A 111,448-nucleotide genomic window follows, 5' to 3' on the forward strand; every position below is an offset into this window, starting at 1 on the left:
GGCGGCGTCGTCGATGTCCGGGCCATCAGGGCGGGACTTGCCGAGGCTGGCCTTTCGCATATTCCAATCGTGGAGGATTGCGCGCAGGCGCACGGGGCAAGGATCGGAAGCGACGTTGCTGGCTCGCTGGGCGATATCTCCACTTTCAGCTTCTATCCAACCAAGAATCTCGGAGCAATGGGTGACGGTGGCGCCGTTCTTACCTCCGACGCGGCAGCCGCCGCACTCGTGCGACAGCTGCAACAATATGGCTGGAGTTCAAAATATCATGTCGGCGTGCCCAACGGCCGCAACTCTCGCATGGATGAGGTTCAAGCGGCGATATTGGACGTTCTGCTGGGCGATGTGGATATCCGCAACGGGCAGCGACGTGCCATTCTCGACCGATATAGGTCGGTCGCCGGGCATCGATTGCAGTTCCTGGACGGTGGCGATGGCGCTGTCGCCCATCTCGCCGTCGCGCTCTGCGACGATCGAGATGCATTCCGAGCGTTCATGAAAGAGCGCGGCGTCGATACCGACATTCACTATCCTGTGCTGGATTGCGACCAGGTCGGCTGGGCGGACTTGCCTATGAAAGGAATGGAAAATCTCGCTATTTCAAGAGGCAGCGTCAGCCGCCTCTGCTCCGTTCCCTGCTATCCCGACATGACGAGTGACGAAATAGAGCAGGTGTGCCTGGCCCTCCGCGAATGGGAGGCAATGTGACAACACGCTCGCTCGTTTTCCCGATCTATCGAAATCAGGCGAACATTCCCTCCCTTCTGCAGGCGGTCGCCGATTTCCATTCCAGATATCAGGGCGACATCGAGTTCGTCTTCGTTGTCGACGGATCACCTGACGAATCCGGCCCTCTGCTGATCAAGGAATTGAAGAGCACGGCCTACGTCTACAAGATCATCTTCCATAGCCGCAATTTTGGTTCTTTCACCGCCATCCGCACCGGCCTCGAACACGCATCGGGCAATCACGTTGCGGCCATGGCGGCCGACCTGCAGGAGCCGCCGGAACTGATCGCCGAATTCTTTTCGAAACTGGAAAAGGATGAGGCGGACGTGGTGTTTGGGCAGCGAGCCGGACGTAGCGATCCGCCTCTGACCAAATTTCTCTCGAAGGCTTTCTGGGCCACCTACCGCAGGCTGGTCCTGCCCAGCATGCCGAGCGGCGGGGTGGATATCTTCGCCTGCAATCGCCCGGTGCTGGAAGCGATCCTGTCCATCGAAGAGCCGAACAGTTCGCTTGTCGTGCAGCTGTTCTGGGTCGGCTTCAGGCGGGAATTCGTGCCTTATCGCCGGCGCGAACGGGAGCACGGGACAAGCGCCTGGGGCATGGCACGGCGGTTCAGATACATGATGGACAGCGTCTTTTCGTTCTCCGATTTTCCGATCATGCTCACACTCTGGGTGGGCTTCGCAGGCTGCGTCTTGAGCCTGATATTTGCCACCGTTACCGTGATTGCCCGCCTGCTTGGCAATATCGATCCCGCCGGCTACACGACGCTGGTGCTGCTGATCACGGGCTTCGGTTCTGCCAGTCTCCTGGTTCAGGGTATTCTTGGCTGCTATCTCTGGCGGGCAGTTGAAAACACCAAGTCACGCCCTCTCAGAATTATCAGCCGCGTCGTTGACGGAACAGCCAAATGACGGACACGCCATTTTTCGTGCATGAGCGTGGTATTTGCGAAAGCTCGCATGTCGGAGATGGAACACGCATCTGGGCGTTCGCCCACGTCCTTCAGGGCGCTGTGATCGGCTCGAATTGCAACGTCTGCGACCACGTTTTCATCGAGAACGACGTGATCGTCGGCGATGACGTGACCATTAAGAGCGGCGTCCAGCTGTGGGACGGAATTCGCTTGGGCAATCGTGTGTTTGTTGGTCCGAATGCGACTTTCACAAACGACCGTTTCCCACGCTCGAAGGAATATCCCGAAACTTTTCTGCTGACGACCGTCGAGGATGGCGCATCAATCGGCGCTAACGCGACCATTCTCCCAGGCATAACCATCGGTCGTCAGGCGATGGTCGGAGCCGGCGCCGTGGTGACCAAGAGCGTCCCCGCCAACGCCGTTGTTGTCGGGAATCCCGCCACGATCATCGGCTACCAGACCGGCCCGCGAGTGGAGCCGGTCGTGACTCAAACCTTTCCCGGCACAGCTGGCGAGAAAATGCCGCTTGGCATTGGCGGGTGCGAACTCTGGCGGTTACCGCATTTTGGCGACCTGCGCGGCGAACTCGCTCCACTAGAATTCGGTTTGAACCTGCCCTTCAAGCCGGTCCGCTCGTTTCTGGTCTACGGAGTCCCATCCGACAAGGTCAGAGGCGAGCATGCGCATCGCGAGTGCCATCAGTTCCTTATTGCGACCCATGGTCGCCTTTCGGTCGTCGTGGATGACGGACATGACAGGAAAGAGGTGTCATTGACCGAACCTTCGATCGGCCTCTATTTGCCGCCCGGAATCTGGGGGATTCAGTACAAATTTCAGCCAGACACGGCCCTGCTGGTGATGGCCTCGCATCAATATGATGCAGACGACTATATCCGGGACTATTCAGATTTCCTCAATGCGGTCGGGCAGGATGGCCGCTGATCGTGTGGGCCGAGACGCTATCCGCTTTCTTGTCGCCGGCGGCCTAAACACCGCGCTGACCAGCCTCATATATTTTGCTGGCCTAACAGTGTTCCCTTCGAGTTTTTCCTACGGGCTTGCCTGGCTGGCAGGCCTCGTTTTTGCGATGGTGTTCTATCCAGATCGTGTCTTTCCCGGAGGCCGTACCGGCTTCGCGGACCGACTGGCAATCGGCGCCTCGATCGTAATCGTGTTCGTAATCGGATTGGTTAGTCTTCGGGTCCTCGAAAGAGTCTTGCAAAACACGGCGGTAGCATTCTTCGCAACCCTCGCCACGACGACCATCCTCAACTTCTTGATTTCTCGTTGGATACTCCGCAGATCATGCTGACGCGCCCAAACACAATCCGGCAGGCAATCAATCTCTTCGCGATCTTTGCCGTGATGTATTTCTCTGAGCTAGCCTCGTTCCAACTATCGATTGATGAGGAGATCGCAGCCTTCAGAACAGAGGCGTCGATCTGGATCATCCAAGGGCGCTGGGGCGCCTACCTCATCGAGACATTTATCCTTCCTAACCCCATCGTACCTTTTCTCACGCCGGGCATCTTTGGCTTGGGCTGTGTTGGCGCATATCTGCTGGTCATGGACATCATCGACAAGTATGAGCTGTCCGTGGCGGAGTACGCATGCTTTGCAGTTTTCTGCGGCTTCCCGACATGGTTCTTCATGTTGCCGAGATCCGCTGCAGCGTGGTTTTCATCCCATTGCGGAAAATCCGCCATCAGGCGATCCATGATCGCGGGCGCCTTCTAACGAAATAGATCTGTGCCTTGCCCTTGCTTGCCATAGTCGCTTACCCTTTCGCTGGTGAGCCGGAGGCTAAGCCTCCCGTCTGGCCGTCAACTGCGACAAGATAGAGCTTGAAAGGTGCTCGGGATGGCTGCAAAGAAGGGCTGCATCAAGCCCCCGAAAGATGAGCTATCTCAATGAACGACGGCAAAGCTTTCCAGAGCTTCGATCTTGGATACTTGCAAGCGATATGGGTGCCGCGTTTTTACTGCACCGTTCTTGCTATTTTGCTGGCGGCCTACCTCCCAGAGATTGGCTACACGACTTTCTCGCACGACTACTTTTACACCCTCTATCTGAACTACAACGCATATGCACAAGACGGACGCTACTTAGCAGAAATAGTCCGCTTGGCATTTTTCGGCTTCCTGCCCCCGAATTTGCTGCTCATGCTTGGCCTTCTTTGCATGGTCGGGTGCGGCATCATTTTCTGCTACCTGCTCGAAGTAAGGCATTGGCTGCCGGTGACGATTGCCTGCTGCCTGTTTGCGACGTTTCCGATGATGTTCGAGATCTGGTCCTATGCGTCGACGCGCTTGACGGTCCCCCTGGCGGCCCTTCTGGCGATGCTTGCACTGGCGGCTCCCAGCCTGCTTGTAGGCGCGGTCCTCATATGCATGGCGCTGGCAACCTACCAGTCATCGCTCTATCTGGCGGTGATCGTCGCAGTCTACGTCACAGCATATCGGGCCGCCAATGGAATGAGTACCGCCGCTGCCTTGCGATCCTTCGCAGTGCCACGGGCGATCATGGTTGTGGTGGGTCTTCTCCTGTACGGCGCCGTCTATCTGCTTGCGACCCGCTATTTTCACATTGGCGGTGGCAGACTTGGCAGCTTCGTCCATCCGGTAGCCGACATCGAGCAGTTTGTTACCGTCGTGAAGACACTTTCTCGGGCACTCGCCGAACTGTGGGGCACGGGGGTGCTCTTTTTCCCTTCCGTCGCGAAATATGCATTTCTGGCCTTGACCGCCCTCCTGCTGTTGGCATTGGCGACGAACCGAAGGCTGGTCGGCATCTTGCTCGTGATCGTTGCGCCGCTCTTCGTTTTTGGCGCCGCTTGGGTCACGTACCCGCCAAACCAGATGCTTTTCGATCGCATATTGTTCTCTTTCGTCGGAGTCTACGCTGGGACCTTTTTGTTGGCCTGGGCCTTGACCGACCCGCGCTTGCGATCTGTTGTGACCGTCCTTGGGGTCTTGCTTGTGACGATCTTCGTCCTGCAGGCGAACATCTGGCATCAGTTCATGGACCTGCGTAATCGGGCCGACATGGACATGACCCAATTGCTTGCCGCTCGGATAAGGGACTTGCCTGACTACAGGCCGGGCATGGCGATTACGCTCGTCGGTACCCTGCAAGATACTTCTTACTTGCCTTATCGGCTGTTCGACACGTCACGAGGCACCGTGGGTAACAGCATGCTTGCGAGCATGTATGCATACGAATGGTCTTCGACGCGCGCCCTGATGTTCTTTTTCCCGCTGAGCAACTTTCCATCGCAGGAAATCGCCCAGTCAGCTATTTTGGCGTCCGCCGATATGCCAGCATGGCCGGCGCCGGAGTCCGTAGCGATCCGAAACAAGATGGTCGTTGTAAAGCTGAAATGAGGATCGAGTGAGCAGCCAGCCGAAAACCACAATGCGCAACATCTCTTGGGGATGGCGACTGCGGTCCTAGTGATCGCCAGTTTCGTGATCGTTGGCTCTTCGATGCCGAAAGACGACCTGTCGATGAAGGGCACTGCGTGGCGCAGTTTCTCCTCGCTTCGCTGGCTCAAAGAACTACTGCGATTCATTAGCTATAGCTTTCGCTAGAACAGCAACTGTGAAGCAATAGCTGGCGATATTGGTAATCATCCCAGAGTCACACGCCGCTGACGCGCCCGTCGAAGGTTCTGGAAATTGCTACCAGCATTCCAGGTGTCCGCGTAGCCTCCTTTTCAGAGCGCGGATGGGCGAACAACCACGATGTGCTCGCCCTCACAAGGTATGATCGGGCAATCCCGCTTTGGCCACATCAAGCGTCGCAGGCACCCTTCCAGCCGCAGTCATCTTTCAGACCGTATAGCGAAACGTTCCAAAACGTCAGGCCCGATCTGACTAAGAATAGCCAATCCGCGAGAGGTCATGTCGGCATCGGTCATCTCAAGATATGACATCTGGTTTACTTCCGGGCGCCAATGTCGATCCAAGAATTGTGCCGGCTCGGAGACATCGGAGAAATCGGAGAGAACCTCTACATTCTCTTCCCGGAAACGTTCTGCGATACTCTGGGCCGTCACGAGGTCGAGCATGGGAACGTTGGCTCGTTTGTACTCGTCGGGTAGCACTGTCAGCAACCATGTTTCGAGTTCGACGTCGTGATATCCCGAGAAGAGATCCCGCGCGCCCTTGGCCATCAGGTGGAGGAGAGAATAGTCGATCCCCTCGTTTGCCCGCAGGTCTAGAGGGGAGACGCTGCTCCCAATCAAACCAAAGAAGTCCGGGACAACACCACCTCCGACAAGAGTCGGTCCAAGCGGCCTGACAATGACCCGAGCTCGTGGTAGTGCCGCGCGCCACGCGTTTAGCGATGCTAGACAATTTGGCATTCCGGTTGTCAAGCAACGCTCGACGAAGGCCCGAAGGCTGGTGGCATCTTTCATGTACCACTGTTTCCACGCGCTTGGTATCCATTGGAATTGCGGGCGCATGTACAGGACAACGATTGTATCGATCTCGCGATCAATTCCGGAGAAGAGCCTCGGCTTATTTGGAGATTCAAGATTTTCTGCAGAAAGTACTGTGACAGACGGCGCAACTCTTTTGATTTCCCTATCGAGCCGCTCAGTCAATACCTCGCCTCTCTCGCATGCCTCTTCGACCAACCATTGCGGGATCCCAGGCTGATCGAACGTCAGATCACCGCCAATCTTGCGAATACCATCCCGTTCAAGCGCCGCCGAATAAACGTGCAATGCTTCTTGAATGGCGCTGCTTCCAGTTTTTCCAAAGCCGGCATGGATCACAAGTTTCATGTTCTCGTGTCTATCAGAGGAGGCGCAGACCGCCATCGAGTTCAACACAGGTTCAGTACGACACCTACAGGCTCCTCTTAGGCGCTTAACACCGACATAAGAAGCCTCTGTGGCGGCGCGGGCACAGCCTTGATTAGTTCGCTGCTAAACGCCGTACCCAAGTCGCCCAGTTAAACCTTGGCGTCATCGCAAGTGATACTTGAAGGGGACGCCATCATCAAGCGCGCAAAGCGGGTGCCGAAGGAATTCACGTTGGATCTTGTGAATTGTCGAGAACGTTTGGGCAGACGGTGGCAATCGTGGATAGCCAATCGCCGCCTTAGCCATCGGTCGAAGCGCTCCAGCCTGCGAAAACTACGGGAGACGAATTACAAGACACGTGTCGAGAAGATGCGCCCCACATTGCCCCCTATCGTCAACATTTTCGCCTCGTCTTTGAAGGGAAGTTCCTTTTGAAACGTGGCGGGCGCCGCCAGAATCGGGGCACTGGTCTTGACCAACCGTCAAGGATTGGCTCAGAGAGGATCAATGGAGAATCCGTCCCCACTGATCGAATTTCCGGGCGTTTGCCCGATTTGCGCCGAGCGCAAGACGTTCACTGCACCAGACGACTACAATAGTTGCCGAGATTCTTTGCGGGGCATTGATTGTCCGCTGAACAATTGCGTGACGCGCGAGCGGGCCGCCGCTGACGTCGTATTCTCGCTCTTCCCAAGAGAAACTTTCAAGACGCTCCGCGTCCATGAATCGGCGCCAGGCGGCCGGGGGCTTTCGCTCTGGCTTTGGCACAACGCCAAGCAAAAGGTGTTTTCGGGCTACTATCCGGACAAGTCGTTCGGAACGATGGTTGGGCACATCAGGAATGAAGACCTAGAAGACCAGACATTTCCCGATCGTAGCTTCGATCTCGTTATCCACCTCGACGTGATGGAGCACCTGTTCGACCCGTTCGCGGCGTTAAGCGAGATATTTCGCACTCTCGACCATGGCGGGATTTGTATCTTCACTGCGCCGACATACGCCGAGAGAGGAGCTTCGGAACAGGTTGCTTTTCGAGAGTCCGGTGGCATCAGGATCGTCGGCGAGCCCGAATATCACGGCAACCCTCAAGATCCGACCGGATCGCTGGTCACCTGGCGGTACGGCTACGATCTGCCCCTGTTGATCCAGCGCCGTACCGGTTTCGACGTCGAAGTCCGGAGAATTCAATCGAAGGCCATTGCCGTCCTTGGCCCCATGACCGAGGTCTACATCTTGAGGAAGCCTGGCGCGCCCTACGCCAAAGGTGCAGAGATCACCACCGCGTCGCCGCCGATCAAGCCAAGCATCTCAGGAGCGGTCAAATCGCTTGCAAAGTGGGCCGTCCGTGCGTTCCAGCGCTCGGCACAGGTTTCTTAGACGTGTCCCTTTGGGGGGCGGCATGTGGCTCAGCCGTTGCCGGCTGTCGCGAACTCCCCAGGAATTGGGCTTTGGCTCTGCCGCCAGCGATACGTGAGAGCGACGCCCTCATCAAGCGTATGAGCCGGGCGCCAACCGAGTTCACGTTCGATCTTCTGTATATCGAGAACGTTTCGGCGGACATCGACTCCACGGGCCGGCGCGTAGACAAGTTCTGCCGGAACGCGAAGAATGGCGGAAATCTTGGTCACCAGCTCGATTACGCTTGTGCCTACGCCTGAGCCAACATTGTAGACCTCTCCCGGTCTTCCGCGCTCCCCGAGCACGGTCAGAGCATCGGTAACGTCGTCGATGTAAACGAAGTCGCGAACATTTTTGCCGTCGCCCCAGATTTCGACCGGCGTCCCGTTGCCAATTCTCTCGAACAACGCGGCGATCAGCCCCTGACCTTTCGCTGCCGATTGAAAGGGGCCAAATGGATTCGATATTCGCGCTACCACGAAGTCGGTGCCGTGCAAGGTCCGGTAGAGACTGAAGTACCGCTCGATTGCAAGCTTGACCGTTCCGTAGGACGAGATCGGAACGTTCGTATGCTCCTCGGAAACCAGCGCGGCATCGGTCTCGCCGTAGACGGTCCCGCCTGACGATGAAAAGACCCAGCGGCAGCCTGCGCCCTGCGTGGTCTCGAGCAAGCCTACCGTCGCCATCAGGTTGGTTGCGATCTCGGCTACAGCCATTTCGGTTTTTGCCGTCGGACGTGTCGAACTGATGAGGTGAAAGACAATGGCTCCCTCCATTGCCTGCAGAAGCGGGCTGGGCGGGGAAACCAGATCGCCGAGGATGGCCCGCGCCGAAGCCGGCCAGTTCTCAGATGCCCTGTGCGCGAAGCAGGTCAAGTCGAAACCCTCTTTCGCGAGCTTGCGTGCGAGATTAACCCCGATAAAGCCCGAGGCGCCAAGGATGACTGCTTTTTTCCGCAGATTGGGCTGCGGCTTGTATTCATATGTCATGCCGCATCCGCACCTTGAATACCGAGATGGCTGCGAACGTGTTCCAGCCAGGCATCGGCCTTACGTCGTGTTTCAGCTGAGATGCCCACAAAAGAGCGCGCGAGCTCTTGCATCCGCTGCACCTCATCGAGGTGCCTCGCCGCCATTTCCGCCCTCGTCACGCTGCTTGCGTGACGCCGGTGAGAATTGAGGCGCTTTGCGCTGAACCGGATCTTGCCTTGCAACAGCACCCGCAGGTAAACGAGCCAGTCTCCCGCCACGCGATAGCTGAACAACTCTTCACCCAGGTCGGCGACCACCCTGTTCAGAGCCGTGCGGCGAAAGATTGCGGCGCTGACATTCGGGATCGTGTTCTTGACCGCCATCGCTTCGCTGATTTCGTCGGAACCGTTGCGCACATAATCAGCGGACCACTTGTTGGAGATATCCCTGGTGTAGGCGCTGTAGTCCTCTGCAAGCGCAAACCCGGCGCCATCGACCTGGCGAGACTGACTGTAGGCAATCACCACAGAAGCATCGTTGAAGGCCGGCACGAGTTCCTTCAGAAAATCAGGCGCCGCAAAATCATCCGCCTCCGCAATCCAGACGACATCGCCGCGACACCGCGCGATCCCCTTTGCCCATTGCCGAAACACGGAACCGGAGTTTTGCTCGTTGACGATCAACTCACCATCAAGTTCCGATCGCTCGGCCAGGAATGTGTCGACAATGCCGGCGCTTCCATCGGTGGAGGCATCGTCAAGCACGACCAGCTCATAGATTGGCCAGGTCTGGTCCGCGATGCTGTTCAGCCGCTGCATCAGGTGATGCGCGTAATTGTAGTTTGGAACCACTACAGATACCCGCTGAAGCCCGGTCGCGTAGTGAAGTAGATCCAGCAGGTATTGTCGCATGGATCCTACGCCATCGACGTTCGGTTGAGCCGGGCCGTTCAGGACATCCCGCACCTTCGCCGCAAAATCCTTGCTGTTCATGTTCTCTGCGAGCAGCCCGCCATGTTCGAGTATGAAATCGGCCGCGCCAGTTGCCCCTTGAAAGGCTACAACCGGCACTCCGACTTCCGCAGATTCCAGAACGACATTCGGAAACGGATCTTCGCGCGAGGTCAGTGCGTAGGCGGATGCGCCTGCGTAATATGCCATTGGCTCCTGGACGAAACCGACGAACTTCACCCGCTCCGTCAACTTCCGCTTGTCCAGTATGGACGCAATCTCTTCTTCCATGCCGGCATCGAAGTGACCAACCCAGATGAAAGCCGTATCGGGATGTGTGCGGAGCACTTCCTGCGCCATGTCGATGAAAATGTCCGGCCCCTTGCGGTGGTCGACAAAGGCTACAGCAAGAACATAGCGAGTGTCTGGAGCGAGCCCGTGCTGCTCGCAGACCAAGCGGCGGGCTTCTTCGGCCCGATGCTTGAACGGGTTTTTCCGCACCAGGCCTTGCGGGCGGATGACGGCCTTGCCGAGTGGCTCACCCAGGAATTGCTCAAACCCCGACTGCACCATAGGAGCCGCAAAGACAACGATGTCGGCATACCGGTTAATGGCCGCGGCGTGTTTCTCGAGATGGTACTGCTGCAAAACCCCTGGCAGTTCGTGGACCAGCGCCACCGTACGGAAGCCCGCCTCCTTTAAGATTGGAACAATGAGACCAGATACCGCCGTGTTTACAATGGCGACGTCGGCGCCTGCACTCTGCATGGCCTGCAGTTTTGCAAGCACCCTGCCCGCCGGTTCGGTATCGAGGGCAATCCGGTGAACGGTTGCGACTTCGGCGAAGCGGGGCAGCATGGGACCGTCGCCCAGGACGACCATATCGACGTCGAATCCCAACGCTACGAACTCGCGAACCATCGCCAGGGCCAGATACTGCGCACCGTGCGGATGAGCGTCATGGGAAACGACGACGATCCGAGGTTTGCGTTTCCTATTCACCGCCTCCAATGCATCGCGGGTCGCCTGCAAATAAGCAAAACCGGTTGCCGCATCCGGCTCCAGATGGGCGCCTTCCGCCCACTCGTTCCATGCGTTGACGAAGACGAGCCGCTCACTCGGCGAGTTGATATGGTTGAGCGTATCCTCAATGGCGTTCTCAAGCCACGTTCTGTAAAGGTCCGGAGTGTTGTTGATGAATACGCCAGCGCCATGCCTGCGACGCGCGGTGTTGTCCCAGCCGGGGCAAACGGAACGAAAGAGTTTGTAGTGGCGGGGCTGATAGTTTTCACTGCGCTGGGGAAAGACCGACCAGTCAAAGACGTTCGCCGAAAAATCCTCTCGCAACGGAACCACGGCATGCGTGACGTTCGGCGGTGATGATCTGTTCGGTGGAAACTCAACAGCCGCGTCGAACCCATACTGATCCGGGTCCCCCGCCTCAAACGATTGGGTGTAGGCGAGAAATATCTCGCCTATGCCGTTTTCGCGGCACCAGGTGCGCCACCGCCGTGCTGTTTGATCCGACGCCGGGAGCAAGCTCGGTCGATAGACAAGCAGCAATGGCTTGCCCTCGATACGAATGTAGCGCGGATCACGAAGATAGGGGGCGACTTCTGCAATGAAAGCGAGGTCGTCTTCAGCAGAATGGTTTTGCGCGATGAGGATTTCCTGGTCCAGCCCATCCCATCGGCGCGACCAGTTCTCGTTTGCCCAGCACAGGCAAAACGGGAGGTCGAGACTGCGGTCGGCCAGCCAGTTTTCAAGCGGCTCTTCGAGCAGCCTCTTGCCGCCGAACCAATAGAAATAAAAACAGAACCCCTCGATGCCATAGAGCTTCGCGAGTTCAATCTGCCGGCGCTGCACGGCCACGTCGCGCAAATCGTAGTAGCCCAACTCATCGGGCACGTGCGGCTGGTGGTGACCAACGAATTGCGGCTGAGCCGGGCCGACATTCGTCCACTCGGTAAAACCCTCTCCCCACCATTCATCATTCTCCGGGATCGGATGAAATTGCGGCAGGTAGAAAGCGATAATCCGAACGGGTTTTCGCGGCAGCGGCGGGGCTTCAAGACGCGGAACATAGGTTGCCGTGCGCGCCACGTGATGGTCGGAGCCGGACAATGCAGGTTGCCACGACGGAGGGGCGCTTCCCTGGCCACCGAGCGGCTGGAGATTCTTCCAGGCGCGGTAGGCATTTGTTGCCTTGAACAACGACGGGAACGTCGAAAAAACGGCGCTCTTCACTCTCTGCTTGACGCCCGTCGGGAGCGGAAGCCAGTGCCAGCCCTTTTGAGCTCCGCGCGTGGCCGACTTGCGGACCTTGCCCCGCGCGTCACCAATTGAACCGACACTGCGCCGGACCCCGCGCAAAGGGCGGGTCACACGCCAGGACGTGCTGGCGTAGACGGCATCTAGCACATCATGCAGGCGCTTCTCTTCCGAACGGGCATGATCGCGATCGGAGAGCAACGAGCTGGAAGCCGCATGTACGATCGAGAGCTGCCTCTTGATGGCTTGAAGCTCCTCAGCCGCTCTGGCAGCGTCGGCTTTCGCGCCGGCTGTCTCACCCGCAAGGACTTGCAATTGCTCGGCAATTCCGGCGGCCTCGGCCTTTGCACGGGCCGTCTCGGCTTCCCTGCTTCTCATCATTTCTCTTGCTTCGACAAGCTCGTCGACAAGCGCCCGCAGATGTGCCGCATGTCGGCTGACTGCTTTCCGATTTTCCGCAATCTCCTGCTCGATTGTCACCGACTGAAGGGACCATGAATTTCTGGACTCGTCGGCGGCAGCGGCGACTGCGCCATCTACGGTCAAAATGTCTGGCGCAACGAGAGCGCTCCGACCGGCTACGAACCGGGGACCCAGTTGGTTTTCCGGGGGCGGCCTTTTGGTTATGATGCAGAGCGAGTTCAGGAATTCGATGGAATGGATCGACGTTAGCGACGTCTCATCGAATGCAATTCCGTAGCGGCTGGCGAAAGCCGCGAGGGCATCGGTTCGACTGTGGTCCAGCCCCCAATGCTGGTGGTTGATCAGATCAAGCAGCCGCTTGAAGAACGACATCGAGGAAAGCGGATCATAGAGACCGCCCTCGAAGTCCTGCCAGTAGCTCGTATGCAGATCTTCAACGACAAAAACCCCGCCTTCAGCAAGATAAGGGAAATAACGCGAGAAGGTTCGCACGATATCCGAAGATCTGTGTGAGCCGTCATCGATGACGATGTCGAATGCCTCGGACTTCTCAAGGATATTGCGTTGGGTGCCATCGGCGTTAGCATCGCCGACAACAACGCAGATTCTCTTATCATCAAAATTCAACAGACCGCAGGCTTGGTTGATATCGCAGCCGACGATAACCTCTGCGCGGGGAAAATATTTGCTCCATATCTCAAGCGAGCCGCCGTTCTGGATTCCAATTTCTAGTATCCGAACTGGTTCATTTCGATATTTCGAAAAAATTCGATCATACTCGTCGAGATAAATCGACCATTTGTCCGAGACTTTTCCGTCATGGACGTCGTAGAGCTGGTGAAGCAACTGTTCGCCGGCGTCCGTCGATACCACATTCTCTTGCAGACTGCGGCTCCTCCGCGAGCTTGTTGGCTTTTTCATTGTCGCAGACTGTCCTTGACTGGCGTCAAACCACTCGGATCGGGATCGGGAAACAAATTCGTGGCGCCATCTCGCGATCGAAGTCCCAGGTTCCCTTCCACCAAGCGGGGGACCACAATTTGGGCGGAAACCTGCCACTCCGGCGCAGACCACCCGAACATGGCTGCGAATTTCACGCTCGACAGTCGCGAATTGGCTGGGCGTTTTGCCTTAGTCGGGTAGTCCCGGGTCGTGATGTCGCGCACTCGCGCGTGCGGGCCATCTTGCGTCCGGCTGATCTCGAATATGTAGCGCGCAAAACCGCTCCAGTTGGTGTCACCGGTTCCCGCCAGATGGTAGATACCACAGCCGTCGAAGCAGTCGTCGCCAAGTTTCGCCGCCGCACGCAAGATCGCATCCGCGATATCAAGCGCCGACGTCGGGTTCCCCCACTGGTCGGCCACCACCGCTATCTCGTCGCGATCAGCAGCGAGCCGCAGCATGGTTTTGACGAAATTCCTGCCGAACGGGCTGTAGACCCAGGCCGTACGCAGGATCAGATGGCGCGGATTGACTGCTGCCACCGCTTGCTCGCCGGCAAGCTTCGAGGCGCCGTAGACGCTGCGTGGCGCGGGCGCGTCGGTCTCCACATAGGCGCCCGCCCCTGTGCCGTCGAAGACATAGTCGGTCGACAGGTGGATGACGGGCACGCCGAGTCGCGCTGCCGCTTCGGCGACGTTGCCGGCACCGACGGCGTTCACCGCGAAGGCGAGATCAGGCTCGTCCTCGGCCTGGTCGACATTGGTGTAGGCGGCAGCCGACACCACTATGTCCGGTCGCGATGCCGCGAGTGCTTCGAACACTGTGTCGGGCCGCGCCAGATCGAGCGCTGGCCGGCCGATGGCGACGACCTCGACGCCATCGCGTCGTTGCCCGGCCTCCAGCAGGCTGGTGGCGACTTGGCCGTCGCGTCCGGTGACAACCAGCCTCACGCCGCGCCCTTCCTGCCTTCGGCTTGGCCGTGGCCCAGCCGCTCGCCGGCATAGCGCTGTTCGCGGATCGGCCCCCACCACCATTTGTTGCCGAGGAACCAGTCGACCGTCCTTGCCAGGCCGCTGTCGAAACTCTCAGCCGGCGTCCAGCCGAGGTCACGGCTGATCTTGGAGGCGTCGATCGCATAGCGGCGGTCGTGGCCGGGGCGGTCGGTGACGAAATCGATCAGGTCGCGATGGCTTTTGCCGCCTTTGCGAGGCCGCCTGATGTCAAGCAGGTCGCAGATGGTCTCGACGACGCTCAAATTCGTCCGTTCCGAATTGCCACCGACATTGTAGCTTTCGCCCGGCTTTCCCCTGGTCGCGACAAGCTCCAGCGCACGCGCATGGTCCTCGACGAAAAGCCAGTCGCGCACATTGGCGCCGGCGCCATAGACCGGCAACGGCTTCTCGTCGAGCGCGTTCAGGATGACCAGCGGGATGAGCTTTTCAGGAAAATGGTACGGCCCGTAATTGTTCGAGCAATTGGAGAGCACGACCGGCAGGCCATAGGTCTCGTGCCAGGCCCTTACCAGATGGTCCGAGGCCGCCTTCGAGGCGGAGTATGGCGAGGACGGCGCGTAGGGCGTTTCCTCGACAAACATGCCGCTGTCGAAAGGAAGGTCGCCAAACACCTCGTCCGTCGAAACATGATGGAAGCGAAAGCGGGCTTTCCGCTCTTCCGGAAGGCCACGCCAATATTCCAGGGCGGAATTCAGAATTCGATAGGTGCCGACGATGTTGGTCTCGATGAACGTGCCCGGTCCGTCGATCGAGCGGTCGACATGGCTCTCGGCGGCGAGATTCATGACGATGTCGATTTCGTCGCGGTGGAGGATCTCGAGAACCGCTCGCTCGTCGCAAATGTCGGCCCGTTCGAATTTGTAGTTGTGCGCATTCTCGATCGGCCGCAGCGAGGCAAGGTTTCCCGCATAGGTCAGCTTGTCGAGGTTGGTCACCCGGTAGGCCGGATTGGCGCACAAATGCCGGCACACCGCCGAACCGATGAAGCCGGCACCGCCAGTCACCAGAAAATTCATGCCGCTCTCCTTATGCGAGCATCTCTCACGCAAACACCTCCGCCATGCCAAGCGTCGGCGCCTTGAGGTCCTTGTCCGAAAGCTGAAACCCGCCAGGGATCGAAGGCCATTCAATGCCGATGGCAGGGTCGTCGAAACGGATCGATCGGTCATGCGCCGGTGAATAGGTGTCGGTTACCTTATACAGAACCTCGGTGTCCGGTACGAGCGTGACAAAGCCGTGCGCGAAGCCCTTTGGCACCAGAATCTGGTTGCCCTTGTCGGCCGATATCTCGAGGGCGACCCATTTTCCAAAGCTCTTCGAGCCGCGGCGGATATCGACCGCAACGTCGAGGATGCTGCCGCGGATAACACGCAGCAGCTTGTCCTGCGCGCGTGGTGAGAGCTGATAGTGCAGCCCCCTCAAAACACCGGCGGCAGCGGAATAAGAATGATTGTCCTGCACGAAACGCAAGTCGATGCCGGCCTCTGCAAAGCTCTCGGCATTCCAGGTTTCGATGAAGAAGCCGCGCGCGTCGCCATGACGCTTGGGGACGATCTCCAGCACTCCGTCGAGGCCGAGTGGCCTGATCTCCAGCACCCTAGTTCTCCGTCAACTCGGTGACGCGCCTGCGCAGATAGGCGGCATATTCGTTCTTCCCCAGCCGCGTGGCGCGCTGCAGAACCTTGTCCGCCGTCAGCCAGCCTTGCTCGAAAGCGATTTCTTCCGGACAGGCGACCTTGATGCCTTGGCGGTGCTCGATCGTGCGCACGAAGGACGAGGCTTCATGCAGGCTGTCATGCGTGCCGGTGTCGAGCCAAGCATAACCACGGCCGAGCTGATGAACATGCAGCTGCCCGCGTTCGAGGTAGACGTTGTTGACCGCCGTGATCTCGAGTTCGCCGCGCTCGGAGGGGCGGATTGTCGAAGCGATGTCGACGACCTCGTTGTCGTAGAAATAGAGGCCGGTGACGGCCCAATTGGATCGCGGCTTTTGCGGCTTTTCCTCGATCGTCAAGGCGGTGCCGCTGACCTTGTCGAACGAGACCACGCCGTAGCGCTGCGGATCGTCGACATGATAGGCGAACACCGATGCGCCGCCTTCGCGCGCCGCTGCGTCGCGGCAGAGCTGCGACAGGCCCTCGCCGAAATAGATATTGTCGCCAAGGATCATCGACACGCTGTCCTTACCGATGAAATCGCGGCCGATGATGAAGGCTTCGGCAAGGCCGTTGGGATGAGGCTGCTCGGCGTAGGACAGGTCGAGCCCGAATTCCGAACCGTCGCCGAGCAACTCCCGGAAAATCGGCAAGTCTCGCGGTGTCGAGATAATCAGAATCTCGCGAATTCCCGCGAGCATCAATACGCTCAGCGGGTAATAGATCATCGGCTTGTCATATATTGGAAGGATTTGCTTAGAGATCGCTAATGTTAGCGGATAAAGACGCGTTCCACTGCCTCCAGCAAGGATTATTCCTTTCAAAAAGCTCTCCTTGAATTGCCGAGGCCCCCGCCAGGAAATCAAGTTGCTCGTGCTTAGGGTTTCGCGCCATGGCTTGTCAATCTCGACCGGCCATCATCCGCCAGATGATGGCGATTGCAAGATGGGCGTCGGTATCCATCCTGAACCGGTGCTCACACGCTTAACGCCGACCTGCCCCCGTTTGATCGGCGGCCCGGCAGGCGGCGGCATGAAAAAAGCCGGCAGGCCTGGCGCCTGCCGGCTTTTTCATGGATCGGATGATTTCAGGAGCTTTTCGGCAGCAGCGACCAGGCGGCCGGCACAAGGCTCGCGGCGAGCGCAACTTTGATCAGGTCGCCGACGATAAAGGGCAGGACGCCGAACTGCCACGACTTTTCCGGGCCGATCAAAAACGCCAGCCAGGCAAAGCCCATGGCCATCATGACGATTTCGGCGACCAGCATCGCGTTGAAAAGCTTGACCGGATGGCGATCCCAGCCGCGATCGGCCGCCCAGCCGACGATCGCCGCCATGACCACGAAGCCGGCGAGATAGCCGCCGGTCGAGCCGAGCATATAGGCGATGCCGATGCCCTTTTCCGGCGTGCTCTGGAACACCGGGAAGCCCATGGCGCCTTCGGCCATGTAGAGAAGCAGCGTGCCGACGCCAAGGCGCAGGCCGAACGCCGCGGCGATCAGCAACACGGCGAGCGTCTGCATCGAGATGTCGACCGGTCCGAGCACAACTTTCGTCTTGGCCGACAAGGTCAACAGCAGAGTGCCGGCGATCGCCAGCAAAAGCTGCGTTGCCAGGCGGGCCGCGCCCTCTTGCGGCAGAGCGAGAGAAACAAGCGGACGCATCGTCGTTGCAATTGCCATGGTCTACCCCATTCCGGATTGCCGCTGATTGCGGCCTCGCGTTTTCCTATATTGGCTTCCGTGCTATGCGGCAATCGGTTTTGCCGCCACCGGAAACAGGGTTGAACAACGTCCTCATGGCCCTCAAATTCGATACGAGCTTCGATCCCCGCTACGGCCATGGCGTCGCCGTTGCGCCCGACGTCCAGCGCGTCACTGCCAAAAACCCGAGCCCGTTTACCTTTCACGGCACCAACAGCTACGTCATCGGACGCGAGACGCTGGCGGTGATCGATCCGGGTCCGGATGACGACGCACATCTCAGGACACTGCTCGAGGTGATCGCAAACCGGCCGGTCAGCCATATTTTCGTCAGCCACACGCATCGCGACCATTCCCCACTGGCAGCCCGGCTGAAGCTGCACACCGGCGCCATCGTGCTGGCCGAAGGCCCGCACCGGCCGGCGCGGCCCTTGCGGATCGGCGAGCTCAATCCGCTCGACGCCAGCGCCGACACCGCTTTCCTTCCGGATGCGGCACTCGCCGACGATACGGTGGTCGACGGCGACGGCTGGGCACTGAGAACGGTGCTGACGCCAGGCCATACCGCCAATCACGCGGCTTTTGCGCTGGAAGGAACCGGTATCCTGTTCCCGGCCGATCACGTGATGGCGTGGGCGACCTCGATCGTCGCGCCGCCGGACGGCGCCATGGCCGACTATATGGCCTCGCTCGACCGGCTGATCGAGCGCGGCGACCGCCTGCTATTGCCCGGCCATGGTGGGCCGGTCGGCGCCCCGCGCAGCTTCATGCGTGGCCTGAAAACCCATCGCAAGATGCGCGAGCGGGCAATCCTGGAGCGGATCAGGGGCGGCGACCGGACGATCAAGGACATGGTCGAGGCGATCTATCGCGACACCGACCCGCGCCTGCATGGCGCCGCCGGCCTGTCGGTGCTTGCCCATCTGGAAGACTTGGTGGCGCGCGGCCTGGTCAGCACCGACGGCGACCCGGCCATCGACAGCATTTTTGTGCCGGTGGGTTAGACCTCGGCACGCGTTCGCGCCACACCGCTGACAAACTCAGAAACGGCTGGAGCGCTCTGCTGGTTGAGGCGATTTCAAACCATGGCAAGAGCATTCCGGATTGACCGGAAGTCGTGCCGCGGTGTCCAGCGCGACCCGCGATGCCGTCATGGAGAGGCTCGGCAACACGTCCTCCTGCAGCAATTTCTGGCGATTGCGGTCCATGTAGTCGTTGAAGCCGGCGGTGACGAATGCCAAGGGCACGAAACATGCACCGATCTCGCGCGACAAGGTCGCCTCTGGGGCGATCGAATGGTTGAGCACATCCGCCCCCATGCCGCGAAACGCCAAGGCTTCGGCGGGAGTTGTCAGTCGCGGCCCGTAGCAGTGGGCAGCGACCAATTGCTGTTCGATGCCATGAACGCGGCATTCGGCAGGCCAATGGCGCCGGGCGGTTTCGACCAACAATGCCGCACATCTTGGACATACGATCTGCTTGCCCGAGCAGTCGAAGCTCTGGCGGCCAGGCAGCAGTGAAAACGGGGTCTGCGACAGTTCGATGATATCGGCGTTCACCACCATGTCTCCGGGCTGGATCGCCTTGTTGACGGCGCCGATGGTCGAACAGGCCAGCACTTGCCTTACACCCGCCTGCATCAAGACCCAGAACGCGCGGCGATGGCAGGAATGGTCGATATGGTCGCGCGGATTGCCGTGCGAATACATGCACAAGGCACGTTTCGCTTGGCCTTCGGCTGTAATCGATGCATCGAACTCAAGAAGCTTCCAGTTGTCGGAACGACCGAAAGGCGTTTCAAAACTCATGTCGCGCCGCAAGGTGTGCACGCCCTCGAATTCGACATCTTCCGGGAAGGCAAGCCCCCAGTTTGCCGAGCCGGTGATGATCGCCAACCCGACCTGGGGTATGTCTGGTGATTGGTCCGCCGGAGCACCGGCTGCGCGATGATTTGTGGGCATTTTTCCAGTCTCGGTCAGGATTTTTGGCGAAGGGTCACAATCAGGACGACGGCCACGACGATGACGGTCCATAATGTCGAGATCGCCGCAATGGTCGGATCGATCTGATCGCGCAGCGACAGGAACATGAGCTTCGGCAGCGTGCTGTTTTGACCGCTGGCGACGAAGATCGAAATCACGGACTCGTCAAGCGAGGTCAGGAAGGCCATCAGCGTGGCCGACAGCAGACTGATCTGAAGCTGCGGGACAATTATGCCGCCAATGGCTCTCGCCCAGTTTGCGCCGAGGCTGCGCGCCGCCTGAACCTGGTTCCAGTCAAAGCGGGCCAGAGCCGGCAGCAACACAATGCACGCGACCGGAATGGCCAGCACCACGTGTCCGACCAGCACACCGAACAGCGTTCCGACCAGGCGTTGCGCCGCCAGAACAAAGAACAGACCGATCGCCAGCAGGATGCCCGGCACGACGGACGGGATGAGCAGAACGCCCTGAATGGCTACGGCGGCCTTTCCGCCGAGCCTGTTCATCGAGATGCAGGCCAGCAACCCCAGGGGCACTGCGATCATCGCCGTCAATGTCCCGAGGATCAGGCTCGTCCTGAGTGCGGCCATCCATGTCGCCGAACCGAAGAAAGTCTCGTACCAGCGCAACGAGTATGCGCGTGGTGGGAACTCGAGAAGATTGGACGACGAAAAGGAGAGCGGGACGACGACCAGCGTCGGCAGCATCAGGAACGCCATCACGAGCGCGCAAAAGCTCCACAGGAGGATGCGGGCCAGCCTGTTGTCTGGATAGGCTTCAAGCATGGGCTGTACCGATCTTGAGCCCGGCAATCAGCCGCCGTGCAGCCAGGAACATCACACCCACCAACGCCATCAAGAGGAGGAGCAGAATACCCAGGACGCTCGCCGATCCCCAATCCTGAAAGGTCGACAGCGTGCGCTCTATCCGGATGGAGAGAGGATTTACCTTGCCGCCGCCAAGCACCGCCGGCGTGATGAAGAAACCTATGGTGTAGATGAAGACGATGATCGAACCCGAGAAGATGCCGCCGGCTGAAAGCGGCAGAATGACGGTGCGGATCGTTTGCCCGAGCGTGGCGCCCATGCTCGCCGACGCGCGGACGAGGTTTGCGTCGATATCGCGCATCGCGGCATAAACGGGCAGCAGGAAGAGCGGCAGCATGTAGTGAACCATGCCGATGAGTGTTCCCGTGAAGTTGTAGACCAGCGGCAATGGCTCGGCTGTCAGGCCTGAGCCGGTCAAAGCCGCGTTGATCAGGCCATCGCGCCGCAAGAGCACGAGCCAGCCATAGGTGCGCACCAGAATGGAGGTCCACAGGGGCAGCATGACGAAGGCCATCAGCAGATTGGCCACCCTCGGTCTGGCGCTGGCCAGGGCGAGTGCCAGGGGGGTACCGAGTAGAATGCAGATCGCCAGCGTGCCCAGGGATAGCTCAAGCGTTGTGACGAGCGCCGACCATGTCAGTCCGCTCGAAAGCACCTTCTCGTAATTGCCGACCGTGTATTCGCCCCCCGTGGTCAGGAAGGATTGCCGGATGATCCAGACGATGGGCAGGATCGCCGCCAGTCCAACGATGACAAGCGCGGGCAGTGAAAGCGAGAGGAAGAACCGCCGCTCGCGTCGAGCGTCTGCCGCCAGCGCGGGATCGGCGATGACGGTCACGCTCTCGCTCCCGGTATCGCGTGAACTTTCGCTGCTGGTGCATAGGCGGTCACCCGCTGACCGGCGGCAAGTTCGGCGCAGCCACTGGCCAGCGCCGCCGGAATGCAGACAAGAATCTCCTGCCCGCCGTCAAGCGCCAGCGTCAAAAGCCAGTTTTCGCCGCGAAACGCCTTGGCGCGTAGCGTTCCCTCAAGCGCCACCCCGTCTCGCCCAACCAGCTTTGCATCGAGGTGGAAGCTTTCCGCGCGGATCATCAGAGCTTCGCTTGACGCATCGGTGCCGTCTATTCTGCGCAGCGAGCCCGGGGCCACAATGTTGGCCTCGCCCATGAACTCCGCGACGAAGCGGGTCGATGGACGATCATAAATCCGCTGCGGCGTGTCGATCTGCTGAATGCGGCCGGAATTCATCACCGCAACCCGGTCGGACATGATCAGCGCTTCGCGCTGGTCATGCGTCACATAGATGGTGGTGATCCCCAGATCATCGTGCAGACGCCGGATCTCGTACTGCATTGTTTCGCGCAGATTCTTGTCGAGCGCCGACAACGGCTCATCCATCAGCATCACGCGTGGTTCGAAGACGATCGCCCGTGCCAGCGCCACTCGCTGGCGCTGTCCGCCGGACAATGCGGCAATGTTGCGCTCGGCCAAACCTTCGAGCTTCACGCGAGCCAAGGTGTCGAGTGCCCGCTGGCGGGCCTCGGCTTTCGGAGTCTTGCGCAGCACCAAGGGATACTCGACGTTTGCCAGAACGTTCATGTGGGGAAACAAGGCGTAGTTCTGGAACACTATGCCGATGTCGCGCTTGTTGGGGGCCAGACGGGTAATGTCGCGATCGTCCAACAGGAGCCTGCCGGAATCGGGCCGGACAAACCCGGCCAGAGCCATGAGCAGCGTGGTCTTGCCGGATCCGGATGGCCCGAGCAGCGTGAGGAATTCGCCAGCCTGAATGTCGAGCGAGACATCGTCCAGCGCGACGTACGACCCATAGGTCTTGCGCACGCTGTCGATGGTGATCGGGAGCGACTTCATCATGAGCTGCAGCCTTGGAGCTGATGAATTCGAGACTCAGCGGTTCATCATTTCATCGAAGGCCTTTTGGGCGGCCTCGCCGTTCTTGACCCACCAGTCTGCGTTCGAGAACACCGAAGTGCCGGCATTTTCAGGCGCGGTCGCCAGGGTCTTCAGACGGTCCTCGGGAATAAGGCCACCCTCATAGCCAGCAGGATTGACAGGACCATAGGCGATGAAGTCGGTCAGCTTCGCCACGCGCGCGGGCTGCGTCATCGCCGCGATGAGCTTCATGGCTGCTTCCTTGTTCGGCGCTCCCTTCGGCACCGCCAGACAGTCGGTGCCGATGACCGAACCCTTGAACGTGTAGTCAACCGTGCCGCCATCGGCTTTCACGGTCTGCGCCCGGCCGTTCCAGGTAACGACCAGATCCGCCTCGCCGTCTTTCAGCAACTGCGCGGACTGCGCTCCCGAAGTCCACCAGACCGAGACATTCGGTTTGATCGCCTCAAGCCGCTTGATGGCGCGCTCCAGACCCTCCGGCGTGCTGAGCACGGGATAGACGTCGGCGGGCGCCACGCCATCGGAGAGCAGCGCGATCTCGATCAAGTCCTGCGCATTGGCGCGCAGGGCGCGACGGCCCGGGAATTTGGCAACATCCCAGAACTCGGCCCAGGTCTTCGGCGAATTCTCGCCATAGGTCTTGGTGTTCCACGACATGACGGTGCCATAGGAGTCGAACGGATAGCAGTAGTCGGACTTCGCGCCGGCCGGCACGGAGTTGGCATCGATGATCTTGTAGTCGAGCGGCTCCAGCAGCGACTGTGCGGCCGCCTGCGCGCCTTCCGGCGAGCCGAGATGGATGATGTCGGTCGTAATAGCCCCCGAGGTGACCTGCATCTTCAGCGCGGCCAAGCCGTCGCTTTGCGTCTCCTCGCGGACATCATAGCCGAGCTCTTTTGCAGCGGGGGCCCACATGGCCTCCTTGATGGCGTTGCCGTAGTCGCCGCCCGCGGTGGTGATGGTGACTGTCTGGGCATAGACGGGCAAGGCTGCCGAGACCGCGATCGCTGCCAGGGAAATGCGTAGTAAACGGGACATGGTTTCTCCTCCTCCGGATTCATCAAAATGCCGATAAGATCGGCTTTTTTGTTAATCGTAACGTTACGATTGCCGAAAACAGTCCGCGAGTCAAGCTGGTGCCAGGCAGGTCGGTTCAGGTTCGCCGAGCCTGGATTTGACCCTCGGATCGAATCCGGTAACGTTGCGATGCCCAGCAAGATCAGCCGGCGCTCTCGCAAATGAAGTCGGGCGATATGGCCAATCTAAAACAGATCGCGGCGGAACTTTCCCTTTCGGTGACCACGGTGTCCCGCGCTCTGAAGGATGGGCCGGAAGTGCTGCCCTCGACCATAGCCCGGGTCAAGGAGGCGGCGAAGCGGGTCGGCTATGTCCCAAATCATCATGGTCGCGCGCTGAAAACCGGACGAACCCTGACGCTGACGGCAGTGCTGCCGATGGAGACACGCGACTACCTTTCCGATCTGTTGAAGCTTCCCTTGATCGAAGGCATGACGCTGGCGGCGCGGCAAGCGGGTTATAGTCTGTCCATCTATTCGACCACGCCCGACGACGATCCCGTCGAGAGTGTGCAGCGGCAGCTTCAGGCGCGCAGCTCAGACGGACTGATCATCACCCGCATGGTGTCGGGTGATCCGCGCGTCAAGCTGCTGCTGGATGAACGCATGCCATTCGTCGCATTTGGAAGAACCGACCTGGATACCGCGTATCCTTATGTCGATGTCGACAATGAACAGATTGCCTACGAGGCGGCCCGCCGGCTCATGGACAAGGGCTGTCGACGCATTGCTCTGCAACTTCTCGTTCCGGAGGATCAGGCGAGCGCCATGCGTCTTTCCGGGTATAAAAGGGCGATGGCCGAGGCTGGACTTCCTATCGACCAATCGCTGATCGGTCATGGCATGTTCACCATGGAATCGAGCGCGGCCTGGTTCGATCGCCTGCTGGCGTCGTCAGATCCGCCGACGGGCCTGGCATGTGCCAACGAACTGGGCCTCCTGGGAGCGCTGCACGCTCTCGGCAAGCGGGGTCTTGAGCCTGGCCGTGACGTCCACATCGTCACTCGTGACAGCACGCGGCTTGCCCGCTTCCTGCCGGCGAAGATTGAAGTTCATTTCGTGGACATGGCGGGGGTCGGACGCAAACTTATCGAGATTCTGGAGCGCCGGATCATCAATCCGCTCGGGCCGGTGGAGACATTCTTGCTGCAAGGAAGATACGAGCCGGCCGAATAGTCTGGCCGCAGACTCAATCCGCATTTTTGGCAAGCGATTCCGATTGGTTGCCAGCTGCTCTGCATATCACTCAGCCGGCGCCGGCCCCACCTGGCCTGCAACCTCCTGGTCAAGCTCGGCGAGAAATTCGACGATACGCGCGGCGTTGTCGCCGAGGTCGTAGCGGCCGTAGCGCGAAGCCGAGCGCATGTCGACGATGACGGCATCGCCATCGTCGGTCACCCGCACGGCAACGTCGGCGGGAAGACCGAGCAAGAAGCCCTTGGCCACGGAGTCGATCGTCACCTCGCTCTGCCCGTCGGTTGCGGGGTATGGCCCGGCAAGCTCCCAGTCGCGCCGGTCGAGCACGGTTTCGACGGCGTCGACGACGGTTTCGAAAGGCAGATTGTAGCTGCGCCCGGTGACCAGCGGATAGGCCTCGGTCTGCAGGCGCTGCTCGCCTGGCGTGGGCGGTGAAAGCACGTTCATTTCCCTGGTGCGGTCAGCCGTGTCTAGCGCCGGCGGGTTGTCGAAATCCGTCGAGATGTCGCGCAGCGGCGGGAATGTCGCCGCCCAGTAGGCGGCAACGCCATAGGGCGCCAGCACCAGAAGCGCCAGCAAGGCGCCGACGGTCAGGTCGCGACCACCGCGATCGCCGAAATTCCACAGCCGGGAGAAGGCCAGCCCGGCCAGCAGCAGCGCAAAGGCGGCAAGCAATGCGACAATCGCCAGCACCCACAGGAAAGCCGGTGTTTCCACAAGGTCGTAGCGATGGCCGACAAGGACGGTCAGCAGCAGGACCACCGCAAAAGCAGCTATGCGCCGCGACCAGCCGGCCGACCTGGCCGTTTGCCGTTCAGGAATTTCCATTATGTTCCGTGCCACCCCAACCCGGATAGAGACTTAGAGCATGATCCCGAAAAGGGGAATCCGGTTTTTGCTTCGCTGACCTTCGGTTCGGAAAAAGATCATGTTCAACACGGGAATAGAGCCCCATCCCGATCCAATCGTGATGGAACAGGCTCGATGACTTTTGCGGCCGGCTTGAAGGCGAAAAGGCGCGCCATCCCGTCAATCCGTTGGCAGGCGGTAGTCCTTGAACTGCTGGCGCAAGGTGATCTTCTGGATCTTGCCGGTCGCCGTGTGAGGAATTTCGCCAACGAAGGCGATGTCGTCGGGCATCCACCATTTGGCCACCTTGCCGTCCATGAAAGCCAGAATATCGGTCTTGCTCGGATCCTTGCCCGGCTTGCGCACGATGACAAGCAAGGGCCGCTCGCCCCATTTCGAATGGGCAACGCCGATGGCGGCAGCTTCGGCCACGTCGGGATGACCGACGGCGAGATTTTCGAGGTCGATGGTCGAGATCCACTCGCCACCCGACTTGATGACGTCCTTGGCGCGATCGGTGATCTGCATGTAGCCGCCGGCATCGATATGGGCGACATCGCCAGTATCGAACCAGCCGTCGGCGTCGAACTGCTCGGACCCCACGCCGCCATAATAGGCGCGGGCGATCGCCGGCCCGCGCACCTTCAACCGCCCGAAGGTCCTGCCGTCCCATGGCAGCGCCTTGTTGTCGTCATCCGTCACCTTCATTTCGACGCCGAAGGGCGGATAGCCCTGCTTCTGCTGCAGGTCGAGCCGGGGTTCGCCCTCGAGCCCGGTATATTCCGGCTTCAGCGTGCACAGCGTGCCGAGCGGCGACATCTCGGTCATGCCCCAGGCGTGGATGACCTCAACGTCGTAATTGTCCTGGAATTTCTTGGTGATGGCGCGCGGGCAGGACGAGCCGCCGATGACGACCTTGCCCAGATGGGGGAGTTTCTTGTCGTTCTCCTCCAGATACTGCAGCAGCATCATCCACACGGTCGGCACGGCGGCGCTGAAGGTCACCTTCTCGGTGTCGAGCAACTCGTAGATCGAGGCGCCGTCCATCTTGCAGCCGGGCATGACCAGTTTGGCGCCGATCATCGGCGCGCTCTGGCCGAGGCCCCAGGCATTGGCATGGAACATCGGCACCACAGGGAGGATCGTGTCCCGCGCGGATATGCCCATTGCGTCGGGCAAGGCGGCGATCATGGCGTGCAGCACGTTTGAGCGATGGCTGTAGAGTACGCCCTTGGGATCGCCCGTGGTGCCCGAGGTGTAGCACATGCCCGCAGCGGTGTTTTCGTCGAAGCTCTTCCAGGCGAAGTCGCCATCGGCTTCGTCAAGCCATTCCTCATAGGCGACGACGTTGGGCAGCGCCGTTTGCGGCATGTGCGCCCTGTCGGTCAGCACGATGATTTTTTTCAGCGATTTGACCGCGCCGGCGATCTTTTCAAGCAGCGGCATGAATGTCAGGTCGACGAAGATCGCCTTATCCTCAGCATTGTTCATGATCCAGACGATCTGCTCGGGAAACAGCCGCGGATTGAGCGTGTGGTAGATCGCGCCGATGCCCATGATGCCGTACCAGGCCTCGATGTGGCGCGCGCTGTTCCAGGCCAGCGTGGCGATGCGGTCGCCAAGCCCAAACCCGTCACGCTCGAGCCGCTGGGCGACTTTCAGGGCGCGACGATGAATTTCGGCGTAGGTGGTGCGGACGATCGGGCCTTCGATCGAGCGCGACACGATCTCGCGTTTGCCATGCTGCCTTTCTGCGTTGTCGATGAGCTTGTGGCAGAGCAGCGGCCATTCCTGCATCAGTCCGAGCATGTGTTCCTCCCCTACGCTTTTTGCGTCTGTTGTTTTCGTTCCATTGTGGGACGAACCGGCAGATTGTCCAGCCATACCCTCGTACATCAGGTGCATTCGTCGAAAACACCGGAGAAACCGCCACAATCCGGCCATCGTCGGCGTTAATCTTCCTTAACGGGCAGGGTGCGATTGGCGACTGAAAGAGGTTCGCATGGACGCGCAGCTCGACGACAAGATTCTCGAAGATTCGCTTGCCGAAAGCCTGGCCGATTTGACGCCGGATCCCAAAACCGTTTCCGAAGATGAATTCGTCGAGGTCGTCGGCGGCGCCCTTGAGGCGGTCGGCGGCACGCTGCTGTTCAAGATGTGCGTCCACAACGAAGGCGAAGGCCAGCATGTCGCCGCGGCATCCATCGGCAATGGCGGCAACCGCCAGTTCCTGCTGCTCACTCTGCCGACCGGCGGTGGCGCGCTGAAGGTCGAGACGACATCGAGAAGCAGCAATCCGGTCGCCGGTATCGCTGCTGCCTATGCCGGCCTCATGGACGTGTTCCAGACTGCCGCCTGACGGCTCATAGGCAAGACCGGTTTGACGAGAGACCAGGCCCAACTTGGCCTTTCAGGTGGTGCATTGCACAACGCCCTTGTCCGACACACCTAATGCCGGACAAGGAGAACCCGTCATGGATCAGATTGCAAACCCGGCACCAGGCTTTCAACGCAACCCGGGCAAGGTCATCACTGTCGAGCCCTATCACGGCACCGTTGTCGTTCGCGCCGGCAACACGATTGTCGCCTCGTCGACGAAGGCAAAAGCGCTGTCAGAGACCCCCTACCCCCAGGTTTTCTACATTCCGTTCGAAGACATCGATTTCGACCAGCTCGGCAAGAGCGAACGGTCGACCCATTGCCCCTACAAGGGCGATGCCAGCTACTGGAGCGTGCTGCCCGCCGCCGAGGCGGGCAAGGATGCGATGTGGGCCTATGAGCGGCCATTCGACGAGATGACGGAAATACGCAATCACGGCGCGTTCTATGCCAGCAAGGTGACAATCGAAGCCACGCCGGTTTAGTTGGATCGGCGGGCTGAATGCCTTGGAGGTTGGCCAAAACGCCCATCGCTTCGTCATCCTATGGCGAAGCAAGGAGCGAAGCGACGCGGCGCAGACCATAGGATGACGAAGTTGCGGCTAATCAGTCGTCCCGTCGTTGCCGACCCCATCGGCGTCGTCGAGCCGCACGAAGGTCAGGCCCTTGTCCTTGAGTGCCAGAAGGCCTTGCACCACGCCTTCGCCAGCCGCATGGGTCGGCTGGTTGATGTGAGCGATGATGACGTCGCCATCCTTGGCGGCGGCAATGCGCCGGGCGGTTTGCCTGGCGCCAAGCAATGAACCACCGTCGCCGTTTATCGAGAAGCCGGCGATCTTGAAGCCCAGCTTGCGGATCATGGCGATGGCCGACGGGCTGTATTCGGCAGTCGCGCCGCGAAACCATTTCGGCGCCGGCTCGCCGGTTCCGGCGAGAGCTGCGGCGCCCGATTCGACTTCGGCCAGCACGGCATCCGGACTGCCGGCGCTGCGGATGCCGTAGATCTTCTGCGGCGTGTCGACGGCCGGGATGTGACGGCCGCCATGGTTTTCCAGTTCGAACAGATCAGGATGCGCCCGCATGATCTCGACGGCGGCGGCGTTGCGCTTCAGCCAGATGCCGGTGACGAAAATGGTGGCCGGGATCTTGTTGTCGACCAGCGCCGAAAGAATGCGCGTGTCGGTCTGGCCGCCACAGGCATCGAGGGTCAGCGCGACACGGCCAGCTCCGGTTGCACCCGGCTTGATGTGCAGCGTCGGCTCGACCAGCGGCACGGCATGGGCTGTGGACACCGCCCACATCGACATCGCGATGGCACAAAAATGTTTTTGGAGCAGGCGCATGTTTGGCTTCCGGATCGGCACTGTCTTAGTCGGTCATCCCAAGGCCCGCAACAAGGCGGAAATCGGGATGATGGCAAAGGCAGCCGCCGTGACAAATTGACCGCCATACCCTCCACCGGCGCGCGGTCAAACTGTGTATTCCCTGTCCATTTGTGTTCGCGCCAGGATTTCGCGCAACGCACCGACGACAGGTTCGACGTCCAGGCGCCAGACACAGCAAGCCTTGCTCGAGTCTCGCGATCGGCACAGCTCGCTCGCCACGCAGGCGCAAGGCATTGAAGGCTGCAGCGTGATGCTGGGCACGCCCACCGGCCCCCACTTCAACGGGTTGGTACGGCCGAAGAGGCCGACAACCGGCGTTCCCGCGGCGGCTGCCATATGCATCGGGCCGCTCTCGTTGCCGAGAAACAGCCGCGCCTGTTTCAGGACCGCCAGCAGCGTTTCGAGCGACAAGGCGCCGACGAGAGTGACGACCGGCGCCGCGGTCCCGACAACGATCTGTTCGGCCAGCTCGCGCTCATCGGAACCACCGACAAGCACGAAATCCAACCCGGTCTCGCGCGAAATGATGTCAATCGCGGCGGCAAAGCGTTCCGGCTGCCATCGGCGCCCCCTGAAGCTCGCTCCCGCATGCACCGCGATGAAGCCCTTTGGCCTGAGACGGTATTTGTCCAGCAACGCCAGGGCTCTCGCCGTCTCCAGTGGCAATGGCCGAATTGACGGCACGCGCACGCGCAGATCGACGCCAAGCGGCTCAAGCGGAGAAAGATAGCGGTAGAGAAAATGCCGCTCGCCAAAGCCGAACGGTTTGGCAAACACATTGACGGGCTGACGTTCCAGCCAGCGCAAAGGCCTTTCTGGCGGATTGTAGCCGACCCGGGTTTTGGCATTGATGAAGCCGACGATGATGCGCGACGTCTTGGAATCGGTCAGATCGATCGTCAGGTCGAAGCGAAAGGCGCGCAGCTTGCGTATCGTGGCATAGAGCTCGCGCCCCCGCTCCAGCAGGCTGCCGCGCATTTTGGCACGGCGGAAGGCCACTACCTCGGAGGCGATGCCGTGCGCGGTGACGAATTTGGCGAGATGGGCCTCGCAAAGAAAGACGATCCTGACGCCTGGATATTCGAGCTGCAGGTTCCTGGCGAGTGCGGAGGCGAGAACGATATCGCCGATGAACTTGGTCTGCAGGATCAGGATCGAGCGGAAGGGTTTGGGCGAAATCTGTAACATCTGTTCCGGGCACCGTGCGGGTTCGGGGCCGTAAAACTGGGCAGAAACGATGTCGAGATTGCGCGCTCTCGCGCGCAACTTCGCGTGAGGTTCATTACAAATCGGTAAGCCGAAATTCGCACGGCTGGATCGCTAGCCGCGCCCAGCCTTTGCAACCTGCACCGCCGCTTGCGCTGCGGCCAGCCTGGCGATCGGCACGCGATAAGGCGAGCACGAGACGTAGTCGAGGCCGACCTCTTCGCAAAAGCGGATCGACGCCGGATCGCCGCCATGTTCGCCGCAAATGCCGAGCTTGATGTCGGGCCGCGTCGCGCGACCTTTTTCCGCCGCCATGCGCACCAGCTCGCCAACGCCCTCAATGTCGAGCGACACGAACGGATCCTGCTCGATGATGCCTTTCTGGCGATAGGTTTCCAGGAACGAGGCCGCATCGTCGCGCGAAATGCCGAAGGTGGTCTGGGTCAGGTCGTTGGTGCCGAAGGAGAAGAATTCGGCCGACTCGGCGATGACATGGGCGCGGATCGCCGCTCGCGGCAGCTCGATCATCGTACCCGTGAGATACTCGATCTTGACCCCGGTCTCTTCCATGACGCTCTTGGCGACGGCATCGATGCGCGCCTTGACATAGTCGAGCTCCTTCTTCAGTCCGACCAGCGGCACCATGATCTCGGGAACCACCAGCGCGCCAGCCTTGTGGCCCGCCTCGACGGCGGCCTCGAAAATGGCGCGCGCCTGCATCTCGGCGATCTCGGGATAGGAAACCGCAAGCCGGCAGCCGCGATGGCCAAGCATCGGGTTGAACTCGTGCAAGGCCTCGGTGCGCTGCCTGAGCTTCTCGGGCGACACCTTCATGGCAGCGGCGACTTCGGCCACCTCTTCCTCGGTCTTGGGCAGGAATTCGTGCAGCGGCGGATCGAGCAGACGGATCGTCACCGGCAGGCCGGCCATGATCTCGAACAGTTCGAGGAAATCCGAGCGCTGCATCGGCAACAGCTTGGCAAGGGCTGTGCGCCGCTCCTTCTCGGTGTCGGCCAGGATCATCTCGCGCATGGCGACGATGCGCTCGCCGTCGAAGAACATGTGCTCGGTGCGGCAAAGCCCGATGCCTTCGGCGCCGAAGGAACGCGCCATGCGCGCATCGAGCGGCGTTTCGGCATTGGTGCGCACCTTCATGCGGCGCACCGCGTCGGCCCATTCCATGATGGCGGCGAAATCGCCGGACAGTTCCGGCTGCAGCATCGACACGGCGCCCTTCAGAACCTGGCCATTGCTGCCGTCGATGGTGATGATGTCGCCCTTGCGGAAGGTCGAGCCCATCGCCATCAGCGTGCCGGCCTTGTAGTCGACGCGCAGCGAGCCGGCGCCGGACACGCAAGGCTTGCCCATGCCGCGGGCGACGACGGCCGCGTGGCTGGTCATGCCGCCGCGCGTCGTCAGGATGCCTTCCGACGCATGCATGCCGTGGATGTCTTCCGGGCTGGTTTCGATGCGCACCAGGATCGCCTTGCGACCTTGCGTCTTCAATTCCTCGGCATCGCCGGAGGAAAAGACGATCTCGCCGGTGGCGGCACCCGGAGAGGCCGGCAGGCCGATGCCGATGACATCGCGCGCCGCTTTCGGATCGATGGTCGGGTGCAGCAGCTGGTCGAGCGAGGCGGGATCGATGCGGGCAACCGCCTCCTCCTTCGTGATCAGTCCATCGCGCGCCATTTCGACGGCGATCTTGAGCGCCGCCTTGGCGGTGCGCTTGCCCGATCGCGTCTGCAGCATCCAGAGTTTGCCGCGCTCGATGGTGAATTCGAGATCCTGCATGTCGCGGTAGTGCTGCTCCAGCCGGTCGGAGATGGCGACGAAGGATTGGAACGCTTCCGGCATCAATTTCTGCAGCGACGGCTTGTCGGAACCAGCGGCAATGCGCGCAGCCTCGGTGATGTTTTGCGGCGTGCGGATGCCAGCGACGACATCCTCGCCCTGCGCGTTCACCAGGAACTCGCCATAGAGCATCTTTTCGCCGGTCGACGGATTGCGGGTGAAGGCAACGCCGGTGGCCGAGGTCTCGCCCATATTGCCGAACACCATGGCCTGGACATTGACCGCGGTGCCCCAGCTTTCGGGAATGTCATGCAGGCGCCGATAGGTGATGGCGCGGTTGTTCATCCAGCTCGAAAACACGGCGCCAATCGCGCCCCACAGTTGCTCGTGCGGATCCTGCGGGAACGGCTTGCCGAGTTCTTCCTCGACCTTGGCCTTGTAGAGCGCGATGACGCCCTGCCATTCGATGGCCGTCAGTTCGGTGTCGAGCTCATGGCCGAGCCCGCCCTTCTGGTCTTCGAGGATTTCCTCGAACACCTCGTGGTCGAGGCCCATGACGACATCGGAATACATCTGGATGAAGCGGCGGTAGCTGTCATAGGCAAAGCGGGCATCGCCGGAATCGGCGGCCAGCGCCTCGACCGTCTCGTCGTTGAGGCCAAGATTGAGCACGGTGTCCATCATGCCCGGCATCGAGGCGCGGGCGCCGGAACGCACCGACACAAGCAGCAACTTCGACGGATCGCCGAAGCGGCGTCCGGTCAGCCGGCCGATATGGTCGAGAGCGACAGCCACATCCGCTTCCAACGAGCCGGGATAGGTGCGGGCATTGGCGTAGTAGGCGTTGCAAACTTCTGAAGTGATGGTGAAACCAGGCGGCACGGGCAGGCCGAGGCTGCACATTTCAGCCAGGTTCGCACCTTTGCCCCCCAGCAGATTCTTGTCGCCGGCGCGACCTTCCGCCGCCCCATCGCCAAAGGTGTAAACCCACTTGGTCATGCCTGCTCTCCGGTTGCGGGAGACTCTAAGAATTGGCGAGGTCCGCCAGTGTCGAGACCGAGCGATATGATGCTGCACTGCGAAAGGCAAGGCGTCGGCAAAGCCCGCCGGCCTCTACAATCGATTAAGCAAAAGCTGCGTCAAAAAGACTTGCGGCATCGCAGGCAACGGAATAGAACATAACAAGAACATTGTATGGAGTGACGTTATGAAACTGCCCGGAAAGCTCGATTATCTCGAATTGCCGGCTACCGGCGGCACGCTGGACAGGCTGAAAGCTTTCTACAGTGCCGCTTTCTCCTGGTCGTTCACGGACTATGGGCCAACCTATTCGGCCTTTGCCGAGGGACTGGACGGCGGCTTTCAGGCCGATGCCGCGGAAGCGCCCGCCAAGCCGCTGCCGGTACTCTATTCGCAAAATCTGGAAGAAACGGTGAGCGCTGTCGAAAGCGCTGGCGGCACCATCGTCAAGCCGATCTTTTCATTCCCAGGCGGCAGGCGGTTCCATTTCGTCGATCCGGCCGGCAATGAAATGGCGGTCTGGGGCGAGTAGCACGCCCCTCGACGGGCTTTGTCGGGCGCGAAATCAGGCGGCCAAAAACCGCGCTTCATTGCCATTGTGCTTTTCGGCTGCTCTGCTAATAACGCGCCGCGCAAGCGACTCTTATGGCTATTGGGGCGTCGCCAAGTGGTAAGGCATCGGTTTTTGGTACCGACATTCCCAGGTTCGAATCCTGGCGCCCCAGCCAATCCGTATGCCTTTCAATCCTGTAATGTGCTGACGCCATGAATGGCTGCCGTCAGCCGTTATCTCATTCTTTTCACTCTTTTTAGGGGCGCGCGACCCGACTCCATCCACAGAGCCGGGCCGTGCGATGAGGATCAGTAATCGCTGTCGTCCAGGATGACGACGGGATGATGACGATGATGACGACGATCGATCGAGCCGGTCACGACAACAGTGTCCGGACGGTGCCGGCGGCCGTGGTCGTAGAAGGCAACCGTGCCGTGTTTACGGTGATGAAGGCGCTGACCTTGGTCATTGATGATCTTGACGTTGGTGTGATGGTGCCGATGGTGGGTTTTGATGACTACGTCAGCTTCGGCCGCCGAAGCTATCGCCGGCATCGCCATGAACAGCGCCAAAGCGCTCACGATCATTGTTTTCATTGCAATATCTCCATCTGCTAATTTTCCCTTCGTGGGGACAACCGCTTCCCATCTCTTTGGTTCCGACTGGCGTCGTCAGTTCACGCGGCGCGATCAGTGGCGGCTATTCCCGCGCCACAGGGCATGTGTCGGGGCTGCGCAAGTCGACAACGAAGCGCCGCGCACGACCACGGTCTCCGGGTCTGTGCTGTGAAGCGTCTGCGGTGTGGGGAAGACCGTCGACACGCATCTTTTCAGGATTTCCGACAGGACGACCATTCAGGCCGTCTCAGATCCCGTAAATGAGTGCAAAATAGACCACCGGTGCCAAGATCAGCAAAATCGCCATACCAATAACCACTGCGATTGCCTGGCGCTCTGTTCGCCTGACAATTTCAGCGACCTTGTCGTCGTCAGTCGACGGTATGAGGTCAAGGATCGAAGAGACTTCGGGCGCACGACTATCGTTGTCGTTTGCGGGTCGGGTTGCGTCGTCATGCACTGATCTCTGGACAAAGGTCACTGTTAGCCTCGCTGTCGAAAACGCCATGCCGTTTGGCGGTGCCACCGAAACCGGGTGCCCGCCAGTCTCTGGAGAATTGCGGGCACCCGATTGACCGCCGATGAAGGGACTCATACTCGGCAGCCCGGCTCCAATGTGTCGGGAGGGCATAGGTTGCCTGCCCTCAGACCTATGGCTCTGACGCTAGGACTTCAGTCGTACCCTGTTCGGACCTTAGCCCGCCGGCCGACGAAAGGCATGGCGGGCCATTCTTTCGACAGCAGAAAATGTGGGAACATTAGTAGGCTCTAACGAGTTCATTCCCAGCAACTGATTTTGGGAGAGATATCGTGAACAGCATTATTTGGCTCGTCGGAGCAGTCGTCATCGTGGTTGCGATACTGAGCTTCCTTGGCCTCCGATAAAGGCGGCCTCGGCGGAATCGGCAACAAACACGCGGCCCCGTTTTTCGTATGGCGAGTTTGCGCTGGGGCGCCATGCGTCCCAGCAGCCGGTTGGCGAAAATCCGACCACTGACTGATTTCCGTGATCCATCATAGGTCGGGTCGCGCCGGCAGCTGCCATCACATGTCGCTTATCCCGCCGTCCATTCCGAGCGGTACCAGTCGACAAACTTCTTCAGCCCAGCCTCGATCGAGACGCTCGGCCTGAAGCCGAAATCGCGCTCAAGCGCGGTCATGTCGGCAAAGGTCTGCTCGACATCGCTGTCCTGCTTCGGCTCATACTGGCGGATCGCCTTTACACCGAGCAGCTTTTCCAGCGTGTCGATGAAGTCGGCGAGCCGCACCGGGCTGTTGTTGCCGACATTGTAGAGCCGGCTCGGCGGAACCTCCGTCACGGGCGGTTTGTCGAGCACGGCAACGACCGCCCGCACCACATCGTCGACATAGGTGAAATCGCGCCACATCTCGCCATTGTTGAACACCCGGATCGGCTTGCCCTCGAGCATCGCCTTGGTGAACATCCAATAAGCCATGTCGGGCCGACCCCAGGGACCGTAGACGGTGAAAAACCGCAGGCCGGTCTGCGGCACGCCGAACAGATGCGCGTAGGTATGGCTCATCAACTCGTCGGCCTTCTTGGTCGCGGCGTAGAGCGAAACAGGGTGATCAACCTGATCTGTCTCCGAGAACGGCACCTTGGTGTTGCCGCCATAGACCGAACTCGACGAGGCATAGACCAGATGCTCGAAACCGACTGCCGCGCGACAGAATTCGAGAATTTCGAGATGGCCGACGACGTTGGAGCGGACATAGAGCCTGGGATTTTCGAGCGAATGACGCACCCCCGCCTGCGCAGCCAGATGGACGACCTTGGTGATGCCTTGCCCAGCCAAAGCCGCACTCAGCGCCCCCTGTTCGGCGATGTCGAGCTGATGAAATGAAAAGCCCCTTTTGGGCTGAAGGCGGGCGAGCCGTCCCTGCTTCAGCGTCAGATCGTAATAGTCGTTCATATTGTCGACGCCGACGACCGCTTCGCCCCTGTCGAGGAGGTGATGGCAGACATGGCTTCCGATAAACCCCGCGGCTCCGGTGACGAGTACAGGCAACAGGGTTCTCCATAGGCACGGTCAGGTCGGCCTTCCCTCTATGGAGCCGACGATTTTCAGTTGGTGCTATAGTCGAAAGCCTGAATTGAGGCCACTGGCCACGCTGACGCGTCAGCTCGCCTCGCGCATCGCCTCGGCGGCCTGCAGGTCGACCGAGACCAGTTGGCTGACGCCCTGCTCGGCCATGGTCACGCCGAACAGCCGGTTCATGCGCGCCATGGTGATGGGATTGTGGGTGATGATGACGAAGCGCGTCTCGGTGGTGGCGGCCATCTCGTCCATCAGATTGCAGAAGCGCTCGACATTGTGATCGTCGAGCGGCGCGTCGACTTCGTCGAGCACGCAGATCGGCGCCGGATTGGTCAGGAACACGGCAAAGATCAGCGACATCGCCGTCAGCGCCTGCTCGCCGCCGGACAGCAGCGTCATGGTCTGCGGCTTCTTGCCGGGCGGACGGGCGAGGATTTCGAGACCGGCCTCCAGGGGATCGTCGGACTCGATCAGCTGCAGTTCGGCGGTGCCGCCGCCGAACAGATGCGAGAACAGCCGCTGGAAATGGCCGTTGACGACATCGAAGGCGGCGAGCAGCCGTTCGCGGCCTTCGCGGTTCAGGCTCTGGATCGCCTGCCTGAGCTTGCGGATGGCCTCGATGATGTCCTCGCGCTCGGAAACGATGGTTTCCAGTCGGTCCGAAAGCTCCTTCTGCTCTTCCTCGGCGCGCAGATTGACCGCACCGAGACGCTCGCGCTCGATCTTCAGCCGGTCGAGCTGGCGCTCGATCTCAGCCATTTCGGGCATCGGGCTGTCCACTTCCAGCCCGGTGTGGCGGATGACCAGATGCGGCGGCGTGTTCAGCGTTTCCTGGATGCGTGCCTCGACTTCCAGCCGCCGCTCGTCGGCCGCGGTCAGCCGCTCTTCGGCGCGAACGCGGGTTTCGCGGGCCTCAGCCAGCGACTGGATGGCGGATGTAGCGGCCTTGTCCAGCTCGGACTGACGGTTTTCCGCTTCCTGCAGCCGATCGGCCGCTGTCTGGCGCAGGCTCTCGGCCTCGGCCAGCTGCGATAGCAGCGCGCGCCGTCTGGCATCGATTTCGTCGGGCGCATCGGCCAGTCTTTCGCGCTCGGCTTCGGCCTCGGCCTTGCGTTCGCCAAGCGAGGCGATCTGCGTCGAGGCGTTTTCGGCGCGCTCCAGCCAGTTGCGGCGCTCGGCGTCGATGGCATCGAGGCGACGCACACGCGCCTCGGCTTCGCGCCTCAGGCCTTCATGAACGGCGCGAGCATCGGCAAGGCTGGCGCGGTCGCGAGCGACATTGGCCGATGACTGTTCGAGCTGCAGCTGCAGATCGCCGAGATCAGGCGCGCTTTGCAGCAGCATTTCGGCCTCGACGAAGGCCGCCGCGGTTTCCTCGTGGCTGTCGACAATGCGCGCACGCGCCTCGTCCAGCGCCGCGCGCCGGCTCGCCAATTCACCGCCGGCCTTTTCGGCATCGGCCAGCACGTTGCGGGCGGCGTCCAGTCCGTGCTGGGCCTCGCGCCCGGCCTGGCGGGCGCGGCGTTCGGCTTCGCTGGCGCGGGCAAGCGCCTGTTCGGCCTGGGCAAGCGCCGCCTCGGCCTCGCGCAGGATGAGGGTGGCATGGACCGCTTCGGCGTCGAGCTCGGCCAGCCGATTCTTCTGCGCCAGCCTTTGCGCGGCCGCAGTCGGCGCGTCGGCGCTGGCGGTAAAGCCATCCCAGCGCCAGAGCGCGCCTTCGCGGCTGACCAGCCGCTGCCCGGGAGCCAGCAGCGTCTGCAGCCGTCGTCCGTCGCCGGCCTCGACAATGCCGATCTGCGCCAGGCGGCGGGCAAGCTGAGCCGGGGCGCGTACCACGCTGGCTAGGCTCCTAAGGCCTTCAGGCAGAGCCGCATCGCCGGGCCGGACTTCGCTCTCGCCCCAATGCACCGGGGCGCTGCGGTCGAGCGGCACGTCGAGGTCTTCGCCCAAGGCAGCGCCAAGTGCTGTTTCGTAGCCACGCTCGACGCTGATCTGTTCAAGCACCGATGGAAACAGGTCGCCGCTGGCGGCCTTCAGGATCTTGGCCAGCGTGCGGGCTTCGGTCTCGATGCGCGCCAGCTCGGCCCTGGCATCCTGAAGCGGCGGGCGGGCGGCACTTTCCACCGCGCGCGCTTCCACAACCGCCTGTTCGGCTGATATTGCGGCAGCCTCAGTTTCCTCCAGCAGCGCCAGCGCCTGTTCGACCAACTGCTGCTTCTCGACGGGATCGGGCAGGCCGGCGACCTTCGAAATGATCTCGGAAAGTTCCCGGTCGACATCGGCGAGCTGGCGGGCAAAGCGATCACGACGCTCAGCTGTGTCGCGCAGTGTGCGCTCGATCTGGTTGCGCGAGGCGGCGGCCTCTGCGCGTTCGGCAGTCAGCGCCGCGAGCTTGGCTTCGCTCTGCGAAAGCGTTGATGCCGCCTGCTCGAAAGCCGCGCGGGTGGTGGCCTCGCGCTCGGCAGCACCGGCGTTTTCGGAATTGAGCGCGGCCTCTTCCGTGCGCAGGCGCTCAAGAATATCCGCATTGTCGCGGACCATGCGCTCTTCGCGGGCGATGTCGCCGTCGAGCTGCTGCAGCCGGCGGTCGAGCTCGGCCTGGCGGGCGCGGATGCGGCCGGCTTCCTCCTCGATCTGCGCCTTGGCGATCGACAGCCGCTGGAAGGCGGCGGCAGCGGCGGCTTCCGCGTCGCGCAAATCGGGCAGCCTGTGCGCGCCGATGCCTTGCTCCTTGGCGGCATTCATTTGCGACGCGGCGCGGTCGCCGACCAGGGCGGTGGCAATCGCCAGCGCCGAGCGAGCCTCGCCTTCCTGCGTCTTGGCCAGCGTCCAGCGCAGATGCAGCAGCGTCGCCTCGGCCTTGCGGATATCGGCCGACAGGTTCTTGAAGCGCGACGCCTGGCGCGCCTGACGCTTCAGGCTTTCGATCTGGCTTTCCAGTTCGCCGACGACGTCGTCCAGCCGTTCGAGATTCTGTTCGGCCGCCTTCAGCCGCAACTCGGCCTCGTGGCGGCGGGTGTGCAGGCCGGAAATGCCGGCGGCTTCTTCGAGCAGCGCGCGGCGCGCCTGCGGCTTGGCCTGGATCAGCTCGCCGATACGGCCCTGGCCAACCATCGACGGCGAGCGGGCGCCGGTCGACTGGTCGGCGAACAGCAGCTGCACGTCCTTGGCGCGGGCCTCCTTGCCGTTGATGCGGTAGAGCGAGCCAGCCTCGCGCTCGATGCGGCGCGACACCTGCAATTCATCGGCGTCGTTGAAGGCAGCGGGCGCCGTGCGGTCGCTGTTATCTAGGAAAAGCGTGACTTCGGCGGTGTTGCGGGCCGGACGCGTTCCCGAACCGGAAAAGATGACGTCGTCCATACCGGACGCACGCATATTCTTGTACGAGCTTTCGCCCATCACCCAGCGCAGCGCCTCGACCAGGTTCGACTTGCCACAGCCATTCGGCCCGACAATGCCCGTCAGCCCGCGCTCGATGACGAACTCGCCGGGCTCGACGAAAGATTTGAAACCGAGGAGGCGAAGGCGCGAAAACTTCATTCGCGCCGCTCCACAGGTGGGTTCCGCAAAAGTGTTGCGCGGTTTTGCGAAGAGAACCCACGGCAAGGCATAGCGACGCGCACGCCGAAGCGCAGCCGCTCCGGCGTCGCCTGGACGTCAGAGCAGAGGGTCGATGATGGCCGACATTTCCTCAATCGACATCGCCCCTTTGTAGGTCTTTCCATTGATGAAGAAGGTCGGCGTCGAGTCGACCTTGAATTCGTCGGCGCCGCGCTTCTGGACCGATCTCACATCGTCCAGAAGTTTCTGGTCCGTCAAGCAGGCCTCGAAGGACTCCTGTGTAAAACCGGCGAGCTTGGAGATCTGCAGCAGCGCATCCTTGGTATTGTTGACGCCGACCCAGTTGGCCTGCTGCTTGAACAGCACATCGACCATCGGGAAATAATTGTCCTTTGAACAGCGCGCCAGCATGAAACCGGCCTCGGCGCTCGGATCGAACGGGAATTCGCGCAGGATGTAGCGGGCCTTGCCGGTGTCGATGTACTTGGTCTTCAACTCTGGGAAGGTGGTCGCCGCGAAATGCGCGCAATGCGGGCAGGTCATCGAGGCATATTCGACGATGGTGACCTTGGCGTCGTCCTTGCCGAGCTGCTTGTCGGGCAGAGCGCCGGGCTTCAGCAGCTCGGCCATGTTGACGTCGCCCGTCGAGTCCGGCGCCTTGGCGGCGGCCGGCGTAGCAGGCGTGGCAGCAGGCGCGGCAGGCGTTGCAGGCTTGACGTCCGCCGCCTTGGCATCCTCGCCGGAATCGCTGCATGCGGCGAGCAGAACCACCACCGGGACGGCGGCCAGCGACGACAGGATTGTTCTGCGAGACAAGCTTTTGTCAAACGGGGGACGGTTCATGCGAATCACCTGACTATGGTTGGATTTTGCAATGCAAAGGCTAGAAAAGGCGAGAGTTGGCGCGAATTAAGGCATCGCCGTCCCCATTCCAATCGCCAAACTTGATGCGCATGATCACGAATGCGCGAGATTGTCACTTCCTTTCGCCAAGAATGGTAGCGCCGAGCCGCTCCAGAGAGGCGCGCAGCCCGTCATCCTCGATCAGTCCGACGGTATCAGACAGTTTTGTCTTTTCGGCCGCGGTCAGCGGCCGGAAGCTTGGTTTGGGCCGGCCCTTGTCCTTCGTCACCGGCTTCTGCACGATCCTGATGCGGCCAACGGCGTTGAAGCCGAGGAAAGCGTTGACCCGGTTGATGATCTCGCCGGTCTCGTGCTGCAGATGCAGAGCCGCCATGCCCTCGCAGGCGATGACCAGTACCGCCGGCTCGAACGGATCGTCCTCATGCATGCGGCGCGGCCACTGGATCTTTTCGGGGCGCGAATGGCCGGCGAGCCTTGGCCCGGCGATCTCTTCCCAGGACTGGACCAGCCCGATCGAAATGCCGGCCCGCTTGCGCAGCACCGGATCGAGGATCGCGGTCGCCAGATCGCTCACCGGAACGGGATTGCCGTAGGGCCTTTTCCCTGCCATGTGCGTTCTCCAGCCACGCCCCTCACCAAGCTTAGGGCCAGTTCTCGATCAATGGCACTGCACGACCAGACCCGCAAGGTTGCATCTCCGGATGATGGCGACATCGCGTCCCGGCTCCTCGCCTGGTACGATGTGCATCACCGCGAATTGCCGTGGCGGATCACGCCCCGCGAGCATGCGCGCGGGGCACGGCCCGACCCCTACCGCATCTGGCTGTCCGAAGTCATGCTGCAGCAGACCACGGTCGAAGCGGTAAAGGCTTATTTCCGCGCCTTTGTCGCGAAATGGCCTGATGTAAACGCCCTTGCCGAGGCTGAGACCGAAGACGTCATGAAGGCTTGGGCTGGGCTCGGCTACTATTCCAGGGCGCGCAATCTCAAGGCTTGCGCCGATCTTGTGGCACTTCGACGCGGCCGATTTCCCGAAACGGAAGCCGGTCTGCGGGAATTGCCAGGCATCGGTGCCTATACGGCGGCGGCGATCGCGGCGATCGCCTTCGACCACCCGGCCGCGGTCGTCGACGGCAATGTCGAGCGGGTTGTCTCACGGCTGTATTCGATCGCCACGCCGCTGAGCGAAGCCAAGGCCGAGATACGCGCCCATGTCGAAGGCATGGTTCCCCTGATAAGGCCGGGCGATTTCGCCCAGGCGATGATGGATCTGGGGGCGACGATCTGCACCCCGCGGCGGCCGCGCTGCATGCTTTGCCCGCTGCGCGAGGATTGCAGCGCGACTGTCTCGGGCGATCCCGAACACTTCCCGGTGCGCCTGCCGAAGGCCGAAAAGCCATTGCGGCGCGGCGCCGCCTTCGTCGCGGTGCGAAGCGACGGCGCCATCCTGTTGCGCAAGCGCCAGGACAAAGGCCTGCTCGGCGGCATGACCGAGGTGCCGACGACGGGCTGGACCGCACGGATCGACGGCGCGACCACGGATGCGGCCGCACCCTTCCCCGCCAACTGGCAGCGTGCCGGCCAGATTGGGCATGTCTTCACCCATTTCGCGCTTGAACTCGATGTTTTCCGTGCCGAGGTGAACGGCGCCGCGCCTGCGGGGCATTTCTGGTCGCTGGTCCATGAAATTTCCGGGGAAGCGCTGCCGACTGTCATGAAAAAGGCAATTGAAGCAGCGATACCGGGGGCGACGAAAAAGCCGTCGCCACAGAGTGCAAAGAGGCCTGCATGACTGAAGTCCGCCACATCGTTTTCGACATCGGCCGCGTGCTGATCCACTACGACCCGAACATTCCGTTCAGCCGCCTCATTCCCGATGCCGAAGAGCGCAAGTGGTTTTTCGACAATGTCTGCACGCATGACTGGAACATCGAGCAGGACCGTGGCCGCAAATGGGAAGAGGCCGAGGCGCTGCTGATCGCCGAGCATCCCGATCATGCTGAAAACATTCGCAATTTCCGCCGCTACTGGCACGAAATGGTGCCGCATGCCTATGACGACAGCGTCGCCATCATGGTGGGCCTGATCGAAACCGGCCACGATGTGACCATGCTGACCAACTTCGCCGCTGACACGCTTACTGAGGCCCGGCAACGCTTTGACTTTCTCGACCGCCCGCGCGGGGTGACGGTGTCGGGCGATATCGGCCAGATAAAGCCGGACCGCGCCATCTACGATCATCACGTCGCCGCGTTCGGCCTCGAACCCGGAGCCACGCTGTTCATCGACGACAGCCAGAAAAACGTCGACGGCGCAAAGGCGGCCGGCTGGCAGGCGGTGCTGTTCACCGACGCAAAAACGCTCGAGGCGGACCTCGAGCGTTTGGGGATCAAAGTCTGATCTCAGGCGCTTGCAGGAGGGGCAATCAGGCCCCTGCCCGCTCCATGCCGAGCCGCGCGATGCGGCGAAGCTCGTCGATCGGGGTCAGGCCGCCGCTGCGCTCATAGTGCCAGAAGGTCCAGCCATTGCAGGCGTCCAGGCCCTGCACTTCGGCGCCGATCTTGTGGATCGAACCGGCGCTGTCGCCGATCGCCACCGTGCCGTCGGCGCGCACCTTGGCCGCCCAGCGCTTCTTGGCGTCGTAGAGCGTGGCGCCGGGCTGCATCAGCCCGGTGTCGATGAGGCTGACAAAGGCAACACGCGGCTCGGCGCGCTTGCCGGTCAGCACCGTCAGATCGGCATCGTCCAGCGGCCGCACCGCATCGATGCGCTCGTTGGCGGCGTCGATATAGGCCTGCTCGCGCTCGATGCCGACGAAGTGGCGGCCGAGGCGTTTGGCCACCGCGCCGGTGGTGCCGGAACCGAAGAAGGGATCAAGCACGATATCGCCGGGCTTGGTCGAGGCCATCATGATGCGGGCGAGCAGCGCTTCCGGCTTCTGCGTCGGATGCAGTTTGTCGCCATCGTCGTTCTTCAGCCGCTCGCCGCCGGTGCAGATCGGAAACAGCCAGTCGGACCGCATCTGGATGTCGTCGTTCGATGCCTTCATGGCTTCGTAGTTGAAGGTGTAGCCCTTGCCCTTCTGGTCGCGCGAGGCCCAGATCATCGTCTCATGGGCGTTCTGGAAGCGGCGGCCGCGGAAATTCGGCATCGGATTGGTCTTGCGCCAGACGACATCGTTGAGGATCCAGAAGCCAAGATCCTGCATCTTGGCGCCGACCCTGAAGATGTTGTGGTAGGAGCCGATGACCCAGATGGTGCCGTTGGGTTTCAAGACGCGGCGCGCCGCCAGCAGCCAGGCACGGGTGAAGGCGTCGTAGGCCTCAAAACTCTCGAACTGGTCCCAGTCGTCGTCGACGGCATCGACCTTGGACTGGTCGGGCCGGTGCAGGTCACCGTCGAGCTGCAGATTGTAGGGCGGATCGGCAAAGATCACGTCGATGGATTTTTCGGGCAGCCGGTCGAGTGCTGCGACGCAATCGCCCTTGAGGATCGTATCCAGCCACTCGGATTGCTGGGGAGCGTGGGAAAGGTCGTCGAGAAGACGCACGGCAGACATTGATACACCCAAAGCACGCGTTACTGTTTACTCCCCGTTATGGTTACCGATCAGCGTAAATATTCAGTGAAGGGGATCGTTGCGACCATCGAAGCCCTCTCAATTTGCGCAGCCCGGCCCGTTGGTGTATGCCGCGCCGCCTGAGCCTTCCCGGCCTTTCCCCTCCCTTGTTCCGGATCACCATGCCCCAGCCTGACCTTGTCATCTTCGATTGCGACGGCGTGCTCGTCGATTCCGAAATCATCGCCGCGCGCATCGAGGCCGAGCTTTTGACCTCGGCCGGATACGAAATCTCGGCTGAGGAGGTTGCCGAGACCTATGCCGGGCTGACCTTCAAGGACATCATGATGCGGGTCGAGGAAAAGTCGCGCATTCCTTTCCAGGCCTCGCTGATCGACCGCGCCGAAGACCTGGTCGATCGCAAGCTGCGCAGCGACGTGCGCGCCATAGACGGCGCACGCGAGGCGGTCGCCGCGGTCACGGTGCCGCGCTGCATCTGCTCGAATTCGCGCTCCGAGCGGATCGAATTCATGCTGGAGAAGGTGCAATTGCTGCCGTTCTTTGCCGGCCGGATCTTTTCGGCGCTGGAAATACCGAGCAAAAAGACCAAGCCGGCCCCCGACGTGTTCCTGTTTGCGGCGCAAAAGCTCAACGCCGATCCGGCCAACACCTTCGTCATCGAGGATTCCGTGCACGGCGTTGCCGGCGCCAGGGCGGCGGGCATGCGGGTGATCGGCTTTACCGGCGCATCACACAGCTATCCCGGCCATGCCGACATGCTGACCGAGGCCGGTGCCGAAACGGTCATCCGCCGTTGGGTCGAGCTGAAAAGCGTGATTGCGGCGCTGTCGGAATGGTCGGACGCCTGAGAGCCGCGCGCCCGGCTGGCGCACGGCCCGAATGCTAGCCTCGCGGGATCAGGGTTGTGTTGTCGTCAGCAGGAGCAGCAGGAGGAGGAGGAGCGGGTTTGGCTTTCTTCCGCCCCGGCTTCTTCTTCGACTTGTCCGTCACCGCCTTCGGCGTGGCTTCGTCATAGCCGGCAAAGGCCTGATAGTCCGGCGCGGTGGGCTCGGGAACGACGACATTGGAATCCGTGAAGACGAATTGCGTGGCGGTCGAGGGGTCGCTGACCTGGATCTGATAGGGGTGGATCTGCGAGTAAAGAACCTCGGTACCGTGCATGACGGCGACACGGATCGGCATGGTGATGGTGCCGGGGGCAAACAGCGGTCCCGGCACAACCTTGCCGGCGACGGCAATCTTCATCGACAGCTGGCCGTTGGTGCGACTGCAGTCGCGGGTCACATCGGTGATCGAGGCCTGGTAGATGATCTTCGTCGGATCCTTGTTCGGGTCAACGATGGTTCCGTCCGGCGCCGGCTGGGCGGCTTGCGCATCCGCAGCGGCGGCGTCGGTTTTCTTCTTCGGCTTCTGGCTACCCTTGCCATAGGTGTTGAAGTAGGCCGTACCGTCGCGCAGCGTCACTTTCGGGCAGTAGGCCTGCAGCTGGCTGGCGAGAACCTTGGGATCCTGCGGCGGCGGAGGCGTCGTGTCCTTCTTGCCGAAGCCGAGGTTGAGAACGCCATTGTCGCTCGATTGGCAGCCGGCGGCGGCAAGCATAAAGCCGGTAAGCGCCAGACCCGCGACAAAGCGGTTGTTTAACGAATGAAACGCCATGAAACTGCACTTCCCTCTCGCAAAGCTGGTGCCCTATATCAGCGACGCGGCAAAAATGCGACTGAGCCAGCGTAGAAATTAACCACCTTGCCGTGAACGAAACCGCGCGGCATCAACGGAATGTGACGATGCAATATGTGAGTACCCGCGGGGAAGCGCCCGTGCTTGGATTTTCCGACGCGGTGCTGGCTGGACTGGCGCGCGATGGCGGACTTTACGTGCCCGGCACCTGGCCGCAGTTCTCCGCCGCCGAAATCCGCGCCATGCGCGGCCTGGCCTATCCCGATCTCGCCATCCGCGTGCTGTCGCCGTTTCTCGGCGGCGAGATCGAGATGCCGGTGTTCGAGCGCCTGGTGCGCGAAGCCTATGCCACCTTCCGTCATGACGCCGTCTGTCCGCTGGTGCAGACCGGCCCGAACATCTTCGTCCTGGAACTCTTCCACGGCCCGACGCTGGCCTTCAAGGATGTGGCGATGCAGCTTCTGGCGCGGCTGCTGGACCATGTTCTGGCCGAGCGCGACCAGCGCGCCACTATCGTCGGCGCCACATCGGGCGATACCGGCGGGGCGGCAATCGATGCCTTTGCCGGGCGCAACCGCACCGACATCTTCGTGCTTTTCCCGGATGGCCGCGTCTCGCCGGTGCAGCAGCGGCAGATGACGACGTCGGCCGCCGCCAACGTCCATGCGCTGGCGATCGAGGGTAATTTCGACGATTGCCAGGGCCTGTTGAAAGACATGTTCAACGATCACGGCTTTCGCGACCGGGTGGCGCTGTCCGGCGTCAATTCGATCAACTGGGCCCGCATCATGGCGCAGATCGTCTATTATTTCTCGTCGGCGCTGTCGCTCGGTTCTCCCGACCGGCCGGTCTCCTTCACCGTGCCGACCGGCAATTTCGGCGATATCTTCGCCGGCTACGCCGCCAAGCAGATGGGCCTGCCGATCGAACGTCTGATCATCGCCACCAACGACAACGACATACTGGCGCGCACGCTTGCGACCGGCGAATACCGCATGAAAGGCGTGTTCCCGACCACGTCGCCGTCGATGGACATCCAGGTCTCGTCGAATTTCGAGCGCCTGCTGTTCGAGGCCGCCGGCCGCGATGCGGCGACAGTGCGGCGCTATATGAACGGCCTCAAGCAGTCCGGCGCCTTCACCATCGAAGACGGCGAGATCGTAAAAATCCGCGCGGAATTCGACGCCGGCCGCTCTACCATGGACGAAGTCGCCGCCACGATCCGCTCGACGCTTGGCGCCAGCAACTATCTGCTCGACCCGCACACGGCCGCGGCCATGCATGTTGCCGCCGGCAAGGCCGACGGCGCGGTGCCGATGGTGGTGCTTGGCACCGCCCATCCGGCCAAGTTCCCGGCCGCCGTCGAAGCCGCCTGCGGCGTATCGCCCGCCCTGCCCGCATGGCTAGGCGGGTTGATGACAGCGGAGGAAAAATACACGGTACTTCCATCCGACCTGAAAATGGTGGAAGATTATGTCGGCCGCCACACGCGGGCGGCGCGTTAGGGAGTACTAGCCATATGGGTGTTGAGGTAAGCCGTCTGTCGAACGGCCTGACAGTCGCCACCGAAACCCTTCCAAGTCTCGAATCCGTTGCCCTTGGTGCCTGGGTCAAGTCAGGCGCACGCAATGAGCGTGACGACGAGCACGGAATGGCCCATCTGCTCGAGCACATGGCGTTCAAGGGAACGAAGCGGCGAACCGCCTTCGAGATCGCCTCGGAAATCGAGGATGTCGGCGGCGAGATCAATGCCGCGACCAGCGTCGAGACCACCTCCTATTATGCCAGGGTGCTCTCCGACGACGTGCCGCTGGCGGTCGATATCCTTTCCGACATCCTGCAGGAGTCCGAGTTCGACCCGCAGGAACTGGAACGCGAGCAGCATGTGATCCTGCAGGAGATCGGCGCCGCGCACGACACGCCCGACGACATCGTCTTCGACCGCTTCACCGAGACCGCCTTCCGCCACCAGACGATCGGCCGCTCCATCCTCGGCACGCCGGAAACCGTCAAATCCTTCACCTCCAAGCAGTTGCACGATTTTATCGAGCGGCAATACGGCGCCGAGCGTATGGTGGTCGTCGCTGCCGGCGACATCAAGCATGACAATTTCGTGCGCGAGGTCGAGAAGCATCTCGGCGGCTTCCGCAGCAAGGCCGACAGCACGATGCCGCAATATGCGCAGTATGTCGGCGGCGATTTCCGAGAGGATCGCGACCTGATGGACGCGCAGATCGTGCTCGGCTTCGAGGGCCGCGCCTATCATGTGCGAGACTTCTACGCCTCGCAGGTTCTGTCGATGATCCTTGGCGGCGGCATGTCGTCGAGGCTTTTCCAGGAAGTCCGCGAAAAACGCGGCCTGTGCTATTCGGTCTATGCCTTCCACTGGGGCTTTTCCGATACCGGCATATTCGGCGTCCACGCCGCGACCGGGCAGAGCGACATCGCCGAACTGGTGCCGGTCATCATCGACGAATTGCAGAAGGCCGGTGAAAACATCCTGCAGGAAGAGCTCGACCGGGCGCGTGCGCAATACCGCGCCGGGCTGATCATGTCGGCCGAAAGTCCGGCCAGCCGTGCCTCGCAGATCGCCCGGCAGCTGCTTTTGTTCGGCCGGCCGATTGCCAAGGAGGAGCTGATGGAGCGGCTGTCGGCGCTGACCGTCGAGCGACTGACTGATCTCTCGTCGCGGCTGTTTTCGACCAAGCCGACGCTTACCGCTGTCGGACCGGTGGGTACGCTTGCACCCTACGAGTCTATCCTCGACTCGCTCTCGGGCACGCAGACCACGGCCCGCAAGCTCGCCGTCTAAATCAGTCCAGGCGTTGTGTTCGCGCTCCCTTTCTTTCGCCGAGACCTGCCGGCGCTGAAAGGTGACCACGTCACGCTGCGCGTGCCGTTCACCAACGACTACCGCGAGTGGTCGGCACTTCGCGGCGAAAGCCGCGGCTTCCTCGAACCGTGGGAGCCGCGCTGGACGCCTGACGAACTCGACCGCACGGCATGGCGGCTTCGCATCAGCCGCTACCGCGAAGATTATGCGCAGGGAACCGCGATCGCCTTCTTCATCTTCGAGAAGAGCAGCGGCAAGCTGGCCGGCGGCATAACCCTCGGCAACATCCGCCACGGCGTTTCGCAAAGCGGCCATATCGGCTACTGGATCGGCGAGCGCTTTGGCGGCCGTGGCCTGATGACCGACGCGGTCAAGGTGGTGTCGCGCTTTGCCTTCGATACGCTGAGGTTGCACCGGATCGAAGCTGCCTGTATTCCCGACAACGCCCGGTCGATCCGCGTGCTTGAAAAAGCCGGATTCCGGCGCGAAGGACTTCTTCGATCCTATCTCAGGATCAACGGCATCTGGCAGGACCACTACCTCTACGCCCGGATCGCGGACGATCCGCCGGGCGCTGGAACGAAGGGCTGATTTTTGACGAATATCCTGCGAAACAGGTCGCTGTTGGCCTTCGCCCTGGCGGCAATCGTCACGCTGTGCGCGGCGGTCTCGGCCTTCGCCGTCGAACCGATCAAGATTGCCCGCGACGACGTGGCGCTCGACCTTTCGGGCGCCGTCGAGATCTACCGGAACCAGGGCGAGAATTTCCAGGTCTCGACCGCGCCCGGGCCGGACGGCATCGTGCGACGCATCGAGGTCGAGGCCAATGATGCGCGCTCGACCGGCGACTGGGCGGTGTTCGCGCTGGCCAACACCACCGACCAGCAGCTCGACCGGCTGATCGTCGCGCCGCATTTCCGGCTGGTGAATTCCGGCATCTTCTGGCCGGATCTCGGTTCGACCCGCATCGCCGCGATCACGCCCAGCGAAGGCTTCGCGCTCGACCGCCAGACCAGCCCCGACGCCGACGTGTTCCGGGTGACGCTGAACCCCGGAACGGTGATCACCTTCATCGCGGAACTGGCCTCCCCCAAGCTGCCGCAGGTCTATCTGTGGGACCCGGAAAAATACAAGGACTCGGTCAATTCCTACACGCTGTTTCGCGGCATCGTCATCGGTATCGCCGGCCTGCTGGCGCTGTTCCTGACCATCCTTTTCGTCGTCAAGGGAACCTCGATGTTCCCGGCAACGGCGGCACTGGCCTGGGCGGTGCTGGCCTATATCTGCGTCGATTTCGGCTTTCTAAACAAGATCATAGAGATATCGCCCGGCAATGAGCAGATGTGGCGGGCCGGCACCGAAGTGGCGCTGGCAGCGACCTTCGTCGTGTTCCTGTTTGCCTATCTCAACCTCAACCGATGGCACGGCCATTTCAGCTACGGCGCGCTGGTCTGGATCCTCGGGCTGGTGCTGATCGCCGGTGTCGCCATAGTCGACCCGGCGGTTGCCGCCGGCATCGCCCGCATTTCCTTCGCCGCCACCGCGCTGACCGGCCTTGGTCTGATCATCTTCCTCGGTATTCGTGGTTACGATCGTGCGATCATGCTGGTGCCGAGCTGGGTGATGGTGCTGCTGTGGCTGTGCGGGTCGTGGATGGCAATCACCGGCATGCTCGACAACGATATCGCCCAGCCCGCACTTGGCGGCGGGCTGATCCTGATCATCCTTTTGATCGGCTTCACCGTCATGCAGCACGCCTTTGCCGGCGGCGCGCTGCACCAGGGCCTGTTTTCCGACCTCGAGAGGCAGGCGCTGGCCGTTGCCGGCTCGGGCGACACGGTGTGGGACTGGGACGTGCTGCGCGACCGCGTCGTCACCAAGCCCGACGTCAGCATTCAGCTTGGCCTGGCACCCAACAGCCTTGGCGGCGCTGCCCGCAACTGGCTGCCGGTGCTGCATGCCGACGACCGCGACACGTTCCGCACAACGCTCGACGTGGTGCTCGAACACCGGCGCGGCCGGGTATCGCAGAACTTCCGCCTGCGCGGCGCCGACGGCCATTATCACTGGTTTTCGCTGCGCGCCCGGCCGGTGATCGGCTCGGACGGCGAGGTGATTCGCTGCGTCGGCACGATGATCGACGTAACCGAGCAGAAGAAGTCCGAGGAAAGGCTGCTGCACGACGCCGTGCACGACAATCTCACCGGCCTGCCCAACCGCGAACTTTTGATGAACCGGCTGGAGGCGATCATCTCGATCGCCCGCACCGAAGAGAAGGTGCGGCCAACCGTCTTCGTCATCGACATCGACCGCTTCAAGCAGGTCAATGACGGGCTCGGCATCTCGGCTGGCGACACCATCCTTTTGACCATTGCGCGCCGGCTGCACCGGCTGCTCAAGCCGAAGGATTCGCTGTCGCGCTTTGCCGGCGACCAGTTCGCGCTGATGCTGCTGTCCGAACAGGACCCGGCCCGCATCGCCGGCGTTGCCGACGCCATCAAGCATGCGATCAACAACCCGATCACCTTCGCCAAGCGCGAGATCGTGCTGACCGCCTCGATCGGGCTGATCACCTGGACCTCGGCGCAGACTTCGGCCGAGGACATGGTCAAGGATGCCGAGCTTGCCATGCACCAGGCCAAGCGTTTCGGCGGCGACAGGATCGAGCCGTTCCGGCCGGCCTTCCGCACCGTCGGAACAGACCGGCTGCAATTCGAGTCCGATTTGCGCCGCGCCATCGAGCGGCGCGAATTCACGCTTGCCTACCAGCCGATCGTGCGGCTGGAGGACGGCAGCACGGCCGGCTTCGAGGCGTTGCTGCGCTGGGACCATCCACGCCGCGGCATGATCCCGCCGGGCGATTTCATCCCGGTCGCGGAAAGCTGCGGCCTGATCGTGCAGCTTGGGCTGTTCGCCATGCAGCAGGCGGCGGAAGACCTCGCCGGCTGGCAAAAACAGATCGGCGACACGCCGCTGTCGGTTTCGGTCAACCTGTCCAGCCGCCAGCTAATCCGCCGCGATCTGGTCAGCGATGTGCGCTCGGTCATCGCGCGCGCCAATTTGAAGCCGCGCTGCTTCCGCCTCGAACTCACCGAATCGCTGGTGATGGACAATCCCGAGCAGACCTCGCATGTGCTGACCAAGCTGAAGCAGCTCGGCATCGGCCTGTCGCTGGACGATTTCGGCACCGGCTATTCGTCGCTGGCCTATCTGACGCGCTTCCCCTTCGACACCATCAAGATCGACAAGAGTTTTGTCGACGACGCGACGCCGAAGCGCGCCGTGCTGCTCAAGTCCATGGTCAACATGGCGCATGAACTCGGCCTGTCGGTGGTGGCCGAGGGCATTTCAGACGAAAGCGATGCGCTGGAGCTGCGCCAGATGGGCTGCGAATATGTGCAGAGCTTCATGTTCGGCGCCCCGATGCCCGCCGACCAGGTGCTGAAGACGCTGAAGGAACAGTATCCGATGACGCAGGCCTAAGGGGTCAAGCGTGCCCGGCAGCCAGGCTGAGATGCGCCAGATCGATGCCGATCGAGGCGAGGATGCGGTCGTATTTGCGCTCGATATCGGTATCGAACAAAAGCTCGGCATTTGCCGGGCAGGTCAGCCAGCCATTCTCGGCGATCTCGGTTTCCAGCTGGCCGGCGCCCCAGCCTGAGTAGCCAAGCGCCATCAGCGCGTGCCTGGGGCCACGGCCCGACGAGATGGCACGCAATATGTCGACGGTCGCCGTCAGGCAGATATCGTCGGAGACCGTCAGCGACGATTCCACCCGGTAATCGCCCGAATGCAGGACGAAGCCGCGGCTGCGGTCAACCGGGCCGCCATTGCGCACGACGAAATCGCGGGCCTGTGCGGGCAGGCGGATTGCCTCCTGCTCGTTCATGATGCCGAGCTGCACCAGGAGGTCCGGAAACAGCATCTGCTGCGTCTGGTTGATGATCAGGCCCATCGCGCCTTCGTCGCTGTGCGCGCAAATGTAGATGACGGAGCGCGTGAAGCGGTCGTCCTTCATGCCAGGCATGGCAATCAGGAACTGGTCGTCGAGAAAGCCGCGCTGGGCCGCCGTCTTCTTGTGCCGCAACAAGTCCATGGACAGGAGCGTAACGCGTTTCCAAAGCGCCGAAAAGATGCGACACGCGCGATTCGGATTTGGCCGCCCTGCCGCAGGTCACGCAAATATGATACGGGCGATCCCATGACGCCATTGCGCAGACACGAACGGACGATCAAATCACCGCCATGCAACGCTTGAAAATCATGCTGCTCGCTGCGGTCATTGGATGCGGAACCGGCTTGCCCGCCGCTGCCTCGTCGTCAGCCTGGTACGACAGCGAAGGCGGCAAGGTGCGGCTGGTGACATCAGGCAAACCCGACGAAGCCGGCCGCATCCATGGCGTGCTCGACATTGCGCTGAAGCCAGGCTGGAAGACCTATTGGCGCGATCCGGGTGACGCCGGCGTGCCGCCGCAACTCGACATCTCGGCCAGCACCAACATTGCCGACGCCGCGCTGTCGTTTCCGCCGCCGCAGCGCCACGATGACGGCTACGGCAAATGGGCCGGCTACGACCATCCGGTTTCGTTGCCGGTGACGTTCACGCTGTCGGCGCCAAAAGAGGCGACCGTCATCGACGCCGATATTTTTCTCGGTATTTGCGAGACGATCTGCATTCCGGTGCAGACCAGGCTGAGCGTCGATCCTGCCTCTGACCCGGACAATGCCGAGGACGCGGCGCAGGTGGCGGCAGCGCTTGCAGCCCTTCCCACCCAGGCAAAGCCCGATTTCGGCATCGTTGTTTTGCCGGGCGACCATGAGACGCTGGTTGTTGAGGCAAGTTTTCCGGGCAATCCGGACGCTGCCGATTTCTTCGTCGCCGGCGAGCGCGACTACATGTTCGGCGCCCCGGTGCGCAGCGAGAAGGACGGCAGGCTGGTGTTTACGGTGCCGATCCTCGACCGGCCGTCGACGACGCCGACGGATGGCGGCCTTCACTACACGCTGACCAGTGCCGAGGGTGCCGTCGAAGGCCTCTTGCCTTTCCCTTGATCCAGGCTTGTCAGCGGTTGCGGGAAACGCCTGAGTTCGCTATCTCGAAGACCAAGTCCTTCCAGCTTTTCGAACGAGGAATTTCATGACGATTGCCGTTGGCGACAAACTGCCCGATGCGACTTTCAAGGAAATGACCGCCGATGGCGCCAAGGTCATCACCAGCGCCGAGATTTTCTCGGGCAAGAAGGTCGTGCTGTTCGGCGTTCCCGGCGCTTTCACGCCGACCTGCAGCAACAACCATCTGCCAGGCTATCTCGAAAACCATGACGCCATCCTGGCGCGCGGCGTCGACACCATCGCTGTCGTCTCGGTCAACGACGTGCACGTGATGGGCGCCTGGGCGCGCTTCAGCGGCGGTGAAGGCAAGATCCTCTACCTCGCCGACGGCACCGGCGATTTCGCCAAGTCGATCGGCCTCGACTACATCAGCGCCGATATGGGGCTGCGTTCGAAGCGCTTCTCGATGATCGTGGATGACGGCAAGGTCACCGCGGTCAATGTCGAGACCAAGCCCGGTGTCGACGAGTCCGGTGCGGCCCACATTCTGGGACAGCTCTAGGGATCAATCATGGCCGATGTCCTTTGGCGCGCGATAGCGATCGGCATCGGCGCCACGGTGCTGATGGATATCTGGGCGATGTTCCTGCACTTGGCGTTCGCTCAGCCGCGGCCGAACTGGGGGCCCGTCGGCCGCTGGGTCTGGCATCTCAGGAGCAAGGTTTTTCACGACGACATCGGTGACGCCGCACCTTACGCGCATGAATCGGCGCTCGGCTGGGCCTTCCACTATCTCGTCGGCATCGTCTACGGCATTATCCTGGTGGCGTTGGCCGGGACGGCGTGGCTGGCCGCGCCGACCTTCCTGCCCGCCTTCATCCTCGGCATGGTCACGGTCGGCGCCGGCTGGTTCCTGCTAGCCCCTGGCATGGGCGCCGGCTGGGCCGCATCCAAGCGTCCCAATCCGATGCAGATCCGCGCCCTCAACCTGGTGTCGCACACGGTGTTTGCGCTCGGCCTCTACGGCACGGCCCTACTGATCCGCTGAGGCACTCTATTCGCTGACCGTGCGCGGCTTCATCGAGGCGACGGTATCGATGATTTCCTGACGCAGCGCGTCTTTCTCCGCCTCGAATTGCTCCCGCGTGATGCTCCGGCCGCCGGTGGCGGTGACGCCGAATTCCTCGAGTGCTGATTCGTAGCGCGCCTTCCACCGGATCACGTGCCCGGTCATTGCCTGGTTGAGCGCCGGAACCGAGCCCGGATGGGCCGGCAGGCCGCATGATTGCGTGGTCCGTGCATCCGCCGCCAACATGACGACGTTCCAGTCGTCGAAGCTGACGAGATCCATCTGGGCATAGAGGAATGCGCCATGCTCGCCGTCCCAGATCGTGCCGTCGATGACCAGGAAGGGCGTGGCACGGCAATGGCCGTGGCGTGCCGCCATCTCGCTGTTGAAGATCTCGGTGCGCTGCTGAAGCCGGTATTTGGCCGCGGCGAAAAGAGCGATGTAGTGGTCCGCCGTTCGCATGATGTTGCGCGCATCGTCCGGCGCGAAGCCGACTTCGCGCAGGAGTGAGCCGATCTTCGGATCGTCCCAAAGCTCTTTTGAGAAAACGCGCGTCACGCCATCGGCATCCGGCGTCGGACGCATCATTTTCTTCAGATCGGCAAAGCTGTGCTGCTGCTTGCCGAAAGTCCTGCGCCCGAACATTGCCGCAATACCTCACACCAGGTCGACTGCAGCAGTCTATCGCGCGGGGTGTGAAATTCATTCTAATCCAAAATCTAGAATTGCTTGCTTTCCGCAATCAATTGGCGCGCTGCGGAGCCGCCTTGTCGATCGGCCACAATCGGCATGATAGAGATTCCTGGCAGGAACTGACCGGTGCCCGGGTCTCAATAGCTCTGGGTCGAGCGCCGTGCCCTTGGCGCCGCCGGCTGCTTCTCGGATGCCGCAGGCTTCAGTGCCGCTGCAGGCCTCGGCACGGCAGGTTTGGCCGAGCCTTTCTTGAACGGCGCCATGCCTTCCCGCGCCAACTCGTCGGCGCGTTCGTTCTCGGGATGGCCGGCATGGCCCTTGACCCAATTCCAGGTCACCTGATGGCGTTTGTTGGCCTCGTCCAGCGCCTGCCACAGTTCCCCGTTCTTGACCGGCTTCTTGTCGGCGGTTTTCCAGCCGTTCTTCTTCCAGCCATGGATCCACTTGGAAATACCATCCATGACGTATTTGCTGTCGGTGTGAAGATCGACCGCGCAAGGCTCCTTCAGCGCATTCAGCGCCGAAATGGCAGCCAGCAATTCCATGCGGTTGTTGGTGGTCTCGGCCTCACCGCCTGACAGCTCCTTGGTTTTGCCGTTGAAGCGCAGGATCGCGCCCCAGCCGCCCGGACCCGGATTGCCCGAACAGGCACCGTCGGTGAAGATTTCAACGCGCTTGCTCATGTCAGTCCATATTCGGAGGGAGATTGGATCGCCCGGTGGAATCGCATCCTGCGGATATATTCGGTCGGATCGCGCTTCATCACCAGCCCGCCATCGGGAACGTTCAGCCAGTCATAGAGCCGGGTCAGCATGAAGCGCAGTGCCGAGCCGCGCGCCAGCATCGGCAGCGCCGCTTTCTCGTCGCCACTTAGCGGCCGCACGCTCTGATAGCCGGCAAGCAGCGCCGTGCCCTTGGTCAGGTTGAAGGAAAAGTCCTTCTCGAAACACCAGGCGTTGAGGCAGGTGGCGACATCGTAGGCGTAGAGATCGTCGCAGGCGAAATAGAAATCGATCAGCCCCGACAGTTTCTCGCCGAGGAAGAAGACATTGTCGGGGAAAAGGTCGGCATGGATAATCCCTTCCGGCAGGCCCGTCGGCCAATTCCGCTCGAAATCGGCGAAATCGGCATCGACCTCGGCCGCCAGGCCCGGCTCAACCTCGTCGGCGCGGTCGCGGGCCGCGTTCCACAGCTTGCGCCAGCCATCGATGGCCAAGGCGTTGGGACGGATCATGGAAAAGTCCTGGCCGGCAAGATGCAGCTCGGCCAGCGCCTTGCCGACCTCGCCGCAATGCCCTGCTGTCGGCCGCCGCAGCGAAAGGCCTTCGAGGAAAGTGATGATCACCGCGGGACGGCCGGCCAGCTCGCCAATGACTGTGCCGTCATGCGCGGTCACCGGCAGCGGGCACGAAATCCCCTTCCTGGCGAGATGGCCCATCAGACCGAGGAAGAACGGCAGATCCGCCCTGTCGACGCGCTTTTCGTAGAGCGTCAGGATGTAGGCGCCGCTGGTGGTGTGCAGCAGGAAATTCGAATTCTCGGTGCCTTCGGCGATGCCCTTATAGGACAGGAGATCGCCGACCGGATAGGCCTTCAGGAACGCGCCAAGCTCGCCCTCACTGACATCGGTATAGACCGCCATGGGCTGTTCACGCGGCTCCGTTGACGAAGGCCATGTCGGCCTTCGTCAGTTCGACATCGCGCAGAACCCGCATTACCGGAAAATCCTCCGTTTCGGTCGCCGTGACCGCCAGATCGATCGTTACCTCGAAGCGCTGCCGGAAGGCATCGATGATCTCGTCGACGATGATTTCCGGCGCCGACGCGCCGGCCGACAGGCCGAGCGTCGAGATGCCGGCAATGTCATTCCATGGAATCTCGGAGGCGCGCTGTACGAGAAGCGACATCGTCGCGCCGGCACGCTCCGCCACTTCAACAAGACGGCGCGAGTTGGAGGAGTTGGGCGCGCCGACGATCAGGAAGAGATCGGCACCGGCAGCGGTCTCCTTGACCGCTTCCTGGCGGTTGGTAGTGGCATAGCAGATCGATTCCGCGGCAGCCGCATGCAACTGCGGAAAACGGTCCTGCAAGGCGCGGATGATGCCGGCGGTGTCCTCGACCGACAGCGTCGTCTGGGTGACGAAGCCCAGCGCTTGCGGGTCGACCGGCGTAAAGGTTGCAGCGTCGGCCTCGGTTTCGATCAGGGTGACGGCGCCCTCCGGCAACTGGCCCATGGTGCCGATCACCTCGGGGTGCCCGGCATGACCGATCAACAGCACATGGCGGCCGAGGCGCTGATGGCGCATCGCCTGCTTGTGGACCTTCGACACCAGCGGGCAGGTGGCGTCGAGATAGAAGAGGTTGCGCGCCTGCGCGTCCGCCGGCACCGATTTCGGCACGCCATGGGCCGAGAAGACCACGGGCGACTTGCGATGCTCGGGCGGGATCTCCGACAGTTCCTCGATGAACACCGCGCCCAGGCTTTGCAGTCCCTCGACGACATAGCGATTGTGCACGATCTCGTGGCGGACATAGACCGGGGCGCCGTATTTCTTCAGCGCCAACACGACGATCTGGATGGCGCGGTCGACGCCGGCGCAAAAGCCGCGCGGCTGGCAGAGCCTGATCGTCAGCGGTGGCTTGGTCTTGGCGTGAAGCATGAATCCGGGGCCGTTGTTCAGAGCCGAAATGAGGTGTGCACCCCTGCCCTGTCAAGGGCGGCGACGATCATTCCTCCTTTGCGGGGCGGCGCAACCTGATGATGAGAACCGCCGCCAGGGCCGCTGCCAGGCCATACCAGGTGAAGGCATATTGCAGGTGGCTGTTCGGCAAATCGATGATGGTGACGCCGCCGACCGGCAGCCCGCCGGGGTTCGGCGCGGCGTTGGCGTCGACGAAGAACGGCACGAGCGCAGCACCGGCCGGCAGGCCGGCGCTCGAGGCCATGGCGTCGCGGTCCTTCCAGTAGAAGATGTTCTTTTGCACATCATTGTCGGGAAGCATCATCGACGGCTTGGCCAACAGCGGATTGCGGGCGAGCCCGGTCACCGTCACCTTGCCCGCCACTTGGCCCTGCGTGCGCTTGGCCGCGTCCTTCAGGTCGTAGGGAACGAAACCGCGGTTGACCAGCACGAAGCGGCCGTCGTCCAGCTGCAGCGGTGTAATGACGTCGAAACCGGACGCGCCTCCCCAGGTCGAGAAGAAGTGGCGCTCGCCCTGATGCAGGAACGTGCCGGTCACCGTCACCGGGGTGTAGTCGACATCGCCGGTGGCTGTGAACTGTCTCTCGACCTCCGCCAGCGGCAGCGGCGCGGAATGCGTGCGCTGGTCGATGGTCTGCAGAAGCGCTTCCTTCCAATGCAGGCGCTGGATCTGCCAGGTGCCGAGCGCAAGCAGGATACAGAACAGCACCAGGCCAAGGCCGATCAGCAATGCCGTCCTTGGCCGCGAACGGCCAGCGACCAAACCGGATGCCTGGCTCATTGCCCGCTGTCCAGCCGGCCCTCGGCCGCCTTGTTGGCGTATTGCAGCGTCAAAAGCACGCCCTTGATCAGCCGCAGCGCCGTCAGGCACAGAACCAGCGCCAGCGGTATCCACAGCAGGAAATGCAGCCAGAGCGGCGGATTCAGCGTGACTTCCATCCACAGCGCCAGCCCAACGACGATAAAGCCGATGATCAGGATGACGAACACCGCCGGCCCATCGCCGGCATCGGCATAAGAATAGTCGAGGCCGCAATTGCTGCAGCGCTTGCCGACGGTGAGGAATCCGGAAAACAGCTTTCCCTCGCCGCAGCGCGGACAGCGGCCGTGCAGGCCGGCCGAAATCGGATCGATCGGTGGCCAGATAGCCTTGTCTTCGCTCATGCTTTACGGCTCGATTTCGATCGGCGTTCCATCCGGCACCCTAGTCCAGATTTCATCCATGTCCGAGTCGGTAACCCCAATGCAGCCGTCCGTCCAGTCGACCAATTGAAGCAGCCAGCCCCACCAGCCGAAGCCGTTGGGCTGGCCATGGATCATGATCATGCCGCCGGGGTCGATGCCGGCGGCCTTCGCGGCCTCGATTTGTGCGGCGTTGGGATAGGAGATGTGGATCGACTTGTAGGCGACGCTACCGGGATTGCGCCAGTCGAGAATGTAGCGCCCCTCCGGCGTGCGCTCGTCGCCTTCCCGGTGTTTTTGCCCGACAGGGTCGCCACCCAGTGCAATGCTGTAGCTGCGGAGGATCTTGCCTCCTCCGATCAGATGGAGCCGCCGTTCCGACTTGTCGACACGCACGAGGTCGATGCGTTCGATGGCAAAGGCCGGGAAGGCGGCGAACAGAAATGTGCAGATCGTCCAGAAAATCGTCAGCCGCATTGGCTACCGATCGGCGATCATTGCGCCGGAAAGAAGATGGCGCCGAAAAGAAGAAAGGCGGCTGCGTTGTCGCAACCGCCTTTCTGATTTCTCGGGTCGATTCTCCCGGCGAAGTCGGTCAATGGCCTTCGATCAGAGCGCCGGACGATCCCCAGACATAGATCGCGCTGAACAGGAACAACCAGACCACGTCGACGAAGTGCCAATACCAGGCGGCGGCCTCGAAGCCGAAATGCTGCTTGGGGGTGAAATCGCCCTTCATCGCGCGGACCAGGCAGACCAGCAGGAAGATGGTGCCGATGATGACGTGGAAGCCATGGAAGCCGGTCGCCATGAAGAAGGTGGCGCCATAGATGGAGTCCTTGAAGCCGAACGGAGCGTGTATGTACTCGTAGGCCTGCACCATAGTGAACAGCATGCCGAGGCCAACGGTCAGCACCAGGCCGTTGATCAGCCCCTTGCGGTCGCCATGCAGGAGCGAGTGGTGCGCCCAGGTGACCGTGGTGCCCGACAGAAGCAGGATGATGGTGTTGTAGAGCGGCAAATGGAAGGGATCGAGGACTTCGAGGCCCTTCGGCGGCCAGACGCCACCAGTAAACGCCGTGCGCGCATAATTCTGGACCTCGCCCGGAAACAAGCTGGCGTCGAAATAGGCCCAGAACCAGGCGACGAAGAACATCACTTCAGAGGCGATGAACATGATCATGCCGTAGCGCAGATGCAGCGACACGACGCGCGTGTGATGCCCCTCATGCGCTTCCTTGATGGTGTCGGACCACCAGGCGAACATGGTGTAAAGGACGATGACCAGGCCGATGAAGAACAACCACGGATTGGCAATGTTGTGGCCGAAAAGCGGAAAATCGCCACCCTTGAGATACTGCATCCAGGCGACGCCGCCTATGGCCATGACCAGTGCACCGATGGCCCCAAGGAAGGGCCACGGGCTCGGGTTGACGAGATGGTAGTCATGTTGTGGTTTTGCGTGCGCGTCTGCCATATCAACCCCCGAGATTTGCTTCGGTATCTGGAACTTTGTTGCTGCTGCCTTCGATCGGCGCTGACGACGCAACCGGCTTGCTCTTTTCGACCGGGAACATCGTGTAGGATAGAGTGATCGTCTTCAAGTCCTTCAGTTCCGGCACGTTGACGATGTCGGGATCGACATAGAACATGACCGGCATGTCCAGCGTCTCGCCGGGCTTCAGCGTCGTGTCGGTGAAGCAGAAACACTCGACCTTGTTGAAGTACGGGCCGGCCAACTCCGGTTGCACGTTGAAGGCGGCGCGGCCGGTGACGGAGCGGTCGAACTTGTTGGTCGCGCTATAGTGCGCCTGAACCGTCTCGCCGATCTTGATGACGATGGAGCGGGCCACGGGCTCGAACTGCCATGGAACGCCGGCTGTGTTGGCGTCGAAGCGGATGGTGACGGCGCGGTCGAGCACACGATCGGCATATTGCTGCGTGGCGCGCCTTGTGGTGCCGCCATAGCCGGTCGCCTTGCAGAACATCGCATAGAGCGGCACCGCGGCATAAGCCATGCCGATCATGCCGCCGAAAAAGGCGATGCAGACGCCGGCGACGATGCGGTTGGTGTTCTTCTTCCTGGGGTCGGTGACTGTCTGGCGGTTCATCGTCAGCCTCACATCGATCCGGAATGACCGAACTTCACGATGGTCGCGACGTAGAAGATGACGACAAGCACCGCCAGCGCCAGGCCGATGGCGGCCGAACGATTGCGCCGGGCTTTCTGCTGGCGATCCGTCAACGTGACCAGGTCAAGCTTCTTGTCGACCATGGTCATGCTCCACCGATGGCGAGCGCGCGGCCGACGACGCAGTCGGCAAGGTAGATCGCGAAGATGGCGAACAGATACAGCAGCGAGTAGCCGAACAAAGCCTTGGCCGGCTTCATGACGCGATCGTCGTCCGTCATCTGCAGCACCTTCCAGGCATACCAGACGAAGCCGGCGCCGAGCAGCAGCGCGGCGATGCCGTAAGCCGACGTGGTGAAGCCGAGGATCCATGGCAGCACGCCAACCGGCGCAAGGATCAGCGCGTAGGCGAAGATCTGGCGCCGGGTCGATGCCTGGCCGGCGACGTTCGGCATCATCGGGATGCCGGCTTTCGCATAGTCCTCGGACTTGAAAAGCGCGAGCGCCCAGAAATGCGGCGGCGTCCACAGGAAGATGATCAGGAACAGGATGAGGCTTTCGAGGCTGACCGCCCCGGTCGCGGCAGCCCAGCCGATCACCGGTGGAATGGCGCCCGCGGCGCCGCCGATGACGATGTTCTGCGGCGTCGAGCGCTTCAGCCACATCGTGTAGACGACAGCGTAGAAGAAGATGGTGAAGGCCAGCAGCGTCGCCGACAGCCAGTTGACCAGGACGCCGAGCGTCATCACCGACAGCACGGAAAGCACCAGGCCAAAACTCAGGGCTTCACCGGGCCGGATGCGGCCGGCCGGGACCGGACGTCCGGCGGTTCTGGTCATCACCGCATCGATGTCGGCGTCGTACCACATGTTGAGCGCGCCCGAGGCGCCGGCACCGATGGCAATGGCCAGGATCGCGATCACCGCCAGCAACGGATTGATGGTCACCGGTGCGGCAACCAGGCCGACAAAGGCCGTGAACACCACCAGCGACATGACGCGCGGCTTCAGCAGGGCGAAGAAATCGCCCGCCGTGGCTTCCGACATGCGAAAGCCCGCTTCGTCAATCAATGGGTCGTCGACTAGGGCCATGCGTACTTAAGTCCATCATTCCGTTGACCAAAACCGCCGGACGAGCCGGCGGTTTCGTATTCAAGCTGCCTTACTTGATCTTCGGCAGTTGTTCCCACTGGTGGAAAGGCGGCGGCGAAGGCAGCTGCCATTCAAGCGTCGTGGCGCCCTCGCCCCATGGATTGGCGCCGGCCACCCGCTTCTTCTGGAAGGCCTCGAACACGCCATAGAGGAAGATGGCCACGCCAACGGCCGAAATATACGAGCCGTAGGACGACACCATGTTCCAGCCGGCAAACGCATCCGGGTAGTCGATGGTGCGGCGCGGCATGCCGGCAAGGCCGAGGAAATGCTGGGGGAAGAAGATCAGGTTGACGCCGATGAAGGTGACCCAGAAATGGGTGTTGGCGATGGCGAAGGAATACATGTAGCCGGTCATCTTTGGGAACCAGTAGTACCAGCCGGCGAAGATGGCGAACACCGCGCCGAGCGACAGCACGTAGTGGAAGTGGGCGATGACGAAATAGGTGTCGTGCAGCGAGCGGTCGAGACCGGCATTGGCAAGCTGAACGCCGGTCACGCCACCAATCGTGAACAGGAAGATGAAGCCCAGCGCCCACAGCATCGGCGGCTTCAGCGAAATCGAGCCGCCCCACATCGTCGCGATCCAGGAGAAGATCTTCACGCCCGTCGGCACGGCGATAACCATGGTGGCGAAGACGAAATAGCGCTGCGTGTCGAGCGACAGGCCGGTCGTGTACATGTGGTGGGCCCAGACGATGAAGCCGACCGCGCCGATCGCGACCATGGCATAGGCCATGCCGAGATAGCCGAACACCGGCTTCTTCGAGAAGGTGGAGACGATATGGCTGATGATGCCAAAGCCCGGCAGGATCAGGATGTAGACTTCCGGGTGACCGAAGAACCAGAACAGATGCTGGAACAGGATCGGGTCACCGCCGCCATCCGGCGCAAAGAAGGTGGTGCCGAAGTTGCGGTCGGTGAGCAGCATGGTGATGCCGCCGGCCAGAACCGGCAGCGACAAAAGCAGCAGGAAGGCGGTGATCAGCACCGACCAGGCAAACAGCGGCATCTTGTGCATGGTCATGCCAGGCGCGCGCATGTTGAAGATCGTGGTGATGAAGTTGATCGCGCCGAGGATCGATGACGCGCCGGCAATGTGGATCGACAGGATCGCCAGATCCATCGCCGGTCCGGGCTGGCCGGAGGTCGACAGCGGCGGATAAAGCGTCCAGCCGCCGCCGACGCCGTAGGCGCCAGGCGCGCTCGGCATGAAGGCCGAAGTGATCAGCAGGATGAAAGCCGGCGGCAGCAGCCAGAACGAGATGTTGTTCATGCGCGGGAACGCCATGTCCGGCGCGCCGATCATGATCGGCACCATCCAGTTGGCAAAGCCGCCGATCAGCGCCGGCATGACCATGAAGAAGATCATGATCAGGGCATGCGCGGTGCCGAAGGCATTGTACATGCTCTTGCCGCCATCGATGGCCGCATCGCCGTTCATTCCGTAGACCATCTGCGCCAGGCCGGTGAAGATCTGGATGCCCGGCTCCTGCAGCTCCATGCGGATGACGACCGAAAGCGCCCCGCCGACGATGCCCGCGAAGATCGCGAAGATCAGATAGAGCGTACCGATATCCTTGTGGTTGGTCGAATACACCCACCGGACCCAGCCGTGATACGGCTTGTGGTCGTGATCGTCGTGAGCTGCAGCGTCTGCCATGTTCCGCTCCGTTCCCTGATCTCTTTATGGTCGCGGCGTCAGTTGCCGGCGGCCGCTACCTTGTTTGTGCCATCGACCTCGGCCATCAGCGCCTTGTTGGCGCCGGGCAGGTCGGTCTTGGCTGCTGCCAGCCAGGTCGTGTACTGCGCATCGGAGACGACGCGGATCGCGATCGGCATGAAGGCATGGTCCTTGCCGCAGAGCTGCGAGCACTGGCCGTAATAGAGGCCTTCCTTTTCCGCCTTGAACCAGGTCTCGTTGGTGCGTCCGGGAACCGCGTCCATCTTGATGCCAAACGCAGGCATGGCAAAGGAGTGGATGACGTCGGTTGCGGTGACCAGCACGCGGGTCATGGTGTTGACCGGCACCACCATCTCATTGTCGACGGCGAGCAGGCGTGGGTAGACCTTGCGATCGTCCTTGCCGGCGGCGGCGCGGTCAGCGTCCTGGAGGATCGCTGAGTTGAAGGTAAGCGCCTTGTCGACCTGGTATTCGTAGTCCCAGTTCCACTGATTTCCCGTCGCCTTGATGGTCAGCTTGGCTTCTTCCGGCGGCGTGTATTGCGCGGTCAGCAGCTGGAACGACGGTATGGCGATCAAGAGCAGGACGATGACAGGCCCGATGGTCCAGATCACTTCGATCAACGTGTTGTGGCTGGTCTTCGAAGGGATGGGATTCACGCTCGCACGGAACTTCCAGATGCAATAGGCGAGCAGGAAAAGCACCACGGCGGTGATGATGACGATGAACCAAAGCGTGTAGTTCCCGAACCACTCGATCTGCCGCATCATGTCGGTCGCCGGAGGCTGAAAACCGGTCTCCCACGGCTGGGGCTGAGCCGCATGGGCGGACGCACCGGCAAAGACTGTGGCGGCGGCTGCGCCTGCCAGAGATTTGGCGCTTGCTAGAAAATTGGCGCTAGCTAGGAATTTTCTCATCGCCCTCATCATCTCCCGGTTCCTCGCGATCGGAGCGCAAGAATATCTGATAAAGCCGGGATGGGAATCCCGGACAGTCCCAAGGCTGGTTCAAACCATACTCTATTTGCCTCCGCAAGAAAGGAGCGGAGGAAACCGTGCGGCATTTTTGCGCGCAAGTGCGATAGCGGCCTTTTTGCCTTGCGCGGATCGGGGATGGACGGGCGGCGCAGGCGTGCGGACAGAATGCGCCGGACGGTCGCAATTCGGGCGAATTTGCTAGGGAAAAGCGGATTGTGGCCGCTATCGGGGCAGACCAGCGGCGGTCTCATCCTTTACTTGGCTTTGGCGCGGCTTAAAGTGCCGTGATTCGCAATGGAGCCGTCATGAACGCTTGGCTTTCGGCAGATTTTGGGCTTTCGAGAAACTCTTGGCTTTCGAGAAACTGGACGAAGGTCATCGTTCTCGCCGCCCTCTCTTGCGTCGGCTTGTCCGGCATCAGCCATGCCAATGCCGCGCAGCCAAGCGGCACGGTGCGGTCGACGCATGGGGCGTGGTCGATCATCTGCGACACACCGGCCGGCGCCACGTCGGAACAATGCGTGATGATGCAGAACGTCGTCGCCGAGGACCGTCCCGAGATGGGGCTTTCCGTCGTCGTGCTGCGCACCGCCGACAACAAGGCCGAGATTTTGCGCGTGCTGGCGCCGCTCGGCGTGCTTTTGCCCAACGGACTTGGCCTCAATGTCGACGGCAAGGACATCGGCCGCGCCTATTTCGTGCGCTGTTTCCAGGATGGTTGCTATGCCGAGGTCATTCTCGAAAAGCCGCTGCTCGACACGCTGAAGACCGGCACGTCGGCCACCTTCATCGTCTTCCAGACGCCGGAAGAAGGCATCGGCATTCCCGTCGACCTCAAGGGATTCGCCGACGGTTTCGCCGCCCTGCCTTGAGACTGTTTTGGCCCTGAAACTGCTCGATCCCAACGACTTCGAGATCTTCAAGCGAATTCGCCTGGAGGCGTTGCGCGCTAATCCCGAAGCCTTCGCCAGCAGCCTGGCGGATTGGGAAGGTCTGCCGGACGAGGAGTGGCGACGGCGCCTGACGAACAACCCTGTTGTCGTCAGCTTTAGCGGCGATGAACCTGTCGGCATAATGGGCCTGATGCGACAGCAGGCCGGCAAGATGGCGCACCGCGCCACCATCATCATGGTTTACTTGCGCGACACCGAGCGCGGCGACGGACACGCCATCGCAATGCTCAATCTTTTGCTCGAACACGCCCGCGCATTGGGCATCAGGCAGGTCGAACTGGCCGTAAGCGCGGAAAATCCCGCCGCCATACGATTTTATCAACGCGAAGGTTTTCATGAAATCGGTCGCATCCCTGCCGGCTTTCTTCACGAGGGCCGGGAGATCGACGAAATCATGATGGCGCGGCGCCTGACATAGGCTACGGCTCGGCCAAGCTCGAAAAGGACGACGGTGGCGATCCGATGGTTTCCGGCCGGCTCCAGGGCATGAAATATGTGATCTACTTCTACGGTTGCGATAATCACGAGAAGTGCAAGTCGCTGCAGTTCTCCTCCGGCTACACCGATGCGTTCATGGCCGACCAGGCCAACGAATGGAACAAGAAATATCGCAGGATCAAGGCCTATTCCGGCGACGGATCCAACTTCAAGATGGATGTCAGCTTCATCGGCGGCATCACCAAGGCCAATCTCGAGGAACAGTTCTCGACCTGGGATTCGCTGACCAGCGATATCAAGGATTTCGTGAACCAGAAGTAGCGCGGCCCTGACCGGCCGCCGGCAATCGGCAATATCGATCTTGCCGATTGTCTGGGCGCGGCTTCGCGCCTACATCGTGGGAGACAATTCTTCTTCCCACGAACGGACCTGCCATGAACAGCCTGATCGGCCAATTCGACATTTCCGACGATCGCATCAAGCAGATCGTCGCCGAGACCCTCAACGGCGCCGACGACGGCGAGCTGTTCCTCGAATACAGCGAAAGCGAAGCGCTGATGTTCGACAACGGCCGGCTGAAGACCGCCAATTTCAACACCGACCAAGGCTTTGGCCTGCGCGCTGTTGCCGGCGAAGCCAGCGGCTACGCTCATTCCAGCGATCTTTCGGAAGCCTCGTTGCTACGCGCCGCCGACGCCGTTGCAACGGTCAAGGGTGGCTATTCCGGCACGCTCGCCGCGGCACCCGCGCGCACCAACCGCCATCTCTACGGCGACGAGAACCCGATCCCCTCGCCTTCCTTCGAGGTCAAGGCAAAGCTGCTGCAGGAAATCGATGCCTGGCTGCGCGCCGAGGACCCGCGCGTGCGCCAGGTGACGGCCTCGCTCGCTGCTTCCTGGCAGCATGTCGAGATCGTGCGTGCCGACGGCCAGATGGTGCGTGATATCCGGCCGCTGGTCAGGATCAACGTGTCCGTCATCGTCGGCAATGGCGACCGCCAGGAGAGCGGCTCCTACGGCATGGGCGGACGCAAGGCGTTCGGCGAGTTTCTGGTCGAGGACAGCTGGAAGCACGCGGCCAAGGAGGCACTGCGGCAAGCACTGGTCAATCTCGACGCCATTCCGGCGCCTGCCGGCACCTTCGACATCGTGCTGTCCAGCGGCTGGCCAGGCGTCATGCTGCACGAGGCCGTTGGCCACGGACTGGAAGGCGACTTCAACCGCAAGAAGACATCGGCCTTCGCGGGCCTGGTGGGCCAGCAGGTCGCCGCCAAAGGCGTCACCGTCGTCGACGACGGCACCATGGCCGAACGGCGCGGCTCGCTGACCGTCGATGATGAAGGCACGCCTTCGGCCCGCAACGTGCTGATCGATGATGGCAAGCTCGTCGGCTACATGCAGGACCGCCAGAACGCCCGGCTGATGGGCATGAAGGCCACCGGCAACGGGCGGCGCGAAGGCTATGCGCACCAGCCGATGCCGCGCATGACCAACACCTACATGACCTCGGGCGACATGGAGCCGGACGAGATCATCGCCTCGGTCAAGAACGGCATCTATGCCGTGTCCTTCGGCGGCGGCCAGGTAGACATCACCTCGGGCAAATTCGTGTTCGGCTGCACCGAGGCCTACATGATCGAAAACGGCAAGGTGACGCAGCCGATCAAGGGCGCCATGCTGATCGGCAACGGGCCGGACGCCATGCATCGGGTGTCGATGATCGGCAACGACATGAAGCTCGACAACGGCATCGGCATGTGCGGCAAGGCCGGACAAGGCGTACCGGTCGGCGTCGGCCAGCCGCATCTGAGGATGAACCAGATGACGGTCGGCGGCACCAGGGTTTGAGGATGCCGCCGTGTTCCGGTAACAAGCCTAAATCTCAGCCATACCTTGAAGTGAACACAATCGGCGTTAGGAAATTTAGTAACTGTCTAACTGCCTGGGCCACGTTTCCGCGCAAACGCTGTACCAGCCTTCTCGTTGTGGTGGTGTTGGCAATGCAGCGTTCCCCCGGCGTTCTGGCTTTCCTGCTTGGCTTCGTTTCGTTGATTGGCGCGACATCGCTGCAAGCCAGTCCGGCGGCAGCAGAGTCGACATGGTTCAAGTCGCGATCGACGCAATCTGCCGCCGTTGGCGGAAGCACCAGTGTCCCCTACGGTTGGATCGATTTCTGCCATCGCCGGCCAAAAGAGTGCAAGGTGCCTGCCCTGCCGGCCGCTGATATCAAGCTGACCGCGCAGAACCTGCGCACCCTCAAGCGGGTAAATCAGAAGGCGAACAGCTCCATCAAACCGGTCAGCAATTTCGATCATTGGGGCACGATGATGGACCACTGGGACTATCCGGTGGACGGCAAGGGCGACTGCAAGATCTACGCGCTCTACAAGCGCAAGCTGCTTCTGCAGGCAGGATTCCCGCGGCAGGCGCTGCTGATGACGGTCGTGCGCGACCTGAACAATGAAGGCCACACCATCCTGACGGTGAAAACCGACAAGGGCGATCTTGTCCTGGACAATCTGGTCGATGAGATCAGGCCGTGGAACGCGACGGGCTATTACTTCCTGAAACGCCAGTCGCAGCAGAACCCAAACACCTGGGTGTCGATCAACCAACGGGGCGGCACGCCGAAACGGATGTCGCCAAGCTAGCCTACGGCTAACGCCGCCGTTTCGGCTTCTCCAGCAGCGCCACCGCCTCGACATGCGACGACCACAGGAACTGGTCGATCGGGGTGACGCTCTTCAGCGTATAGCCACCATCGATCAGGATGCGCAGGTCGCGCGCCAGCGTCACCGGATTGCAGGAGACGGCGACGACCAGCGGCACGTCGGAACGGGCGATCTGCTTCGACTGGTCCTCGGCACCGGCGCGCGGCGGATCGAAGACGAGGCCGTCGAAGGCATTCAGCTCCTTGAAGGTGAGCGGCCGGCGGAACAGGTCGCGGCGTTCGGCGGTCACCCGCTTCAGGCCAGAGGCGAAACGAAATCCCCGGTCGAGCGCCGCAAGGGCTGCGGCGTCGCCTTCCACCGCATGAACTTCCGATTTCGCCGCCAGGCGCAAGGCAAAGCTGCCGCACCCGGCGAAAAGATCGGTGACCTTCTTGGCCCGCGACAGATGCTTGCCGACCATATCGGCCATCGCCTGCTCGGCGGCCTGCGTCGCCTGCAGGAAGGCGCCCGGCGGCACCGCGACGGCGATATCGCCAAACATGACCACCGGCTTCTTCGGCTCGACGATGATCTCGTCATCGACCGAAAGCCGGGCCAGTCCTTCGCCGATGACAAAATTGGAAGCGACGCGGCGCTGGTTTTCGCCGAGCTTGCCGGACTCCTGGACCGCGACGTCGAGGCCCGAGCCGGTCACCGTCACTGTCATGCGGAACGATTTGGTCGTGGCGCATACGAGTTCCGCGAGTGCCCTCAGACGATCGAGCGCGGCGACGATCTCGGGCAAGGAGATCGGACATTCCTCGATGGGAATGATTTCCGACGACAGCGCGCGAACGAAACCCAGCTTCATGCCGGCCTCGCTGCGCCGGGCCGTGAAGACGACGCGGCGGCGCGTATGCGGCGCGCATGGCACCAGCGCGCCTACATCGCTGGCTATGCCCTTGCTCTTCAGCGCCTGCACGACCTTTTCGCGCTTCCACTGGTGATAGGCTTCGGCTTCCAGATGCTGGAGGGCGCAGCCGCCGCATTCGGTGAAATGCCGGCAGGCGGGGTCGATCCGCAACGGCGACGTTTCCAGCACCGCCATCAGCGTGGCGCGGTCCTTTTCGCGTGCGGCGGTGACGATTTCGCCGGGCAGCGCGAAGGGAATGAACACCTCGCCGGTTTCGATCTCGGCGACGCCGTCACCCTGGGAGCCTAGTCTTGCGATGGTGAAGCGCGCGCTCATTGGCCGCTCCCCTTGGGATCGCTGCCCTTGGCGTCCTTGATTCCGGCAAGCAGGAACTCGCGGTTGCCGTCGCCGCCTTCGATTGGCGACAGATGCAGTCCGAGTGTGCGCCAGCCGGGGACGCCTTCGAGCCACTCCTGCAGCAGGCCGGCAACACGCGCGGCATCGTAAGGATCTTTCAGCAGCCCGCCCTTGCCGATCGCCTCGCGGCCAGCCTCGAATTGCGGCTTGACCAGGAACACGGCTTTCGCGCCGCCCCTGGCCAGGGCAAGCGCCGGCGGCAGCGCCAGTTTCAGCGAGATGAAGCTGACATCGGAAACGATGAAATCCGGAATGCGACCAGCCAGATCGGTGACCGAGAGTTCGCGAGCGTTCAGCCCTTCGATTGCCGTCACGCGCGGATCGCCTGAAATGTCGGGATGCATCTGGCCATGTCCGACATCGATCGCGGTGACATGGGCCGCGCCGCGTTCGAGCAAGACCTGGGTGAAGCCGCCGGTCGAAGCGCCGATGTCGAGCGCTTCGCTGCCGGTCGGATCGAGGCCGAAATGATCGAGCCCGGCGATCAGCTTCAGCGCCGCGCGCGAAACATAGCCCTGCGCCGGATCGTCGATGGCGATCAGGCATTGCGGCAAGACAGCCTGGCCAGGCTTGCGGGCGACGGTGCCGTCGACCGTCACCGTGCCGCGCTCGACCGCGTCACGGGCGCGCGAGCGGCTGGCGAACAGGCCGCGTGCGACGAGCAGTTCGTCGAGCCGCTGGCGTGTGCTGGCTGGCAGAGGGGAATTCATCGGCCTTCATGGCGAAAGCCGACGATGATGGCAAGCACCTTGGGGCCGATCGGCAATCATCGGTCGACCGTAGCTGTCGATGGGTGTCAGAAGATGGTGCGCGAGACCTGCCGTTCGACGGCCGGCCTCAGACTGTCATTGCTGTCGCCAGAAGCCTGCTTGCGCGGGGGCTCAGCGGGGACGGGTGCCACCGATATGGCGTCCGGAATGACGACGAATTGTAGCCTTTGCTTGTAGGAAAAGCCTCCACGGATGTCGCCGATCTTGCCGGCGACGATGCCCATCACCGCCTTTTCGAGATTGCGATCATAGCGCGTTTCGGCCATGGCCGGTGCGGCGATAGTGGCCGAAATGGCCACGCCGCACAGAAGCGTTCTCATTGTTTTTAACTCCCTGCCTTGGGCACGTTCTAGCAGGGCGCCGTTGAAAAACGGCCAAGAGACACGGTAAGCAAAACAACAAACGGCAACGTAAACAGCGCGTTACGATCGCCAGCCGACAAACCGATTCAGGGCTTTGAGATTTTGATTCAGGCGCGCTGGGCGCGAGCCGTATGTCCAAGCGCGACGAACACGGTGCGCACGATGCCGGCCGCATCCAGCCCGGCATCGGCATACATTTTTTCGGGCTTGGCGTGATCGGTGAACGCATCAGGCAGCACCAGCGGGCGCACCTTCAGGCCGCTTTCCAGCAGCCCTTCATGGGCGAGGAATTGCAGCACGTGGCTGGCAAAGCCGCCGACCGCGCCCTCTTCCACCGTAACCAGCACTTCGTGCGAGCGGGCCAGCCGCCGGATCAGATCTTCGTCGAGCGGCTTGGCGAAACGGGCGTCGGCAACCGTGGTGGAAAGCCCGGCCGCGCCAAGCTCCTCAGCCGCAGCCAAGCAATCCTGCAGCCGCGTGCCGAAGGAGAGCAGCGCAACCTTGGTGCCTTCCCTGACGATGCGGCCCTTGCCAATTTCGAGGATTGAGCCACGTTCCGGCATGTCGACACCAACGCCGTTGCCACGCGGATAGCGGAAGGCGATGGGGCCGTCATCATAGCTTGCCGCGGTGCGCACCATGTGGCGCAGTTCGGCCTCATCGGCCGCCGCCATGACAACAAAGCCGGGCAGCGTCGCCAGGAAGGTGGTGTCGAAGGCGCCGCAATGGGTGGCGCCATCGGCGCCGACGAAACCGGCGCGATCGATGGGAAAGCGCACCGGCAATTTCTGGATCGCCACGTCGTGGACGACCTGGTCGTAGGCGCGCTGCAGGAAGGTCGAATAGATGGCGGCGAAAGGCTTGAAGCCTTCGGTGGCGAGGCCGGCGGCGAAGGTCACCGCATGCTGCTCGGCGATGCCGACATCGAAGACCCTTGTCGGGAACGCCTCGCCGAACAGGTCGAGGCCGGTGCCGTTCGGCATGGCAGCGGTGACGGCGACGATGCGATCGTCTTCACGGGCTTCCTGGACCAGGCTTTCGGCGAAGACCTTGGTGTAGCTCGGGGCGTTGGCCGGCGCCTTGGCCTGTGCGCCGGTGATGACATCGAACTTGTTGACGCCATGATATTTGTCGGCCGCAGCCTCGGCCGGTCCGTAGCCCTTGCCCTTCTGGGTGACGACATGGATCAGCACCGGGCCTTCGCCATTGTCGCGGACGTTCTTCAAGACCGGGATCAGATGTTCGAGATTGTGCCCGTCGATCGGGCCGATGTGATAGAAGCCGAGTTCCTCGAACAGGGTGCCGCCGGTGACGTAACCGCGTGCATGCTCGACCGCCCGGGTGATGGCGCGATCGGCGCGCTTGCCGAGATAGGAGGTCAGCTTCTTGCCGAAATCGCGCAGTCCCAGATAGGTCTTGCCGGAGGCCAGACGCGCCAGATAGGCGCTCATTGCGCCGGTCGGCGGCGCGATCGACATGTCGTTGTCGTTGAGGATGACGATGAGGCGAGCATCGAGCGCGCCGGCATTGTTCATCGCTTCATAGGCCATGCCGGCCGACATGGCGCCGTCGCCGATGACGGCAATGACATTGTTGTGGCCACCGGACAGATCGCGCGCCGCCGCCATGCCGAGGCCGGCGGAAATCGAGGTCGAGGAGTGCGCGGCGCCGAACGGATCGTATTCGCTCTCGGCGCGGCGGGTGAAACCGGACAGGCCACCCTCCTGGCGCAGCGTGCGGATGCGGTCGCGGCGGCCGGTGAGGATCTTGTGCGGATAGGCCTGGTGGCCGACATCCCAGATCAGCCGGTCGTCCGGCGTGTTGAAAACGTAGTGCAATGCCACCGTCAGTTCGACCACGCCAAGGCCGGCGCCGAGATGTCCACCGGTGTGGGACACCACATCGATCAGCTCGGCACGAAGCTCCGCAGCCAGCTGCGGCAGTTCGCTTTCGGCAAGCGTGCGCAGGTCGGCCGGAATGCGGACCTTGTCGAGAAGCGGTGTGTGCAGCGTTGCGTTCACTGTTAAGGGGCCTGCTCAGATATGATGTTCATGCACGTCGATCATGGGCGAAATATGCCTCCGCCCAGCGAATGTAAATGCGTGTCAGTGACGCGGATGGTTCTGATCCAGAGCCTGATCCATCCCAACAGAGCCGGGATGGGGCTCTGTCCTCCTGTTTGACCATGATCTTTTCCGAAAACCGGGTCCCACTTTTCGGGATCATGGTCTTAATTGTCCGGCAACGGAATGAACTCTTCCTCATCTCCAGGAACGATATCGAAGCGGCCTGTCTTCCATTCTTGTTTGGCCTGTTCGATGCGTTCTTTCGACGAGGAGACGAAATTCCACCAGATGTAGCGCGGCGAGCCGAGCGAAGCGCCGCCGAACAGCATGAAATGGGCACCAGTTTCCGACGAGACAATGATCTCGTCGCCGGGCTTGAATACCAATAGCCGCTCGGCCGGGAAGCGATCGCCGGAAATCGAAACCTCGCCTTCCAGCGTGTAGATGGCGCGCTCCTCGGCGTCGGCCGGGATCTTCACACTGGCGCCAGGCGCCAGCCTCAGATCGGAGTAGAGCGTCTCGGAGTCGGCTCTTACCGGCGACCGCAGCCCGGAAAACGCGCCGATGACGACGCGGCCGTTGACGCCTTCGGCGTCGATTTCGGGCAGACGGAGCGCCGCCGTGTTCTCGAACACCGGGTCGACCTCTTCCTTGCCATCCGGCAGTGCCAGCCAGGTCTGCAGGCCGGAGACCGACATCGGCGCGCCGCGCAACTCTTCCGGGGTGCGCTCGGAATGGACGATGCCGCGGCCGGCGGTCATCAAATTCACGTCGCCGGGCTGGATCACCATTTCGGTGCCGAGCGAATCGCGATGCCTGATCTTGCCGTCGAACAGATAGGTGACGGTCGACAGGCCGATATGTGGATGCGGACGGACATCGAGCGCCTGGCCGGCGCGCAGGATGGCCGGTCCCATGCGGTCGAAGAAGATGAACGGCCCGACCAGCCGGCGCTTGGCAGTCGGCAAGGCACGGCGAACCTGAAAACCGCCAATGTCCTTGGCGTTCGGAATGACCATCAGCTCGATCTGGTCGCTGGCGAAGGCGTCACCAGGCTGCGGGTCGTTGCCGGGGAAGAAGCTCATCGGATGTCCTCAGGCAAAGCGCAGTGCCGATTTGGCCTTTGCCTTGGCCGCCACCTCCTCGCGATTGCGCGGATGATGATTGGTTTCCATGGAATGCAGCAGTTCGTGCGCCGACTCGGCAATCGCCTCGACGGCACGGTCGAAGGCCGCCTGATTGCGCTGCGAGGGCCGCGTCGTTCCGCTTAGTTTGCGCACGAACTGAAGCGCGGCGTCGCGGATCTCGTCATGGGTTGCCGGCGGATCGAAATTGAACAGGGTCTTGATGTTTCTGCACATGCTTGAACTCCTTACCTGCTTTCTCTGCCCGCCCCGATTTTACAACCTATTCCGCGTCGAGTGGCTCGGTGCCAACCGGCTTGCCGTCGCGCGACAGCCTGATCTTCTCGACCTTGTCCTCGGCCGCCTTCAGCAACCGGTCGCAATGCAGCTTCAGCGCCTCGCCGCGCTCATAGATCTTGATCGACTGGTCGAGCGGCACGTCGCCGCGTTCCAGATCATCGACGATCTTTTCCAATGCGTCGAGTGCCTGCTCGAAGCTCATCGCCTTGACGTCTTCGTTCACTTCGCCAGCCATCCTCTATCCTTTCATCAGTCGCCCGACGTGGGCGGCGACCGAAAATGCCAGTCCCTGCAGATCGTAGCCGCCCTCGAGCAGGCTGACGAGGCGGTTGCCGCTGTGACGTGCAGCGCGCTCGAGCAACTGGCCGGTCGCCCAGTCGAAATCGTCCTCGGTCAGGTTGATCTGTGCCAGCGGATCGCGATGGTGCGCGTCGAAGCCGGCGGAAATTATGATCAGGTCGGGCGCGAAATTGTCGAGCGCCGGCAAAACCCGCGACAGGAAGGCATCGCGGAACACCTCCGAGCCAGTCTCCGGCGCCAGCGGCGCGTTGACGATGTTGCCGGCGCCGGTTTCGCCCTTGGCGCCGGTGCCGGGGTAAAGCGGCATCTGGTGCGTCGAACAGTAGAGCACCGACGGATCGTCCCAGAAAATATCCTGCGTGCCGTTGCCGTGATGCACGTCCCAGTCGACGACGGCGACGCGCTCGACGCCGTGTTTGTTCTGCGCATAGCGGGCGGCAATCGCCGCGGTGTTGAACAGGCAAAAGCCCATGGCCGTGGTCTTTTCGGCATGGTGGCCGGGCGGCCGCGCGGCGACAAAGACGTTGTCGGCACGGCCCTGGAAGACATCGTCGACGGCGGCGTTGGCGGCACCGATGGCCGTCACCGCGGCCTGCCAGCTTTTCGGGCTGGCGCTGGTGTCGGCATCGATCGAGATGATGCCGGTCTCGGGTATGGCGGCGCGGACGCGGGCGACGAAATCCTGGGGGTGGGCGTAGAGGATGGTGGCTTCGTCGCCTTCCGGCGCCTTGACGCGATCGAGCGCGGCAAAGGCCTCGTCGTCGAGCACGCGCTCGATGGCGCGCAAGCGGTCTGGCCGCTCCGGGTGACCGGGCGGTGTCAGGTGTTCGAGGAAGATCGGGTGGGTGTAGAGCCTTGTGACCATGTCCCGATATAGGCGCGCCCGGCCGCTTTGACCATGTTTTCACGCCCGGAAAGGGCGACGGTCAACAGGGTTTAGCTGTTGGGCGTCGGCTGGGTCCAGCGCGAGCCGCCGAACGAGGCCAGTGCCTTGTCCTTCAGTTCCCTGAACTTCGACGACGCCTCGGCCAGCCGCCGGTCCCAGTCGGGGTTCGGCACCTGGCCCTGGATGGTCTTGAAATAGACCTGCATCAGGCAAGCGATGGCAAAGGGTTCGATGAAGGCGGCCTTGAAGGCCCAGGCGAAGACGATGGCGAGCACGAAGGCCCAGCCTGCGAGTTGCCCCGGCATGAGGTACAGAATGGCGCCGGCCGGTGCCAGCATCAGCAGGAAGATGACCAGGGACACACCCCACATGATCACCGCCAGCCAGACGGCGTTCTTGACCATGGTCTTGCCGTTCTGCGCGTAGAGCACGACCCCTTGCCGCGCCGTCTCAAAGGGTGAGGCGGAATTGATGCGGATGTTGTAGCCGAGGATGATCTCGTCGACATAGGTCAGCGACAGGCGGATGACGGTGTTGATGAAACTGACCAGGCCGCTCAAGCCGGGAATGGGCAGGAAGGCGGCAATGCCGCCGATCAGGCCGGTGATGGCGCGGATGGCGCCCTTGACCAACTGGTCGAGCACGAAAAGGATGTTGGCTTCGGCAAAACGCTGAGTCACGACTTCCCTGGCATAGGCGATCTGGCTCTGGCCGCCGGGGACGTCGCGGCCGTCGATCAGGTGGACCATCACCGCGATATGGCCGGCCTTGACGATGTAGAGGATGTATTCGCGGATCCAGTAGACGGCGATCGAAACGACGCCGATACCGACCACGCCGCCCCACAGGGCAAACGACATCGGCCCGTCAGGATCCGTCGAGATATGGCCGACGCCATAGCCGACGCTGGCACCAGTACCGGTCGCCACGATGTAGGCCAGCGTGATGCCGAAATAGACGATCATGCGAAAGACGATGAAGGGCCATGTCCTGATCATGATGGACACCGACCTGCCGATCTCGAAATCCCACATGTCCCGAATCTCCCCTCAGAGATGGTCGCAGAGGATGAACTCAGGCGGGCGATTGTCAATCTCGGGCCGACCGGCGACTGCCAATTATCCCGGCAAATCGCCAGTTCGCTTGAGCAGCCCTTCCAGAAGGATGTTGAAGGCCTTCACCGCCTTTTTCGACGTGGCTTCGGGATCGTCCGAATTTGCGATCCACTGCGCCGCATGCAGCGAGGCGCCACTGATCAGCCTTGCCGCAGCTTCGGCATCGACGCCGACGATGGTTCCCTCGTCGCTCAGCCTTTGAAGGTTCTCCGTCATCAAGCGGATGCATTCGTTCTGGCTCGGCCATTGCGAAGGATCGCCAAGCACCGCCGGCCCGTCGCGCAACACGATGCGCTGGATTTCCGGCTCCAGGGCCATTTCGATATAGGCCGTGCATTCATCGACAAAGCCGCTCCAGAGCGTGTCCGCTTTGGCTGAAACGACTTTCAGCCGGGCGAACATTTCAGCGTCGATCTCGGCGATCACCGCCTGCAGCAGTCCCCTCTTGTCGCCGAAATGATGATAGAGCGCGCCGCGCGTCAGCCCGGCCGATGCGGTGAAATCATCCATCGAGGCCTCGGCATAGCCGACGGTGCCAAAAGCCTGGCGCGCGGCCGCCACCAGCTTGGCACGCGTCTCTGCGATCATCTCCTTGCGGGGTCTGTGCATGGTTCTGGCCCTACTGACATACGCTGCGTATGCCAATTGACATACGTGGCGTATGCTCTATTTAACAATCATACGCCACGTATGTAATTGTCGAACCTGCCTTTGTCGAGGAGCCAGACCATGCAAAACCCCTATTCGGAAATCTTTCGCGCCCCTGGCGCCAAAGGCTTCGCCGCCGCTGGCTTCGTTGCCCGACTGCCGATCGCCATGGCGCCGATCGGGATCGTCGCCATGCTGTCGCAGACACATGGCGAATACTGGCTGGCCGGCGCCGTCTCGGCGACATACGCACTGGCCAACGCATTTCTCGCGCCGCAGATATCAAGGCTGGTGGATCGCCTTGGCCAGACCCGCATTGTCGTGCCGACCACGGTCCTTTCGGTGCTCGCCTTCGTGATCCTGATCGCGGCGGCCAATCAACACTGGCCGATATGGACGCTGTACGTGTCGGCGCTGCTCGCCGCCGCCATGCCCAGCATCCCGGCAATGGTGCGCGCGCGCTGGACCGAGTTTTTTCGCGATCGCCCCGAGATGAACACCGCGTTCGCCTTCGAATCGGCGGCGGACGAACTGGTCTATGTCGCAGGCGCATCGCTATCGGTGGGCCTGAGCGTCGCCCTGTTTCCGGAAGCGGGCATGCTGGCGAGCACATTGTTCCTCGCCTTCGGCTCGATGGCCTTCATCCTGCAGCGCTCGACCGAGCCACGGGTGCGACCGGTGGGACAAGGTTCGCGCGGCTCGGCAATCCGCCTGCGCGCGGTTCAGATCATCACCTTCGCCCTGATCTTCATCGGCGCCACCTTCGCGACCACGGAAGTGAGCACCGTGGCGATCACCAAGGCGCTTGGCCTGCCGGGCGCCGCCAGCCTCGTCATCGGCGTCTACGCGCTGGGATCGTTCGTCGTCGGCATCATCATCGGCACGCTGAGCCTGAGAACGCCGCTGCAGCACCAGCTTGCCATTGCCGTCGCCGTCATCGCGCTCACCACGCTGCCGCTGCTGGTTGCCGACACGGTGCCGCTGCTGGCGCTGGCGGTCTTCGCCAGCGGCTTAGCAATCTCGCCGACCTTCATCACGGCATTCGGCCTGATCGAGCGGCACGTGCCGGAGGCGATGCTGACCGAGGGCATCACCTGGGTCACCACCGGCATCGGCATCGGCATGGCGCTGGGTTCCTTCGCCGCCGGCGCGGTGGTGGATGCGTTCGGGGCGCAGAACGGGTTCTGGGTTTCGGTCGCGTCGGGCGGGCTGGCGCTGACAACTGTGCTGCTCGGCATGCGCAGCCTGGCCACCGATGGATGCGAGTTGGACGGATGCGAAGCTGCAATTCCGGCCGAGTGAGAGCCAGGGTATGTTGAGATTCGGGTCAGGCCGAGCCGAAAATGATGGGTTTCGAGAACCGGCGCGCAGCGGACTTTCAGGTCCGTGAGCACCGGAAGCGCAGAAAGCCATCGTTTGCAGGCCGGCATCACCTGAATATCGACATACCCTAGAGAATCTCGGTCTTGGCGATATGGATGCCAAAGCCTTCGAGGCCGACATAGTGGCGCTCGCGCGAGGCGATCAGGTTGATTGAGGAAATGCCGAGATCCTTCAGGATTTGCGCACCGAGGCCGATCTCGCGCCATTCGTTTTCGCGGCGGCGCGCCTCTTCGTGATCCTCGCGATCGGTGGGTGCGGGCCGCTTGCGCTCCTGATGGGCGACGCCGACCGAGCCCTCTCTGAGATAGACGATGACGCCGCGCTTGCGCTCGCCCATCGCTTGCATGATGCCGTCGAGCTTGTGGCTGGTACCGAACACGTCGCTGACAACATCCTCGGAATGCAGCCGCACCGGCACATCCTCGCCGTCGCGGATGTCGCCGAAGACGATCGCCACATGGTGCATCGAATCCCAGGGCAGCGTGTAGGTGAAGACCTGCGCCTTGCCACCGGGCGTGTCGATGTCCGAACAGGCGACACGCTCGACCAGCGTTTCCTTGCGCTGGCGGTAGGCGATGAGGTCGGCGACCGAAATCTGCTTCAAACTGTGCTTTTCGGCAAAGGCCTGCACCTGCGGGCCGCGCATGACGGTGCCGTCATCGTTGACCAGCTCGGAAATGACGCCGACCGGCGGCAGGCCGGCGAGCTTGCACAGGTCGACCGCGGCTTCGGTATGGCCCGAACGCATCAGCACGCCGCCTTCGCGGGCGATCAGCGGGAAGATGTGGCCGGGGCGGACGAAATCGGAGGCGCCTACATTGCCGTTGGCGAGATTGCGCACGGTCAGCGTGCGGTCGTCGGCCGAAATGCCGGTCGTGGTGCCGTGCTTGAAATCGACGCTGACGGTGAAGGCGGTGGTGTGGGCCGAATCATTGTCGGCAACCATCGGCGACAGGTTGAGCCGCTTGGCCTCCTCGCGCGGCATCGGCGTACAGACGATGCCGGAAGTGTTGCGGACGATGAAGGCCATCTTTTCCGGCGTGCAATGGACGGCGGCGACGATCAGGTCACCCTCGTTCTCGCGCCCGTCATCGTCCATGACGACGACGATCTCGCCGCGTTCGAAGGCGCGCAAGGCTTCGACAATCTTCTTCTGGTCGTAAGGCATGTCGTCCCGCTTCCGCTGGCAAGGTTGAAGGTCAAACGCGTCCGGTCTGGCCGCGATGACGCAGATAGTGATCGGCAATGGCGCAGGCAACCATCGCCTCGCCGATCGGCACGGCGCGGATGCCGACGCAAGGGTCGTGGCGGCCCTTGGTCATGATCTCGACGTCGTTGCCGTCCTTGTCGATCGATCTGCGTGGGGTCAGAATTGAAGACGTCGGCTTGACGGCAAAGCGCGCGATGATCGCCTGGCCGGTCGAGATGCCGCCAAGAATGCCGCCGGCATTGTTGGACAGGAACACCGGCTTGCCGTCATTGCCCATGCGCATCTCATCGGCATTCTCTTCGCCGGTGATGCGGGCGGCCTCAAAACCGTTGCCGATCTCGACGCCCTTGACGGCGTTGATCGACATCAGGCCCGAAGCGATATCCTGGTCGAGCTTGGCGTAGATCGGCGCGCCAAGGCCGGCCGGAACGCCGTCTGCGACAATCTCAATGACAGCGCCGACCGAGGAACCCGCCTTGCGAATGCCGTCGAGATACTGGGTGAAGACTGCGACCGAGGCCGGATCGGGGGTGAAGAACGGGTTTTCGGCATCGCCGATGAAATTCCAGTTCCAGTTGGCGCGGTCGATCGATTTGATGCCCATCGATACCAGCGCGCCGCGCACCACCATGCCTGGCACTACCTTGCGGGCAAGCGCGCCCGCCGCCACACGCGCGGCCGTCTCGCGGGCCGAGGAGCGGCCGCCGCCGCGATAATCGCGTAGACCGTATTTGGTTTCGTAGGTGTAGTCGGCATGGCCCGGCCGGTACTGGCGGGCGATCTCGCCATAGTCCTTGGAGCGCTGGTCGACATTGTCGATCTGCATCGACACCGGCGTGCCGGTGGTGATCATCGTCTCGCCATCCTCATCGAGGATGAAGCCGGACAGGATTTTCACCTCGTCGGGTTCACGACGTTGGGTGACGAAACGCGACTGGCCCGGGCGGCGCTTGTCGAGATCGGCCTGGATTTCGGCACGGGTGAAGCGGATGCCGGGCGGACAGCCGTCGACGACGCAGCCGAGCGCCGGGCCATGGCTTTCGCCCCAGGTGGTGACACGGAAAAGATGGCCAAACGTGTTGTGAGACATGGAAGACAGCCCTGCCCGGCATCGGAGCCGGCTCAAGCCTGCCTTCTATTGGCGTTTTCCACAGGGGTCAAACTGTGATCTGGCGGATTTAGTTTTGACACATTCGGTTGGTTTCTGCTCTGTTCCATTCACCCGTTGGACACTCGCCGCCATCGTGCCGGCGCAATGACAAGAGGACGATGATGCGTAGCCTGATTGGCGCTGTTGCCGCCGTGTTGCTGATTTCCACCGCCGCCTATGCCGGCCAGACCGAAGGCCTGATCAAGACGATCGACAAGGACGCGCTGACGCTGACGCTGGAGGACGGCAAATCCTACAAGCTGAACGCTGAAACCGATCTCGATGCACTGAAGCCGGGCATGGATATCGTCATCGCCTATGACGTGAGCAATGGCGAGAATGTCGTCACCGACATGGAACTGCCGGATACCGAGTAAGATTTTCCGACACCAGCCTTTGCAAGGCGCTTGCGCCATTTTGGAACGGCTGAGCCTTCGTCTGTCATCACCCCGTTTCGACTCCCGGCGCTGAAGCGCTTGGGTAAAGGCTGACCCTTGCCAGCGCCGTTTCTTGGGCGCAATCTCAGTTCGCAGATAAAGCCACGGTGGATTTCGACCACCATCAGAAGATCGGCGATGGGCCCGAACAATGTGCAGCGACTGCAAGCGCAAAGGGGTCGACCGGAGGGATTTTCTCAAGGTCGGCTCGGGGCTCGTCGCGATCGGTTTTGGTGGGGTTTCCTGGTCGGCACGCGCCGCAGAAGCTGCGCCCGCACTGCCCCCCGATGAAGCGCTTGCTGCGCTGAAATCCGGCAACGAACGCTACGTCAGCCACCCGGAACTCTGCTCGATCGACCTTGCCGCGCAGCGGAACGCAGTCGCCGCACATCAGGCGCCCTGGGCCACGATCATCAGTTGCGCCGACAGTCGCGTTCCGCCGGAGTTGATCTTCGGCGGCCACGGCATTGGAGAACTGTTCGTCGCCCGCAATGCCGGCAATCTCGTCGACACAGCCACGCTCGGCACGGTCGAATACGGCGCGGCGGTGCTCGGCTCGCCGTTGATCGTCGTCCTCGCGCACACAAGCTGCGGCGCCGTCAAGGCGGCTTGCGACGTGATCGCCAAGAACGCCACCTATCCGGGCGCGATCGGCCCAATGATCGAACCAATCCTGCCGGCGGCGATCGCCGTGCAAAGCGAAAAGGGCGATTTCGTCGACAACGCCGCCAAAGAGAGCGCGCGCAGGACCGCGCGGCGGCTGACCGTTTCGAGCAAGCTGTTGGCCGGTCTCACCGCGGCGGGGACGCTAAAGATCGTCGCGGCGATCTATGACCTACAAACGGGTGAGGTGACCTACATCGATTGACAGCTACAGCCACTCCAGGCTCCGGCCATCCAGCCGGAGCAGCCGATCTTGAGGCACGTCCATCCTGACCGCCTCTTGCGCGGACATCCCCAGCACCAGACGGAACAGCGCGCGCACGACACCGCCATGGGTCACACAGACCGTGTTGCGATCGAGCGCTTCGAACCACGGCTTCACCCGCTCGAGCAGCATCTGGTAGCTTTCGGCGCCATCGCCGGGCGGCTGGAAGTTCCATTTGTCGAGGCTGCGCGCCTTGGTCGAGCCGGGATCCCTGGCTTCAAGTTCGGCAAAGGTGAAACCCTGCCAGTCGCCGAAGCTCAACTCGACCAGGAGCGGCTCGGTGCGATAGGCGTGCGGATCGAGCTTCATCGCCGCGCGGATGCGCTCCATCGTCTCGCGCGTACGGCGCATCGAACTGGCGACAAAGTCGAAATCCTCGGGGTCGCGGACCAATTCAGCCAGCCGTTCGCCGTTTCGCGTCGCCTGCTCGCGGCCGCACGCATTGAGATCGGTGTCGGCCTGCCCTTGCAGCCGGAACTCGGCATTCCACTGCGTCTGGCCGTGGCGCACGATGTAGACGAGCGGATACATCAGGTCTTTCGGAGATACGTCGTTCAGGCGGAGGCGGAGGGCTAGTCCTTGACGGTCGAAATATCCGGTGCGTCGACCGCCTTCATGCCGACGACATGATAGCCGGAATCGACATGATGGATCTCGCCGGTGACGCCGCGCGACAGGTCGGACAGGAAATAGACGCCGGAATCACCGACCTCCTCCTGCGTCACCGTCTGCTTTAGCGGCGAATTGTATTCGTTCCACTTCAGGATGTAGCGGAAGTCGCCGATGCCGGACGCGGCAAGCGTCTTGATCGGCCCGGCGGAGATGGCGTTGACGCGGATCTTCTTGCCGCCAAGGTCGACGGCGAGATAGCGCACGCTGGCTTCCAGCGCCGCCTTGGCGACGCCCATGACGTTGTAATGCGGCATCACTTTTTCGGCACCATAGTAGGTCAGCGTCAGCAGCGAGCCGCCATCGGTCATCAGCGGCTCGGCGCGCTTGGCTATAGTGGTGAAGGAAAACACCGAGATGTCCATGGTGCGCAGGAAATTGTCGCGCGTCGTCTCGACATAGCGGCCGGTCAGCTCGTCCTTGTCGGAAAAGGCGATGGCGTGGACGAGGAAATCGAGCTTGCCCCAGTGCCTGGCGATGTCGGCGAACACCGCATCGAGGCTTGCCGGATCGGTGACGTCGCAATGGCCGGCGACATGGGCGTTGAGTTCCGCTGCCAGCGGCTCGACGCGCTTCTTGAACGCCTCGCCCTGATAGGTCAGCGCGATCTCAGCGCCATGGTCGACGCAGGCCTTGGCGATGCCATAGGCGATCGACCTGTTGTTCGCGACGCCAAGGATAAGCCCGCGTTTGCCGGCCATAATGCCCTGTCCACCCGCCATGTGAGCGCTCTCCGCAAGATTTTCTGCTTTGTGGAGAGAGCCTATCGCACAGGCACAGAGTCCCTTCAAGCGCACAAAACCGACAGTTCGGGGGACAAAACGCCGGCTCTAGCCTTTTCGGCCGCGCATCAGCGCCTCGAGTTCGCTGTCGCCGCCCTCCGGCAGCATCAGCCGCACATGGGCATAGAGATCGCCGTGACCACCGGCTTTTTCCGGCAGGCCACGGCCCTTCAGCCGCAAAACCTTGTCCGAGCTCGACCAGGCGGGAACGTTGACCGCCAGCTTGCCGGTCGGCGTCTCGACCGGCACCTTGGCGCCCAGCACCGCATCGGCCAGCGCCACCGGCAGGTCGGCATGCAGGTCGCGGCCCTCGACACGGTAGCGCGGATGGCGACGGATGTGGATCTTGACCAGCGCATCGCCCGGCTGCCCCGGCCCTTGCTCGCCTTGCCCCTTCAGCCGGATGGTCTGGCCGTCCTCGACGTAGGTGGGCAGCTTGACCGCGACCTTGCGGCCGTCAGGGAACATCGCCGTGACCTTCTCGGCGGTCGCCGCTTCCTCGATGGTGACGTCAAGCGTCACGTTGAGGTCGGCGCCGGTCGGTGCCTGGCGGCGATCGCCCGCGCCGGGGCCGCGCTGCCCCGAGAAGGCATCGCCAAAGATCTGGCTGAAGATGTCGCTGTTGCCGTCGAACGGATCGCCGCCCGGACGCCCCGAGCGAAACTCGAATCGCGAGCCGCCCGCGCCGCCTTGCTGGCGGCGAAAGCCGCCGAACGGATCGCCGCCACCGCCCGCCGCACCCTCAAAGCCCTGAAAACGCGGCTTGCCATCGCCGTCGATCTCGCCGCGATCGAAAGCGGCGCGGTTCTTCTCGTCGCCGACGATCTCGTAAGCCTGGTTGGCAGCGGCAAAACGGTCCTTCGCCTTGGGATCATTCGGATTCTGGTCCGGATGATGCTTCTTGGCGAGTTTGCGGTACGCCGATTTTATGTCCTTGGCCGATGCGTTCTTGGCAACGCCCAGCACCTCATAGGGGTCGCGCATGATTCCTGCCTGCAAGAAGGGTGAATTTACAGTCGTCTTTTATATGCGTCTGTATAGGAAGAAATTCCAGTGCCGTGAACCTGATATCGACGCGAATCTCAGAGCGCCTTGAAGTCCTGCACGCGCCAGGCGCCGGCGCCGGCCAGGCACACTTCGCCCTGGAACATCGCGACGCCATCGAAGCTTTCGCGCGAGGCTTTGAAGCGGCGGCAGGTCTGGCCGTTGTCCTCGAGTTCGACCAGCTCGGTGATCGAACCGCGCGACCCGGTGCCGGAATTCGCCCAGGGCACGGCCTGTCCGGCAAGTTCCTCGATGTCGGCGGAAGACACGGCGTTGCGGATCGTGGTCTGGTCGGAAGCGCGATCCTGATCGAGCGGCGCGGTCGGGTCAGGCGCACTTGAGGTGAGGAGCGAACGGTCGACCTCGGCCTTTTCGAGGCTGAAGCCGCCTGCCCCGCAAGCGGCGAGCGGCAAAGCAGTCGCCACGATCGCAACCCTCATGATCGCAGCGTTGACGCTGGCCGAAGCGATAACGCTCCATTGCCTGCTGTCAAAAGCTTGCGCGATACGCGACAATCGGCAATCTCCCCCAGCCAGCGACAGAATTTGGGAAAACTATGAGCGACTCAGAGTTAACAAGCGGTGACTTTACCGAGGCCGGCGAACCTTTCCGCCTCTTTGCCGCATGGCTGGACGATGCGACGAAGAGCGAAGTCAACGACCCCAACGGCGTGGCGCTGGCGACCGTCGATGCCGATGGCATGCCGGATGTGCGGATGGTGCTGCTCAAGGGGTTCGATGAGGAGGGGTTTGTCTTCTACACGAATTTCGAGAGCGCCAAGGGCCGCGAGATTCTTGGCAGCATGAAGGCGGCTATGTGTTTCCACTGGAAATCGCTGCGCCGGCAGGTGCGCATCCGCGGGCCGGTGGAGATCGTCAGCGACGCGGAAGCCGATGCCTATTACGCGACGCGTCCGCGCGGCAGCCGCATCGGTGCCTGGGCCTCGAAACAGTCGCGGCCGCTGGAAAGCCGCTTCGCCCTGGAAAAGGCCGTTGCCGAATACACGGCGCGCTATCCGATCGGCGAGATACCTCGGCCAAAGCACTGGTCGGGCTTCCGCATCGTGCCGCAGACGATCGAGTTCTGGCACGACCGGCCGTTCCGGCTGCATGACCGCGTCGTCTTTTCCCGCTACGCCAGGGGCGGCTGGGACAAGACCAGGCTTTATCCCTGAGAAAACAGGCTCAGGCTTTTTTTCGCGTCATGAAGGCGGTTAGGGCAGCGCGCGCCTCGTCGGATTTGAGCCGCTCGCGGAAATGGGCGCTCTCTTCGCCGATGCGGGCGACAAGGTCTTCACGCGAACCGCGCATCAGGTCGCGGGCAATCTTCAGCGCCTGCGGCGGCTTGGCCGCGATCTGGCCGGCAGCGGCGAGAACCGAAACCTCGAGCGCGTCTTCCTCGACCACTTCGTAGATCAGCCCGGCGGCTTTTGCCCGTTCGGCCGAAAAACCCTCGCCGAGCCCAAGCAGCGCGAAGGCGCCCTGGCGCCCCAGTATCTGCGGGGCGAGCAGGCTGGAACCCGCCTCGGGCACCAGGCCGAGATCGACGAAGGGCGTGCGGAAGACCGTGCGCGGCGTGGCGAAGGTGAGGTCGCAATGAAGATTGAGCGTGGTGCCGATGCCGACGGCGATGCCGTCGACGCCGGAGACTAGAGGTTTTTCCACCTTGGCCAGCGCCATCAGGAAATCCCAGACCTCGGTGCCGCCGTCGCCGCCAGTGGCGACGACCAGGAAATTGGCGAGGTCATTGCCGGCCGAGAAGGCACCGGGAACGCCGAGGAAGACATGAACGCGGACCGCCGGATCGGCATCGCCCGACGCCAGGGCCGCCGACATCGTCGCGTACATGGCGCGCGTCAGCGCGTTCTTCTTGTCCGGACGGTTCATGCGGATGATCTGGATGGCGCCCTGGCGCTCGACGAGAATATGGTCTGTCACGGTCTTTTTTCCCTGGTGAACGTCAAGCGGAGAATTCAGGCGGAGATCAACGTCTGGCCGGCAAGAGCAAGGCTTTCGGCGCCGTCGAGAATGCGTGCCTTCAAAGCATGTGTCTCGCCGAGCAGGTTTTCGGCGAAGAAGCGGCAAAGGGCGATGCGGTTCTGGTCGGCAAGCCCGCCCCGCGCCAGATAGGCGCCGCCGGCGGCAAGCGAGATCAGCCTGAGATAGGGCGTGGCGCCGGCAAGCGCTGCGTCGTTCTGTCCATCGGCCGTCAGCTGCTGCAGAAAGCGCGTGGCTTGCGTGAGATCCTCGAGCGCCTGGTCGAGCATATCGGCGGTGCGGCCAAACCCCTCAAGGTTGGAGGTCCGTACCGCATTAGCGACAGCTGCCAGTTCGGCGATGTAGCCGTGCACATGCTCGCCGCCGCCGAGCGGCAGTTTGCGCGCCACCAGATCAATCGCCTGGATGCCGTTGGTGCCTTCATAGATCGGGGCGATGCGGGCATCGCGATAGAGCGCTGCCGCACCCGTCTCCTCGATGAAACCCATGCCGCCATGCACCTGGACGCCAAGCGAAGCGACGTCGACGCCGACATCGGTGGAAAAGGCCTTGGCCAGCGGCGTCAACAGATTGGCGCGGTCGCGCCAATGCGTCGCCGCGTCGCCGGTGGACACGCGCGCGCTGTCGATGGCATGGGCGCAGGAATAGCTGATAGCGCGCGCAATCTGCGTCAGCGCCTTCATGGTCAAAAGCGTACGCTGCACGTCCGGGTGATGGACGATCGGCGCCATGCCGGCGCCGTTGTAAGTTGCGGCTTTGCCTTGCCGGCGGTCATTGGCATAGGCGATCGCCTTCTGCGTCGCGGCTTCGGCGACTGCGACGCCCTGCATGCCGACGCAAAGCCGGGCATTGTTCATCATGGTGAACATGCAGGCGAGGCCCTTGTTCTCCTCGCCGATCAGCCAGCCGATGGCGCCGGGCGTCGTGCCCTGGAAACCATCGCCATAGATCATGGTGCAGGTCGGCGAAGCATGGATGCCCAGCTTGTGCTCGAGCCCGGAGCAGAAGACATCGTTGCGGGCACCGAGCGACCCATCGTCGCCAACCAGGAATTTCGGCACCAGGAACAGCGATATGCCGCGCGTGCCAGCGGGTGCATCGGGCAGCCGCGCCAGCACCAGATGGATGATGTTGTCGGTGAAATCGTGCTCGCCATAGGTGATGAAGATTTTCTGGCCGAAGATGCGATAGGTGCCGTCGCCGACTGGCTCGGCGCGGGCGCGCAAGGCAGCGAGGTCGGAACCCGCCTGCGGCTCGGTCAGGTTCATCGTGCCCATCCATTCGCCGGACACGAGTTTGGCCAGATACTTCGCCTTCAGCGCATCGGAAGCATGTTTATCCAGCGCCTCGACCGCGCCCATGGTCAGCGTCGGGCCGATGCCGAAGGCCATGGCGGCGGAGTTCCACATTTCGAGCGCGGCGACACCGAGCATGGTCGGCAGCGCCTGGCCGCCAAACTCCTCAGGCCCCGACAGCGCGTTCCAGCCGCCGTCGATCCAGTGGCGATAGAGCGCCTTCCAGCCGGGCGGCATGGTAACGGCGGCGCCCTTCAGCACCGCACCTTGCTCGTCGCCGATCTTGTAGAGCGGCGCCACCTCTTCGCTGGCAAAGCGGCCGGCCTCGGCCAGGATGGCGTCGACAAGGTCTTCGCCGAGATCGCCGAAGGTGCCGGCATCGAGCGCCGGCTTGAGGCCGGCGACGTGCTTCAGCGTGAAGGCAATGTCCTCGACCGGTGCCTTGTACATGCCGCTTGCTCCTCCCAACTTTGCGGGCCGACCCTAGGGCCAGCGCGGCCGCAAAACCATCCGCCTTTGGGCGGTCTCCCATCTTCTTTTTACGTAAACGTCAAACTTTGTCACGCGGATTTTGCACTGAACTTCGTCATCCACGGGCGGAGCGGAAGCGAAGCGGACGCGCAGACCCGAGGAGACCTTGCGCGCAGGGCGCAGCGGAGCAGAATTCTGGACCGTGGCAATGCTTCGAAGTCGCGGCATGGATTCTATGGTCTGCCGCGTCGCTTCGCTCCTTGCTTCGCCATAGAATGACGAAATCGCGAGAGCTTTGGGCCAATCTCCCCCACGAGGGGGAGATTGGATGGTCACGCCCGCTTTCGCCAATCCGACCCAAAAGCATTTCCTTAACCATAGCGGTTCACCATCGGTGTTTGGTCAGCGGGGACACCCTGTTTGAAAACGCCGGCGCATCTTTTTCGCCGCTCAGCGCTCGCTCTCGCGGCGATGGTGGCGCTGACACCGGGCGCACAGGCCTCGGATTTCTCCGAGCCGTGGAAGAGTGCCGACCGCGCGCTGGTGATCGACGCCTACGAATACAATTCCATCGACTGGGCGCAAATGGCCACCGATAAGCGCGTCGTCGGCTTCATCAACAAGGCCTCCGACGGCTTGCCGCCGCCCTATTTCTGCTCCGGCGACGAGACCGAGGTGCGGCTCTGCAAGACGCTGTGGAAACGCTATGCGGTGACCCGCGAGCTGTTCCAGACGCGCAAGGTGGTGGCCAAGGCGCTCGGGCTGAAATGGGGCGCCTACCACCTCGCCCGCCCCGGCAATCCGGTCGATCAGGCCAACAGTTTCATCGATTTCGCCGAACCGGCGCCGGACGACCTGATGGCCCTGGATGTCGAGGGCAACGACCCGACGCAATGGATGTCGCTCGAGGATGCCGAGGAGTTCGTGCGCCAGGTGCATCGGCGCATTGGCCGCTTCCCGGTGCTCTACACCAACGGCAAGACAGCCCAGTACATCGCTGACAACCGCTACAAATACCGGCTGCTGTCGCGGCTGCCGCTCTGGTACGCGCGCTACAAGCCGGACATCGACGTGCATTTTCCGATGGGCAACTGGCAAGGCTACGCGCTGTGGCAGTTTTCGGCGCAGGCCAATTGCGGCCGATTGCACTGCCCCTATCGGGTCGCGGGCACGCCCAACGACATCGATGTGAATGTGGCGCCGATGGATGCAGCGTCGCTGCGCCAACAATGGGCCTTCGGCGGGCTGATCGACGTGCCGGCGGACTATCTCGCCTCGATACCGGTGCCGGTTTCGCGCGAGGCGGGCCTGGCCGGCAATGTAACCATCACCTACGCATCGGTGGCGACACCGCCGACGGTCGAGGAGATGGTCGCGGTCATCGGCGCACGCTGGTCGAGGTTCCGCGACGGCTTCCGCGTGCCGGTGGTGAAGACGGTGCCGCGGCGGCCGAATTTCGGTATTGTCCAATATGTCGCCTGGAAGCGGACCGAGCAGCGTTCGCCGGCACAGCTTGAGGCCGCCTTCACCGCGGCGGCCGACCCGGTCAGCACGGCTTCGACGGGACTCGACCGCACCAGCGGCAAAGGCCTGTCCCGCCCATTTTAGAGCCGTGTCGAGGTTCAGCGAACCTTTTCACGAGCCACAGCCTGCCAGCCGATGTCGCGGCGGCAGAATCCATCCGGCCAGTCGATGCGATCGAGCGCGGCATAGGCTTTTTCTTGCGCCTCGCCGACCGTCTTGCCTGTCGCCGTGATGTTGAGCACGCGGCCGCCATTGGCGACCAGCGCGCCGCTGTTGATGGCGGTGCCGGCGTGAAATATCTCGACGCCATCGCCTGCGGCTTCGTCGAGGCCACGGATGACCGAGCCCTTTTCCGGTGCACCGGGATAGCCCCTCGCCGCCATCACCACGGTGAGCGCCGCCTCGTCGCGCCAGCGCACTGAGGTATGGGCAAGCTGGCCGTCGGCGGAAGCATTGAGCAGAACCAGGAGATCGTCCTTCAGCCTCATCATCAGCACCTGGCATTCCGGGTCGCCGAAGCGGGTGTTGTATTCAATCAGTTTCGGGCCCTGGTCCGATATCATCAGCCCGGCAAACAGCACGCCGGAAAACGGTGCGCCAAGTTCAGCCATGCCGCGCATGGTCGGCTCGATGACCTCGCGCATGGTGCGGTCGATCATCTGAGCCGTCATCACCGGCGCCGGCGAATAGGCGCCCATGCCGCCGGTGTTGGGGCCGGTGTCGCGGTCGCCGACGCGCTTGTGGTCCTGCGCGGTGCCGAAGGGCAAGGCGGTAACGCCGTCGCACAGGCAGAAGAAACTCGCTTCCTCGCCGGTGAGGAACTCCTCGACCACGACCTCGGCGCCGGCCTGGCCGAAGGAGCCGTCGAAACAGGCATCGAGTGCGGCCAGCGCCTCATCCAGCGTCATGGCGACGGTGACGCCCTTGCCGGCGGCGAGACCGTCGGCCTTGATGACGATCGGCGCACCCATCTTTTCGACATAGGCCCTGGCCGACGCCAGATCGCCGAAGCGGCCATAGGCAGCGGTCGGGATGTCGTATTTGGCGCAAAGATCCTTGGTGAAACCTTTCGAGCCTTCCAGCCGGGCTGCAGCCTTCGAAGGGCCGAAGACGCGGATACCTGCGGCGCGAAGGTCGTCGGCAATGCCGGCGACCAGCGGCCCTTCCGGCCCGACCACGACGAGGTCGATTTTCTTTTCGGCGCAGAAGCCGGTCACCGCGGCATGATCGTTGATGTCGAGCGTCACCAGTTCGGCTTCGCGGCCGATGCCCGGATTGCCGGGCGCAGCGTAGAGTTTGGTCAGCAGCGGCGATGCGGCAAGCTTCCAGGCCAGGGCATGTTCGCGGCCGCCGGACCCGATCAATAAAACGCGCATGCCAACATCCCTTGCCATTCCAAGACAAGGACTGCGCTATTGCCCGCCGGGCGATGGGTCAAGACTTTTGCGGCCCTCAAGACCAATTGCGCACGGGAACGTTGGGCATCGACGTCCCCGATCCATGGAACTCGCCAGCTTCCGTCAGCTCTGGAAGACGACTTAGCTGCTGAAGATGATGGGGAACCAGTCCTCGCGCAGTTTCTGTCCCGGCTTCATCTCGTGGCCGGGATAGGGCGGAGAGGTGCGGCCGGGTCGCTCGACATAACGCGCATCGTCGCCAACCCAGCGCAGCGACAACGCCCGGCGCCGTGCCGCGGTCATGTTGCCGCGCGCGCCATGTGCGGTCCGGAAGTCGAACAGGATGGCGTCACCCGGCTCCATCTCCCATTCGAGAACCTTCAGGGAAGGATCGTTGTCGGGATCGGGCACCGGGAGGTAGTCGCCCTCGCCGGCATAGAAATTGCTGTCGTCGAGCCAGCGCACCGGCAGGATCATCTTGTCCCATTTGTGCGAGCCGGCGATCACCCGCAATGTCGCCTCCTTCACCGGGTCGATGGGAATCCAGAAGCTCACGGTCTGCTGGCCATCGACAAAGTAGTAGGGAATGTCCTGATGCCAGGGCGTCGGCTTCTGCGTGCCGGGTTCCTTGACCAGCACGTGGTCGTGGAAGAACTGGGCGGAGCGCGATTGCATCACCGCCGCAGCCAGTTCGGCGGCCGGCGATTCCCGCACCACCTTGGCGAATTCGGGGATGCGCTCCCAGTTGCAATAGTCGTCGAAGAAACTGCCGCGGCCATTGGCAATGTCCGACGCGGTGGTGCTGCGGTTCTGGATGTTGCGCTCGATGCCGGCGGCGATGGTGTCGACCCAGTCCTTGAAGGCGCCACGGATGCAAACCGCGCCATCGCGCTGGTAGTCGGCAATCGTCTCGGCATTGATATGTTGGGCAGCCATCGGTTCGCTTCCTTCTCAAGGGATGGCCGACTATCGCAGCCGCTGCCCATCAGGTAAAATAATAACTTTCCATGCAACACATAGAAACAGACTATGAATTTGACCTTGATACAGCTGCGTTATCTCGTCGCCGTGGCGCGTCACGGCAGCGTCACCGCGGCGGCGCGAACGCTCAACGTCTCGCAGCCGTCGATTTCGGTGGCCATCGACAATGTCGAAAAGAATTTCGGCCAGAAACTGTTTGTCCGCCAGCGCGGCAGCGGCATCTCGCTGACCTCGTTTGGCCGGACAGCGGTGGCGAAGGCGAAGCAGGTGCTGGCCGAGGCGGACGAGCTTGCCGGCTTGGGATCGCGCGAGGCGGCTGTCGCCGGCGAGCTGGTGCTGGGATGTTTCGAGGACCTGGCGCCCTATTTCGCGCCGGCTCTCATCCGCGCCTTCTCAGAACGCTGCCCGGGCGTCGAGATCGTCGTCCGCGACGAGACGTTCGAGACGCTGGGACGGCGGCTGAGCGACTCTGCCATCGATCTCGGCCTCAGCTATGATCTTGGCCTGCCCAGCCATTTCGCCCGCATCCTGCTGCACGAACTCAGGCCGCATGCGCTGCTGCCGGCCGGGCATGCGCTGGCCAGCCGTGCGACCGTCAGCCTGGCGAATCTCGCGGCCTATCCATTGATCACCACCGACCAGCCGCACAGCTGGCAGCATATGCTCGACCTGTTCAGCAGCCGTGGCCTGTCGCCGGTGGCTGACACCAGGACAAGCTCGTTCGAACTGCAGCGCAGCATGGTGGCCAATGGTTTTGGCGTGGCCGTCAGCTACACCAGGCCGCATGGTGACTTGAGTTATGACGGCCTGCCGCTGATCTGCAAACCGCTCTCCGACCCGCTGCCCATGCAGCGGATCATCCTGACCCACGACACGCGCCAGCGCCTGTCGAATGTCGCGCTGGCCTTCATCGATGTGGCGAAAGGCTGGTTCTCCGCCCACGATATTTTCACCTGATCAGATCGGTCTTGACGGCTTTCGCCGCTGCTGCCACTCCAGCGGGATGGAAACCGTGCAATCGAAAGCTGCGCAAGGCCGCGTCGCCGACGCCCCGAGCGGCCATTGGGTCTACCGCGTTCTGCCGCGCTGGCTATGGCCCTTTGCGCAGCTCGCCCGATGGGACCGGCCGATCGGCTGGCAGTTGCTGTTGTGGCCATGCTGGTGGTCCGCCGCGCTTGCCGCGACTGCCTATCCCCGACCCGGCGATCCGCTGCTCTCGCTGCTGCCGACACCATGGTATCTCATGCTGTTCCTGATCGGCGCCATCGCCATGCGCGGCGCCGGCTGCACCTACAACGACCTGGTCGACCAGGACATCGACAACCAGGTCGAGCGTACCCGCTCGCGGCCGCTGCCGTCGGGCAAGGCCACACGCCGGCAAGCCTGGATATTCCTCATCATCCAGACATTGGTCGGCTTGGCGGTGCTCTTGCAATTCAACGACTTCGCCATCCCGCTCGGCATTTCTTCGCTGGTCATCGTCGCCGTCTATCCGTTCATGAAGCGGTTCACCAACTGGCCGCAGCTGGTGCTTGGCCTCGCCTTTTCCTGGGGCGCGCTGATGGGATGGGCGGTGGAGTTCGGCGATCTCGATGGCCCTGCCGTCATGCTCTATATCGGCTCGATCCTGTGGGTGATCGGCTACGACACCATCTATGCGCACCAGGACAAGGAAGACGACGCCATCGTCGGCGTACGCTCGACCGCGCGTCTGTTCGGCGACAACACCAAGACCTGGCTCGTCGGGCTCTACGGCGGAGGGCTGGTCTGCTTTGCCATCGCCTTCGCCTCGGCGCAGGCGCCGGTGCCGGCGCTGGCCGGGCTGATTGCCGCCGGCGCCCATATGGCGCGGCAGATAGCGAGGCTGGATATCAACAATCCGGACCAGTGCCTGCTTCTGTTCAAATCGAACAACCAGGTCGGCTGGCTGATCTTTCTCGGCCTGCTCGGCGGCGCGCTGTGGGTGACGCTGAAGCCGCTGGTGTAAGGGCCTATTCGCGCGAAATAATCTCCAGGCCGTCGACGACGAGCCTCAAACCGAGGTCGCCGGCCCTGCGGCGGGCAAGGAAGCGCGGGCGGCGCGTGGTCGAGACGCGGCCCTTGCGGCGGTCCTGCGGCGGCAGCGCCTTGATGGCGGCGCCGAGCGATTCCTCCAGCGTGCGGGCAATGCCGTCGGCTTCGATCAGCAGCATCTGCAGGCGATAGGCGTCGGCCCAGGCGCGCCAGTCGGCGGCGACATCGTCGAGATCGTCGGCGACCAGCAGCGGCACCGACAGCATCGGATCATTGTGCAGAAGTTCCAGCGTCACCGTGACATTGCCTTCCGGATCCTCCATCGCGCGGGCGGCGACGCCGCGAAACGCGTTGGCGGGCAGAGCGATGATCGCCGGCACGCCGCTCATCTCCAGCGTGCGACGGATGACGGCGCCACGCTGGTCGATGGTGAAGGTCACATCGCCATAGTCGTCGCGGGTGGCATAGCTTACCACTTGCGGCAGGCGGAATGGGTCGAGACGCATGTTGCGCCCAGCCCAAACGGGCTTCAGTACACTGTTCATTTAACGCCTTCCTGTCTTCTCCTGAGAGCCGTTTTGCGGGTCTCTCCGGGCCGGTTTTCCCTGCCTCGTTGTGGAGAATATTAGGCCGGGCTTCTTACCGCCCGGCTTAAGAAAGTCGGTTAAATTTTGCTGATCTCAGGGGATGGTTATCGGAATGAGACCGAACACAAGATGTCGAAAGGATCAGATAACCTTACCGGGATTCATGATGCCGGCCGGGTCGAAGGCCGCCTTCACCCTGCGCATCAAATCGATCGCCATCGGCGGCGCGGTCGCGATCAATTCGTCGCGCTTCAACTGGCCGATACCGTGCTCGGCCGAGATCGAACCGTGAAAGGAGCGCACGACATCGTGCACCGCATGGTTCATGGCGTGGTAGAGGCCGAGAAAGGCCTCGTCGTCGCCGTCGATAGGCCGCGAGATGTTGTAGTGCAGATTGCCGTCGCCCATGTGGCCGAAGCAGACCACGCGCGCACCGGCGCTGACCGAAGCCACGGCGCCAGCCGCCTTTTCGATAAACCCAGGGATCGATGCCACAGGCACCGAGATGTCATGCTTGATCGAGGCCCCCTCGGGCTTCTGCGACTCAGGCAGCACCTCGCGGAAATTCCAAAAGGCGTCGCCCTGCGCCAGGCTTGCCGCAATCACCGCATCGCCGACGATGCCTTGCTCGAGGCCGGCTGACAGCACCTCCTCGATCAGCGCTTTTGCATCCTCGGCCGAGCGGCCGGAGGAAACCTGCATCAGCACATACCATGGCCAATCCTCGGCCAGCGGCCTTGTAACGCCTTGCGCGTGAAGAAGTGTGAAGTCGTAGGGCCGCCTGCCGATCAACTCGAAGGCGGTGAGTGCGGCGCCGGCATAGCCCATCGCCAGGCTGAACAGGGCAAGGGCTGCTTCAGGCGACGACAGGCCGGCAAAGGCCACTTCGCGACCCTTGGGCTTGGGGAACAGCTTGAGCACGGCGGCGGTGATGACGCCAAGCGTGCCTTCGGCGCCGACAAACAGGTTCTTCAGATCGTAGCCGGTGTTGTCCTTCTTCAGCTTGCGCAGATCGTCGAACACCTCGCCGGTCGGCAGCACCACTTCGACTCCGAGGCAGAGTTCGCGCGCATTGCCATAGGCCAGCACACCGGTGCCGCCGGCATTGGAGGAGAGATTGCCGCCGATCTGGCAGGAGCCTTGCGCGGCGAGCGACAGCGGAAACAGCCGGTCGGCGGCATCGGCCGCTTCCTGCAGGGTCTGCAGGATGACGCCGGCCTCGACGGTCACCGTGTTGGAGAGGACATCGATCTCGCGGATGCGGTTCAGCCGCGACAGCGACAGCACGATCTCGCGGCCGGAGGTGTCCGGCACCTGGGCGCCGACCAGCCCGGTGTTGCCGCTTTGCGGCACGACGGGCGTGCCCGTCTCGCTCGCCAGGCGCATGATGCGGCTGACCTCGTCGACGCTGCCGGGCCTCAGCACCAGCGCCGTGCGGCCGTGCCAAAGGCCGCGCCGCTCGGTGAGGTAAGGCGCGATGTCGTGCTGGTCGCGCAGCGCATACTTGTCGCCGACGATGGAAGCGAAGCGATCGATGAGGGCGGGGTCGAGATCTGCGAGAATTTTGGTCATGGCTGAAAGCTATGTCTCGGATGCGGAGATGTCACGCGGGGCGGCGGCGCGCGCAAGCCGGTCGTTGATCGCTTCGCCCAAGCCGTCGAACGGGATCGGCTCGACGGCAATGCTCGTCGCGCCGCTGCGGTCGAGCTCCTGAAGCTGTGCGAAGAGATTGCTGGCGGCTTCGCGCAAATCGCCTGATACGGACAGGTTGCGCAAGGCAGCCGCGCCTTGCCAGCCTCCGGCACGGTGGCCACCAAAGGCCAGCAGAGCCTCGCCCTCGGCGATTTTTTCGGCATTGAGCCGCACCGCGGCACCCGGCGCATAATGCGAGGCCAGCATGCCGGGCGCCTCGATGCCCGCTGTCGCGCCGCGCAGCAGTTTTGTCCCCGCGATCGCCTCGATCTCCTCGGCAGCGATGCCGCCCGGCCGCAGCAGCCGCAGCGTCGCGCCTTCGACCTTGACGATGGTCGATTCCAGACCGACCGGCGTCGCGCCGCCATCGACCACCAGCTTGATCCTGGCACCGAGATCTGCGGCCACGGCCTCAGCCGTCGTGGCACTGATTTTTCCCGAGGAATTGGCGCTGGGCGCCGCCAGCGGACGGCCAAGCCTGGCGATCAGGTCGCCGCCAAAGCCTTTCGGCATGCGCAGTGCAATCGTGTCCAGCCCGGCGGTGACCAGCGGATGGATGCCGTTGCCGGGCCGCTGCGGCAGCACCAGCGTCAGTGGCCCGGGCCAGAAGGCCTGCGCCAGCCTTTTCGACAGCGGATCGAACAGCGCAACGCGCTCGGCCATCGCCAGATCAGCGACATGGGCAATCAGCGGATTGAAGCGCGGGCGGCCCTTGGCCTCGAAAATGCGCGCCACGCCGATGCCATTGGTCGCATCGCCGGCCAGCCCATAGACCGTTTCGGTCGGGATGGCGACGACGTCGCCACCTTCGAGCAACGCCAGCGCGCGCTCCATCGCCTCGCCGGCGGCAACTATCTCAGCCACTGTCATCACCTCGCAGATGCCGGGTGCGTAGTACGGTGGCGCTTATGGGGCAAGTCCGGGCGTTGGCGAATTATCAATCCCTAAAATGCTATGTTTCCTCGCAAGCCGGCATCAATTCCCTGACGCTATGGTGCGGGCTTGATAGGCAAGGGGAATATCATGGTATCGGTGCGTATCCTCGGAGCGCTGAGTTTCAGCCTGGCGGCGATGACCGGCGGGGCGCAGGCCTCTTCAATTCTCGTTCTCGGCGCATCGACGTCGACGCCGTCCGTGGTCAGGCTTGGCTCGCCCGAACCAGTGAAGGTCGCTGCCTCCACCACGCCATCGATCGTGGCGCTCGGCGAGCCTGAGCCCGATGTCACCTATGAAAAGGTCGCGGCGATCCCGGGCGAACACAAATCCGGCTCCATGGAACCTCCGATGGTCATTCGTGGCGGCGTCGTCGGCGGCGCCTCCGCATTGCCCGCGGCACCGGCCAAGGCCGCGACATCAGCCACGCCGGCAGCCGGCGCCAAACCTGCGGCCGACACCAAATCCGCAGCTGACACCAAGCCCGCGGCGACGGCGAGCGCGTCGAACGGGACCCCACAGCCCCAGCCGCAGCCCAAGCCGGCGGCGGCGCCGCAGCCGACATCGATGCCTGGCGTCGGGAAAGCCATGTAGGGTCAAATCCCCTGGGGCATTCGGCTTGACGCCGATCCGCCAGCTGGCGCACCATCATGCCATAGCGCCACGCCGGGTTTCCCGGCTCGGGACAAGGGGGGTTATCATGAACAAGGCAAGATCATTTACCGTCGCCGGCCTGTTGCTGGCATCATTGCTGGGCACGGGAGCGGCCCGTGCCAATGACATGCTGGGGTCCTATGTCGCGCGTATTTCCGACCGGGACCACCATGCCAGCGATGGCTACGAATTGGACAGTGCCGCGCAGATGGTGCGGCAGGACCGCGCCAACTGGCACAAGTTTCACCGGCGCGACGCCGATGATCAAGGTGACGACTGGTTCAGCAGCAATGACGACCGCGCAAATCTGCAGCGCATGCTGCAGCGCGGCGGCGCGATGAGTTCCTCGACCAAACGTGCCATCGTCAATGGCGAGCCGCTGATCCAGGTCGACGTCTACGAAGAAAGCGTGCACGTCAGCATTCTGGAGGATTGACTTCGTCAGCGTCCGGGAAGACTGAGGACTGAAAGAACAGGGCGGCTCATAGGCCGCCCTGTTTCGTCACTGCAGTCGATCGAGAAATCTCAGGCGGCTTCATCCTTGTCGTCGGCGGCCTCGTCGGACTCGTCCTTCTCGTCAGCGTCGTCGTCTTCGTCCTCGTCGTCGCCTGAGAGGACGGCAGCCTTGTCGTCCTCCTCGTCGGTATCTTCGCCGTCTTCGTCGTCGCCATCCTCATCGTCATCCGACAGATCGGCAGCTTCGATCGCAGCGGCAGCGGTTTGATCGAGGGTCGTTTCGGAAGCGGATACAAGCGCCTCGGTGTCGCCCGAGGTTTCTTCTGTCACTTCGATTTCGTGCGCGGAATTCATGGAAGCCTCCGTGGGGTTGGGGAACATGTCCCTTTTGCCACGGAGAGATCATCGTCATATGACTGTAAGCCGGCTCGAACGCCCGGCCGGCAGAATTTTTTCGAGCGTGTTAGCCGGCGATCCTGGAGAAATCCGCGACTTGATCCGTCGCCGCGCGGATGCGAGCGAGCAGCGCCAGGCGGTTGGCGCGCACGGACTGGTCCTCGTCATTTACGAGCACTTGCTCAAAGAATGAATCAACCGGTTCACGCAACACGCTAAGTGCCAGCATGGCGCCGGAAAAGTCTTCATTCTGAATCGCTTCGCCGGCTTGCTTCTCAGCCTGATTCACCGCCGCAAACAGCGATTTCTCGGCATCCTCACGAAACAGCGCCGGCTCGACAGCGCTTGCAATCGCCGTTTTCTTCTTCTCCTCGGCGGCCAGAATGTTGGCCGCGCGCTTGGTGCCGGCGAGCAGGTTCCTGCCATCCTCGGTATCGAGGAAGGAGCCCAGCGCTTCGACCCGGCTGACGATCTGCAAGAGGTCGTCAGACTGCGGCGTGATGACGGCGTCGATCAGATCATGCCGCGCACCCTGGTCGCGGAGGTAGACTTTGAGGCGGTCATGGAAGAAGGCGAGGAGGTCGCCAATGAATGGGACCAAGGAGGCTTCCAGCTCCATTACGCGCTGGCCATCGAAGAATTCTCGCTCTGGATCGGAAGCGCCAAAGGTTTCGGCAATTGCCTTCTCGAGGCCGTTCTTCACCAGTTCAGCGACAAGACCTGCTTCCGGTAAGAGACGGCTCGTGCCTCTGTACTCGTGAATACGAGTATCCAGCATGGCCACCACGCCTCGGCTTTCGGCGCCCTCACCCAGACGTTCATATGCCGCGAGCGCCGATGAAACCGTCGCTGCAATGGCAACGCCAAAGGAAAGCTTGATCCTGTTTTCGAGCACGATCCTGACCACCCCCAGCGCCGCCCTTCGTAGCGCGTAAGGATCCTTTGACCCCGTCGGCTTTTCGTCGATGGCCCAGAAACCGACCAGCGTGTCGAGCTTGTCGGCGAGCGCCACGGCAATCGAGACCGGATCGGTCGGCACACGGTCGGACGGACCTTGCGGTTTGTAGTGCTCCTCGATCGCCGCGGCGACGGACGCGTGCTCGCCCTGGAGCAGCGCATATTTGCGGCCCATGGCGCCCTGCAATTCCGGAAACTCGCCCACCACTTCGGTGGTGAGGTCGGCCTTCGCCAGCACAGCGGCCCGCTTGGCGAGTGCGGGAATCTCCCCCCTCGAGGGGGATATGTCGCCGAAGGCGACGGAGGGGGTCGGCACGACAGGGTGCGACTCCTTCTCGCGGACAGAAGACGTCGGCGCTTCACGCGCGGCAACCCCCTCTGGCCTGCCGGCCATCTCCCCCTCGAGGGGGGAGAGCGACTTCGCCACGATCGGCGCCAATTCTTCAGCAAGCCGGGCAATCCGCTCCACCCGCTCGCCCTGGGTGCCGAGCTTGGCGTGGAAGGTGACGCCGAGATGGTCGAGGCGGGCCATGCGCTGGTCGAGCGGCTTGTTCAGATTGAGGCCGAATTTTGCCGCCGACGCCTGCAACTGGTCGAGATCAGGCACGTTGCCCTGGTCGGTCTTCCAGAAATACAGCGCATCGGACAGGCGGGCGCGCACCACCTTGCCGTTGCCGTGCGCGATCTCCTTGCCGCCATCCCTAGCCTCGATGTTGGCTGTCAGGATGAAGCGGTTGGAAAGGCCTTCGCTGGTGCCTTGTGGCCGCGTCACAAAACACTTCTGGTTGGCGCGGATGGTCAGCCGGATCACCTCGGCCGGAATGGCGAGAAAATCCTGCTCGAACTCGCCCATCAGCACGACCGGCCATTCGACCAGGCCTGACACTTCCTCCAGCAGCCCCTCGTCCTCGACCAGGTCGAGCCCGTTGGCGAAGGCGAGGTTCCTGGCATCGGCAAGGATGATTTCCTTGCGCCGGTCGCCATCGAGCACGACCTTCGCCGCCTCCAGCTTGGTCACATAGTCATCGAAGCGGCGCACGGTGATGGCATCCGGCGCATGAAAGCGGTGGCCGTAGGTGACATTGCCCGCGCGGATGCCGTCGATCTCGAAATCGACCACCACCGGTTCTTCGGTCTCGGGGCCAAAAGTGCACAGGATCGACTGCAGCGGCCGCACCCAGCGCAAGGAGCCGGGCTTTGCCGAAGCCGGCCCCCAGCGCATCGATGTCGGCCATGGGAAGCTGCGGATGACGCCCGGCACCAGTTCGGCAATGATTGCTTCCGCCACCCTGCCCGGCTTCGAAATGTGGGCGACATAGAAGTCGCCCTTCTTCGGATCGGAATGAACATGCGCCTCGGCAATCGAGGCCAGCCCGGCCTTGCGCAGGAAACCCTGGACCGCCTGTTCGGGCGCCGTCGTCGAGGGTCCCTTGATCTCCTCGTGAATGTCCTTCGAACGCGCGGTCAGGCCCCTGATATCGAGCGTGAGGCGCCGCGGCGTCCAGTATTCGCGCGCGGCGTCATAGGTCAGCCCGGCCTCGACCAGACCGTCGGTCAGCATCTTCCTGAGGTCACCCGCCGCCTTGCGCTGCATGCGGGCAGGAATTTCCTCGGAGCGAAGTTCTAGAAGCAGGTCGGGCATCGGTCAGCTCATGCGGGAGGTGGTCCGGGCGGGGCATAGCAACTCGGCTGGCCGCTGTCACCCTTTCCGCGCAGCGATCGTCGGCTTCCGCCGATTTCCGGAAATTTTCCATGATCTGTCGGGACGCCGCCGACCGGCTCGTCCTTGGATCAAAGATTTCCATGAACCGAACGCAGCGCTGAAGCGACACACGCTCAGGCAGAGAACTATTGGCTGAACGATCATGAAGACGATATCGACATTGCTGCAGATACTCGCGCTCAGCGCCTGCTTCACAGCGCAGGTTCATGGCGCGTTCGCGATGCCGGGCGTTCGCCGCGCCTTGCAAACGATGGACGCCTTTACCCTCTCAACAAGGATCTAGGCGGCCAGGCCACCTGCCTGCGTCAGCAGAAATGCCTCGCCGCAGGCTTTCGCCAGATTGCGCACCCGCAAGATGTAGCTCTGCCGTTCGGTGACGGAGATCACGCCGCGCGCGTCGAGCAAGTTGAAGACATGGCTGGCCTTGATGCACTGGTCGTAGGCCGGGAAGACCATCCTGTGCATCGGCAGATTGTCGTTCGAAGCCGGCGCGCCGGCATCGAGCAGCGCCTTGCACTCGGCTTCGGCGTCTTCGAAATGGCGCAGCAGCATCGCGGTGTTGGCGAATTCGAAATTGTGGCGCGAATATTCCTGCTCGGCCTGCAGGAAGACGTCGCCATAGGTCACCTTGTCGGTGCCTTCGCGGCCGTTGAAGTTAAGATCGTAGACATTGTCGACGCCTTGCACATACATGGCCAGCCGCTCCAGCCCATAGGTCAGCTCACCCGCCACCGGCGCGCATTCGATGCCGCAGACCTGCTGGAAATAGGTGAACTGCGACACTTCCATGCCGTCGCACCAGCACTCCCAGCCCAGCCCCCAGGCGCCCAGCGTGGGGCTTGCCCAGTCGTCCTCGACGAAGCGGATGTCGTGCAGCAGCGGATCGACGCCGATTGCCTTGAGCGAGCCGAGATAGAGCTCCTGCAGATTGGGCGGATTGGGCTTCAGGATCACCTGGTACTGGTAATAATGCTGCAGCCGGTTCGGGTTCTCGCCATAGCGCCCGTCCTTGGGCCGGCGCGAGGGCTGCACATAGGCGGCGTTCCAGTGTTTTGGCCCGAGCGCGCGCAGCGTCGTCGCCGGATGAAATGTGCCGGCGCCGACTTCCATGTCGTAGGGCTGCAGGATAACGCAACCATAGTCCGCCCAGTAATTGTGCAAGGTCAGGATCAGCCCCTGGAAGGAGCGGCTGGGATGCATGTGGGCGGGAATATTGACGGTCACGGCGGCCTCGACGGAGCGGCGGAATGCGGCATTCCCTAGATGCCTGGCCGGCAAGCGTCAAGGCAAGGCATGCCGGCATGGGATCGCTGCGACGGTGCAAAGGGCACGTTGAAAGCTTTGCGGGCGGCTGGCCCATTGCCGGCCATGGCAGCCTGCGGTCTGTTCGACGCTCGCATCGCCAGTGTCAACGACAGCAGGTCCAGCAATGTCCAGCCCAATCACCGTCCGCCCCGTCACGCGACAGGATTTCGAGCAATGGCTGCCGCTGTGGGACGGCTACAATGCCTTTTACGGCCGCTCGGGCGAGACGGCCCTGCCGCGCGAAATCACCGAGATGACATGGTCGCGGTTTTTCGATGCCTATGAGCCGGTGCATGCGCTGGTTGCCGAGAGCGGCGGGCAGTTGCTCGGCCTCGTGCACTACCTCTATCACCGCAGCACCACGGCGATCGCGCCGAACTGCTATCTGCAGGATCTTTTCACGTCAGAGGCTTCGCGTGGCAAGGGCGTCGGCAGGGCCCTCATCAATGGCGTCTACGACCTTGCCAAAGCCGCAGGTTCAGGCCGGGTCTACTGGCTGACTCATGAGACCAACCACACGGCGATGAAGCTCTACGACAAGATCGGTGACCGCTCAGGGTTCGTCGTCTACCGAAAGCTGTTCTGACACAAAAACGGGGCCGATATCGGCCCCGTCTTGTTAAATCGAGATGGGGGCTCAGCCCTTCGGAGCCGTCGCCGGCTCGGGCTTGACCTTCGGGGTTTCCTGCGCCGTGTTGGATACGATCGGCGGCAGGCCCTTCAAGAGCTTCTGCTGCAAGGTGGCGAGCACATCGGGGTCCGGCTTCAGGTCGCGGGCCTGGTTCCACTGGAAGGTGGCTTCCAGCTTGCGGCCGACGCGCCAGTAAGCGTCGCCGAGATGGTCGTTCAGCACCGGATCTTCCGGCTTCAGCGACACGGCGCGCTCCATTTCGCGCACGGCGTCGTCGAACCGGCCCATGCGGAAATAGGCCCAGCCCAGCGAATCGACGATGTAGCCATCGCTCGGTCGCAGGTCGACGGCCTTCTGGATCATCGCCAGGCCTTCCTTGAGGTTCATGTTCATGTCGACCCAGGAATAGCCGAGATAGTTGAGAACCTGCGGCTGGTCGGGCAACAGTTCCAGCGCCTTGCGGAAATTCGGCTCGGCCTTCGGCCATTCCTTCAGCCGCTCATAGGCGATGCCGCGCTGGTAGTAGACGTTCCAGTTGGCCGCATTCGGGGTCTTCAGCACCGCGACCGCCTTGTCGTAGAGGTCGGCGGCCGAGCGGAAATCGTCCTTCGAGGAATAGACACCGCCGAGCGCCAGATAGGCGCGCATGTCGTCGGGATGAGCGGCGACGAACGCCTTCAGATGGGCGATCGCCTCGTCATGGCGGTCGAGATCGGCAAGGTTGAGGCCGAGTTGCAGGTCCGAAAGCTCCTTCAGCGGCGAAGAGTCAGGGATACGGCGGTAGAGCGCGATGGCGCCCTCGCCGTCCTTCAGCTGCTCGGAGACGGCGGCGAGCTGCACAAGTGCCGCGTCGCTCTCGGGCTTCAGCGCCAAGGCGTATTGCAGATAGAGGCGGACGAAAGGCTCGCCGCCGCCGCGATTGAGCGCGGTGGCGAGGTCAAGCAGGATTTCCGAGGCGCCGTCCGACGGGCCGGCAACGAAAGGCTCGATCTTCTCGCCCTTGCCGATCTTGTCGCGCAGCGCCGTTATTTCCAGCTTGCCCGGCGAAAACGCCTCGGCCTGGTCGAGCACCGACAGCGCCTTGTCCTTGTCGCCCTTGCGGGCGAAGAAAGAAGCGTAAGCCTGTGCATTGCGCATCCAGGTTTCGGGCGAAGCGCCACCGGCGGTGGTGTCGGCCAAGGTCGCGGCGTAGATCGCATCGGCTTTTTCGGACTGGCCCGAGGCGTCGGCAATCAGCGCGCGATGGAAGGATTTGAACAGGCCGAACCAGTCCGGGCCTTGGAGCTTGTCGACGGAGGCCATCGCTTCGGTGGCGTCGCCGGCGCCTTGCTGCGCCCAACCGGACATGACACCGGAGATGAGCCGGTCGAGATCGGATTCGAGCGACAGCTTGAGCCAGTACTGGGCCTTGGTAAAATCCTTCTTGTGGAAGGAATCGACCGCCAGCGCCAGGCGCGAGAAGCGCTCGACGTCGGGAACTTCCTTGAGCTTGTCGGCATAGGCCAGGGATTCTTCGAAGCGGCCTTGCGCGATCAGCGACAGCATCAGGCTCTGCTGCAAGGAGGTGTCGCCGGGAGCGAAGGCGAGCGCCTGCTTGTAGTAGGCGATGGCATTGTCAAGGTCATTGTCGCCTTCGGCGATCCGCGCGGCCAGATAGGCTCCCGAAAAGGATGTGATCTTGACCGGTTCGGTGGTCTGTTTGGCATAGGCCGGCAGACCAGAGATCGCCATGCCCGTCACAATTGCCAGCCCTGTCAGCCAGCGCGCACGTCCTTGCCGCATCGTATCCCTTTCAGCCAAACGCAAGCCCCGCGTCAGCGGGATCGCCGTAGACTCGATCTTTTCCCGACAAAGCATGGCCTTTTTGGGGTCAGGCTTCAATCCGCCTCAAATTCACAATCGGGTCACCCGATTAACAAACCATGGCGCGGAGGTCATAATTAGGCAGGATTGCGCCCCCGGAAGCCGAATTGAGAGGCGGCCTGGCGCAAGAAGCGCCAGCCAGCGCTTCCTCAGTTCACCCGGCTAATGCAGAAATCGATGACGTCGATCAGCGCCGATTTCTGCGGCGTCGCCTCCAGCGGCGCCAGCGCGTCGCGGGCGATCTCGCCGAAATGGCGGGCGCGGCCGATCGTGTCGGCAATGGCGCCATGGCGGGTCATCAGGCCGATGGCCTTTTCCAGCCCGGCATCGTCCGTGACATTGTCCTCGATTGCGCGCTTCCAGAAGGTGCGCTCGGCCTTGGTGCCGCGCCGGTAGGCGAGGATCACCGGCAGCGTCACCTTGCCCTCGCGGAAATCGTCGCCGACATTCTTGCCGAGATCCTTGCTGGAGCCGCCATAATCCAGCGCGTCATCGATCAGCTGGAAGGCAAGGCCGAGGTTCATGCCGTAGGAGCGCAGGGCCGCGCGATCGTTGCGCGTCGCCAAGGCGATGACCGGGCCGACCTCGGCAGCGGCGGAAAACAGCGCCGCGGTCTTGGCTTTGATCACCGCAAAATGCTCATCCTCGGTGGTTTCGAGGTTCTTGGCGGCGGCAAGCTGCATCACCTCGCCCTCGGCGATGATGGAAGCCGCGCTGGACAGGATGTCGAGCGCCTCGAGCGAGCCGACATCGACCATCATGCGGAAAGCCTGGCCGAGCATGAAATCGCCGACCAGCACGCTCGCCTGGTTGCCCCAGATCATGCGGGCGGTCTTCTTGCCACGCCGCATGCCGCTCTCGTCGACGACGTCGTCATGCAAAAGCGTGGCCGTGTGCATGAATTCAACCGATGTGGCGAGCTTGACGTGGCCCTCGCCGGAATAGCCGAACATCTGGGCGGCGGCGAGCGTCAGCATCGGCCGCAACCGCTTGCCGCCAGACGAGATCAAATGGTTGGCAACCTCCGGGATCATCTCGACGTCGGAGCCGGCCTTGGACAGGATCAGCTCATTGACGCGCCCCATGTCGGCCGCCGTCAGGTCGATGAGATCCTTGATGGAGGCGGCTTCCCGCTTCCCATTTTCGATGTTGAGAACGACACCCACTACAATCACTCCCGTCTGATAGCACGCGCGCGACGGCCCTTGTCCCTGCATGACTCTAGGGCTGCACCCACGGGCACGGCAAGAGGCGAATTGGCGCGGTTGCGGTGACGGCGTGTCAATATTCGAGAGAGAGCATGGCGTTGACCGAAAACCGCTTCACACTTTTCGGCACCATGCTCCAGCGTTTACATCGACGCTGCAAGCTGCGAGTTTCATCCGATGATAGAGCTCATCCGCACCAACGACGCCGTGATCATCTCCTTTGTCGAATCGCTGATGCGCGACGCCGGCATCGGCTGTTTCGTCGCCGACCAGAACATGAGCGTGCTCGACGGGTCGATCGGCATCCTGCCGCGGCGCATCATGGTCGACGCCGATCAGGCCGACATGGCCCGGCGCATCCTGACGGATGCCGGCATCGCCAACGAGATCCGTCAAAAATAATGGCCGCGTCACCAACCGCCTCCGTCCCGGATACGCCGGCCCACACGGTCGACGCCTTCCACCGCGGACGCTTCTGGCTGGTGCAGCCGCGACAGGCAGGCCACCGCGCCGGCATGGACGCCATGATGCTGGCGGCTTCCGTGCCATCCGCCTTCGCCGGGCGCCTTGCCGATTTCGGCGCCGGTGCAGGTGCTGCCGGGCTCGCGGTGCTGTCGCGCTGTCCGGCAGCCGATGTGGTGCTGGTCGAACGCTCCCCTGAAATGGCGGCCTTTGCCGCAACCACGCTTGCCCACCCTGGCAATGCGCATCTCGGCAACCGCGGCTCGGTGCTGACGGCCGATGTCACGCTGTCGGGCCGGGCGCGAACGCAAGCCGGCCTTGCCGACAATTCCTTCGATTTCGTCATCATGAACCCGCCCTTCAACGCCGCCGAGGATCGCGCCACGCCCGACCGCTTGAGGAAAGAGGCGCATGTCATGGAGGACGGGCTGTTCGAGAGCTGGATCCGCAGCGCGGCAGCGGTTGCCAGGCCGCGCGGCGGGCTTGCCGTCATCGCCCGGCCGGAGCAGCTCGGCGTCCTGCTCGAAGCGATCTCAGGCCGCTTCGGCGATGCCGAGATGCTGGCAGTGCATCCTCGCCCCGAGGCGGCAGCGATCCGAATCGTCGTCAGGGCGGCACTCGGCGCGCGCGGCAAACTGTCGATCCGCCCGCCGCTGATGCTGCATGAACAATCGGGCGATGGGCCATCGGAGCGGACCGAGATGATCAACAACGGGCTGGCGTCGCTGTTCGGCGACTGATTTTGAGTTTTGTGCATGTCGTTGCCCCAAAACCGCTGCACACTTTTGGGCGACATGCATGGCGGCATTGCCGTTGGCCGGCGAATCCCTACATGCGCTCGAGCAATTGACCGGAGATAGTGCCCTCGTGAAACGCCTTTTGAACCGCCTGCTGCCGAAATCCTGGCGCTCCACCGTCGTCACCATTCCGGTCATCCGGTTGCACGGCACCATCATGTCAGGCGGCGGCCAGTTCCGGCAGAACCTGTCGCTGGCCTCGACCGCCGGTCTCATCGAAAAGGCGTTTTCGTTCGACGCGCCGGCGGTTGCCATCTCGATCAATTCACCGGGCGGCTCGCCGGTGCAGTCGCGGCTGATCTTCAAACGCATTCGCGACCTGGCGAGCGAGAAGAACAAAAAAGTGCTGGTGTTCGTCGAGGACGTGGCGGCGTCGGGCGGCTATATGATTGCGGTCGCCGGCGACGAGATCTTTGCCGATCCGTCCTCCATCGTCGGCTCGATCGGCGTGGTGTCGGCCTCGTTCGGCTTTCCCGAGCTGATGAAGAAGATCGGTGTCGAGCGGCGCGTCCACACCGCCGGCCAGAACAAGGCGGTGCTCGACCCGTTCAAGCCGGAGAAGAAGGAAGATGTCGAACGGCTGAAGGCGCTGCAGCTCGAAGTTCACGACACCTTCATCGAGCTGGTCAAGGACCGGCGCGGCAGCAAGCTGAAGAACGACCCGGACCTGTTCACCGGCCTGTTCTGGACCGGCAAGAAGGGGCTGGAGCTCGGCCTCGTCGATGCACTGGGCGACATGCGCACCGTGCTCAAGACGCGTTTCGGGGCCAAGACCCAGCTTAAGCTGATCACGACGCCGCGCGGCTTCCTCAGCCGGTTCGGCCTGTTTGGTTCGAGCCAGCGCTTTTCAGCGCCCGATATTGCCGCCGCCGCGGCGACCGGCGTCGTCGATGCGGCGGAAGAACGCGCGCTGTGGGCACGCTTCGGGCTTTGAAAAGCCGGTGAAAACGTCTAGCATGAGTGGTTGACCGACCCCACCGGCCGCGTTTGCCGGACTCGCGAGGGAGGAGTTTTGACATGCCACAGATCATTTTCTTCGCCGCCGTCGGCGCGCTGGCCTATGTCGGATACCGCTCCTTCGTCAGGGAAGCGCAGCGCGTGACGGCCAAGATACGGCGCACCGAAAAGCAGGCGGCCAACGGCACGATGGGTACGCTGGTCAAGGATCCGAAGACCGGCGAATACCGCCTGGCCAAGGACTGACCGTCATCTCCCTCGCCGCTGAGACCGTGAATTCCGACGCCCGGACGTGGCCTGCGCATGCCAAGATCAACCTTGCGCTGCACGTCACCGGCAGGCGGCCGGATGGCTACCATCTGATTGAAAGCCTGGCCGTGTTTACCCGTTTTGGCGACAGGGTGGAGACGACGCTTGCCGACAGCGACCAGTTTTCGGTGTCCGGCAAGTACGCATCCGCGGTTCCTCTCGACAGCGACAATCTGGCGGTGAAAGCGCGCGACGCGCTGCGCATGGCGGCCGGTCTCCAGCACACGCCGCCGGTGGTCATCCGGCTTGAAAAGAACCTGCCGGTCGCGTCCGGCGTCGGCGGTGGCTCGAGCGATGCGGCGGCGGTGCTACGCGGTCTGACGCAGGCATGGCGCCTGGACATCGACGATGCCGAACTGGCGCGGATCGGCCTCTCGCTTGGCGCCGATGTTCCGATGTGCCTTGCGGCAAAACCGCTGATCGCGCGCGGCGTTGGCGATGAGCTGTCAATCGTGCCGGATTTTCCTGCCCTCGGTCTGGTTCTGGTCAATCCC

General features: G+C 62.4%; 110 protein-coding genes and 1 tRNA gene (2 of these 111 cut by a window edge). 43 read left to right on the forward strand and 68 right to left on the reverse strand.

Annotated elements, in window-relative coordinates:
* From AC1DXN_RS01655 to AC1DXN_RS01675, 5 genes are all read left to right on the forward strand, one after another.
* Nucleotides 1-708, forward strand: the 3' portion of a protein-coding gene (locus tag AC1DXN_RS01655; protein ID WP_477271922.1) for a DegT/DnrJ/EryC1/StrS family aminotransferase. Its footprint begins 423 nt before the window's first position; 708 of the gene's 1,131 nt are visible here — the last part of the coding sequence; its start codon lies off the left edge, out of view; it ends in the stop codon at nt 706-708.
* On the forward strand, nt 705-1,643 hold the full coding sequence (locus AC1DXN_RS01660) for a glycosyltransferase family 2 protein (RefSeq protein ID WP_477271920.1): 939 nt from the start codon (nt 705-707) through the stop codon (nt 1,641-1,643). The genes AC1DXN_RS01655 and AC1DXN_RS01660 overlap by 4 nt, the downstream gene beginning before the upstream one ends.
* Complete coding sequence (locus AC1DXN_RS01665; protein WP_477271918.1) at nt 1,640-2,590, forward strand: WxcM-like domain-containing protein; 951 nt, start codon at nt 1,640-1,642, stop codon at nt 2,588-2,590. The genes AC1DXN_RS01660 and AC1DXN_RS01665 overlap by 4 nt, the downstream gene beginning before the upstream one ends.
* Nucleotides 2,591-2,953: 363 nt before the next feature.
* On the forward strand, nt 2,954-3,385 hold the full coding sequence (locus tag AC1DXN_RS01670; RefSeq protein ID WP_477271916.1) for a glucosyltransferase domain-containing protein: 432 nt from the start codon (nt 2,954-2,956) through the stop codon (nt 3,383-3,385).
* Between the two features lie 173 nt (nt 3,386-3,558).
* Nucleotides 3,559-5,031, forward strand: a complete 1,473-nt coding sequence (locus AC1DXN_RS01675) for a glucosyltransferase domain-containing protein (RefSeq protein ID WP_477271914.1) — start codon at nt 3,559-3,561, stop codon at nt 5,029-5,031.
* A 440-nt stretch (nt 5,032-5,471) separates the two neighbouring features.
* Here the strand turns inward: AC1DXN_RS01675 and AC1DXN_RS01680 are convergent, their stop codons facing one another.
* Complete coding sequence (locus AC1DXN_RS01680; RefSeq protein WP_477271912.1) at nt 5,472-6,440, reverse strand: hypothetical protein; 969 nt, start codon at nt 6,438-6,440, stop codon at nt 5,472-5,474.
* A 528-nt stretch (nt 6,441-6,968) separates the two neighbouring features.
* On the opposite strand from AC1DXN_RS01680, the gene AC1DXN_RS01685 reads away from it, so the two are divergent.
* The gene (locus AC1DXN_RS01685; protein ID WP_477271910.1) at nt 6,969-7,838 is read left to right on the forward strand and encodes a class I SAM-dependent methyltransferase; all 870 of its coding nucleotides are present in this window, start codon (nt 6,969-6,971) and stop codon (nt 7,836-7,838) included.
* A gap of 29 nt (nt 7,839-7,867) precedes the next feature.
* Here the strand turns inward: AC1DXN_RS01685 and AC1DXN_RS01690 are convergent, their stop codons facing one another.
* From AC1DXN_RS01690 to AC1DXN_RS01720, 7 genes are all read right to left on the reverse strand, one after another.
* A complete protein-coding gene (locus AC1DXN_RS01690; RefSeq protein ID WP_477271908.1) occupies nt 7,868-8,848 on the reverse strand; it encodes an NAD-dependent epimerase/dehydratase family protein in 981 nt (326 codons plus the stop codon).
* Nucleotides 8,845-13,395, reverse strand: coding sequence for a glycoside hydrolase family 99-like domain-containing protein (locus AC1DXN_RS01695; protein WP_477421440.1), 4,551 nt, complete (start codon nt 13,393-13,395; stop codon nt 8,845-8,847). Before AC1DXN_RS01695 ends, AC1DXN_RS01690 begins: the two co-directional genes overlap by 4 nt.
* Nucleotides 13,392-14,366 (reverse strand): dTDP-4-dehydrorhamnose reductase, encoded by a 975-nt coding sequence (gene rfbD / locus AC1DXN_RS01700; RefSeq protein ID WP_477271904.1) that lies wholly within the window; start codon nt 14,364-14,366, stop codon nt 13,392-13,394. The genes AC1DXN_RS01695 and rfbD overlap by 4 nt, the downstream gene beginning before the upstream one ends.
* Nucleotides 14,363-15,445 carry a dTDP-glucose 4,6-dehydratase gene (rfbB, locus tag AC1DXN_RS01705; protein ID WP_477271902.1) on the reverse strand — a complete coding sequence of 361 codons (1,083 nt, stop codon included), beginning with the start codon at nt 15,443-15,445 and terminating at the stop codon, nt 14,363-14,365. The genes rfbD and rfbB overlap by 4 nt, the downstream gene beginning before the upstream one ends.
* 25 nt (nt 15,446-15,470) lie before the next feature.
* Nucleotides 15,471-16,025, reverse strand: a complete 555-nt coding sequence (gene rfbC / locus AC1DXN_RS01710) for a dTDP-4-dehydrorhamnose 3,5-epimerase (RefSeq protein WP_477271900.1) — start codon at nt 16,023-16,025, stop codon at nt 15,471-15,473.
* A gap of 1 nt (nt 16,026) precedes the next feature.
* The gene (rfbA, locus tag AC1DXN_RS01715) at nt 16,027-16,908 is read right to left on the reverse strand and encodes a glucose-1-phosphate thymidylyltransferase RfbA (RefSeq protein WP_477271898.1); all 882 of its coding nucleotides are present in this window, start codon (nt 16,906-16,908) and stop codon (nt 16,027-16,029) included.
* Nucleotides 16,909-17,171: 263 nt separating this feature from the next.
* A complete protein-coding gene (locus tag AC1DXN_RS01720) occupies nt 17,172-17,765 on the reverse strand; it encodes a biotin transporter BioY (protein WP_477271896.1) in 594 nt (197 codons plus the stop codon).
* Nucleotides 17,766-17,881: 116 nt separating this feature from the next.
* Here AC1DXN_RS01720 and AC1DXN_RS01725 point away from each other — a divergent pair, with 116 nt between their 5' ends.
* Entirely contained in the window at nt 17,882-18,790 is a 909-nt protein-coding gene (locus tag AC1DXN_RS01725; protein WP_477272425.1) for an MBL fold metallo-hydrolase, read from the forward strand.
* A 36-nt stretch (nt 18,791-18,826) separates the two neighbouring features.
* Here AC1DXN_RS01725 and AC1DXN_RS01730 read toward each other — a convergent pair whose 3' ends face one another.
* The 5 genes from AC1DXN_RS01730 to AC1DXN_RS01750 are packed head-to-tail and all read right to left on the reverse strand — an operon-like array spanning nt 18,827 to nt 23,547.
* Nucleotides 18,827-19,747, reverse strand: coding sequence for a phosphorylase family protein (locus AC1DXN_RS01730; RefSeq protein WP_477271894.1), 921 nt, complete (start codon nt 19,745-19,747; stop codon nt 18,827-18,829).
* A gap of 14 nt (nt 19,748-19,761) precedes the next feature.
* Nucleotides 19,762-20,553 (reverse strand): ABC transporter permease, encoded by a 792-nt coding sequence (locus AC1DXN_RS01735; RefSeq protein ID WP_477271892.1) that lies wholly within the window; start codon nt 20,551-20,553, stop codon nt 19,762-19,764.
* Nucleotides 20,546-21,433: an ABC transporter permease gene (locus AC1DXN_RS01740; protein WP_477271890.1), complete on the reverse strand. Its 888-nt coding sequence runs from the start codon at nt 21,431-21,433 to the stop codon at nt 20,546-20,548. The genes AC1DXN_RS01735 and AC1DXN_RS01740 overlap by 8 nt, the downstream gene beginning before the upstream one ends.
* Nucleotides 21,430-22,467, reverse strand: a complete 1,038-nt coding sequence (locus AC1DXN_RS01745; protein ID WP_477244022.1) for an ABC transporter ATP-binding protein — start codon at nt 22,465-22,467, stop codon at nt 21,430-21,432. The genes AC1DXN_RS01740 and AC1DXN_RS01745 overlap by 4 nt, the downstream gene beginning before the upstream one ends.
* 36 nt (nt 22,468-22,503) lie before the next feature.
* Complete coding sequence (locus tag AC1DXN_RS01750) at nt 22,504-23,547, reverse strand: ABC transporter substrate-binding protein (RefSeq protein ID WP_477243618.1); 1,044 nt, start codon at nt 23,545-23,547, stop codon at nt 22,504-22,506.
* Nucleotides 23,548-23,747: 200 nt separating this feature from the next.
* Here AC1DXN_RS01750 and AC1DXN_RS01755 point away from each other — a divergent pair, with 200 nt between their 5' ends.
* Nucleotides 23,748-24,761 (forward strand): LacI family DNA-binding transcriptional regulator, encoded by a 1,014-nt coding sequence (locus AC1DXN_RS01755; protein ID WP_477243616.1) that lies wholly within the window; start codon nt 23,748-23,750, stop codon nt 24,759-24,761.
* Between the two features lie 66 nt (nt 24,762-24,827).
* Here the strand turns inward: AC1DXN_RS01755 and AC1DXN_RS01760 are convergent, their stop codons facing one another.
* Together AC1DXN_RS01760 and AC1DXN_RS01765 are read right to left on the reverse strand one after the other, a co-directional pair.
* A complete protein-coding gene (locus AC1DXN_RS01760; RefSeq protein ID WP_477244020.1) occupies nt 24,828-25,613 on the reverse strand; it encodes a DUF1499 domain-containing protein in 786 nt (261 codons plus the stop codon).
* A 198-nt stretch (nt 25,614-25,811) separates the two neighbouring features.
* Entirely contained in the window at nt 25,812-27,440 is a 1,629-nt protein-coding gene (locus AC1DXN_RS01765) for a fatty-acid--CoA ligase (RefSeq protein ID WP_477271889.1), read from the reverse strand.
* A 193-nt stretch (nt 27,441-27,633) separates the two neighbouring features.
* On the opposite strand from AC1DXN_RS01765, the gene AC1DXN_RS01770 reads away from it, so the two are divergent.
* Together AC1DXN_RS01770 and AC1DXN_RS01775 are read left to right on the forward strand one after the other, a co-directional pair.
* A complete protein-coding gene (locus AC1DXN_RS01770) occupies nt 27,634-27,990 on the forward strand; it encodes a hypothetical protein (RefSeq protein WP_477271887.1) in 357 nt (118 codons plus the stop codon).
* A gap of 115 nt (nt 27,991-28,105) precedes the next feature.
* The gene (locus tag AC1DXN_RS01775; RefSeq protein ID WP_477271885.1) at nt 28,106-28,495 is read left to right on the forward strand and encodes a DUF427 domain-containing protein; all 390 of its coding nucleotides are present in this window, start codon (nt 28,106-28,108) and stop codon (nt 28,493-28,495) included.
* Nucleotides 28,496-28,612: 117 nt separating this feature from the next.
* On the opposite strand, the gene AC1DXN_RS01780 is transcribed toward AC1DXN_RS01775, so the two are convergent.
* The 3 genes from AC1DXN_RS01780 to ppdK form a co-directional block, all read right to left on the reverse strand.
* Nucleotides 28,613-29,353 carry a polysaccharide deacetylase family protein gene (locus AC1DXN_RS01780; protein WP_477271883.1) on the reverse strand — a complete coding sequence of 247 codons (741 nt, stop codon included), beginning with the start codon at nt 29,351-29,353 and terminating at the stop codon, nt 28,613-28,615.
* A 126-nt stretch (nt 29,354-29,479) separates the two neighbouring features.
* The gene (locus tag AC1DXN_RS01785) at nt 29,480-30,583 is read right to left on the reverse strand and encodes a glycosyltransferase family 9 protein (protein WP_477271881.1); all 1,104 of its coding nucleotides are present in this window, start codon (nt 30,581-30,583) and stop codon (nt 29,480-29,482) included.
* A 132-nt stretch (nt 30,584-30,715) separates the two neighbouring features.
* A complete protein-coding gene (ppdK, locus tag AC1DXN_RS01790) occupies nt 30,716-33,394 on the reverse strand; it encodes a pyruvate, phosphate dikinase (RefSeq protein WP_477271879.1) in 2,679 nt (892 codons plus the stop codon).
* A gap of 208 nt (nt 33,395-33,602) precedes the next feature.
* On the opposite strand from ppdK, the gene AC1DXN_RS01795 reads away from it, so the two are divergent.
* Both AC1DXN_RS01795 and AC1DXN_RS01800 read left to right on the forward strand, forming a co-directional pair.
* Entirely contained in the window at nt 33,603-33,947 is a 345-nt protein-coding gene (locus AC1DXN_RS01795; protein ID WP_477271877.1) for a VOC family protein, read from the forward strand.
* 121 nt (nt 33,948-34,068) lie between these two features.
* Nucleotides 34,069-34,143, forward strand: a tRNA-Gln gene (locus AC1DXN_RS01800).
* A gap of 133 nt (nt 34,144-34,276) precedes the next feature.
* Here AC1DXN_RS01800 and AC1DXN_RS01805 read toward each other — a convergent pair.
* From AC1DXN_RS01805 to AC1DXN_RS01830, 6 genes are all read right to left on the reverse strand, one after another.
* Complete coding sequence (locus AC1DXN_RS01805) at nt 34,277-34,564, reverse strand: hypothetical protein (RefSeq protein ID WP_477243601.1); 288 nt, start codon at nt 34,562-34,564, stop codon at nt 34,277-34,279.
* A 268-nt stretch (nt 34,565-34,832) separates the two neighbouring features.
* Complete coding sequence (locus tag AC1DXN_RS01810) at nt 34,833-35,180, reverse strand: hypothetical protein (RefSeq protein WP_477243599.1); 348 nt, start codon at nt 35,178-35,180, stop codon at nt 34,833-34,835.
* Between the two features lie 460 nt (nt 35,181-35,640).
* Nucleotides 35,641-36,615, reverse strand: coding sequence for an NAD-dependent epimerase/dehydratase family protein (locus tag AC1DXN_RS01815; RefSeq protein ID WP_477271875.1), 975 nt, complete (start codon nt 36,613-36,615; stop codon nt 35,641-35,643).
* Nucleotides 36,616-36,726: 111 nt separating this feature from the next.
* Nucleotides 36,727-40,185, reverse strand: coding sequence for a chromosome segregation protein SMC (smc, locus tag AC1DXN_RS01820; RefSeq protein ID WP_477271873.1), 3,459 nt, complete (start codon nt 40,183-40,185; stop codon nt 36,727-36,729).
* A gap of 117 nt (nt 40,186-40,302) precedes the next feature.
* Nucleotides 40,303-41,049 carry a DsbA family protein gene (locus AC1DXN_RS01825; RefSeq protein ID WP_477271871.1) on the reverse strand — a complete coding sequence of 249 codons (747 nt, stop codon included), beginning with the start codon at nt 41,047-41,049 and terminating at the stop codon, nt 40,303-40,305.
* 133 nt (nt 41,050-41,182) lie between these two features.
* A complete protein-coding gene (locus tag AC1DXN_RS01830; protein WP_477243591.1) occupies nt 41,183-41,680 on the reverse strand; it encodes a DUF721 domain-containing protein in 498 nt (165 codons plus the stop codon).
* 51 nt (nt 41,681-41,731) lie between these two features.
* On the opposite strand from AC1DXN_RS01830, the gene mutY reads away from it, so the two are divergent.
* Both mutY and AC1DXN_RS01840 read left to right on the forward strand, forming a co-directional pair.
* Entirely contained in the window at nt 41,732-42,862 is a 1,131-nt protein-coding gene (gene mutY, locus AC1DXN_RS01835; RefSeq protein ID WP_477271869.1) for an A/G-specific adenine glycosylase, read from the forward strand.
* Nucleotides 42,859-43,470, forward strand: a complete 612-nt coding sequence (locus AC1DXN_RS01840; protein WP_477243587.1) for an HAD family hydrolase — start codon at nt 42,859-42,861, stop codon at nt 43,468-43,470. Before mutY ends, AC1DXN_RS01840 begins: the two co-directional genes overlap by 4 nt.
* A gap of 25 nt (nt 43,471-43,495) precedes the next feature.
* Here the strand turns inward: AC1DXN_RS01840 and AC1DXN_RS01845 are convergent, their stop codons facing one another.
* Nucleotides 43,496-44,629, reverse strand: coding sequence for a DNA methyltransferase (locus AC1DXN_RS01845; protein ID WP_477271867.1), 1,134 nt, complete (start codon nt 44,627-44,629; stop codon nt 43,496-43,498).
* Between the two features lie 182 nt (nt 44,630-44,811).
* Here AC1DXN_RS01845 and AC1DXN_RS01850 point away from each other — a divergent pair, with 182 nt between their 5' ends.
* Nucleotides 44,812-45,498 carry an HAD family hydrolase gene (locus AC1DXN_RS01850; protein ID WP_477271865.1) on the forward strand — a complete coding sequence of 229 codons (687 nt, stop codon included), beginning with the start codon at nt 44,812-44,814 and terminating at the stop codon, nt 45,496-45,498.
* Between the two features lie 34 nt (nt 45,499-45,532).
* On the opposite strand, the gene AC1DXN_RS01855 is transcribed toward AC1DXN_RS01850, so the two are convergent.
* On the reverse strand, nt 45,533-46,306 hold the full coding sequence (locus AC1DXN_RS01855) for a hypothetical protein (RefSeq protein ID WP_477271863.1): 774 nt from the start codon (nt 46,304-46,306) through the stop codon (nt 45,533-45,535).
* A gap of 128 nt (nt 46,307-46,434) precedes the next feature.
* Here AC1DXN_RS01855 and thrC point away from each other — a divergent pair, with 128 nt between their 5' ends.
* From thrC to AC1DXN_RS01875, 4 genes are read left to right on the forward strand one after another with little or no spacing between them, the layout of a single operon-like run.
* Nucleotides 46,435-47,832, forward strand: coding sequence for a threonine synthase (gene thrC / locus AC1DXN_RS01860; RefSeq protein ID WP_477271861.1), 1,398 nt, complete (start codon nt 46,435-46,437; stop codon nt 47,830-47,832).
* A gap of 14 nt (nt 47,833-47,846) precedes the next feature.
* Nucleotides 47,847-49,139, forward strand: a complete 1,293-nt coding sequence (locus AC1DXN_RS01865; RefSeq protein WP_477271859.1) for a M16 family metallopeptidase — start codon at nt 47,847-47,849, stop codon at nt 49,137-49,139.
* A 15-nt stretch (nt 49,140-49,154) separates the two neighbouring features.
* Nucleotides 49,155-49,751: a GNAT family N-acetyltransferase gene (locus tag AC1DXN_RS01870; protein ID WP_477243578.1), complete on the forward strand. Its 597-nt coding sequence runs from the start codon at nt 49,155-49,157 to the stop codon at nt 49,749-49,751.
* 3 nt (nt 49,752-49,754) lie between these two features.
* On the forward strand, nt 49,755-52,643 hold the full coding sequence (locus tag AC1DXN_RS01875; RefSeq protein ID WP_477243576.1) for an EAL domain-containing protein: 2,889 nt from the start codon (nt 49,755-49,757) through the stop codon (nt 52,641-52,643).
* Nucleotides 52,644-52,647: 4 nt separating this feature from the next.
* Here the strand turns inward: AC1DXN_RS01875 and AC1DXN_RS01880 are convergent, their stop codons facing one another.
* Complete coding sequence (locus AC1DXN_RS01880; RefSeq protein ID WP_477243574.1) at nt 52,648-53,256, reverse strand: YqgE/AlgH family protein; 609 nt, start codon at nt 53,254-53,256, stop codon at nt 52,648-52,650.
* 149 nt (nt 53,257-53,405) lie between these two features.
* Here AC1DXN_RS01880 and AC1DXN_RS01885 point away from each other — a divergent pair, with 149 nt between their 5' ends.
* From AC1DXN_RS01885 to AC1DXN_RS01895, 3 genes are all read left to right on the forward strand, one after another.
* Nucleotides 53,406-54,212, forward strand: a complete 807-nt coding sequence (locus tag AC1DXN_RS01885; RefSeq protein ID WP_477243573.1) for a protein-disulfide reductase DsbD domain-containing protein — start codon at nt 53,406-53,408, stop codon at nt 54,210-54,212.
* Nucleotides 54,213-54,297: 85 nt separating this feature from the next.
* Complete coding sequence (locus tag AC1DXN_RS01890; RefSeq protein WP_477243571.1) at nt 54,298-54,774, forward strand: redoxin family protein; 477 nt, start codon at nt 54,298-54,300, stop codon at nt 54,772-54,774.
* 9 nt (nt 54,775-54,783) lie between these two features.
* The gene (locus AC1DXN_RS01895; protein WP_477243569.1) at nt 54,784-55,260 is read left to right on the forward strand and encodes a DUF2938 domain-containing protein; all 477 of its coding nucleotides are present in this window, start codon (nt 54,784-54,786) and stop codon (nt 55,258-55,260) included.
* A 6-nt stretch (nt 55,261-55,266) separates the two neighbouring features.
* Here AC1DXN_RS01895 and AC1DXN_RS01900 read toward each other — a convergent pair whose 3' ends face one another.
* From AC1DXN_RS01900 to coxB, 13 genes are all read right to left on the reverse strand, one after another.
* Nucleotides 55,267-55,926, reverse strand: a complete 660-nt coding sequence (locus tag AC1DXN_RS01900; protein WP_477271857.1) for a hypothetical protein — start codon at nt 55,924-55,926, stop codon at nt 55,267-55,269.
* Nucleotides 55,927-56,111: 185 nt separating this feature from the next.
* Nucleotides 56,112-56,657, reverse strand: a complete 546-nt coding sequence (gene rnhA, locus AC1DXN_RS01905) for a ribonuclease HI (RefSeq protein WP_477271855.1) — start codon at nt 56,655-56,657, stop codon at nt 56,112-56,114.
* Nucleotides 56,654-57,616, reverse strand: coding sequence for a homoserine kinase (locus tag AC1DXN_RS01910; protein WP_477271853.1), 963 nt, complete (start codon nt 57,614-57,616; stop codon nt 56,654-56,656). Before AC1DXN_RS01910 ends, rnhA begins: the two co-directional genes overlap by 4 nt.
* A gap of 7 nt (nt 57,617-57,623) precedes the next feature.
* Complete coding sequence (ispH, locus tag AC1DXN_RS01915; protein WP_477271851.1) at nt 57,624-58,634, reverse strand: 4-hydroxy-3-methylbut-2-enyl diphosphate reductase; 1,011 nt, start codon at nt 58,632-58,634, stop codon at nt 57,624-57,626.
* Between the two features lie 67 nt (nt 58,635-58,701).
* Complete coding sequence (locus AC1DXN_RS01920) at nt 58,702-59,457, reverse strand: SURF1 family protein (RefSeq protein ID WP_477271849.1); 756 nt, start codon at nt 59,455-59,457, stop codon at nt 58,702-58,704.
* A complete protein-coding gene (locus tag AC1DXN_RS01925; protein ID WP_477243557.1) occupies nt 59,454-59,840 on the reverse strand; it encodes a DUF983 domain-containing protein in 387 nt (128 codons plus the stop codon). The genes AC1DXN_RS01920 and AC1DXN_RS01925 overlap by 4 nt, the downstream gene beginning before the upstream one ends.
* A 3-nt stretch (nt 59,841-59,843) precedes the next feature.
* Entirely contained in the window at nt 59,844-60,335 is a 492-nt protein-coding gene (locus tag AC1DXN_RS01930; RefSeq protein WP_477271847.1) for a L,D-transpeptidase family protein, read from the reverse strand.
* A 118-nt stretch (nt 60,336-60,453) separates the two neighbouring features.
* Complete coding sequence (locus tag AC1DXN_RS01935; RefSeq protein ID WP_477243554.1) at nt 60,454-61,335, reverse strand: cytochrome c oxidase subunit 3; 882 nt, start codon at nt 61,333-61,335, stop codon at nt 60,454-60,456.
* Nucleotide 61,336: 1 nt separating this feature from the next.
* Nucleotides 61,337-61,969, reverse strand: coding sequence for a cytochrome c oxidase assembly protein (locus AC1DXN_RS01940; RefSeq protein WP_477271845.1), 633 nt, complete (start codon nt 61,967-61,969; stop codon nt 61,337-61,339).
* 8 nt (nt 61,970-61,977) lie between these two features.
* Entirely contained in the window at nt 61,978-62,133 is a 156-nt protein-coding gene (locus AC1DXN_RS01945; RefSeq protein ID WP_477244042.1) for a hypothetical protein, read from the reverse strand.
* Between the two features lie 2 nt (nt 62,134-62,135).
* Complete coding sequence (locus AC1DXN_RS01950) at nt 62,136-63,080, reverse strand: heme o synthase (RefSeq protein ID WP_477243551.1); 945 nt, start codon at nt 63,078-63,080, stop codon at nt 62,136-62,138.
* A gap of 70 nt (nt 63,081-63,150) precedes the next feature.
* Nucleotides 63,151-64,803: a cytochrome c oxidase subunit I gene (ctaD, locus tag AC1DXN_RS01955; RefSeq protein ID WP_477243549.1), complete on the reverse strand. Its 1,653-nt coding sequence runs from the start codon at nt 64,801-64,803 to the stop codon at nt 63,151-63,153.
* 38 nt (nt 64,804-64,841) lie between these two features.
* Nucleotides 64,842-65,753, reverse strand: coding sequence for a cytochrome c oxidase subunit II (gene coxB / locus AC1DXN_RS01960; protein ID WP_477243547.1), 912 nt, complete (start codon nt 65,751-65,753; stop codon nt 64,842-64,844).
* A 353-nt stretch (nt 65,754-66,106) separates the two neighbouring features.
* Here coxB and AC1DXN_RS01965 point away from each other — a divergent pair, with 353 nt between their 5' ends.
* From AC1DXN_RS01965 to AC1DXN_RS01985, 5 genes are all read left to right on the forward strand, one after another.
* On the forward strand, nt 66,107-66,673 hold the full coding sequence (locus tag AC1DXN_RS01965) for an invasion associated locus B family protein (RefSeq protein ID WP_477271843.1): 567 nt from the start codon (nt 66,107-66,109) through the stop codon (nt 66,671-66,673).
* 7 nt (nt 66,674-66,680) lie between these two features.
* Nucleotides 66,681-67,172, forward strand: a complete 492-nt coding sequence (locus tag AC1DXN_RS01970; protein WP_477271841.1) for an N-acetyltransferase family protein — start codon at nt 66,681-66,683, stop codon at nt 67,170-67,172.
* The gene (locus AC1DXN_RS01975) at nt 67,169-67,513 is read left to right on the forward strand and encodes a YbjN domain-containing protein (protein WP_477272423.1); all 345 of its coding nucleotides are present in this window, start codon (nt 67,169-67,171) and stop codon (nt 67,511-67,513) included. The genes AC1DXN_RS01970 and AC1DXN_RS01975 overlap by 4 nt, the downstream gene beginning before the upstream one ends.
* A 113-nt stretch (nt 67,514-67,626) precedes the next feature.
* Entirely contained in the window at nt 67,627-69,039 is a 1,413-nt protein-coding gene (gene tldD, locus AC1DXN_RS01980; RefSeq protein WP_477271839.1) for a metalloprotease TldD, read from the forward strand.
* Between the two features lie 152 nt (nt 69,040-69,191).
* The gene (locus AC1DXN_RS01985) at nt 69,192-69,842 is read left to right on the forward strand and encodes a transglutaminase-like cysteine peptidase (protein WP_477272421.1); all 651 of its coding nucleotides are present in this window, start codon (nt 69,192-69,194) and stop codon (nt 69,840-69,842) included.
* A gap of 7 nt (nt 69,843-69,849) precedes the next feature.
* On the opposite strand, the gene AC1DXN_RS01990 is transcribed toward AC1DXN_RS01985, so the two are convergent.
* The 10 genes from AC1DXN_RS01990 to AC1DXN_RS02035 all read right to left on the reverse strand — a co-directional run bounded on the left by AC1DXN_RS01990 (nt 69,850) and on the right by AC1DXN_RS02035 (nt 78,704).
* A complete protein-coding gene (locus tag AC1DXN_RS01990) occupies nt 69,850-71,091 on the reverse strand; it encodes a class I SAM-dependent RNA methyltransferase (RefSeq protein WP_477271837.1) in 1,242 nt (413 codons plus the stop codon).
* Nucleotides 71,088-71,882 carry a TlyA family RNA methyltransferase gene (locus AC1DXN_RS01995; protein WP_477271835.1) on the reverse strand — a complete coding sequence of 265 codons (795 nt, stop codon included), beginning with the start codon at nt 71,880-71,882 and terminating at the stop codon, nt 71,088-71,090. The genes AC1DXN_RS01990 and AC1DXN_RS01995 overlap by 4 nt, the downstream gene beginning before the upstream one ends.
* A gap of 86 nt (nt 71,883-71,968) precedes the next feature.
* Nucleotides 71,969-72,262 (reverse strand): hypothetical protein, encoded by a 294-nt coding sequence (locus AC1DXN_RS02000; protein WP_477271833.1) that lies wholly within the window; start codon nt 72,260-72,262, stop codon nt 71,969-71,971.
* 149 nt (nt 72,263-72,411) lie between these two features.
* Nucleotides 72,412-74,325 carry a 1-deoxy-D-xylulose-5-phosphate synthase gene (gene dxs / locus AC1DXN_RS02005; protein ID WP_477271831.1) on the reverse strand — a complete coding sequence of 638 codons (1,914 nt, stop codon included), beginning with the start codon at nt 74,323-74,325 and terminating at the stop codon, nt 72,412-72,414.
* A gap of 209 nt (nt 74,326-74,534) precedes the next feature.
* The gene (locus AC1DXN_RS02010) at nt 74,535-75,455 is read right to left on the reverse strand and encodes a pirin family protein (protein WP_477271829.1); all 921 of its coding nucleotides are present in this window, start codon (nt 75,453-75,455) and stop codon (nt 74,535-74,537) included.
* A gap of 9 nt (nt 75,456-75,464) precedes the next feature.
* On the reverse strand, nt 75,465-75,731 hold the full coding sequence (locus AC1DXN_RS02015; protein ID WP_477243533.1) for a DUF2277 domain-containing protein: 267 nt from the start codon (nt 75,729-75,731) through the stop codon (nt 75,465-75,467).
* Nucleotides 75,732-75,777: 46 nt separating this feature from the next.
* Nucleotides 75,778-76,029, reverse strand: a complete 252-nt coding sequence (locus AC1DXN_RS02020; RefSeq protein WP_477243532.1) for an exodeoxyribonuclease VII small subunit — start codon at nt 76,027-76,029, stop codon at nt 75,778-75,780.
* A 3-nt stretch (nt 76,030-76,032) separates the two neighbouring features.
* The gene (locus tag AC1DXN_RS02025; RefSeq protein ID WP_477271827.1) at nt 76,033-76,959 is read right to left on the reverse strand and encodes a histone deacetylase family protein; all 927 of its coding nucleotides are present in this window, start codon (nt 76,957-76,959) and stop codon (nt 76,033-76,035) included.
* 71 nt (nt 76,960-77,030) lie between these two features.
* Nucleotides 77,031-78,014, reverse strand: a complete 984-nt coding sequence (locus tag AC1DXN_RS02030; protein ID WP_477243528.1) for a hypothetical protein — start codon at nt 78,012-78,014, stop codon at nt 77,031-77,033.
* An 84-nt stretch (nt 78,015-78,098) separates the two neighbouring features.
* Nucleotides 78,099-78,704 carry a TetR/AcrR family transcriptional regulator gene (locus tag AC1DXN_RS02035; RefSeq protein ID WP_477271825.1) on the reverse strand — a complete coding sequence of 202 codons (606 nt, stop codon included), beginning with the start codon at nt 78,702-78,704 and terminating at the stop codon, nt 78,099-78,101.
* 120 nt (nt 78,705-78,824) lie between these two features.
* Here AC1DXN_RS02035 and AC1DXN_RS02040 point away from each other — a divergent pair, with 120 nt between their 5' ends.
* The gene (locus AC1DXN_RS02040; RefSeq protein WP_477271823.1) at nt 78,825-80,045 is read left to right on the forward strand and encodes an MFS transporter; all 1,221 of its coding nucleotides are present in this window, start codon (nt 78,825-78,827) and stop codon (nt 80,043-80,045) included.
* Nucleotides 80,046-80,193: 148 nt separating this feature from the next.
* Here the strand turns inward: AC1DXN_RS02040 and ribB are convergent, their stop codons facing one another.
* Nucleotides 80,194-81,294, reverse strand: coding sequence for a 3,4-dihydroxy-2-butanone-4-phosphate synthase (gene ribB / locus AC1DXN_RS02045; protein WP_477271821.1), 1,101 nt, complete (start codon nt 81,292-81,294; stop codon nt 80,194-80,196).
* A 31-nt stretch (nt 81,295-81,325) separates the two neighbouring features.
* Nucleotides 81,326-82,426 (reverse strand): chorismate synthase, encoded by a 1,101-nt coding sequence (gene aroC, locus AC1DXN_RS02050; protein ID WP_477271819.1) that lies wholly within the window; start codon nt 82,424-82,426, stop codon nt 81,326-81,328.
* 182 nt (nt 82,427-82,608) lie between these two features.
* Between aroC and AC1DXN_RS02055 the strand changes: the two genes are divergently transcribed.
* Nucleotides 82,609-82,863 (forward strand): DUF1344 domain-containing protein, encoded by a 255-nt coding sequence (locus tag AC1DXN_RS02055; RefSeq protein ID WP_477243520.1) that lies wholly within the window; start codon nt 82,609-82,611, stop codon nt 82,861-82,863.
* A 211-nt stretch (nt 82,864-83,074) separates the two neighbouring features.
* Complete coding sequence (locus AC1DXN_RS02060) at nt 83,075-83,791, forward strand: carbonic anhydrase (RefSeq protein WP_477271817.1); 717 nt, start codon at nt 83,075-83,077, stop codon at nt 83,789-83,791.
* Between the two features lie 3 nt (nt 83,792-83,794).
* Here the strand turns inward: AC1DXN_RS02060 and AC1DXN_RS02065 are convergent, their stop codons facing one another.
* The 4 genes from AC1DXN_RS02065 to AC1DXN_RS02080 all read right to left on the reverse strand — a co-directional run bounded on the left by AC1DXN_RS02065 (nt 83,795) and on the right by AC1DXN_RS02080 (nt 86,861).
* On the reverse strand, nt 83,795-84,382 hold the full coding sequence (locus AC1DXN_RS02065; protein ID WP_477271815.1) for a histidine phosphatase family protein: 588 nt from the start codon (nt 84,380-84,382) through the stop codon (nt 83,795-83,797).
* A 41-nt stretch (nt 84,383-84,423) separates the two neighbouring features.
* Nucleotides 84,424-85,242, reverse strand: a complete 819-nt coding sequence (gene fabI, locus AC1DXN_RS02070) for an enoyl-ACP reductase FabI (RefSeq protein ID WP_477243514.1) — start codon at nt 85,240-85,242, stop codon at nt 84,424-84,426.
* 108 nt (nt 85,243-85,350) lie between these two features.
* On the reverse strand, nt 85,351-86,286 hold the full coding sequence (locus AC1DXN_RS02075; RefSeq protein ID WP_477271813.1) for a DnaJ C-terminal domain-containing protein: 936 nt from the start codon (nt 86,284-86,286) through the stop codon (nt 85,351-85,353).
* A gap of 98 nt (nt 86,287-86,384) precedes the next feature.
* Complete coding sequence (locus tag AC1DXN_RS02080; RefSeq protein ID WP_477243510.1) at nt 86,385-86,861, reverse strand: RT0821/Lpp0805 family surface protein; 477 nt, start codon at nt 86,859-86,861, stop codon at nt 86,385-86,387.
* Nucleotides 86,862-86,902: 41 nt separating this feature from the next.
* Here AC1DXN_RS02080 and pdxH point away from each other — a divergent pair, with 41 nt between their 5' ends.
* Nucleotides 86,903-87,520 (forward strand): pyridoxamine 5'-phosphate oxidase, encoded by a 618-nt coding sequence (gene pdxH / locus AC1DXN_RS02085; protein WP_477271811.1) that lies wholly within the window; start codon nt 86,903-86,905, stop codon nt 87,518-87,520.
* A 10-nt stretch (nt 87,521-87,530) separates the two neighbouring features.
* Here pdxH and AC1DXN_RS02090 read toward each other — a convergent pair whose 3' ends face one another.
* Together AC1DXN_RS02090 and AC1DXN_RS02095 are read right to left on the reverse strand one after the other, a co-directional pair.
* A complete protein-coding gene (locus AC1DXN_RS02090; RefSeq protein ID WP_477271809.1) occupies nt 87,531-88,283 on the reverse strand; it encodes a crotonase/enoyl-CoA hydratase family protein in 753 nt (250 codons plus the stop codon).
* A 35-nt stretch (nt 88,284-88,318) separates the two neighbouring features.
* Nucleotides 88,319-90,088 (reverse strand): acyl-CoA dehydrogenase, encoded by a 1,770-nt coding sequence (locus AC1DXN_RS02095; RefSeq protein WP_477271807.1) that lies wholly within the window; start codon nt 90,086-90,088, stop codon nt 88,319-88,321.
* Between the two features lie 492 nt (nt 90,089-90,580).
* Between AC1DXN_RS02095 and AC1DXN_RS02100 the strand changes: the two genes are divergently transcribed.
* Nucleotides 90,581-91,717: a glycoside hydrolase family 25 protein gene (locus AC1DXN_RS02100; protein WP_477272419.1), complete on the forward strand. Its 1,137-nt coding sequence runs from the start codon at nt 90,581-90,583 to the stop codon at nt 91,715-91,717.
* 14 nt (nt 91,718-91,731) lie between these two features.
* Here the strand turns inward: AC1DXN_RS02100 and purD are convergent, their stop codons facing one another.
* Together purD and AC1DXN_RS02110 are read right to left on the reverse strand one after the other, a co-directional pair.
* Nucleotides 91,732-93,009: a phosphoribosylamine--glycine ligase gene (gene purD / locus AC1DXN_RS02105; RefSeq protein ID WP_477271805.1), complete on the reverse strand. Its 1,278-nt coding sequence runs from the start codon at nt 93,007-93,009 to the stop codon at nt 91,732-91,734.
* A 162-nt stretch (nt 93,010-93,171) separates the two neighbouring features.
* Nucleotides 93,172-93,966 (reverse strand): phytanoyl-CoA dioxygenase family protein, encoded by a 795-nt coding sequence (locus AC1DXN_RS02110; RefSeq protein ID WP_477271803.1) that lies wholly within the window; start codon nt 93,964-93,966, stop codon nt 93,172-93,174.
* 93 nt (nt 93,967-94,059) lie between these two features.
* On the opposite strand from AC1DXN_RS02110, the gene AC1DXN_RS02115 reads away from it, so the two are divergent.
* Nucleotides 94,060-94,968, forward strand: coding sequence for a LysR family transcriptional regulator (locus tag AC1DXN_RS02115; RefSeq protein WP_477271801.1), 909 nt, complete (start codon nt 94,060-94,062; stop codon nt 94,966-94,968).
* A 46-nt stretch (nt 94,969-95,014) separates the two neighbouring features.
* A complete protein-coding gene (ubiA, locus tag AC1DXN_RS02120) occupies nt 95,015-95,998 on the forward strand; it encodes a 4-hydroxybenzoate octaprenyltransferase (RefSeq protein WP_477271799.1) in 984 nt (327 codons plus the stop codon).
* 4 nt (nt 95,999-96,002) lie between these two features.
* Here the strand turns inward: ubiA and AC1DXN_RS02125 are convergent, their stop codons facing one another.
* The 3 genes from AC1DXN_RS02125 to AC1DXN_RS02135 form a co-directional block, all read right to left on the reverse strand.
* A complete protein-coding gene (locus AC1DXN_RS02125; RefSeq protein ID WP_477243492.1) occupies nt 96,003-96,569 on the reverse strand; it encodes a DUF6101 family protein in 567 nt (188 codons plus the stop codon).
* A 183-nt stretch (nt 96,570-96,752) separates the two neighbouring features.
* On the reverse strand, nt 96,753-98,183 hold the full coding sequence (locus AC1DXN_RS02130; protein ID WP_477271797.1) for an FAD-binding oxidoreductase: 1,431 nt from the start codon (nt 98,181-98,183) through the stop codon (nt 96,753-96,755).
* A 9-nt stretch (nt 98,184-98,192) separates the two neighbouring features.
* Nucleotides 98,193-99,167, reverse strand: a complete 975-nt coding sequence (locus AC1DXN_RS02135) for an L-threonylcarbamoyladenylate synthase (protein ID WP_477271795.1) — start codon at nt 99,165-99,167, stop codon at nt 98,193-98,195.
* Nucleotides 99,168-99,326: 159 nt separating this feature from the next.
* Here AC1DXN_RS02135 and AC1DXN_RS02140 point away from each other — a divergent pair, with 159 nt between their 5' ends.
* Together AC1DXN_RS02140 and AC1DXN_RS02145 are read left to right on the forward strand one after the other, a co-directional pair.
* Entirely contained in the window at nt 99,327-99,830 is a 504-nt protein-coding gene (locus AC1DXN_RS02140; protein ID WP_477271793.1) for a hypothetical protein, read from the forward strand.
* A 106-nt stretch (nt 99,831-99,936) separates the two neighbouring features.
* Complete coding sequence (locus tag AC1DXN_RS02145; protein WP_477271791.1) at nt 99,937-100,326, forward strand: hypothetical protein; 390 nt, start codon at nt 99,937-99,939, stop codon at nt 100,324-100,326.
* Between the two features lie 89 nt (nt 100,327-100,415).
* On the opposite strand, the gene AC1DXN_RS02150 is transcribed toward AC1DXN_RS02145, so the two are convergent.
* Complete coding sequence (locus AC1DXN_RS02150; RefSeq protein WP_477271789.1) at nt 100,416-100,700, reverse strand: ATPase; 285 nt, start codon at nt 100,698-100,700, stop codon at nt 100,416-100,418.
* A gap of 109 nt (nt 100,701-100,809) precedes the next feature.
* A complete protein-coding gene (gene glyS, locus AC1DXN_RS02155; RefSeq protein ID WP_477271787.1) occupies nt 100,810-103,341 on the reverse strand; it encodes a glycine--tRNA ligase subunit beta in 2,532 nt (843 codons plus the stop codon).
* Nucleotides 103,342-103,564: 223 nt separating this feature from the next.
* Between glyS and AC1DXN_RS02160 the strand changes: the two genes are divergently transcribed.
* Complete coding sequence (locus tag AC1DXN_RS02160; RefSeq protein WP_477271785.1) at nt 103,565-103,705, forward strand: hypothetical protein; 141 nt, start codon at nt 103,565-103,567, stop codon at nt 103,703-103,705.
* Here AC1DXN_RS02160 and AC1DXN_RS02165 read toward each other — a convergent pair.
* Nucleotides 103,702-104,622 carry a glycine--tRNA ligase subunit alpha gene (locus tag AC1DXN_RS02165; RefSeq protein ID WP_477272417.1) on the reverse strand — a complete coding sequence of 307 codons (921 nt, stop codon included), beginning with the start codon at nt 104,620-104,622 and terminating at the stop codon, nt 103,702-103,704. The two genes, AC1DXN_RS02160 and AC1DXN_RS02165, sit on opposite strands and share 4 nt — an antisense overlap.
* A 229-nt stretch (nt 104,623-104,851) precedes the next feature.
* Between AC1DXN_RS02165 and AC1DXN_RS02170 the strand changes: the two genes are divergently transcribed.
* Nucleotides 104,852-105,313, forward strand: coding sequence for an N-acetyltransferase family protein (locus AC1DXN_RS02170; RefSeq protein ID WP_477243478.1), 462 nt, complete (start codon nt 104,852-104,854; stop codon nt 105,311-105,313).
* 51 nt (nt 105,314-105,364) lie between these two features.
* On the opposite strand, the gene AC1DXN_RS02175 is transcribed toward AC1DXN_RS02170, so the two are convergent.
* Together AC1DXN_RS02175 and AC1DXN_RS02180 are read right to left on the reverse strand one after the other, a co-directional pair.
* Complete coding sequence (locus AC1DXN_RS02175) at nt 105,365-107,140, reverse strand: tetratricopeptide repeat protein (protein ID WP_477271783.1); 1,776 nt, start codon at nt 107,138-107,140, stop codon at nt 105,365-105,367.
* 230 nt (nt 107,141-107,370) lie between these two features.
* Nucleotides 107,371-108,387 (reverse strand): polyprenyl synthetase family protein, encoded by a 1,017-nt coding sequence (locus AC1DXN_RS02180; RefSeq protein WP_477271781.1) that lies wholly within the window; start codon nt 108,385-108,387, stop codon nt 107,371-107,373.
* 219 nt (nt 108,388-108,606) lie between these two features.
* On the opposite strand from AC1DXN_RS02180, the gene AC1DXN_RS02185 reads away from it, so the two are divergent.
* From AC1DXN_RS02185 to AC1DXN_RS02205, 5 genes are all read left to right on the forward strand, one after another.
* Nucleotides 108,607-108,831, forward strand: a complete 225-nt coding sequence (locus AC1DXN_RS02185; RefSeq protein ID WP_477243474.1) for a putative signal transducing protein — start codon at nt 108,607-108,609, stop codon at nt 108,829-108,831.
* A complete protein-coding gene (locus AC1DXN_RS02190) occupies nt 108,831-109,631 on the forward strand; it encodes a tRNA1(Val) (adenine(37)-N6)-methyltransferase (protein ID WP_477271779.1) in 801 nt (266 codons plus the stop codon). Before AC1DXN_RS02185 ends, AC1DXN_RS02190 begins: the two co-directional genes overlap by 1 nt.
* 127 nt (nt 109,632-109,758) lie before the next feature.
* A complete protein-coding gene (locus AC1DXN_RS02195; protein WP_477271777.1) occupies nt 109,759-110,622 on the forward strand; it encodes a S49 family peptidase in 864 nt (287 codons plus the stop codon).
* 83 nt (nt 110,623-110,705) lie between these two features.
* The gene (locus tag AC1DXN_RS02200; protein ID WP_477243468.1) at nt 110,706-110,891 is read left to right on the forward strand and encodes a hypothetical protein; all 186 of its coding nucleotides are present in this window, start codon (nt 110,706-110,708) and stop codon (nt 110,889-110,891) included.
* Nucleotides 110,892-110,917: 26 nt separating this feature from the next.
* Nucleotides 110,918-111,448, forward strand: the 5' portion of a protein-coding gene (locus AC1DXN_RS02205) for a 4-(cytidine 5'-diphospho)-2-C-methyl-D-erythritol kinase (protein ID WP_477271775.1). It continues 363 nt past the right edge of the window; 531 of the gene's 894 nt are visible here — the first part of the coding sequence; its start codon is at nt 110,918-110,920; its stop codon lies beyond the right edge, outside the window.

The sequence above is a fragment of the Mesorhizobium sp. P2_H9 genome, assembly GCF_056403215.1.

Excerpts from the sequence above, each read along its gene's own strand:
- AC1DXN_RS01665 (WP_477271918.1), top strand. The coding sequence starts at position 1,640 with ATGACGGACACGCCATTTTTCGTGCATGAGCGTGGTATTTGCGAAAGC.
- AC1DXN_RS01670 (WP_477271916.1), top strand. The coding sequence starts at position 2,954 with ATGCTGACGCGCCCAAACACAATCCGGCAGGCAATCAATCTCTTCGCG.
- AC1DXN_RS01675 (WP_477271914.1), top strand. The coding sequence starts at position 3,559 with ATGAACGACGGCAAAGCTTTCCAGAGCTTCGATCTTGGATACTTGCAA.
- AC1DXN_RS01680 (WP_477271912.1), bottom strand. The coding sequence starts at position 6,440 with ATGAAACTTGTGATCCATGCCGGCTTTGGAAAAACTGGAAGCAGCGCC.
- AC1DXN_RS01685 (WP_477271910.1), top strand. The coding sequence starts at position 6,969 with ATGGAGAATCCGTCCCCACTGATCGAATTTCCGGGCGTTTGCCCGATT.
- AC1DXN_RS01690 (WP_477271908.1), bottom strand. The coding sequence starts at position 8,848 with ATGACATATGAATACAAGCCGCAGCCCAATCTGCGGAAAAAAGCAGTC.
- AC1DXN_RS01695 (WP_477421440.1), bottom strand. The coding sequence starts at position 13,395 with ATGAAAAAGCCAACAAGCTCGCGGAGGAGCCGCAGTCTGCAAGAGAAT.
- rfbB (WP_477271902.1), bottom strand. The coding sequence starts at position 15,445 with ATGAATTTTCTGGTGACTGGCGGTGCCGGCTTCATCGGTTCGGCGGTG.
- AC1DXN_RS01720 (WP_477271896.1), bottom strand. The coding sequence starts at position 17,765 with ATGGCAATTGCAACGACGATGCGTCCGCTTGTTTCTCTCGCTCTGCCG.
- AC1DXN_RS01725 (WP_477272425.1), top strand. The coding sequence starts at position 17,882 with ATGGCCCTCAAATTCGATACGAGCTTCGATCCCCGCTACGGCCATGGC.
- AC1DXN_RS01730 (WP_477271894.1), bottom strand. The coding sequence starts at position 19,747 with ATGCCCACAAATCATCGCGCAGCCGGTGCTCCGGCGGACCAATCACCA.
- AC1DXN_RS01735 (WP_477271892.1), bottom strand. The coding sequence starts at position 20,553 with ATGCTTGAAGCCTATCCAGACAACAGGCTGGCCCGCATCCTCCTGTGG.
- AC1DXN_RS01745 (WP_477244022.1), bottom strand. The coding sequence starts at position 22,467 with ATGAAGTCGCTCCCGATCACCATCGACAGCGTGCGCAAGACCTATGGG.
- AC1DXN_RS01750 (WP_477243618.1), bottom strand. The coding sequence starts at position 23,547 with ATGTCCCGTTTACTACGCATTTCCCTGGCAGCGATCGCGGTCTCGGCA.
- AC1DXN_RS01755 (WP_477243616.1), top strand. The coding sequence starts at position 23,748 with ATGAAGTCGGGCGATATGGCCAATCTAAAACAGATCGCGGCGGAACTT.
- AC1DXN_RS01765 (WP_477271889.1), bottom strand. The coding sequence starts at position 27,440 with ATGCTCGGACTGATGCAGGAATGGCCGCTGCTCTGCCACAAGCTCATC.
- AC1DXN_RS01770 (WP_477271887.1), top strand. The coding sequence starts at position 27,634 with ATGGACGCGCAGCTCGACGACAAGATTCTCGAAGATTCGCTTGCCGAA.
- AC1DXN_RS01775 (WP_477271885.1), top strand. The coding sequence starts at position 28,106 with ATGGATCAGATTGCAAACCCGGCACCAGGCTTTCAACGCAACCCGGGC.
- AC1DXN_RS01780 (WP_477271883.1), bottom strand. The coding sequence starts at position 29,353 with ATGCGCCTGCTCCAAAAACATTTTTGTGCCATCGCGATGTCGATGTGG.
- AC1DXN_RS01785 (WP_477271881.1), bottom strand. The coding sequence starts at position 30,583 with ATGTTACAGATTTCGCCCAAACCCTTCCGCTCGATCCTGATCCTGCAG.
- ppdK (WP_477271879.1), bottom strand. The coding sequence starts at position 33,394 with ATGACCAAGTGGGTTTACACCTTTGGCGATGGGGCGGCGGAAGGTCGC.
- AC1DXN_RS01795 (WP_477271877.1), top strand. The coding sequence starts at position 33,603 with ATGAAACTGCCCGGAAAGCTCGATTATCTCGAATTGCCGGCTACCGGC.
- AC1DXN_RS01805 (WP_477243601.1), bottom strand. The coding sequence starts at position 34,564 with ATGAAAACAATGATCGTGAGCGCTTTGGCGCTGTTCATGGCGATGCCG.
- AC1DXN_RS01810 (WP_477243599.1), bottom strand. The coding sequence starts at position 35,180 with ATGAGTCCCTTCATCGGCGGTCAATCGGGTGCCCGCAATTCTCCAGAG.
- smc (WP_477271873.1), bottom strand. The coding sequence starts at position 40,185 with ATGAAGTTTTCGCGCCTTCGCCTCCTCGGTTTCAAATCTTTCGTCGAG.
- AC1DXN_RS01825 (WP_477271871.1), bottom strand. The coding sequence starts at position 41,049 with ATGAACCGTCCCCCGTTTGACAAAAGCTTGTCTCGCAGAACAATCCTG.
- AC1DXN_RS01830 (WP_477243591.1), bottom strand. The coding sequence starts at position 41,680 with ATGGCAGGGAAAAGGCCCTACGGCAATCCCGTTCCGGTGAGCGATCTG.
- mutY (WP_477271869.1), top strand. The coding sequence starts at position 41,732 with ATGGCACTGCACGACCAGACCCGCAAGGTTGCATCTCCGGATGATGGC.
- AC1DXN_RS01840 (WP_477243587.1), top strand. The coding sequence starts at position 42,859 with ATGACTGAAGTCCGCCACATCGTTTTCGACATCGGCCGCGTGCTGATC.
- AC1DXN_RS01845 (WP_477271867.1), bottom strand. The coding sequence starts at position 44,629 with ATGTCTGCCGTGCGTCTTCTCGACGACCTTTCCCACGCTCCCCAGCAA.
- AC1DXN_RS01850 (WP_477271865.1), top strand. The coding sequence starts at position 44,812 with ATGCCCCAGCCTGACCTTGTCATCTTCGATTGCGACGGCGTGCTCGTC.
- AC1DXN_RS01855 (WP_477271863.1), bottom strand. The coding sequence starts at position 46,306 with ATGGCGTTTCATTCGTTAAACAACCGCTTTGTCGCGGGTCTGGCGCTT.
- thrC (WP_477271861.1), top strand. The coding sequence starts at position 46,435 with ATGCAATATGTGAGTACCCGCGGGGAAGCGCCCGTGCTTGGATTTTCC.
- AC1DXN_RS01865 (WP_477271859.1), top strand. The coding sequence starts at position 47,847 with ATGGGTGTTGAGGTAAGCCGTCTGTCGAACGGCCTGACAGTCGCCACC.
- AC1DXN_RS01880 (WP_477243574.1), bottom strand. The coding sequence starts at position 53,256 with ATGGACTTGTTGCGGCACAAGAAGACGGCGGCCCAGCGCGGCTTTCTC.
- AC1DXN_RS01885 (WP_477243573.1), top strand. The coding sequence starts at position 53,406 with ATGCAACGCTTGAAAATCATGCTGCTCGCTGCGGTCATTGGATGCGGA.
- AC1DXN_RS01890 (WP_477243571.1), top strand. The coding sequence starts at position 54,298 with ATGACGATTGCCGTTGGCGACAAACTGCCCGATGCGACTTTCAAGGAA.
- AC1DXN_RS01895 (WP_477243569.1), top strand. The coding sequence starts at position 54,784 with ATGGCCGATGTCCTTTGGCGCGCGATAGCGATCGGCATCGGCGCCACG.
- AC1DXN_RS01900 (WP_477271857.1), bottom strand. The coding sequence starts at position 55,926 with ATGTTCGGGCGCAGGACTTTCGGCAAGCAGCAGCACAGCTTTGCCGAT.
- rnhA (WP_477271855.1), bottom strand. The coding sequence starts at position 56,657 with ATGAGCAAGCGCGTTGAAATCTTCACCGACGGTGCCTGTTCGGGCAAT.
- AC1DXN_RS01910 (WP_477271853.1), bottom strand. The coding sequence starts at position 57,616 with ATGGCGGTCTATACCGATGTCAGTGAGGGCGAGCTTGGCGCGTTCCTG.
- ispH (WP_477271851.1), bottom strand. The coding sequence starts at position 58,634 with ATGCTTCACGCCAAGACCAAGCCACCGCTGACGATCAGGCTCTGCCAG.
- AC1DXN_RS01920 (WP_477271849.1), bottom strand. The coding sequence starts at position 59,457 with ATGAGCCAGGCATCCGGTTTGGTCGCTGGCCGTTCGCGGCCAAGGACG.
- AC1DXN_RS01925 (WP_477243557.1), bottom strand. The coding sequence starts at position 59,840 with ATGAGCGAAGACAAGGCTATCTGGCCACCGATCGATCCGATTTCGGCC.
- AC1DXN_RS01930 (WP_477271847.1), bottom strand. The coding sequence starts at position 60,335 with ATGCGGCTGACGATTTTCTGGACGATCTGCACATTTCTGTTCGCCGCC.
- AC1DXN_RS01935 (WP_477243554.1), bottom strand. The coding sequence starts at position 61,335 with ATGGCAGACGCGCACGCAAAACCACAACATGACTACCATCTCGTCAAC.
- AC1DXN_RS01940 (WP_477271845.1), bottom strand. The coding sequence starts at position 61,969 with ATGAACCGCCAGACAGTCACCGACCCCAGGAAGAAGAACACCAACCGC.
- AC1DXN_RS01945 (WP_477244042.1), bottom strand. The coding sequence starts at position 62,133 with ATGGTCGACAAGAAGCTTGACCTGGTCACGTTGACGGATCGCCAGCAG.
- AC1DXN_RS01950 (WP_477243551.1), bottom strand. The coding sequence starts at position 63,080 with ATGGCCCTAGTCGACGACCCATTGATTGACGAAGCGGGCTTTCGCATG.
- ctaD (WP_477243549.1), bottom strand. The coding sequence starts at position 64,803 with ATGGCAGACGCTGCAGCTCACGACGATCACGACCACAAGCCGTATCAC.
- coxB (WP_477243547.1), bottom strand. The coding sequence starts at position 65,753 with ATGATGAGGGCGATGAGAAAATTCCTAGCTAGCGCCAATTTTCTAGCA.
- AC1DXN_RS01965 (WP_477271843.1), top strand. The coding sequence starts at position 66,107 with ATGAACGCTTGGCTTTCGGCAGATTTTGGGCTTTCGAGAAACTCTTGG.
- tldD (WP_477271839.1), top strand. The coding sequence starts at position 67,627 with ATGAACAGCCTGATCGGCCAATTCGACATTTCCGACGATCGCATCAAG.
- AC1DXN_RS01985 (WP_477272421.1), top strand. The coding sequence starts at position 69,192 with ATGCAGCGTTCCCCCGGCGTTCTGGCTTTCCTGCTTGGCTTCGTTTCG.
- AC1DXN_RS01990 (WP_477271837.1), bottom strand. The coding sequence starts at position 71,091 with ATGAGCGCGCGCTTCACCATCGCAAGACTAGGCTCCCAGGGTGACGGC.
- AC1DXN_RS01995 (WP_477271835.1), bottom strand. The coding sequence starts at position 71,882 with ATGAATTCCCCTCTGCCAGCCAGCACACGCCAGCGGCTCGACGAACTG.
- AC1DXN_RS02000 (WP_477271833.1), bottom strand. The coding sequence starts at position 72,262 with ATGAGAACGCTTCTGTGCGGCGTGGCCATTTCGGCCACTATCGCCGCA.
- AC1DXN_RS02010 (WP_477271829.1), bottom strand. The coding sequence starts at position 75,455 with ATGAGCTTCTTCCCCGGCAACGACCCGCAGCCTGGTGACGCCTTCGCC.
- AC1DXN_RS02015 (WP_477243533.1), bottom strand. The coding sequence starts at position 75,731 with ATGTGCAGAAACATCAAGACCCTGTTCAATTTCGATCCGCCGGCAACC.
- AC1DXN_RS02020 (WP_477243532.1), bottom strand. The coding sequence starts at position 76,029 with ATGGCTGGCGAAGTGAACGAAGACGTCAAGGCGATGAGCTTCGAGCAG.
- AC1DXN_RS02025 (WP_477271827.1), bottom strand. The coding sequence starts at position 76,959 with ATGGTCACAAGGCTCTACACCCACCCGATCTTCCTCGAACACCTGACA.
- AC1DXN_RS02030 (WP_477243528.1), bottom strand. The coding sequence starts at position 78,014 with ATGTGGGATTTCGAGATCGGCAGGTCGGTGTCCATCATGATCAGGACA.
- AC1DXN_RS02035 (WP_477271825.1), bottom strand. The coding sequence starts at position 78,704 with ATGCACAGACCCCGCAAGGAGATGATCGCAGAGACGCGTGCCAAGCTG.
- AC1DXN_RS02040 (WP_477271823.1), top strand. The coding sequence starts at position 78,825 with ATGCAAAACCCCTATTCGGAAATCTTTCGCGCCCCTGGCGCCAAAGGC.
- ribB (WP_477271821.1), bottom strand. The coding sequence starts at position 81,294 with ATGCCTTACGACCAGAAGAAGATTGTCGAAGCCTTGCGCGCCTTCGAA.
- aroC (WP_477271819.1), bottom strand. The coding sequence starts at position 82,426 with ATGTCTCACAACACGTTTGGCCATCTTTTCCGTGTCACCACCTGGGGC.
- AC1DXN_RS02055 (WP_477243520.1), top strand. The coding sequence starts at position 82,609 with ATGCGTAGCCTGATTGGCGCTGTTGCCGCCGTGTTGCTGATTTCCACC.
- AC1DXN_RS02060 (WP_477271817.1), top strand. The coding sequence starts at position 83,075 with ATGTGCAGCGACTGCAAGCGCAAAGGGGTCGACCGGAGGGATTTTCTC.
- AC1DXN_RS02065 (WP_477271815.1), bottom strand. The coding sequence starts at position 84,382 with ATGTATCCGCTCGTCTACATCGTGCGCCACGGCCAGACGCAGTGGAAT.
- fabI (WP_477243514.1), bottom strand. The coding sequence starts at position 85,242 with ATGGCGGGTGGACAGGGCATTATGGCCGGCAAACGCGGGCTTATCCTT.
- AC1DXN_RS02075 (WP_477271813.1), bottom strand. The coding sequence starts at position 86,286 with ATGCGCGACCCCTATGAGGTGCTGGGCGTTGCCAAGAACGCATCGGCC.
- pdxH (WP_477271811.1), top strand. The coding sequence starts at position 86,903 with ATGAGCGACTCAGAGTTAACAAGCGGTGACTTTACCGAGGCCGGCGAA.
- AC1DXN_RS02095 (WP_477271807.1), bottom strand. The coding sequence starts at position 90,088 with ATGTACAAGGCACCGGTCGAGGACATTGCCTTCACGCTGAAGCACGTC.
- AC1DXN_RS02100 (WP_477272419.1), top strand. The coding sequence starts at position 90,581 with ATGGTGGCGCTGACACCGGGCGCACAGGCCTCGGATTTCTCCGAGCCG.
- purD (WP_477271805.1), bottom strand. The coding sequence starts at position 93,009 with ATGCGCGTTTTATTGATCGGGTCCGGCGGCCGCGAACATGCCCTGGCC.
- AC1DXN_RS02110 (WP_477271803.1), bottom strand. The coding sequence starts at position 93,966 with ATGGCTGCCCAACATATCAATGCCGAGACGATTGCCGACTACCAGCGC.
- AC1DXN_RS02115 (WP_477271801.1), top strand. The coding sequence starts at position 94,060 with ATGAATTTGACCTTGATACAGCTGCGTTATCTCGTCGCCGTGGCGCGT.
- ubiA (WP_477271799.1), top strand. The coding sequence starts at position 95,015 with ATGGAAACCGTGCAATCGAAAGCTGCGCAAGGCCGCGTCGCCGACGCC.
- AC1DXN_RS02125 (WP_477243492.1), bottom strand. The coding sequence starts at position 96,569 with ATGAACAGTGTACTGAAGCCCGTTTGGGCTGGGCGCAACATGCGTCTC.
- AC1DXN_RS02130 (WP_477271797.1), bottom strand. The coding sequence starts at position 98,183 with ATGACCAAAATTCTCGCAGATCTCGACCCCGCCCTCATCGATCGCTTC.
- AC1DXN_RS02140 (WP_477271793.1), top strand. The coding sequence starts at position 99,327 with ATGGTATCGGTGCGTATCCTCGGAGCGCTGAGTTTCAGCCTGGCGGCG.
- AC1DXN_RS02145 (WP_477271791.1), top strand. The coding sequence starts at position 99,937 with ATGAACAAGGCAAGATCATTTACCGTCGCCGGCCTGTTGCTGGCATCA.
- AC1DXN_RS02150 (WP_477271789.1), bottom strand. The coding sequence starts at position 100,700 with ATGAATTCCGCGCACGAAATCGAAGTGACAGAAGAAACCTCGGGCGAC.
- glyS (WP_477271787.1), bottom strand. The coding sequence starts at position 103,341 with ATGCCCGACCTGCTTCTAGAACTTCGCTCCGAGGAAATTCCTGCCCGC.
- AC1DXN_RS02160 (WP_477271785.1), top strand. The coding sequence starts at position 103,565 with ATGAAGACGATATCGACATTGCTGCAGATACTCGCGCTCAGCGCCTGC.
- AC1DXN_RS02165 (WP_477272417.1), bottom strand. The coding sequence starts at position 104,622 with ATGCATCCCAGCCGCTCCTTCCAGGGGCTGATCCTGACCTTGCACAAT.
- AC1DXN_RS02170 (WP_477243478.1), top strand. The coding sequence starts at position 104,852 with ATGTCCAGCCCAATCACCGTCCGCCCCGTCACGCGACAGGATTTCGAG.
- AC1DXN_RS02175 (WP_477271783.1), bottom strand. The coding sequence starts at position 107,140 with ATGCGGCAAGGACGTGCGCGCTGGCTGACAGGGCTGGCAATTGTGACG.
- AC1DXN_RS02185 (WP_477243474.1), top strand. The coding sequence starts at position 108,607 with ATGATAGAGCTCATCCGCACCAACGACGCCGTGATCATCTCCTTTGTC.
- AC1DXN_RS02190 (WP_477271779.1), top strand. The coding sequence starts at position 108,831 with ATGGCCGCGTCACCAACCGCCTCCGTCCCGGATACGCCGGCCCACACG.
- AC1DXN_RS02200 (WP_477243468.1), top strand. The coding sequence starts at position 110,706 with ATGCCACAGATCATTTTCTTCGCCGCCGTCGGCGCGCTGGCCTATGTC.